This window comes from Streptococcus sp. IsoGale022, from assembly GCF_031142805.1.
Taxonomy (GTDB): domain Bacteria; phylum Bacillota; class Bacilli; order Lactobacillales; family Streptococcaceae; genus Streptococcus; species Streptococcus sanguinis_A.
In genome coordinates, this window is sequence record NZ_JAKZJI010000001.1 from 115,343 (window position 1) to 230,685 (window position 115,343).

93 protein-coding genes, 3 pseudogenes and 2 other annotated features (2 of these 98 running past the window's edge) are annotated in these 115,343 nt (G+C 42.9%); of the genes and pseudogenes, 10 read left to right on the top strand and 86 right to left on the bottom strand.

Annotated features, from left to right (window positions below):
- The 42 genes and pseudogenes from RG608_RS00535 to RG608_RS00735 form a co-directional block, all read right to left on the bottom strand.
- On the bottom strand, positions 1–430 hold the 5' portion of the coding sequence (locus tag RG608_RS00535; protein ID WP_374989830.1) for an HNH/ENDO VII family nuclease. It extends 146 nt beyond the left edge of the window; only the first 430 of its 576 coding nucleotides appear in the window; its start codon is at positions 428–430; its stop codon lies beyond the left edge, outside the window.
- Positions 427–3,816, bottom strand: a complete 3,390-nt coding sequence (locus tag RG608_RS00540) for an ATP-binding protein (protein WP_268686675.1) — start codon at positions 3,814–3,816, stop codon at positions 427–429. Before RG608_RS00540 ends, RG608_RS00535 begins: the two co-directional genes overlap by 4 nt.
- 26 nt (positions 3,817–3,842) lie before the next feature.
- Positions 3,843–6,317, bottom strand: coding sequence for a dynamin family protein (locus tag RG608_RS00545; RefSeq protein WP_308946392.1), 2,475 nt, complete (start codon positions 6,315–6,317; stop codon positions 3,843–3,845).
- A 140-nt stretch (positions 6,318–6,457) separates the two neighbouring features.
- Complete coding sequence (gene rplL / locus RG608_RS00550) at positions 6,458–6,826, bottom strand: 50S ribosomal protein L7/L12 (RefSeq protein WP_002895571.1); 369 nt, start codon at positions 6,824–6,826, stop codon at positions 6,458–6,460.
- Positions 6,827–6,899: 73 nt separating this feature from the next.
- Complete coding sequence (gene rplJ, locus RG608_RS00555; protein ID WP_268686673.1) at positions 6,900–7,400, bottom strand: 50S ribosomal protein L10; 501 nt, start codon at positions 7,398–7,400, stop codon at positions 6,900–6,902.
- 37 nt (positions 7,401–7,437) lie between these two features.
- Positions 7,438–7,573: a sequence feature (ribosomal protein L10 leader region), on the bottom strand.
- A gap of 110 nt (positions 7,574–7,683) precedes the next feature.
- A complete protein-coding gene (locus tag RG608_RS00560; protein WP_268686672.1) occupies positions 7,684–8,307 on the bottom strand; it encodes a hypothetical protein in 624 nt (207 codons plus the stop codon).
- Positions 8,308–8,412: 105 nt separating this feature from the next.
- Positions 8,413–8,754 carry a hypothetical protein gene (locus RG608_RS00565; protein WP_308946460.1) on the bottom strand — a complete coding sequence of 114 codons (342 nt, stop codon included), beginning with the start codon at positions 8,752–8,754 and terminating at the stop codon, positions 8,413–8,415.
- A 238-nt stretch (positions 8,755–8,992) separates the two neighbouring features.
- Positions 8,993–9,790, bottom strand: coding sequence for a formate/nitrite transporter family protein (locus RG608_RS00570; RefSeq protein WP_308946395.1), 798 nt, complete (start codon positions 9,788–9,790; stop codon positions 8,993–8,995).
- A 113-nt stretch (positions 9,791–9,903) separates the two neighbouring features.
- Positions 9,904–10,851 carry a homocysteine S-methyltransferase gene (gene mmuM / locus RG608_RS00575; protein WP_268686670.1) on the bottom strand — a complete coding sequence of 316 codons (948 nt, stop codon included), beginning with the start codon at positions 10,849–10,851 and terminating at the stop codon, positions 9,904–9,906.
- A 9-nt stretch (positions 10,852–10,860) separates the two neighbouring features.
- Positions 10,861–12,267 (bottom strand): amino acid permease, encoded by a 1,407-nt coding sequence (locus RG608_RS00580; protein ID WP_308946396.1) that lies wholly within the window; start codon positions 12,265–12,267, stop codon positions 10,861–10,863.
- 138 nt (positions 12,268–12,405) lie between these two features.
- Positions 12,406–13,104, bottom strand: a complete 699-nt coding sequence (locus tag RG608_RS00585; RefSeq protein ID WP_268686668.1) for a glucosaminidase domain-containing protein — start codon at positions 13,102–13,104, stop codon at positions 12,406–12,408.
- A 147-nt stretch (positions 13,105–13,251) separates the two neighbouring features.
- Entirely contained in the window at positions 13,252–13,839 is a 588-nt protein-coding gene (gene yihA / locus RG608_RS00590) for a ribosome biogenesis GTP-binding protein YihA/YsxC (protein WP_002915299.1), read from the bottom strand.
- 10 nt (positions 13,840–13,849) lie between these two features.
- The gene (clpX, locus tag RG608_RS00595) at positions 13,850–15,079 is read right to left on the bottom strand and encodes an ATP-dependent Clp protease ATP-binding subunit ClpX (RefSeq protein ID WP_268686667.1); all 1,230 of its coding nucleotides are present in this window, start codon (positions 15,077–15,079) and stop codon (positions 13,850–13,852) included.
- Between the two features lie 224 nt (positions 15,080–15,303).
- The gene (locus RG608_RS00600; protein ID WP_268686666.1) at positions 15,304–15,816 is read right to left on the bottom strand and encodes a dihydrofolate reductase; all 513 of its coding nucleotides are present in this window, start codon (positions 15,814–15,816) and stop codon (positions 15,304–15,306) included.
- A gap of 124 nt (positions 15,817–15,940) precedes the next feature.
- On the bottom strand, positions 15,941–16,780 hold the full coding sequence (locus tag RG608_RS00605; RefSeq protein ID WP_268686665.1) for a thymidylate synthase: 840 nt from the start codon (positions 16,778–16,780) through the stop codon (positions 15,941–15,943).
- Positions 16,781–16,884: 104 nt separating this feature from the next.
- Positions 16,885–17,844 (bottom strand): ROK family glucokinase, encoded by a 960-nt coding sequence (locus RG608_RS00610; RefSeq protein WP_268686664.1) that lies wholly within the window; start codon positions 17,842–17,844, stop codon positions 16,885–16,887.
- A gap of 112 nt (positions 17,845–17,956) precedes the next feature.
- Positions 17,957–18,367, bottom strand: coding sequence for a GNAT family N-acetyltransferase (locus tag RG608_RS00615; RefSeq protein ID WP_268686663.1), 411 nt, complete (start codon positions 18,365–18,367; stop codon positions 17,957–17,959).
- A gap of 40 nt (positions 18,368–18,407) precedes the next feature.
- Entirely contained in the window at positions 18,408–20,276 is a 1,869-nt protein-coding gene (locus RG608_RS00620; RefSeq protein ID WP_308946399.1) for an ABC-F family ATP-binding cassette domain-containing protein, read from the bottom strand.
- The gene (locus tag RG608_RS00625; RefSeq protein ID WP_268686661.1) at positions 20,273–21,472 is read right to left on the bottom strand and encodes a CCA tRNA nucleotidyltransferase; all 1,200 of its coding nucleotides are present in this window, start codon (positions 21,470–21,472) and stop codon (positions 20,273–20,275) included. Before RG608_RS00625 ends, RG608_RS00620 begins: the two co-directional genes overlap by 4 nt.
- Positions 21,469–22,236, bottom strand: a complete 768-nt coding sequence (dapB, locus tag RG608_RS00630) for a 4-hydroxy-tetrahydrodipicolinate reductase (RefSeq protein ID WP_268686660.1) — start codon at positions 22,234–22,236, stop codon at positions 21,469–21,471. Before dapB ends, RG608_RS00625 begins: the two co-directional genes overlap by 4 nt.
- Positions 22,237–22,276: 40 nt before the next feature.
- Positions 22,277–23,125, bottom strand: a complete 849-nt coding sequence (locus RG608_RS00635) for a DegV family protein (RefSeq protein WP_308946400.1) — start codon at positions 23,123–23,125, stop codon at positions 22,277–22,279.
- Between the two features lie 2 nt (positions 23,126–23,127).
- Positions 23,128–23,502: a DUF1149 family protein gene (locus RG608_RS00640; protein WP_002915309.1), complete on the bottom strand. Its 375-nt coding sequence runs from the start codon at positions 23,500–23,502 to the stop codon at positions 23,128–23,130.
- A gap of 128 nt (positions 23,503–23,630) precedes the next feature.
- A complete protein-coding gene (locus tag RG608_RS00645) occupies positions 23,631–25,592 on the bottom strand; it encodes a fructose-specific PTS transporter subunit EIIC (protein ID WP_308946402.1) in 1,962 nt (653 codons plus the stop codon).
- A complete protein-coding gene (gene pfkB, locus RG608_RS00650) occupies positions 25,589–26,500 on the bottom strand; it encodes a 1-phosphofructokinase (RefSeq protein WP_308946404.1) in 912 nt (303 codons plus the stop codon). Before pfkB ends, RG608_RS00645 begins: the two co-directional genes overlap by 4 nt.
- The gene (locus RG608_RS00655) at positions 26,497–27,240 is read right to left on the bottom strand and encodes a DeoR/GlpR family DNA-binding transcription regulator (protein WP_308946405.1); all 744 of its coding nucleotides are present in this window, start codon (positions 27,238–27,240) and stop codon (positions 26,497–26,499) included. Before RG608_RS00655 ends, pfkB begins: the two co-directional genes overlap by 4 nt.
- A gap of 169 nt (positions 27,241–27,409) precedes the next feature.
- A complete protein-coding gene (locus RG608_RS00660) occupies positions 27,410–28,393 on the bottom strand; it encodes a CPBP family intramembrane glutamic endopeptidase (protein WP_268686655.1) in 984 nt (327 codons plus the stop codon).
- A gap of 13 nt (positions 28,394–28,406) precedes the next feature.
- Positions 28,407–29,036 carry a TIGR01906 family membrane protein gene (locus tag RG608_RS00665; protein WP_268686654.1) on the bottom strand — a complete coding sequence of 210 codons (630 nt, stop codon included), beginning with the start codon at positions 29,034–29,036 and terminating at the stop codon, positions 28,407–28,409.
- The gene (locus RG608_RS00670; protein WP_143877615.1) at positions 29,029–29,799 is read right to left on the bottom strand and encodes a TIGR01457 family HAD-type hydrolase; all 771 of its coding nucleotides are present in this window, start codon (positions 29,797–29,799) and stop codon (positions 29,029–29,031) included. Before RG608_RS00670 ends, RG608_RS00665 begins: the two co-directional genes overlap by 8 nt.
- A gap of 2 nt (positions 29,800–29,801) precedes the next feature.
- The gene (locus RG608_RS00675; protein WP_268686653.1) at positions 29,802–30,551 is read right to left on the bottom strand and encodes an acyl-[acyl-carrier-protein] thioesterase; all 750 of its coding nucleotides are present in this window, start codon (positions 30,549–30,551) and stop codon (positions 29,802–29,804) included.
- A gap of 3 nt (positions 30,552–30,554) precedes the next feature.
- Positions 30,555–31,685 (bottom strand): radical SAM family heme chaperone HemW, encoded by a 1,131-nt coding sequence (gene hemW / locus RG608_RS00680; protein WP_268686652.1) that lies wholly within the window; start codon positions 31,683–31,685, stop codon positions 30,555–30,557.
- Between the two features lie 117 nt (positions 31,686–31,802).
- Positions 31,803–32,765, bottom strand: coding sequence for a phosphotransferase (locus tag RG608_RS00685; RefSeq protein WP_268686651.1), 963 nt, complete (start codon positions 32,763–32,765; stop codon positions 31,803–31,805).
- Between the two features lie 65 nt (positions 32,766–32,830).
- The gene (gene proC, locus RG608_RS00690; protein ID WP_268686650.1) at positions 32,831–33,631 is read right to left on the bottom strand and encodes a pyrroline-5-carboxylate reductase; all 801 of its coding nucleotides are present in this window, start codon (positions 33,629–33,631) and stop codon (positions 32,831–32,833) included.
- A gap of 2 nt (positions 33,632–33,633) precedes the next feature.
- On the bottom strand, positions 33,634–34,896 hold the full coding sequence (locus RG608_RS00695) for a glutamate-5-semialdehyde dehydrogenase (RefSeq protein WP_268686649.1): 1,263 nt from the start codon (positions 34,894–34,896) through the stop codon (positions 33,634–33,636).
- A gap of 21 nt (positions 34,897–34,917) precedes the next feature.
- The gene (gene proB / locus RG608_RS00700) at positions 34,918–36,027 is read right to left on the bottom strand and encodes a glutamate 5-kinase (protein WP_268686648.1); all 1,110 of its coding nucleotides are present in this window, start codon (positions 36,025–36,027) and stop codon (positions 34,918–34,920) included.
- Positions 36,028–36,221: 194 nt separating this feature from the next.
- Positions 36,222–36,439, bottom strand: a pseudogene (locus tag RG608_RS00705) (transposase).
- Positions 36,413–36,496: pseudogene (locus tag RG608_RS11620) on the bottom strand (IS200/IS605 family transposase); the annotation flags it as partial. The pseudogenes RG608_RS11620 and RG608_RS00705, both read right to left, overlap by 27 nt.
- Positions 36,497–36,707: 211 nt before the next feature.
- Positions 36,708–37,604, bottom strand: a complete 897-nt coding sequence (locus tag RG608_RS00710; protein ID WP_308946408.1) for an RluA family pseudouridine synthase — start codon at positions 37,602–37,604, stop codon at positions 36,708–36,710.
- Complete coding sequence (lspA, locus tag RG608_RS00715) at positions 37,588–38,055, bottom strand: signal peptidase II (protein ID WP_308946409.1); 468 nt, start codon at positions 38,053–38,055, stop codon at positions 37,588–37,590. Before lspA ends, RG608_RS00710 begins: the two co-directional genes overlap by 17 nt.
- Positions 38,056–38,058: 3 nt before the next feature.
- Complete coding sequence (locus tag RG608_RS00720; protein ID WP_032906521.1) at positions 38,059–38,961, bottom strand: LysR family transcriptional regulator; 903 nt, start codon at positions 38,959–38,961, stop codon at positions 38,059–38,061.
- A 119-nt stretch (positions 38,962–39,080) separates the two neighbouring features.
- A complete protein-coding gene (locus tag RG608_RS00725) occupies positions 39,081–39,938 on the bottom strand; it encodes a GNAT family N-acetyltransferase (protein ID WP_002930305.1) in 858 nt (285 codons plus the stop codon).
- A gap of 112 nt (positions 39,939–40,050) precedes the next feature.
- Entirely contained in the window at positions 40,051–42,012 is a 1,962-nt protein-coding gene (locus tag RG608_RS00730; protein ID WP_002930304.1) for a peptide ABC transporter substrate-binding protein, read from the bottom strand.
- Positions 42,013–42,303: 291 nt separating this feature from the next.
- Positions 42,304–45,096, bottom strand: coding sequence for a glycoside hydrolase family 3 N-terminal domain-containing protein (locus RG608_RS00735; protein WP_308946410.1), 2,793 nt, complete (start codon positions 45,094–45,096; stop codon positions 42,304–42,306).
- A 236-nt stretch (positions 45,097–45,332) separates the two neighbouring features.
- On the opposite strand from RG608_RS00735, the gene RG608_RS00740 reads away from it, so the two are divergent.
- Entirely contained in the window at positions 45,333–46,073 is a 741-nt protein-coding gene (locus tag RG608_RS00740) for a hypothetical protein (protein WP_308946411.1), read from the top strand.
- Positions 46,074–46,170: 97 nt separating this feature from the next.
- Here RG608_RS00740 and RG608_RS00745 read toward each other — a convergent pair whose 3' ends face one another.
- The 9 genes from RG608_RS00745 to RG608_RS00785 all read right to left on the bottom strand — a co-directional run bounded on the left by RG608_RS00745 (position 46,171) and on the right by RG608_RS00785 (position 54,880).
- Positions 46,171–47,523 carry a vWA domain-containing protein gene (locus tag RG608_RS00745; protein WP_308946412.1) on the bottom strand — a complete coding sequence of 451 codons (1,353 nt, stop codon included), beginning with the start codon at positions 47,521–47,523 and terminating at the stop codon, positions 46,171–46,173.
- Between the two features lie 250 nt (positions 47,524–47,773).
- Positions 47,774–48,067: a 50S ribosomal protein L27 gene (rpmA, locus tag RG608_RS00750; RefSeq protein ID WP_002895619.1), complete on the bottom strand. Its 294-nt coding sequence runs from the start codon at positions 48,065–48,067 to the stop codon at positions 47,774–47,776.
- A gap of 17 nt (positions 48,068–48,084) precedes the next feature.
- Complete coding sequence (locus RG608_RS00755; RefSeq protein ID WP_308946413.1) at positions 48,085–48,429, bottom strand: ribosomal-processing cysteine protease Prp; 345 nt, start codon at positions 48,427–48,429, stop codon at positions 48,085–48,087.
- A 15-nt stretch (positions 48,430–48,444) separates the two neighbouring features.
- The gene (rplU, locus tag RG608_RS00760) at positions 48,445–48,759 is read right to left on the bottom strand and encodes a 50S ribosomal protein L21 (protein WP_002904398.1); all 315 of its coding nucleotides are present in this window, start codon (positions 48,757–48,759) and stop codon (positions 48,445–48,447) included.
- 34 nt (positions 48,760–48,793) lie between these two features.
- Positions 48,794–48,881, bottom strand: a sequence feature (ribosomal protein L21 leader region).
- Positions 48,882–49,015: 134 nt separating this feature from the next.
- Positions 49,016–50,230 (bottom strand): tRNA uracil 4-sulfurtransferase ThiI, encoded by a 1,215-nt coding sequence (gene thiI / locus RG608_RS00765; protein WP_308946414.1) that lies wholly within the window; start codon positions 50,228–50,230, stop codon positions 49,016–49,018.
- Between the two features lie 3 nt (positions 50,231–50,233).
- Entirely contained in the window at positions 50,234–51,376 is a 1,143-nt protein-coding gene (locus tag RG608_RS00770; RefSeq protein WP_308946415.1) for a cysteine desulfurase family protein, read from the bottom strand.
- A gap of 98 nt (positions 51,377–51,474) precedes the next feature.
- The gene (locus RG608_RS00775; protein WP_308946416.1) at positions 51,475–53,385 is read right to left on the bottom strand and encodes a fructose-1,6-bisphosphatase; all 1,911 of its coding nucleotides are present in this window, start codon (positions 53,383–53,385) and stop codon (positions 51,475–51,477) included.
- Positions 53,386–53,426: 41 nt separating this feature from the next.
- Positions 53,427–54,245, bottom strand: a complete 819-nt coding sequence (locus RG608_RS00780) for a pyruvate, water dikinase regulatory protein (protein ID WP_308946417.1) — start codon at positions 54,243–54,245, stop codon at positions 53,427–53,429.
- Between the two features lie 5 nt (positions 54,246–54,250).
- Positions 54,251–54,880, bottom strand: a complete 630-nt coding sequence (locus RG608_RS00785) for a CBS domain-containing protein (RefSeq protein ID WP_002906671.1) — start codon at positions 54,878–54,880, stop codon at positions 54,251–54,253.
- Between the two features lie 245 nt (positions 54,881–55,125).
- Here RG608_RS00785 and ppdK point away from each other — a divergent pair, with 245 nt between their 5' ends.
- Entirely contained in the window at positions 55,126–57,747 is a 2,622-nt protein-coding gene (gene ppdK, locus RG608_RS00790) for a pyruvate, phosphate dikinase (protein WP_308946418.1), read from the top strand.
- A gap of 184 nt (positions 57,748–57,931) precedes the next feature.
- On the top strand, positions 57,932–58,348 hold the full coding sequence (locus tag RG608_RS00795; RefSeq protein WP_268686635.1) for a DUF6556 family protein: 417 nt from the start codon (positions 57,932–57,934) through the stop codon (positions 58,346–58,348).
- 71 nt (positions 58,349–58,419) lie between these two features.
- Here RG608_RS00795 and RG608_RS00800 read toward each other — a convergent pair whose 3' ends face one another.
- The 7 genes from RG608_RS00800 to RG608_RS00830 all read right to left on the bottom strand — a co-directional run bounded on the left by RG608_RS00800 (position 58,420) and on the right by RG608_RS00830 (position 65,779).
- The gene (locus RG608_RS00800) at positions 58,420–59,490 is read right to left on the bottom strand and encodes an ABC transporter substrate-binding protein (RefSeq protein WP_002909866.1); all 1,071 of its coding nucleotides are present in this window, start codon (positions 59,488–59,490) and stop codon (positions 58,420–58,422) included.
- Complete coding sequence (locus RG608_RS00805; protein WP_308946419.1) at positions 59,487–60,260, bottom strand: ABC transporter permease; 774 nt, start codon at positions 60,258–60,260, stop codon at positions 59,487–59,489. The genes RG608_RS00800 and RG608_RS00805 overlap by 4 nt, the downstream gene beginning before the upstream one ends.
- Positions 60,257–61,063, bottom strand: coding sequence for an ABC transporter permease (locus RG608_RS00810; RefSeq protein WP_223320329.1), 807 nt, complete (start codon positions 61,061–61,063; stop codon positions 60,257–60,259). Before RG608_RS00810 ends, RG608_RS00805 begins: the two co-directional genes overlap by 4 nt.
- Positions 61,044–62,201: an ABC transporter ATP-binding protein gene (locus RG608_RS00815; protein WP_002904388.1), complete on the bottom strand. Its 1,158-nt coding sequence runs from the start codon at positions 62,199–62,201 to the stop codon at positions 61,044–61,046. Before RG608_RS00815 ends, RG608_RS00810 begins: the two co-directional genes overlap by 20 nt.
- Positions 62,202–62,381: 180 nt before the next feature.
- Entirely contained in the window at positions 62,382–63,287 is a 906-nt protein-coding gene (murB, locus tag RG608_RS00820; protein WP_308946420.1) for a UDP-N-acetylmuramate dehydrogenase, read from the bottom strand.
- Between the two features lie 337 nt (positions 63,288–63,624).
- The gene (thrB, locus tag RG608_RS00825) at positions 63,625–64,491 is read right to left on the bottom strand and encodes a homoserine kinase (RefSeq protein WP_268686633.1); all 867 of its coding nucleotides are present in this window, start codon (positions 64,489–64,491) and stop codon (positions 63,625–63,627) included.
- Position 64,492: 1 nt separating this feature from the next.
- On the bottom strand, positions 64,493–65,779 hold the full coding sequence (locus tag RG608_RS00830; protein ID WP_268686632.1) for a homoserine dehydrogenase: 1,287 nt from the start codon (positions 65,777–65,779) through the stop codon (positions 64,493–64,495).
- Positions 65,780–65,918: 139 nt separating this feature from the next.
- Between RG608_RS00830 and RG608_RS00835 the strand changes: the two genes are divergently transcribed.
- Complete coding sequence (locus tag RG608_RS00835) at positions 65,919–66,884, top strand: polysaccharide deacetylase family protein (RefSeq protein ID WP_268686631.1); 966 nt, start codon at positions 65,919–65,921, stop codon at positions 66,882–66,884.
- Positions 66,885–66,988: 104 nt separating this feature from the next.
- Here RG608_RS00835 and RG608_RS00840 read toward each other — a convergent pair whose 3' ends face one another.
- The 8 genes from RG608_RS00840 to RG608_RS00875 form a co-directional block, all read right to left on the bottom strand.
- Entirely contained in the window at positions 66,989–67,945 is a 957-nt protein-coding gene (locus RG608_RS00840; RefSeq protein WP_125383179.1) for an ABC transporter permease, read from the bottom strand.
- A 1-nt stretch (position 67,946) separates the two neighbouring features.
- Positions 67,947–69,041: an ABC transporter permease gene (locus RG608_RS00845; protein ID WP_002915355.1), complete on the bottom strand. Its 1,095-nt coding sequence runs from the start codon at positions 69,039–69,041 to the stop codon at positions 67,947–67,949.
- Positions 69,034–70,569 (bottom strand): ABC transporter ATP-binding protein, encoded by a 1,536-nt coding sequence (locus RG608_RS00850; protein ID WP_268686630.1) that lies wholly within the window; start codon positions 70,567–70,569, stop codon positions 69,034–69,036. The genes RG608_RS00845 and RG608_RS00850 overlap by 8 nt, the downstream gene beginning before the upstream one ends.
- A gap of 139 nt (positions 70,570–70,708) precedes the next feature.
- A complete protein-coding gene (locus tag RG608_RS00855) occupies positions 70,709–71,764 on the bottom strand; it encodes a BMP family protein (protein WP_268686629.1) in 1,056 nt (351 codons plus the stop codon).
- Positions 71,765–71,835: 71 nt separating this feature from the next.
- Positions 71,836–72,225 (bottom strand): cytidine deaminase, encoded by a 390-nt coding sequence (locus RG608_RS00860; protein ID WP_268686628.1) that lies wholly within the window; start codon positions 72,223–72,225, stop codon positions 71,836–71,838.
- Positions 72,212–72,874, bottom strand: coding sequence for a deoxyribose-phosphate aldolase (deoC, locus tag RG608_RS00865; protein WP_002897691.1), 663 nt, complete (start codon positions 72,872–72,874; stop codon positions 72,212–72,214). The genes RG608_RS00860 and deoC overlap by 14 nt, the downstream gene beginning before the upstream one ends.
- Before the next feature lie 17 nt (positions 72,875–72,891).
- Positions 72,892–74,169 (bottom strand): pyrimidine-nucleoside phosphorylase, encoded by a 1,278-nt coding sequence (locus RG608_RS00870; protein WP_268686627.1) that lies wholly within the window; start codon positions 74,167–74,169, stop codon positions 72,892–72,894.
- A gap of 1 nt (position 74,170) precedes the next feature.
- Complete coding sequence (locus RG608_RS00875; protein WP_308946421.1) at positions 74,171–74,758, bottom strand: class I SAM-dependent methyltransferase; 588 nt, start codon at positions 74,756–74,758, stop codon at positions 74,171–74,173.
- 94 nt (positions 74,759–74,852) lie between these two features.
- Here RG608_RS00875 and coaA point away from each other — a divergent pair, with 94 nt between their 5' ends.
- The 3 genes from coaA to RG608_RS00890 all read left to right on the top strand — a co-directional run bounded on the left by coaA (position 74,853) and on the right by RG608_RS00890 (position 76,659).
- The gene (gene coaA / locus RG608_RS00880) at positions 74,853–75,773 is read left to right on the top strand and encodes a type I pantothenate kinase (protein ID WP_268686625.1); all 921 of its coding nucleotides are present in this window, start codon (positions 74,853–74,855) and stop codon (positions 75,771–75,773) included.
- Between the two features lie 70 nt (positions 75,774–75,843).
- Complete coding sequence (gene rpsT, locus RG608_RS00885) at positions 75,844–76,080, top strand: 30S ribosomal protein S20 (RefSeq protein WP_002895661.1); 237 nt, start codon at positions 75,844–75,846, stop codon at positions 76,078–76,080.
- 57 nt (positions 76,081–76,137) lie between these two features.
- Positions 76,138–76,659, top strand: a complete 522-nt coding sequence (locus RG608_RS00890; RefSeq protein WP_268686624.1) for a DNA topology modulation protein — start codon at positions 76,138–76,140, stop codon at positions 76,657–76,659.
- A 14-nt stretch (positions 76,660–76,673) separates the two neighbouring features.
- Here RG608_RS00890 and RG608_RS00895 read toward each other — a convergent pair whose 3' ends face one another.
- Entirely contained in the window at positions 76,674–77,255 is a 582-nt protein-coding gene (locus RG608_RS00895) for a TetR/AcrR family transcriptional regulator (RefSeq protein WP_308946422.1), read from the bottom strand.
- A 134-nt stretch (positions 77,256–77,389) separates the two neighbouring features.
- On the opposite strand from RG608_RS00895, the gene RG608_RS00900 reads away from it, so the two are divergent.
- Both RG608_RS00900 and RG608_RS00905 read left to right on the top strand, forming a co-directional pair.
- Positions 77,390–78,232: a DegV family protein gene (locus RG608_RS00900; protein ID WP_308946423.1), complete on the top strand. Its 843-nt coding sequence runs from the start codon at positions 77,390–77,392 to the stop codon at positions 78,230–78,232.
- Between the two features lie 103 nt (positions 78,233–78,335).
- Entirely contained in the window at positions 78,336–79,109 is a 774-nt protein-coding gene (locus RG608_RS00905) for an XRE family transcriptional regulator (RefSeq protein WP_049539772.1), read from the top strand.
- A gap of 82 nt (positions 79,110–79,191) precedes the next feature.
- Here the strand turns inward: RG608_RS00905 and RG608_RS00910 are convergent.
- The 3 genes and pseudogenes from RG608_RS00910 to RG608_RS00920 all read right to left on the bottom strand — a co-directional run bounded on the left by RG608_RS00910 (position 79,192) and on the right by RG608_RS00920 (position 84,668).
- Positions 79,192–80,830: pseudogene (locus tag RG608_RS00910) on the bottom strand (hypothetical protein).
- Entirely contained in the window at positions 80,820–81,563 is a 744-nt protein-coding gene (locus RG608_RS00915; protein WP_002895673.1) for an ABC transporter ATP-binding protein, read from the bottom strand. The pseudogene RG608_RS00910 and the gene RG608_RS00915 overlap by 11 nt, the downstream one beginning before the upstream one ends.
- A gap of 153 nt (positions 81,564–81,716) precedes the next feature.
- Positions 81,717–84,668 carry a CocE/NonD family hydrolase gene (locus RG608_RS00920; RefSeq protein ID WP_308946425.1) on the bottom strand — a complete coding sequence of 984 codons (2,952 nt, stop codon included), beginning with the start codon at positions 84,666–84,668 and terminating at the stop codon, positions 81,717–81,719.
- Between the two features lie 180 nt (positions 84,669–84,848).
- Between RG608_RS00920 and RG608_RS00925 the strand changes: the two genes are divergently transcribed.
- On the top strand, positions 84,849–86,318 hold the full coding sequence (locus RG608_RS00925) for an alpha-amylase (protein WP_268686619.1): 1,470 nt from the start codon (positions 84,849–84,851) through the stop codon (positions 86,316–86,318).
- 159 nt (positions 86,319–86,477) lie between these two features.
- On the opposite strand, the gene RG608_RS00930 is transcribed toward RG608_RS00925, so the two are convergent.
- From RG608_RS00930 to RG608_RS01005, 16 genes are all read right to left on the bottom strand, one after another.
- Positions 86,478–87,515, bottom strand: a complete 1,038-nt coding sequence (locus RG608_RS00930; RefSeq protein WP_268686618.1) for a M42 family metallopeptidase — start codon at positions 87,513–87,515, stop codon at positions 86,478–86,480.
- A gap of 210 nt (positions 87,516–87,725) precedes the next feature.
- The gene (locus RG608_RS00935; RefSeq protein ID WP_268686617.1) at positions 87,726–90,143 is read right to left on the bottom strand and encodes an SHIRT domain-containing protein; all 2,418 of its coding nucleotides are present in this window, start codon (positions 90,141–90,143) and stop codon (positions 87,726–87,728) included.
- 387 nt (positions 90,144–90,530) lie between these two features.
- Positions 90,531–98,813: a ZmpA/ZmpB/ZmpC family metallo-endopeptidase gene (locus tag RG608_RS00940; protein ID WP_308946426.1), complete on the bottom strand. Its 8,283-nt coding sequence runs from the start codon at positions 98,811–98,813 to the stop codon at positions 90,531–90,533.
- 206 nt (positions 98,814–99,019) lie between these two features.
- Positions 99,020–100,087 (bottom strand): hypothetical protein, encoded by a 1,068-nt coding sequence (locus RG608_RS00945; RefSeq protein WP_308946427.1) that lies wholly within the window; start codon positions 100,085–100,087, stop codon positions 99,020–99,022.
- Positions 100,074–102,557, bottom strand: coding sequence for a phosphoenolpyruvate synthase (locus RG608_RS00950; RefSeq protein ID WP_308946428.1), 2,484 nt, complete (start codon positions 102,555–102,557; stop codon positions 100,074–100,076). Before RG608_RS00950 ends, RG608_RS00945 begins: the two co-directional genes overlap by 14 nt.
- Positions 102,557–103,456: a UbiA family prenyltransferase gene (locus tag RG608_RS00955; protein WP_002930243.1), complete on the bottom strand. Its 900-nt coding sequence runs from the start codon at positions 103,454–103,456 to the stop codon at positions 102,557–102,559. The genes RG608_RS00950 and RG608_RS00955 overlap by 1 nt, the downstream gene beginning before the upstream one ends.
- Complete coding sequence (locus RG608_RS00960) at positions 103,441–104,313, bottom strand: phosphatidylserine decarboxylase (protein ID WP_268686613.1); 873 nt, start codon at positions 104,311–104,313, stop codon at positions 103,441–103,443. Before RG608_RS00960 ends, RG608_RS00955 begins: the two co-directional genes overlap by 16 nt.
- On the bottom strand, positions 104,306–104,938 hold the full coding sequence (locus tag RG608_RS00965) for a phosphatidylcholine/phosphatidylserine synthase (RefSeq protein ID WP_268686612.1): 633 nt from the start codon (positions 104,936–104,938) through the stop codon (positions 104,306–104,308). Before RG608_RS00965 ends, RG608_RS00960 begins: the two co-directional genes overlap by 8 nt.
- On the bottom strand, positions 104,925–107,420 hold the full coding sequence (locus RG608_RS00970) for a PEP/pyruvate-binding domain-containing protein (protein ID WP_308946429.1): 2,496 nt from the start codon (positions 107,418–107,420) through the stop codon (positions 104,925–104,927). Before RG608_RS00970 ends, RG608_RS00965 begins: the two co-directional genes overlap by 14 nt.
- A gap of 14 nt (positions 107,421–107,434) precedes the next feature.
- Entirely contained in the window at positions 107,435–108,025 is a 591-nt protein-coding gene (locus RG608_RS00975; protein ID WP_268686610.1) for a CDP-archaeol synthase, read from the bottom strand.
- 349 nt (positions 108,026–108,374) lie between these two features.
- On the bottom strand, positions 108,375–109,376 hold the full coding sequence (galE, locus tag RG608_RS00980) for a UDP-glucose 4-epimerase GalE (RefSeq protein WP_268686609.1): 1,002 nt from the start codon (positions 109,374–109,376) through the stop codon (positions 108,375–108,377).
- A gap of 45 nt (positions 109,377–109,421) precedes the next feature.
- Complete coding sequence (galT, locus tag RG608_RS00985) at positions 109,422–110,903, bottom strand: UDP-glucose--hexose-1-phosphate uridylyltransferase (RefSeq protein ID WP_268686608.1); 1,482 nt, start codon at positions 110,901–110,903, stop codon at positions 109,422–109,424.
- 219 nt (positions 110,904–111,122) lie between these two features.
- Positions 111,123–112,301, bottom strand: a complete 1,179-nt coding sequence (locus tag RG608_RS00990; RefSeq protein ID WP_268686607.1) for a galactokinase — start codon at positions 112,299–112,301, stop codon at positions 111,123–111,125.
- Between the two features lie 176 nt (positions 112,302–112,477).
- Entirely contained in the window at positions 112,478–113,614 is a 1,137-nt protein-coding gene (locus tag RG608_RS00995; RefSeq protein ID WP_002904355.1) for an ABC transporter ATP-binding protein, read from the bottom strand.
- A gap of 21 nt (positions 113,615–113,635) precedes the next feature.
- Complete coding sequence (gene gtfA / locus RG608_RS01000) at positions 113,636–115,081, bottom strand: sucrose phosphorylase (RefSeq protein WP_268686606.1); 1,446 nt, start codon at positions 115,079–115,081, stop codon at positions 113,636–113,638.
- Between the two features lie 176 nt (positions 115,082–115,257).
- Positions 115,258–115,343, bottom strand: the final stretch of a protein-coding gene (locus RG608_RS01005; RefSeq protein WP_268686605.1) for a carbohydrate ABC transporter permease. It continues 748 nt past the right edge of the window; the window shows 86 of its 834 coding nt (coding positions 749–834); the start codon falls outside the window, past its right edge; the stop codon is at positions 115,258–115,260.

Consider the following 115,343-nt stretch of genomic DNA (forward strand, 5'->3'; position numbering starts at 1 on the left):
AATCTTGTTTCTGTCCTATGTGATGAAGCTCAACTGGCTTACCATTCATTAGTGGAGCTTTTCCTTCAAGCATACGCTCTTTATTAGTTTTTCCGAATTCATCCTTTATCTTATAGTCAATATCAGTCCTTTGAAAACAGGCTCGGCCATTTACATCTTTTTCGATTACATTTAATCCTTTATAAACAGCCGCCTCTTCTTTCCAGCGGATATTATCAACAATGCCCACTGACCACCTTGTCTCAGTTTTTAGCTCTTGCTTATCGTGCTGGTTAAGCGGAGTTTTTTCGTGAAGAGCTGACTCTTCACCTTTTAATTCAGATTCCCTACTTACTTCCAACCTTTGATTAGGATTAAAAGAAGAGGGCTCATTTTCTATTTTCGTCATACTCTCTTTTAAACCAGATTGATTCATTTTTTCGATACTCACAATAAACCTCCCTTTTGTTTCCACTCTTCTAAACTAGCATTATTATTTAGCTCATGAACATATAGCTGTGTCAAAATTGCTTGAATAATATTTAATCGCTCTTGCTGAGTAATTGGTCCATCTACCAGCCTATTAAACTCATTAACGACTTCATAGGTAATAGTTCTTTTATCCTTACACTTTTGATTTACTTCTCGCGCCTTTTCTAAAAGACTCGGATAAAACTCCGAAATAATTGGAGCAACCTGAAGCATCTTCACCTCGTAAATCTGCTCATCAAGATACCCTAAAATTTTATGAATAGATTTACCACTGATAGGAGCTCCAAACAAATCATCTCTTAGTTTTTCAATATCTATATTCTCTATCTTTTCATTTCCAGTCAAAAATTTACTGATTTTCAAATAAACATCTGAATAAGATTTTGATTCATTCAGTGACTCTTTACTATATTGATAACTTTCGAGATTACTATCATATTTCTCAACCTTGCACAAGACCGGCTGAATCCATTCATTTTGATAAACAGCTGCAACACCTTTTGGTAATTTCGCTAATTCCAAAATTTGGTCATCATTTAGATTTGCAGATCTACCAACCAGCTCTCGGTCAGAGAAATCAGGAAGACGCATTATAATTTTAGTATTGGTATTACGAATAACAGATAAATCTAGAAGTCCTGGTGCTTGATCAGCTATAATAAACCCTTCTCCATAAGTACGCATTTCTGCAATAGCATTAGCGAGCATTTCAACACTTTTTCCAAGAAGATTGCTTGATTCTGAAGACTGTTCAGTTGAAGTTCTTTTCAATAGATTATGAGCTTCTTCCAAGACTGTAAGGTGACGAAGCGAAGAATTCATCTCTTCTTGAGACATTCTATATTCTTGCAGTTTCAAGACTAATATTCCCATTATTAAGGATTTGGTCTCACTAGATCCAACCCGACTTAAATCTATAATCACATTTGAATCAAATAATTGCTGTTCAGATAGTTCATCTTGAGAAAAAATGATTCCATTTATACCATTTGTTAAAGATTCAATTCTAGTCAATAAAGATCCTTTATAAGCGCCTTTATTCTCGCTATCATACTCACTAGAGTCAATAATTTCTTTTATATTTTCAGCAACGTCTCCAAATGTTGGATAAATTGTACCATAAGAATTTCTTGATTGAATCAAGTCCCATCCACAATCTATATACGACTTTTCAACTGCTTTTTTTAAGACCGCTGGCATAGCAGCATACATAGGCCAACATACATTGAAAATTTCAATTAAACGATCCAGATGTTCTAAAATATGAATTTCCTTAGAAAAACTAAAAGGATTCAATCTGAGCAAAGGAGTTAATTTCGGATTCGTGCCATATACTGCTACATCCTTTTCCTGGCCAAAGACATGTTTATACTCCCCTTTTGCAGGCTCTACAACAAGAAACTTGACATTATTTTCCCTTGCTTCGCTTAAAAGCTGGTAAATAGTATTACTCTTACCAGATCCTGTGCTTCCTGTTATAAAAGAATGGGACGTTAAAGAATTCAAAGATAAATCTACTGAAACTCTTTCCTCGCGGTTCATATGAAAAATATTCCCTAAACGGATTTTTTGTTCCGTTTCATCATTTAAATCATAAGAAACGATATTTCGACCAAATTCAGTGCATTCTATAATTGGTAGGCCTGGTATAGATTTTTGAGGAAAATTCAAAGAATAAGCTAACTCCTGACCAGACAAAGGAACTGTAGGAGTAACCAAAGATGGATAGACATAATAAGTTGAGTCATTTTCTAAAATATTAGGATTCAATGCAAATATTGGATGTCGCAAATCCCTCAAATAGTGGACAATTTCTTGAGTATCGCCGCTGCTATCTCCCATATCACCACGCCACAGATTAACGGATGATTTACTCATGTATGATTCTTCCCCCTGAGTTAGAGCTAGGTAAGTATGAGCGACATTATTTGCTATATTCTGGTCTTCGCTAAGTACATAAGCAGCAAACTCCCACATACCCAGAGCAGTTCCTTTTTCAAATCGCTTCATCTGATTATCCAAAACCGATAATGCATGATGAATATTATGGTTCATAAAGAACTGATTAATTCCTTCATTCTTACCAACCGTAGCTGTTACATTTGAGGCACGGGCAAAATTTGCTCCGATGTTGGAACCGAAATTCACAGCTCGAGAAACTCCCGCCGTCTTTCCCAAAGTTTTGGAGATAGCTCTACCAGCAGTTTTAGTAACAGCTTTTCCGACTGTCTTAGCAACATTTTTTCCTACAGTATCAGAAACAGAGGCCCCTCTGTTCCAAGAATGACTGTATTCAGCGTGTCCGATAAAACTTACTCCTCCACCAGCAGTATCCGATGAACCTTTGTTGCTACCACTAGTATGACTGCTATTAGTGCCATCAGTCTGACCACTTGAATCTGTCGTTGAATCTCCGCTAGACTGAGTAGTTCCAGAAGACTGATTGACAGCTTGATTTTGACCATGCTGGATACCCGCACTGGCACCAACATTAACTCCGAAAGTCGCCATGGAAGTTGTTGCATCAGATTCAGTGAAAGTGTAGCTAGTCTGCCATTTCTCGAAAGGAGCTAAAGCAGAATATAACTCAGAAAGCCTCAGCTTGCGATTTTCTACATCCTGAATCGGACTCGCCAAAAGAATCAAGGTATAGTCTTGACTAGGTCCCTCAGGAATGATGCCATCAATCAATTTTTCAATTGTTTGGCTAATAAACTTTTCAGATTTAGCTGCTGGAAGATTAGATACTGTAGCTACCGAATATGATTTTTGATTATTCAGGCAAGGTATGCGTCCACGACCAATCTCTTCTTTGACTGTTGAACCAGGGAAATTTCCTTTTATAGCTTCTAGAAGTCGCTTTTTATAATTCTCAACATTGACATTATCATTGGCATTCTCAGTGTTAATTACTGCTAGATAGACTTTCGTATCATTCTCTGTACGATGAAAGACTAGAGCAATATTGCAGCGTTCATTAGAAAGTACCTCATAGACATTTACTAATTTTTCCAGACTATTTTCCCGCTTATCTGTAACCCATTTCGTTATATTAAGATAACGGATATTATATGCTGGATTGAAATCTTCGTTATATTCAGCAGAATTTTCCAAAGGAACGTACAGCTCTTTTATCTGTTCTAAATAGGAGTTAAACACCTCAACGCCACATGACGCCAATAGCCTGTTGGTCAATTCCTCATCAGTTACGTCCGGTCGATCTGCAAGGTATTTTTCCTTTTGCTCTTCAACAGCTTTCAACTGTTCTGGACTCAAGGCAGATAGCTTTGCCAGTTTGTCCGCAGCTTTTGCTCCAGCCTTATTAATTAAATTTTTGATCCCCATAACCTTCCCTCAAAATACATCTCCACTTATTTCCAAGATATCATTCGCTTGATTTCATTTACATAAGTTTTAATCTGCTTTTGCTGTTCTTCAAGACTGTAAATTTCTTTAATAATCTTTTGAATTTTCTGGTCTAATCCCTTCAATTCTGGACTAAATTCAATAATATTACTTTTGATAAGAATTCCCAAATCCTGCATCCAATTGTTAAATTTACGTTCGTGTTCTGAGCAAATACTCTCACTGAATTCAGTAAATTTAGCTTTGAATTCTTTATTATAAGTATTAGTCAGACCTGAAATATTAATCTTATTTGATTTTAGTCGATAGTCACCAATTCTAAAAATATAACTTAATTCATCTCTATTAAATTTCCCTAAATCAAACTGATTAAAATCAATTTCTTCGTAAGAAATAATAATTTCTGAAATCGATTTTCTTTTCTCTGGCTGTAGATCCAAATCACCTGAAATGACTTTCTCTAACTCTTTTCGAACATCAGCTGTAGCATTTAGCCAAAACTCTTTTGAAAATTGGTTGAAATGCTCCTTTGCGGTAACCAAATTTTCACTGAACTGTTGCTTAATAACATTAAGCACTTCTGTTGAAGCTTGTTCTTCAAGCTTTCTTCGTCTATCATCACTTAGCTTATAATTATTAAATGAATCTTCTATATGCCCTTTAAATTTTGAAATGACATCTAATCCTGAACGAGTATCATCAACAATTACTTCAGGATACTCAAGAGCTAAATGTTCATGGAAATCCTTATACAAAGACTCCGACTCCGCTCTTTCCTTTTTTAAATTCTGGGTCAAACTTTGTAAATAACTCAGCATTTCCTCAGGGTATCGGCTAGTATAGTCTTCCCTTTCCTGAGATATACTTTTATCAATTGTTTCAAGAATTTCAGATTTTTGAGAATCAAGTTTATTCTGTAATTCTAGCTTACGACCATTCAGTTCTTTACTTTTCTCTTCGATTTCTCTATCCGTAATACCAATCAGTTGGTTCAAAGTATCCATGGCTTGTTGACACTTGTCGTAGTGAGAATATTTATTCACAAAATTCTTAATTGTATCTTCAATGGTTAATAAACCACTATTAGCATAGATAATGTTAGAACTAGATTCTGCAGTCTTAATCATTGAAGGAATCATCTGTCTAGGAAGGAGATTAAAATCAAACAACCTCTTATAATAATCGTTTTCTGGATCTGAATACTTAGCTTTGTAGGTATCGAATAATTCCGAGTAGAATTCTCCCTTGAGTTTGCCATCTAACTTGGACCCTAAACCGAGTATTGACGATACATAAAATATTCCCTGAGCATATAACTCACGAGGGATCGATTGATTCATAATCTTTTGTTTAAAAGATTCTTTTTTAAACCTTCTCAAACTAATATCTGCAGTTTCAGCCTTATTCACGACTATCATTGTAAAACGGCTGTCTAGTCCTGCAACTTTTTTTAGCTTATCTTTTAAATTATCATTATCTGTACTGTCCATTGAACTGCTATCTGTCACAAAAATTGGAAGACCATTAGACATCCCTTTCATAGCCTTGTCCAGAACATCCGAATGTTGGAGATTAGTAGAAGAATTTGAACCTGGAGTATCAAAAATAGCAATTTTATAATTTATATCATCTAGAGCACTTCTGCTAAAAGGAATCTCAATTTCAATTAAATCACCTAATTCAGAATCAGAAACATCATTTAATTCTTCCAAAACAAAACGTACTTTTTCAATAATTGAAGTTGGTTTCTCTTCATCCAAAACCTCATTAATTGAAGCTAATAATTCTTTTCCATCTTCTAGGCCATGCACAACTAGTTCATTATCTCGAAATAAGATTCTAGCTTCTTTTTCTTTAAAAGAAATTCGAATACTTGCTCTATCCTTATAAGGAGTAGAAGATAATTTGTAGACTTTCGCCGTAACAGGTGTTTCTGCACTAGGTAGTAGTTCGCAACCAATCAATGAATTAATAAATGTTGATTTACCGGCACTATAAGTTCCTAAAACACAAATTGGTACAATATCATTAGAAGCATCTGAAAACTTCTTTAATTGTTGCTGTATCTCACCACTCTCATCCTCAATGTTTTTTGTTATTAAAGGATCTAATTTTTGAAAAATCCGATTTATTTCAGGCAAAACATCTCTAGCATTTTCTAGATAATTTTCTGATTTTTCGAGTTGAATATTCTCAAACTTAATATCCGTAACCAAACGTTCTAGTTCTTGATACTCATCATCACTACCTGAAAAACAGATAGACAATACATCATCGGGATTAGAGTATTCAGTAATTATTTGATTTATAATCTCATAAACTTTAAAAGGAAAAAATCCAATTTGATACTCACTACTAATCAGTTTGCTATTAGAATTACTATCCTCGTCAATAGATGTCCATGAATTCAGCTGATTATTCCAACGCTCAAATAAAACCCTTTTTTCATAAGGATTGCTGATGATTTTTATCTTATTCATAATATCTCCTAAATCGCAATAATCTGTCTAAATTATATCATACAATCCTATTTTTTGTTAGCGTTTTAACATAAAAATGATTTTTGGATACAAAAAACCAAGTCTTTCGACTTGGTTGATTTCTATGATTGGAAACTCTATTATTTAAGAGTAACAGAAGCACCAGCTTCTTCCAATTTAGCTTTAAGTTCTTCAGCTTCTGCTGCAGCAACGCCTTCTTTGATAACGTTTGGTGCACCATCAACAAGTTCTTTAGCTTCTTTAAGGCCAAGACCAGTGATTTCACGTACAACTTTGATAACGCCGACTTTCTTGTCACCAGCTGCAGTCAATTCAACGTCAAATGAATCTTTAGCAGCGGCAGCTTCACCAGCACCAGCAGCAGCTACAGCTACAGGAGCAGCTGCAGTTACACCAAATTCTTCTTCGATAGCTTTTACAAGGTCGTTCAATTCAAGGATTGAAGCTTCTTTAATTTCAGCAATAATGTTTTCAATGTTCAATGCCATTGTTATTTCCTCCAAATAATTTTTAAATTTATAATATTTTTTTCGTAGCTAGGCTACGCTGCGTAGCTTAAGATTAAGCTGCGTCTTCTTTGTTGTCTGCAACTGCTTTGACAGCAAGTGCAACGTTGCGAACTGGCGCTTGAAGTACAGAAAGGAGCATAGAAAGAAGTCCTTCGCGGTTTGGAAGAGTTGCAAGTGCAAGAATCTCTTCTTTTGATGCGACAACGCCTTCAATTGCACCACCCTTGATTTCAAGTGCATCAGCGTTCTTAGCAAAGTCGTTCAAGATTTTCGCTGGAGCAACAACATCTTCGTTAGAAAATGCTACTGCAGATGGTCCAACAAAAACAGATGCCAAGTCTTCAAGTCCAGCTTTTTCAGCTGCACGACGCAAGATTGAGTTTTTGATAACTTTGTACTCAACTTCGCTTCCACGAAGCTCACGACGAAGAACGGTATCTTGCTCAACAGTCAAACCACGAGCGTCGACAACGACGATAGATGCAGCAGCTTTCATTTTCTCAGCAACTGCGTCAACCAGTTCCGCTTTTTTAGCAATAATAGCTTCACTCATTTAGTGTTTCACCTCCGTAATTATTTTGCTTGGGGAATTTTCCAAAAGAAAAACGCGCCCAAACCTAGACACGAAAGTACAATACGCTTCTTTTTACATGATACGTTTTGTCCTCGGTAGGATCTTTATGAGTCTAGCTCCCCTACTGTCTTAGGCAGTTTTTTCAAACCATTGATAATTATAGCAAAAGAAAAAAAAGATTGCAAGTCTTTTAAGCAATCTTTTTGAATTTAATATTACTATCCCGCAAATCTCTTACTTGACTAATATCTACTTCTTTCCCTTAGTCGAAAGTTTCGAGTTCAATATAATCAAAGTTCTCTCTTAAATAATCAAATAAGGCGTCTTTATGAGCATTCTGATTCATTCCAACAAAACTTCGAAACTCATTTGTACGGAGTTCAGATTCACTGCCATCAAGATACCATGCAGAAAAATGAACTCGTCTCACCTTACGATGACCTCTAAAACGATGCATCTTCATAAATGCATCTATCTTAGAACATTCTGGTAGGTAGGCAATATCAAATGTCCTGTAACAAATGAGATGATCGGCATAGACCAAAACTTGCAAATCTTCGTCAAGGTAATCCGCATCATTAAGATTTTGCCAGTCCTTCTCAAGCTCAGGGTAGCAATCTCTCAATTCCTGAATATTACTGTTTAACAAAAGATTATTTTTTATCATTCTATAGATAGACTCGACTAAACTCATATTGATCCAAATAAAGAAAAGAATCGACATAAAATTTTCACGAATCATATCTAGCCAAAATGATAATCCTACTTTTAATGTATGATAAATAAAACTACACGAATATAAACCAAAGAAGATAGCACTTATTACTGGACCAATCATCAACAAAATTCTAGCTCTAAGCGGCGAAAACTTAAATCTTTTTCCCACTTCCCTCATTTCCTCTTAAACTCAATTCTTTATCTCCTTTTATATCGCATTTCCCTTTTGTGTATTTAACTTTGTTTATCATAGAAAAAACTCATTTCAGTCATTTTATGACATATTTGGAAAAGTCTTCTTCAGCAGATTTCTGCTTTCTTCATCGACAGGCAGCCAGCCATCTTTGAAAATACGATCTTTTATCCAAAAACGATTATAGAAAAAAGTCCAAAAGAAATTAAAGGCTGTTCCAGTTGGCTTTAACAAATCTTCTGGAATGAAAAGCACAGCAATAACAAGCAAAGCGCAGAAAGAACCTAAAATAATACCAAAGTATTTCCAGTCCTTTCGAAAAAGCGGGACAAAAAAACTAAATAGTAACGTTGTAATAGAGTAGGATGGTGACAAGGTTTTAACTTTGCTCCCATCTGGTGACTGAATAGTGATCTTATTCATAACATCTCCTTTTGATTGCATAATATACCAAATTAATTTAACAAACTTCGATAATTCTGTCAACTTTTTTGCTTAGATATTAAAGATTGATAGCCAATAAAAATTAAAGAAGAGACTAGAAAGTTAGTCAAAGATCGTACTAGAGAACTGAAAGGTATTGACATCTTTGTTTGAATTAGACTTTAGAAAAGTGAAATCCAAATATTTTTTCAAAAAAATACAGCCCTAAGGCTGCATTTTAATCTACGTAATTTTCTTCCTTTTTATTAAACCAAGCGTATGGCAAACCTATGAGTAGGCCACCACCGATGAGGTTACCGATAAAGGTTACGCCCCAGTGGCGTAGGATATTTCCAATACCAAAATTTTGCACTTCCGCTGCTGCTGAGCTGAATTTCACGATAGCAAAGGAAACAAAGTTAGCAGCCAAGTGTTCGTTAGTCAAGAATACAAACATATAAATAGCTGATATAACTAAGAAGAGCTTAGCTGTACTATCCTTGACCAAGACGAAGGAAAGAATAGCAATATTAACAAAGATATTGGCTAACACTCCCTCGAGCAGAATCAGCTCATTAGATCGAGCAAGCTTCATCTGCACAACACCAGAAATGAAACTATCTTTGCTAAGCCCTGCATAAGCAGCCGAGTTAGCAAAGAGCCAGCCGGCAATCAAAGCGCCAATCAGATTGAAAAAGGTACAATAAAGCAAAATCATCAAGGCTTTTTTCCAGTCAATCTTCTTCAAAAAGGTACCAGCAGTCAGAAACATCATGTTGGAAGTCACCAACTCTGCATTTAGAAAGACAATGTAAGCCAATCCCCAAGCAAAGATGAAAGGAAAGAGAAAACGCCCAGTTCCTGGAACGATCTTATTCGTCAAATCAGCCGCAATAGCTCCAGCACCAGTACTAAAGGTCAGGAAAGCTCCAGCAAAGATGGAACGAACAGCGTACTTGGCCTTGCTTGTATCAAACAAAGCTTCTTTCTTGCGGCAAGCTGCTTCAATTTTAGGGATAAATGTCGATTCAGGCATAAAAATTTCTCCTATTAATTTAAACTATGTATAGTATATCACAAAGTTCTTTCTTTTGATAGCGTTTTCGAGAACCTTTTTAAATTTTCTAAAAGAGGTTTGAAAATCTATTTTCAAACCTTAAATCCTTTTGCTAACTGATAAATATCTTCTGGCCGTGTTCGACAGCAACCGCCAAAAAGCCGCACTCCTTGATTTTGCCAAAGTTTACTATTTTCCAGCAAGCTCCGCTCCTGCTCTGGATTGTCATGCCAAGTCCTGGTCAAGCCATTATAAGTTTCGCCAGAGTTTGGATAGGTCAGAAAAGGTTTGTTGCACACTTGTCCAAGCCCATCTAATAAAGGAGTAATTAAATGTGGAGCTGTACAGTTAAAACCAACTGCTAAGACTTGTGGACTTTCTTGAGCCAAGTTTCCTAATTCCTCAATCTTAGTACCATCTGATATAGCATTCTCCGACTGGGCGACAAAGGACAAATAAGCCTCAGCCTGCGGAAATTCCTCAGCTAAAAGTCGGAGGATTGCTGCCGCTTCTGCTCCATTTGGAATGGTTTCAATAGCCAATAAATCACAGCCCGCTTCTAACAAAGCTTGAATACGCGGACGGTGAAACTCTTGGAATTCCTCTTCGCTCAGCTGGTAGTCCCCCGTATACTCCGAACCATCAGCTAAATAGGCAGCATAAGGCCCTACCGAGCCTGCAACTAGAGGATAGGATCGCTGCTTTTGCTCTTCTGGAGATAATGCTTGCCAGACATTTTGGATTGCCTTTTGTGCTAAGAAGACTGTCTCTTTCAAAAGATCATAAGCCTTTTCAGGAGTTAGTCCTGCCTCTATAAATGCTGGAATGCTGGCCTGATAACTGGACGTAGTGATGATGTCACTGCCAGCTCTCACATAGCTTTCATGCACATCTTGAATAATCTGAGGCTGGTCTAATAGGTATTGAGCGGACCAAAGCTTACCAGATACATCATAACCCAGACTTTCCAACTCTGTACCTAAGGCTCCATCTAAAATAATAATTTCTTGGTTTTCAAGTAAATCTTTAAATTTTCCCATGAAATACTCCTAAAAACTACGATGACGAAGGTAATAATACAAATAGCAAAGACCAACAAAAGGTAGACCAAAATAAAGTCCTGCTCTTTGCGACTTATCCCAAGCAATCCCGACGACAGATAGAACCAAAAGAACTATCGTAATGTAAGGCAAGAAAGGACTGAAGGGAGTTTTGAAAGCTAGTTCCTCTTCATTATGTTCTTTCAGCCATTCTTTGCGAAAATGAATTTGAGCAATGGGAATAGACAACCAAACAACTACCACCGCAAAACCGGCAATCGAAACCAAAGCTAGGAAAACTGTGTCTGCCGCATAAAAACTTGCAAAAAGTGATAACGCAGCCCCTAACATAGATAATAAGAGAGCTCTCATTGGTACACCATGTCGATTAATTTTTACAACCTTTCGGCTGATCATTCCTTCATTTGCCAAAGACCATAGCATACGACTAGAAGCATATAGCCCAGAATTTCCCGCTGACAAAATAGCTGTCAAGATAACAAAATTCATGATATCCGCTGCATAAGGTAAACCAATCTTATCAAAAACAGTTACGAAAGGAGCCTGTGTCACTCCTGCTTCCTTGACTGGTAACAAAGCAGCTAGAACAATGATTGTCAAAACAAAGAAAATTACTAAACGACCAATCGTTGTTTTAATAGCTTTAGGCACAGCTTCTGTCGGATTATCCGTTTTTCCTGCAGCAATACCAATGAGTTCTGTACCTGAAAAGGCGTAGTTTACTGCCAGCATAATAGACAAAAGAGCTGTCCAGCTTTTAGGAAGAGCTCCGTGAGCTGTCAAGTTACTGAAGAAAGGCGCGTTTTGATGGTGACTCATAGGAATCAGACCAAATATCGCACCAATTCCCAAGATAATAAAAACAATAATCGTGATGACCTTGATGCTTGAAAAGTAGAATTCTGCTTCTGCAAACAATCTAACACTAAGAGCGTTCATCCCAAAAATTATAGCTGCAAAAAAAGCCGCAAAAAACCAAGCTGGAACACTAGGAAACCATCGTTGCATCAGCATACCTGCACCCAAGAACTCTGTTCCTAAAGCCACCGTCCAACAAAGCCAATAGAGCCAAGCAACCGCAAAACCTGTGCCCGGACTGATAAACTTTGTGGCATAAGTGTGGAAGGAACCGGTCACTGGCATGGCAACAGCAAGCTCTCCTAAAGAGAGCATAACCAGATAAACCACCACTGCTCCAACTAGATAAGACAAGATGGCCCCCAAAGGTCCTGCCTGAGCAATCGTATAACCAGAACTGAGAAAAAGACCTGTCCCAATAACACCGCCAAGCGACAGCATAAAGAGATGCCTGCTCGTCATTTTACGCTGAAATTCACCTTCATTCTCAAAGTTGTGGTTTTGAGAATGTTCATGTTTTGAATCTTTTTTAGCCATAATACTTCCTTTATTTTTTTACTATTTATCTATTGTATCATAAAGGAAAGTAAGGAATCATATATATTTTTTATTTGGGTCATAAAGAAAACCTATATATACCAAAAAAAGAGGTCTCCCTCTTTTTTGTTGTCTACATTAAAATCTATTCGCCCAAGCGGTATCGACATCCAAGATATCTTGAGTAGTGTATTGCTGACGATAAGGATTGTAAACGATATAGCCAGCACCAGACTCATAGAGTGGTGAATCAAAGCGAGTCAAATCGTATTTTTCAATAATATAATTCAATTTAGCATTATAGCTGGTATCCGTCGCATAGACACCAGTCAGGGCAGCTGTTGCATCCTGATAGGTTGGCGCATTACTCTTCCATGCACCTGCAAAATGCCCCTGTTTGAGAACTGTAACATAGTCTTGCAGAGACTCTACATAGCTAGGATATGAACGGAAACTGTCGTTGATAGTATAAGCATTTCCCTCTCCATCATCTTCCCAAGTCTCCATATTAGCAGACTGACCATCATAGTGACCTTTGATACCGAAAAGGTTATAATGAGGTTCACCAGACAGACCAGACTGCCCTGAGCCACTTTCTAAAATAGCCTGTGCAATCATAACAGAAGCATAAAGATCATTATCCTGTCCCAACTGACGAGCTGGCTCACCGATTTGTGAGATGAAATAGTCTGTTTGATTCATAGGCTGCTGGTCGCTATTATTGGCACTAGCAGGATTAATATGCTTGGCCAAGACAAAACCAACAGCAATCGTTGTTGTTATGATGAATAAAGCTGAAAGGATTCTCTTACCTTTTTTTGAAATTCTCTTTTTCACAGCACTTCTCCTGAATAAGATGTTAATAATACCATTGTAACATACTAAAGATTAAAAAAACACTATTGATAATTTACAAGTATATGACATTTTTCGTTTTATTTCAAAAAATCCAACTCGAAAACGAGTTGGATTTAATTCGTATTATTAAATTTTTGACAAAATCGCGTCCCAAGCAGCATCTAAGCCATCCTTGGTGACTGAGGAAAAAAGAATGAAATCATCATTTTTGTCAAAGTCCAGCTTTTTCTTAATAGCTGACTCGTGCTTATTCCATTTTCCGCGAGGGATTTTATCAGCTTTGGTCGCTACTAGAATGACTGGAATGTCATAATATTTCAGAAATTCATACATTTGCACATCATCTGCACTAGGATCATGCCGAAGATCAACAAGGCTGACAACCGCTCTGAGATTTTCACGACTGGTCAGATACTCCTCAATCATCCGGCCCCATTTTTCACGCTCTTTTTTGGAAACACGGGCATAGCCATAACCTGGCACATCTACAAAACGCAGCTTGTCATCAATGTTGAAAAAGTTTAGCAGCTGAGTTTTTCCAGGTTTTCCTGAAGTTCGCGCTAAATTTTTGCGATTGAGAAGTGTATTGATGAAACTGGACTTTCCGACGTTTGATCGGCCAGCTAAGGCAATCTCTGGAATATCATCTTGAGGGTAGTGCGATTTATTGGCCGCACTCAGCAAAATCTCAGCATTGTGTGTATTGATTTCCATAAGCACCTCGTTAGGCAGTTTCTAGAATAGGCTTATCTGTTCCATCTACTGCTTCTTTGGTAATGCGGACAAGTTTGACATTTTCCTGACTTGGAACTTCAAACATGACATCCATCATAGTTTCTTCGATGATTGATCGAAGTCCGCGTGCACCTGTTTTACGTTCAATTGCTTTATTAGCAATCTCCTGCAGAGCATCTTCGTCAAATTCAAGCTTAACGTCATCATAAGATAGCAGTGCCTGATACTGCTTAATAAGGGCGTTTCTAGGCTCTTTCAAAATCCGAACCAAATCATCAACTGTCAGTTGCTCCAGAGCAGCAAAAACAGGCAAACGGCCAATTAACTCAGGAATAATTCCAAATTTTTGAACATCTTCTGAGATAATTTCCTGCATATAGGACCCATCTTCGTCAATTGCTCGGTTATTCTGACCGAAACCAATGATTTTCTCACCCAAGCGCTGTTTTACAATTTCTTCAATACCATCAAAAGCACCGCCAACAATGAAGAGAATATTCTTGGTATCAACCTGAATCATTTCCTGCTGCGGATGCTTGCGTCCACCTTGCGGCGGCACACTAGCTACTGTTCCTTCGATAATCTTCAGCAGAGCTTGTTGAACTCCTTCACCCGAAACATCACGGGTGATAGAGACGTTCTCACCTTTCTTAGCAATCTTGTCGATCTCATCGACATAGATAATACCACGTTCTGCACGTTCAATATTAAAGTCAGCTGTCTGCAAAAGTTTGAGGAGGATATTTTCCACATCTTCACCGACATAACCAGCTTCAGTCAGAGCAGTTGCGTCCGCAATTGCGAAAGGCACATTGAGACTGCGAGCTAAAGTCTGCGCCAGGAAGGTCTTACCTGACCCGGTCGGGCCAATCATCAAAATATTTGACTTTTGCAGTTCCACATCTTCTTCTTCACGGCTGTCGTGGTAGTTAATACGCTTGTAGTGATTATAGACCGCTACTGCTAAGGCACGCTTAGCTCGGTCTTGCCCGATGACATAGTGGTTCAAGATATTAAGCAGTTCTTGAGGTTTTGGCACCTCGGACAGATCCGCCAGCACTTCCTCAGCTAGTTCTTCACGGATGATTTCCTGCGCCAGCTCCACACATTCATTACAGATAAAGGCATTGTTACCAGCGATAATCTTCTGCACCTCATCTTGGTTCTTCCCACAGAAAGAACAAAAAACCATCATATCATCATTACGACTTGTAGGCATTGTTTACTCCAATTCTAAAATTCTAAATCTATTTATTTTCTTTCGTACATGTTAAAAAAGTGTCATATAAAAAGCATGAATGGAATTTACCAAGTTTGTAAAAGCATTCAGCAAAAATAAAGCCGTCAGTCCAAACCGCTTTTTCCGAAAGGTTTGAACGGCACAAATAAGACAAATGACACATAAAAAGGCCGTAAAAAAACCAAAAATACTACGTTCCATTCTTACGAGTCCTTCCTTTGGTATCTTTTTATAGTGAAATCATAAGGATTCTTTTCATCTTTGGCATGAAATTCACTGCTAACTTCCTGATAAGGAGCCCAGTCAAATGTCTCAGGGAAATAGGTATCTCCTTCCAACTTAGCAGCAATCTGAGTCTGAATCAATTCTTCCAAATATGGCTCAAAAGCCCTGATAATCTGCGCTCCGCCGATAATATACAAGTTTCTATCCTGCTTGTGGTACCAATCCAAGACATCTTCCACATTGCTGAACAGCAAGACATTCTCATTGTCAACTTGATAGTTCTTGTCCCTGCTCAAAATCAGACTGATTCGATTTGGCAAAACGCGGCGCTGCAGACCATCAAAGGTCACTCGGCCCATCAAAATAGCATGCCCAGTAGTTGTAGCCTTAAAATGCTGCAATTCTGCTGGTAGATGCCAAGGCATGACCTTGTCTTTTCCAATCAGACCATCCTCTGCCTGAGCCCAAATGGCAATAATCTTCTTTGTCATCCTTTTATCCTTTGTATTAGTAACTCTATTCTATCAAATTTGCTGTAAAAAGGCATGTTTAAAGTATGATTCAAGCAGAACTTTTGCTGAGGTTGGCAGTTCTCGCATACACTTATTAAAATCGTTAAATGGCCAAATCGAACTTCAGCTGAGGTTTAACGGGATTATAGTCTAATAACTCAAAATCTTCTGCTTTGATATCGAAGAAATTAGTCCCATCTGGCACATTTAAAACGAGTCGAGGTTGACAGTCGCTAGGTTCCCGACGCAATAGCTCCTCCGCCTGCTCGAACTGATTGTCATAGATGTGTAAGTTATTGATAAAGTAAAAGAACTTGCCGACCTTCCAGCCGAAATGCTTGGCAATCATCATCTGCAGAGCCACATATTGCATAGCATTGATGTGGTGAGCAACTAACATATCATTTGAGCGCTGAGTAAGAGTCGCATCCAGATAAATGTCTCCATCTACACGCCGAACGTCAAACATGGTTTGAAAAGCGCATGGAAGCAAGCCGTCACTCTCTTCAAAAGCTTCATAATCCCAGAGAGAGATGATATTACGACGATTCCAAGGATTGGTTTCCAGCTGTTGGAGAATTTTATTGATAATATCGTGCTTCTTGACAACAGCTCCGTAGCGCTGCCCGATAGTACCCGTATCGCCAACTTCCCAGTCATTCCAATAGTGAACATTATACTTGTCGTTGAGTAATTCCAGGCTATTGGACTGGTCTTGATAGATCCAAAGAACTTCCTTGATGGCAGACTTGATGGCAATAGGGCGCAGAGTCGTGATTGGGAACTCGCCCTTGCTCAAATCATATTCCGCAAAAGAACCAGTGATATATTTAGAGTTAGCTACATTTCCATCCTTGTAGCGCGGACGAGCATTTTCAGAAAAAACACCCTGCTCCATAATTTTTTTAATATTCTCTTTGAAAATCGCATCTGCTAGCGTCATGATTTCTCCTTCGTTCAGTGAGCTTTTTCTAGTATAGCAAATTTTCCATAAAAATTCTCCTACAGACCTTTCTGCAGGAGAACAAATGAAGCAAACTTGTTGAATTATTGTAAAACCAATGAAGCTGCCCCGATAACACCGGCATCATTTCCAAGAGTAGCCAAGGCCAACTTAGTTGAGGTACGAACCTGCGGGAAGCTATTCTCTTCATAAACCTTGCGCACGCCATCCAGCAGGAAATCACCTGCAGCCGACACACCACCACCGATAACAATTGTAGATGGATTGAGGATAGAGCCGATATTGGCACAGGCAATTCCTAAATAACGAGCAAAATTGCGATAGACAATCAGAGCCAGCTCATCGCCTTCTTTCGCCAAGTCAAAGACGATCTTCGCATTGACATCCTCACCATTGTCAATCAGTTTTTTCAACTCGGCATCACCAGCATATTCATCAGCATAGCGGCGAGTCAGATTGACAATACCAGTCGCAGATGCCACAGTCTCTAGGCAGCCCTTCTTGCCACAAGTACATTGAATCGGCTGATCAAAGTCAACAGTGATATGGCCCAACTCTCCTGCTGCTCCAGCAAGTCCGTGCAAGAGCTTGCCTTCTGCAACAATTCCTCCGCCAACACCTGTTCCTAGTGTCATGAATACTACATCAGGCTGGTTTTCTCCAGCTCCCATCCAGCGTTCACCCAAAGCAGCAACGTTAGCATCGTTGTCAATATAGAAAGGAATCCGAGTCGCTTTTTCAATCTTATCCTTGACCGGCTGCAGCGTCTTCCAATTGAGATTGTAAGCACCGATAACAGTCCCTTTCTCACGGTCAACTACTCCTGGCGAGCCCATACCAATCCCGATAAAATCCTCTGCTGAAAGCTGAAGCAAGTCCAAACGATGCAGGATTGACTCAATCATATCATCTACGATGTGGCTTCCTTCGTCCAAAATATTGGTTTTAATGGACCATTTTTCCTGAATTTCGCCCTCTGAAGTCAAAATAGCAAACTTAATAGATGTTCCACCAAGGTCAATTCCGATTATTTTTTTCGACATGATGTTCTCCTCTGTGTTTTATTTATCATCATTATATCAGATTTTTTCAGTAAGGAAAAGGTTTGCATAAAGAAAAGTAAAAATCAAATCCATCTTTATTCCCAAAGTAAACTCACAACTCTTTTGTATAATAATATCTTTCACCAGTATAAGGATAGTCTTTCAGCGCAAACACTTCTGTATAGCCGTGCTTTTTATAAAAATCTGGGGCTTGGAACTGATACGTATCTACAAATGAATATTTGCATTCCCTTTCTCTGGCTTCCTGTTCAGCCCTGCACATTATTTCTGAGCCTATGCCTTGCCCTCGTAATTTCTCGCTCACATACAAATACTCAATCTCCAGCCAATTACCAAAAGTTTCGGCCACCATACCAGCCAGCAGATTTCCTTGTTCATCTTCTACATAGATGTTAAGAGGTTCGCTTTTGGATGGTTCTCTCTTAGATTGATTGTAGGATCTGATTAAATTTCCCAGTTCCTGTGTTTTCTTTGAGTCAGTATTTTCCAATCTTAGTTTCATAGATGCCTCCGTTTAGATTTCTGCCTAAACACTACTTCCTTCATCCGTCTAACCCACTCAGGTATTCATAGCTCTCGTATTTTTCAAGCAATTTTTCGTTCTGCTCATCCAGTTCTTGCTGGAGTTGAGAAAGGCGAGTAAAGTCAGAGCCATTCTCCTGCATGGCCGCTTCAATCTCAGAAATCCGCTCCTCCAGCGCCTCGATATCAGCCTCAATAGACTCCCACTCCTGCTTTTCAAAGTAGGTCATGTGCTTTTTCTCCTCACGCACTTTGGTCGATTTTTCCTTTTCAGTCTTTTGGGAAATAGCAGAGCTTTCTGCCAAAAAGGCTTTTTCGTCTAAGTAATCCGTGTAATTGCCGAAAAATTCTCTAATACTTCCATCCTCAAAAGCCAAAATTTTGCTGGCTACCTTGTCTAGAAAATAGCGATCGTGGCTGACTGTAATAACTGGCCCGGAAAAGCCTTGCAGAAAGTTTTCTAACACCGTCAGAGTTGCAATATCCAAATCATTAGTTGGCTCGTCTAGAAGCAAGACATTGGGCTTTTCCAAGAGAAGCTTAAGTAGATAAAGGCGCTTTTTCTCTCCGCCGGAAAGCTTTTCGATTAAAGTTCCATGAGTAGAGCGAGGAAATAGAAATTGCTCCAAGAGTTCTGCAATAGAAGTCGTTCTACTGCCTATCTTGGCTTCCTCAGCCACTTCTTGCAGGTAATTAATGACTCGCTTAGACTCATCCAAACCCTCAATCTGCTGAGAGAAATAGGCTACACGAACTGTCTCTCCGATAATGAGCTGACCAGCCTGAGGCTGAAGTTTTCCAGCAATCAGATTGAGCAAGGTTGACTTGCCGACGCCGTTATCTCCGACGATCCCAATGCGGTCCTTGTTCTGGATCAAAAGACTGAACTGAGAGAGAATAGGCTTCTGATCATAAGCAAAGTCCACATTTTGAAACTCGATGACTTTCTTACCGATACGACTAGTTTCAAAGTTCATTTCCAGATTACTGTCAGTTGTATGACCGTCCAAATCGTTCTTGAGGTCATGGAAACGATTGATCCGAGCCTGTTGCTTGGTTGCCCGAGCCTGAGGCTGCCGCTGCATCCAAGAAAGTTCCTGCTTGTATAATTGCTGCTTTTTGTGAAGCAAGGCCGCATCCCGCTCATCCTGCTCTGCCTTGAGACGGACATAGTCTTGATAATTTCCCTGGTATTCAATCAAGCGACCGCCATCCAATTCAAAAATCCGTGTCGAAATATTATCTAAGAAATAGCGGTCGTGGGTGATGAAAAGCACGGTCTTCTTGGAATTTTTCAAGAAATGCGTCAGCCATTCGATGGTATCAATATCTAGGTGGTTGGTCGGCTCATCCAGTAAGAGCAAATCGGCATCGCCTAAGAGAACCTGGGCCAGCTGAACCCGGCGACGAAGGCCTCCTGATAGCTGACCAACCTTAAGTGACAGATTTGTCAGACCAAGCTTGGACAGGACCGTCTTGACCTGACTTTCGATTTCCCAAGCATGGAGCGAGTCCATCTCAGCCATAACTGCTTCTAGTCTAGACTGCTGACTTTCATCATAAGCCGTCAGGAGCAGCTCATACTCTCGAATCAATTGCATTTCCCGTAAATGACTGGACAAAACAGTGTCAAGCACCGTCTGCTCCTCATCAAAATCAGGCTCCTGAGTCAGATAAGCAATCTTATAGCCTGTCTTAGCAGAAAAAGGGCTGACATCTCCGTCAAAGCCCGACTTGCCCGACAAGACATCCAGCAACGTTGTCTTTCCAGTTCCATTGACACCAATCAGACCAATCCGATCTAGGTCATGAATGATAAAGGAAATATCCCGAAAAACAGTCTTATCTCCTACTGATTTGGTTAGCTTGTCAACAATAAAATCGCTCATTTCTTCTCCTCGATATAAGCATAAATGGGCTCTAGTTCATTAGGTAAGTGGCCATCTACAATAGCGTATTCTAACTCTTTCAAAATTTGGCCGAGTTTTGGTCCCGGCTTAAAACCAAACTCGCGCATCAGCATGCCGCCATTGACCACCATTTCCTGCTTACTATGAATAGTCAGACTGGCATCAAGATTCTGAATCGCAGAGAAGTCCACTGCCAAACCTTGCGCCTGCCGTAGTTCTTCTGCTTGTAGCAATAAGTCAATATCATAATCATAGCAGTCCCGCTTGGTCAAGTCTCGTTCTGAACGAATAGCCGCAATCTCAACCAAATCTTCTACTTTCTTGGCAAATTCACGAGACGTCTTCCAGTCTTTTAGAATGCCTTTAACATCTTGCACATCCAAGGCTAGCAAAAGGGCTGCCCAAGCCTGCTCGGACGCTGAAAATCGAAAATCTGAAGCCAAGTCAAAGAGCCTTTCTAACTTAGCTCTGCTTCCCTTCAAATCTGGCAAAAATTCTATAGCACCACTTGTCAAGAGTGCTTCTAAACCCTTGCGCCAAAACGGGGCCAGCAAGAGCTTGTCGAATTCGATAAAAATTCGTTCAACCGAAATCTTTTCAAGTAAAGGAGCACAATCCTTCATAGCCACAAAAGTATCTTGCTCTAGGTCAAAATCCAAGGCAGCTTGAAAACGAAAGCCCCGCATGATGCGTAGAGCATCTTCATTAAAACGCTCAGCAGCCGTCCCAACTGCCCGCAAAATCTGATTTTCCAAGTCATTCAAGCCTTGGAAAAGATCGATGACTTGGCCGTTTTCATCCAAAGCTAGAGCATTGATGGTGAAATCGCGTCGCTTGAGGTCTTCCTCCAAAGAACGCACAAAAGAAACCTTACTAGGCCTGCGGTAGTCCACATAGACATCCTCGGTCCGGAAAGTCGTCACTTCGTATTCGCGGTTATTTTCCAAGACCAAGACGGTTCCATGCTCAATCCCCACATCAACTGTACGATCAAAGATACGCTTGATTTCCTCAGGATAGCTGGAGCTAGCGATATCCACATCGTGAATAGGTCGCTTCAAAAGGGCATCACGAACGGAGCCCCCAACAAAATAAGCTTCAAAGCCAGCCGTTTTTATCTTCTCTAATACTGGCAAAGCCTCCTGAAATTCAGAAGGCAGAGTTTCTAATCTCATAGTAAATGTTCCAATCCATAGACTAATTCTGAGCGTTTGACAACTTCTTTAATGGCAAGATTAACACCTGTCATAAATGAAGTACGGTCATAGGAATCATGCCGCAGGGTTAATCCCTCTCCCTGGCTGCCAAAGATTACTTCCTGATGGGCAACCAGACCAGGCAAGCGAACTGAATGGATACGCATGCCATCGAAATCAGCTCCACGAGCGCCAGCTATAGACTCTTCCTCATCAGCAGCTCCCTGCTGCTTGCTCGGTCTGACTTGGCTGATGAGCTCGGCTGTCTTGATAGCCGTCCCGCTCGGTGCATCCTTTTTCTGGTCATGATGCAGTTCGATAATTTCTACATTCGGGAAATACTTGGCTGCCTGAGCCGCAAACTGCATCAGTAAAACAGCTCCCAAGGCAAAATTCGGCGCAATCAATCCGCCGAGTTTCTTTTCCCTAGACAGCGTGATTAACTCTTCCAACTGCTCTGGAGTAAATCCTGTCGTTCCGACCACTGGGCAAAATCCCTGCTCCAGAGCAAAACGAGTATTGTCATAAGCTACTTTTGGGGTTGTAAAATCAACCCAGACATGGGCTTCCAGCCCAGCCAATTCTTCCTTGGCATCGAAGACAGGAACACCAGCCACTTCTTTTTCATCCGTAAAAGGATCTAGCAGTCCAACTAATTCTAGTTGAGGATCTTCTGTTACCATTTTATAGGCTGCTTGGCCCATTTTCCCTTTAAAACCAGCAATAATAACTTTGATACTCATGTTTTCCTCCTTACAGAGACAAGCTCAGTCTTTCAAGCAATCAGATTACGGGAATATATCCCAGTGCAACGCTGCCCTCACCCAAGTGCGTCCCGATAACACTACCAAAGGTTGCAATAGGGACTTCGTCAGCAATACCGCTGTCTAGCAGATTTTGCTGAAGCTCAGCTGCTTTTTCTGGCGCATTGCCATGGATAACCATAACTTGATAAGCACCGCCCGCTGTTCTTTCTTGGACAAGTTCCAGCATACGCTTGGTTGCCTTCTTCTCCGTCCGAATCTTTTCAAAAACCTCTATCACACCATGATCGTTAAAATACAGAATAGGCTTGATACTGAGCAGATTTCCCAGAATAGCTGCACCGTTAGACAGGCGTCCTCCTTTGACCAAGTGGTTCAAGTCGTCCACCATGATAAAAGCGCTGGTGCCATCGATTTGCTTCTGGACATTAGCTAAAATTGTTTCAAACTCCAGGCCTTGCGCTGCCCATTCTAGAGCAGATTGGACCATGATACCGAGCGGTGCACTGGTAATCTTAGAATCCGGAAAGGCGATTTTCAAACCATGAAATTCATCTTTCAGATACTGAATATTTTGATAAAAACCAGAAATACCGCTAGATAGAAAGGGCCCCAGAACATGGGTATAGTCTTTGCCATCTAGAATGGTGAGAATCTCTTCTAACTCAGCAATACTAGGCTGACTGGTCTTGGGCAATTCATCTGACTGAGCCATTTTTTCATAAAATTCACTGGCTGTTAAGTTTCTGCCTTCGACATAAGTCTCACCAGCAATCACAACCGGAATATCCAAGACGAAAAGATTTTCATTCTCCAGCAGGGAAGCCGGCAGATAGGCCGATGAATCTGTGATAACCGCTAACTTCATAATTAAAACTCCAAATTAATGCCTGGCAAATCCAGAGCAATTTCTGTCACTTCATAAGTCAAGCGGTTGAGCATGGTTAAGCAAGGCCGAGCCAGCTCTTCTACTTCATCGTGGTCAAATTCACTCGGTTCTTCAATAAGGCGACCGTGAATGTGGTTGGCTTGCGAAATAGTTCCGCTGATAACAAAATTCTCAAAAACAATCATAAAGGTCAAAATCACAATCAATGAAGTTGTGTGGGCTTCGACATCTCTTTTGACTAATTGGAAATTCACATCAACCTTGGTTTCAGGTGTTCCATTTTCTTTTTCCCATTCAAAATTTCGGGCATCAAAATGGTACTGACTAACAAATTCTTTTTCGCGCTGTATATTCATTTTTATTCTCCTAAAAATATGCGATAGGCCCATTATACCATATATCGAGCGAAGTTTCCATGCTAAAATTTGCAGGCTGGAAAACACAAAAAAGAATCTCACTAACAAAAGCGAGATTCTTTTAAATATTATTTTTCAAGTGGTTTGCGCAGGTAACCAAAAATAACACCGCTGACTACCGCACCAATCAATACATATACCAAGTAAAGGATTGGATTATTTGTCAAACCAATAACGAAGATTCCTCCGTGAGGAGCCATGAGCTTGATACCAGAAAGGCCTACAAGAGCACCTGTTAGAGCTGAACCTACGATAAAGCTTGGAATAGCACGGGCTGGGTCAGCAGCTCCAAACGGGATAGCTCCTTCTGTGATGAAAGACAGACCCATGACTATGTTTGTTAAACCTGAATCGCGTTCTTCTTCAGTGAATTTATGTTTGAACAAAAGAGTTGCAATAAATACTGCCAAAGGCGGAACCATACCCGCTGCCATAACTGCAGCCATGACTGGAGAACCACCAGTTGAAACAGTGCTTGCCAGTGTACTAGTACCGAATACGTAAGCAGCCTTATTGACCGGTCCACCCATATCAACAGCCATCATACCGCCGACCAAGAGACCAAGAAGGACAGCAGAACTTCCACTCAGACTAGCCAAGAAATCGTTAAGGGCTGTATTGATTGCTGACATTGGAATATTGACCGCCAACATCACAAATCCAGTCACAAGAACGCCCAGAAGAGGCAAGAGCAAGATTGAACGGATACCTTCAAGTGAGCGAGGCAGACCTGCAAGAAGTTTGCGAAGAACCAGGATAACACCACCAGCTAAGAATCCTCCTACCAAAGCACCAAGGAAACCAGATGATACACCAACTAATTCAAGAGTCTTCTGACCGCCTTCAGCATAGGCGACACCACCAAATGATGCACCGCTGCTCGCAATTGCACCAGCTACGAAACCAGAAACCAGACCAGGCTTTTCAGCGATTGAGTAAGCGATATAACCAGCTAATACCGGCAACATAAAACCAAAGGCCGCTGCACCAATTGCTTTAAACTGCGCTGCAATCTCATGATAACTTCCCAGATTAGAAAGCTGATCTTTTGGTACACCTAAGATCTGATCCAGCAAGAATGCAATGGCAATCATAATACCACCACCAATAACGAATGGCAACATTTGGGAAACACCACTCATCAAGTGCTTGTAGAAAGCGCCGCCCAGACTAAGTTTCTCATTGCTAGACTCGGCAGCACCACCGCCGTTAGCAGCCTTGTAAATCTCAGCATTTCCTGAAAGAGCCAGATTAATCAGTTCTTCCGTCTTACGAATACCGTCTGCAACTGGACGATTAATTAACGGCTTGCCATCAAAGCGGTTCATCTCTACTGCCTTATCTGCAGCAATGATAACAGCCTTGGCATTTTTGATATCTTCTGCTGTTAGCTTGTTTCCAACACCGCTGGCACCATTGGTTTCAACCTTGATGCCGACACCCATTTCAGCTGCAACCTTTTGTAAGGCCTCTTGAGCCATGTAGGTATGTGCAATTCCTGTCGTACAAGCTGTTACAGCCACTAAGAAGTCTCCCCCCTCATTGGAAGGTTCAACGACAGCAGGTTCTTCTGCTTTTTCCGAAGCATGGTCAAAGAGCTCAATCACCTGATCAGGCGAAGTCACTTGGCGCAATTTATCCGCAAAACCATCTTTCATCAGGTATTGGGACAATTCAGCCAAGGCAGCCAAGTGAGTATCGTTAGCACCTTCTGGAACTGCAATCATGAAGAAAAGATCAGTTGGTTGGCCATCCAAACTTTCATAATCTACGCCTTTATTTGACTTGGCAAAAAGGACAGTCGCTTCTTTCACTGCAGTATTTTTGCTGTGAGGCATAGCAATCCCGTCACCCAAGCCTGTAGAAGTCAAGGCTTCACGAGCCAAAATCCCTTCTTTGAAAGTCTCGAAGTCTGTTACATAGCCACGATCCACTAGGCTCTGAATCATTTCTTCGATAACAGCTTTTTTCTCTGTTGCCTGCAAGTCCAGCAACATCACGTCTTTTCTTAGTAAGTCTTGAATTTTCATATTTTTTCTACCTCTACTTTTTCATAGATTTCTTTTATGTACTCAGCTGTTGCCAAATCATCTGAAAAGGTGGTTGCCGTTCCGCAGGCCACTCCCCATTTGAAGGCTTGAATAACATCACCAGAGCGGACGAACTCTCCGGTAAATCCAGCCACCATAGAGTCGCCAGCACCAACAGAATTTTTCACGTTGCCCTTGATAGGTTTAGCGAAGTAGGCACCATCTCTAGTTACCAGCAAGGCACCATCGCCAGCCATGGAAATAATCACATGTTGGGCACCTTTGTCTAAGATTTGACGGGCATGACTCTCAATCTGATCCAAGCTTTCGAGCTTGACTCCGAAAATATCACCTAGCTCGTGATTGTTAGGTTTGACCAAGAGCGGCTCAAACTCTAAAGAATCCAGCAGCGTCTGACCTTCAAAGTCGCAGACGACTTGTGCTCCCGTCTTTCTAGTTAAGCCAATCAGCTCCTTGTAGACAACATTTCCTAGATTTTTAGGACTGCTGCCTGCGAAGACTACTGTATCTTCCGATGTCAGAGAAGAAAGATACTTCTCAAGTTCTTCTAGTTTCTGACTGGAAATTTCTGGACCAGGTCCGTTAATTTCTGTCTCAGCATCCGCTTTAATCTTGACATTGATACGAGTATCCTGCTCAACTTCTACAAAATGGCTGCAAGTTCCTTCTTCTTCAAGAGTATCTGTGATGAACTTGCCAGTAAAACCACCTATAAAGCCAGTCGCTGTATTCTCAATACCTAGACGTTTGAGAACTCGGCTAACATTGATTCCCTTCCCGCCAGCGAATTTGTCGTCACTGTCCATCCGATTGACGCTTCCTATAAGGACCTTGTCCAGACGGACAATATAGTCGATGGAAGGGTTTAGTGTGACAGTATAAATCATACTTCAATCACCTCCGTTTTTTCTTTCATCACTTGAATCACTTCTGATTCCGTTTGATTAGTAATAATGCTTGCTTTGGCAAGAGGAGCGACCTTTACAAAGGATGTCTGTCCTAGTTTAGAAAAATCAGCCAAGACATAAGTCTTCTTAGCGTTCTCCAAAATCGCTCTTTTAACAGCTCCTTCCTCCATATCTGGAGTGGTAAAGAAGCCATCATCAATGCCATTCATTCCAATAAAGGCCTTATCGAAATTCAACTGACCGATTTGATTTAGGGCAACACCGCCAATGCTAGCATCCGTTGAGCGTTTGACCTTTCCACCGATAATGACCGTCGGGATATTGCGCTCTACCAATTTGGTCGCATGGTGAATGGAGTTGGTGACAACTGTCACTCTAGGATCATGCAGCTCATTAACTAAAAGCTCATTGGTTGTCCCCGCATCAATAAAAATCACATCATGTTCTTGAATCAAGCTTGCTGCCATCTTGGCAATAGCTGTCTTTTCTTGAATGCTTTTGATAGATTTTTCCTGATTACTCTCCTCTTCCTGTAGAAAATGAAGGCTCTCGGCTCCACCATGAACTCGTCGCAGTTTATGCTCGCTCTCCAGTTCATCCAAATCTCTTCTGATAGTTGATTCTGAAGTGTTTAAAGCATGTACTAGATAGTCTAAAGAGACAAATTTTTCTCTTATGACTGTCTCTAGAATAACTTGCTTTCTTTCAGACTTCAGCATAAAGCACCTCCTTTGGAATCGTTTACGATTATTATTATACCTCTTTAATTTTCAATGTCAAGCATTTTCTTCCAAAAACTTTCAAATTCTATCTTTTTACCGAACAAAAAAAGAGCCGGACTATATCCAACCCTTTCATATCGTTGTATAGCTTCCAAATAAAAGGCAATTAGCTATTATTGATCAAGGATACAATATAGGCTGCCATAACAGGCAGAAAGGTTCCAAGAAAAGTAAACACAACCAAAACCCAGAACCAAACGGATCTGAATGCTTGTCGGTAGGTCCCTGGACGGGAACGATTGGCGTCAATGTAAGCCTTAAATTTCGGCCATTTCAAGATTAAGAGCAAAAGAAATACTGTGCTGCCAGCAATTAATAGGCCGTAAAAAAAGATGTTAACAATAGGCTCCGGAGCTTTTTTTGAAAGAAAAGCTATACCTTCTGCTATGACAAAGTTATTGAGAGCATGAAAAATGATAGACCAGATAATCGAATACTCAAAAGCGATATAGCCAAAACCTAAACCAATCAAACTAGCAAAATAAAACTGATAAAGATTTTCGTGAAAAAGGCCAAACAAAATCGCAGTCAAAAGAATGGCAAAAACCTTTCCATGCTTCTCTAACGCTCTCAATCCAGCACCTCTGAAAATAATTTCCTCCGTAACTGGAGCCATCAAGGATGAATAAATCAGCATGGTCAGTGTTTCAGAACCGCCGCCTCCTGATTCCATACTAGAAAGATCTAGATTGAAGAGTTGCATGATAGCCTGCATGAGCTGATTGACAACAGCTGTAAACATTTGGGCGAATAATAGGAAGCAAATCATGTAAAAGAAAACTTTAGGAGTCATCTTCCGCTCCTTGCGACGAAGGTCATATTTGAAGAGCTGCTTTCCTCGAGACACCGTGAAAGTAAGAACACCAAGACAGGAAGCTATAATATAGGCTCCACCGTCCTTTTCCATGAATTTGGTGACTATGTCTTGCGTTTTTTGAATATCCATACCTTGCCCTGGTAAGACGATAAAAAAAGCTGCTAACACGTAAAAGAAAACAGCAGCAACCATGACCCATAAATAAGTAAAGCAAGTCGCTGAAAATCGTCCTAGATCTTTTTTAGGATTTAAAGGTTCGGGTATATAATACATAAAATCTCCTATGTTAAGTTTGCTCTTTACTCTTTCTGCTCAAAAAATACAAGGTCAAAAAGATTCCCTCATAAAGCAAAGCAAAAAGAATAAAGGCGTGCATGAAAAATTCTTCTGGCAGAATCCAAATGACTGGATCCTTGGCTGGGTCAAACATCCAGGTATTGTCTCCTGCAAAGAGAACTTGATGAAAGAGTGTAAAAAAACTGTTAAAGCCAATCAGAACGGCTAGTCCAGCTAGAACAAGCGGCAATACACTGATCACCAGAAAAGCCCGTCTGTAGAGACCTAAAAATCCCTTTTTAACCACTTTTTTGATAAAGAAAATCAAAGCCGGCAGAGTAACTAGAAAAGTAGCTTGCGCCAAGTGAAAAAGATACTTGACCGCCTGAAAATGATGCAGCCCAGCTGCTGACGAACGAAAATCTGGCATCGCCAGTTTCTGACTAAAAGGATTGGTCAGGTAATTCATCAAAATATTAAAATTATACTGAATGGTCTCTGCTTTCAAATACACCTTATCCGGCAAGTTGAAATAAGAAATCTCCACCGGGTATAAAAGCCAAGCCAGATAAATGATCAGCAGAATAGCTACTGCCAGCAAGCACAAGACGCTTGCTGAAAATCTCAATTTATCACGCATCGAAGTCCCACTCCGCTAGACTGGACAAGACATGCGTCGGTTGGATAGGCAGATTAGGCACCTCTTCTGGCAGGGTAAAGCCTGTCGTAACCAAGAGCGTCGGAATGCCGTTATCGATTCCCGCTCGAATATCTGTCAGATAGTTATCACCCACCATGACCACTTCTTCACGCGCCAGTCCTAGATGCTCTATGGCTTTTTCCATTATGATGGCATTTGGCTTGCCGATAAAGGTGGGCTCAACCCGAGTGGCTGCTTCCAAGAGGGCGTTGATAGCACCCGCTCCCGGCTGCAGACCTCGTTCTGTCGGAATATTGAGATCAGGATTGGTCCCGATAAAGTGAGCACCTTTTTGAATGGCCAGAGTCGCTATTGTCAGCTTCTCATAGTCCACTTCCCAGTCCAGACCCACTACCACATAGTCAGGATTTTCTGTATCCTCTATATATCCAGCTTCTTCAATGGCATGTTTAAGTCCGACATCACCGATGACATAGACTTTCTTGCCCAGATTTTTCTCCTGCATATAGTCAATGGTAGCTAAAGTAGCTGTGTAAATAGTCTCAAGTGGCGTCTCAATATTGAAATTTTCAGCCAGCATGGTCTGCACTGCTTCTGGCGTGCGAGTAGTATTATTGGTCACGAAAAGATAGGGAATCTTGCGCTTCTGCAACTCATGCACAAAAGCTTCACCAGCCGGAATCCGACTCTTGCCCTTATAAATCGTCCCGTCTAAATCAATCAAATATCCTTTATAAGTCATTTCTACTCTTCCTCATTCTCATGTTTAAACTCTTGCCAGGTCACCAAAGCCTGGGCATTGACTTCGCCGTCACTGGAAATCTGGTGATTGCTCTGCAGACCTTCTAGGTCGTAGCTAGAAGCAATCATGCCGCCCGGTCGAACTTCCTTGACATACTTAAGATGGACTTTCTTGGGAATGTGCTGGGTGAGGAAATCTGCTCCCATAACCTCAAAAATCCAGTCCAGATACTTGCTATTATTGACATGGCCGTTCATATCCAAGTCGTAAAAGCGTACATGGTAGTCCTTGCTGACAGGATTTTCCAAGTCTGGATACTTAGGACCGCGCAGTAATTTCTTGGAAAAGTCAGACTGGTATGGCGCTACAATCTCTGGATCAACGGCACGAACCTTGCGGCTATCCCGGTCCATGAGAACAAAGGTCGCCATCATCTTGATAATGGCCTCACCCGCCTCATCAAAAATCGTGAAGCGACGGTAGCAAAAGAGCCGATTGTAGGTCAAAGCTTCTGTTTCAATGGTAATTTCCTCTGCAAATCGTGGCAGACGTGTCACATCAATATCATAGTCCGTGATAATCCAGACTAGATTATACTGCTCCAGCATATCCTTGTCACTGACGCCAAGCTCAATCGACTGCATCCCTGATACCTGCAAGGATAGCAGGATGACATCCGGCAATTTGATATGGCCATTCATATCTGCCATATCAAAAGGAATTTTCATTTTCATTTGATAAGTTAAGCCCATGATTTACTCCAATATAAATTTCTCAGCAACCGTATCGCCCAAAAAGAGGCCTTGCTTGGTCATGCGCACGATATCTCTGTCTGGCACTAGCAAGCCCTGCTCAGTCAGTTCAGCCACGGCAGCTCCGTACTGATCTTCAAAGGAAAGACCGAATTTTTCCTCAAAACGTTTTTTAGACACGCCTGATTTCTTGCGCAATCCTAGAAACATTTCTTCTTCCATCTTTTCTTTCAGCGTCAGCATTTCTTCCTGCACTCGGGCATTGCCCGCTTCCACCGCCTGCAGATAATGACGAATCGGTCCGTGGTTTTTATAGCGAACACCATCAACATAGCCAGACGCTCCCGCTCCAATACCATAATATTCCGCATTGTCCCAGTACATGAGATTGTGGCGGCTCTCAAAGCCTGGCTTGGAAAAGTTTGAAATCTCATAATGCTCGAAGCCGGCCTTTCCCAGCTCAGCTATAATGTAGTCAAACATCTCCGCTTCCAAATCTTCCTTGGGCAGAGGCAACTTCCCTCGCCGCATCCGATTCATGAAGACCGTATGATTCTCCAAAATCAAGCTGTACAAACTCATGTGGGGAATATCCAGGGCAATGGCCTTGGCCACATTGGTTTTCACATCTTCCATGGTCTGCTTGGGCAGGGCATAAATCAGGTCAATCGAGATGTTGTCAAAACCCGCTTTTTTGAGATTGGCAATATTCTCATAAATATCCTTTTCCAAGTGACTGCGGCCAATTTGCTTAAGCATGCGGTCATTGAAAGTCTGTACACCCAGCGAAACCCGATTGACAGGCGAGTCTTTGAGTACAGCAATCTTCTCCTGATCCAAATCCCCAGGATTGGCTTCAATAGTCAACTCTTCTAGATAAGATAAATCTAACTTGTCCGTCAGTTTTTCCAGCAAAAAGGCTAATTGAGGCGCAGATAGAGCCGTCGGAGTCCCTCCACCGATATAGAGGGTACGGAGCTTTTTGATATCGTACGAATGATACTCCTCAATCAAATGCTCCAGATAAGAATCTACCGGCTGGTTTTTTATAAAAACCTTGGAGAAATCGCAGTAATAACAAATCTGAGTACAAAAAGGAATGTGCACATAAGCAGAAGTCGGTTTGGTTTGCATAGTAAGATTATAACATAAATCACAAAGACAAGCGGGAGAAATGTTGAATTAATACGGTTAAAATCATAATCGCTAAATCCTCTATCTCCCTCTTTAAATACTTTCAATAAGGAAGTATTATTCAGTAATTTTCGATATGAGAAAATCAATCATCGCTTCTTCTTTGTTGAATTTTTCTTTTTGATACTTGATTAAGCCTACTTCTTTTAGATTTTCATTCAGATAATACAAATGAATATCTAAAAAACGCTGTAAGGCATAACGAAAACAAACAGTTTTATCGATTGGTCTGGAATAATATTTTAAAAAATGATCTAGCATTTCTTCATATTTTGACCTTTCAACTTTCTGCAGGATTCCCCAAAACAAGGTTCCAATATCCTCTTCTGGTAATGAATATCTGCAATCTCCAAAATCCAACATGGCTACTTCCTTTTCGCAAAGCAGCAAATTTTCATCATGTAAGTCGTTATGAATAAAAACATTCCCTTTCTCAGACTTCATTGACTTCAAAGTTTTTGTGTTCTCTTGAAATATTTTCCATAATGCCTGATAGCCTGGAATGATTCTTTCAAGTTTAGGATTGTAAGAAAAAGTTCTAAAATGTAAAGAAGAAATCAAGTCGTCATAAAAGGGGACTCTTTCAAATGTCGTTAAATATCTATGAGAAAAATCATGTATATTCGCTAATTTTCGAGCAAGTTCAGACAGATTAGAGGAAGAGAAAGTTATTCGGTCACCTCTTAAATAAGGGTATTTCAGAAAAAAGAGACTGCCATCCTTCACATCCAGCCGATGAATGAACTTCCCATCTGGAAAAGACAGATACCGAAGCAGATTTAAGTTGTTCTCGTATAAAGTATTGACAAAATACACTTCTCTTTCTAGATACGGAAAGGCTTGCGAAAAAATTGGCGAACTTTCGGCTAAATAAAGCACACGAACCACCAACTGGCCATCAATCAAATAATTTAGATTTTCACTACCTTTTGAGAGTTGAGAAATCTGACAATCATGACCGTACCATTTATGAAGATTATTCAAGATAAAATTTTCATCTGCAAATTGTTGAAAGAACATAATTCCCCCTCTGATTTGACTACCAACCTATACAAAATCTACCAGCTTAAAACTGGTAGATTTCTTTATTTCCCCAACTCCTGCGTCCTCTTGTAGGCAGCTTGAACGGCATCCATGACTGTTCCTCGAAAGGCATTTTCTTCCAGACTGGCCACCCCAGCAATGGTCGAACCAGCCGGACTGCAGACCTGGTCTTTGAGTTGAGCAGGATGTTGCCCACTGACCTGACTTAGCTTAGCAGCTCCTAAAAGTGTCTGATTGGCCAGCTGCAGGGATATATCGCGACTGAGTCCTGCTCGGACACCAGCGTCCGCTAAGGCCTCTATAAAGAGATAGACGAAAGCTGGTCCACAGCCAGCAAGAGCTGTCGCCGCATCCAGCTGCTTTTCCTCTAGTTTGACCAAAAGACCAGCCGAAGACAGAAGTTCCCGCAACAAATCTTCATCCGTTGGGTTTGCCTGCTGGGATAAGGCATAGGTAATAACGCCCTCACCTACGGCTACTGGAGTATTAGGCATCATCCGAATCCAACGATGGTGGCTAGATGTCAATTTTTCTAATAGCTCCAAGGTCAGACCAGCAGCCATTGAAACCAGCAAAAGAGACTCTCGTTTTTCTAGAACTTCCTGATATTCAGTCAGCAAGTCAGCAAATTGAGCTGGTTTGATTCCCAGAAAAATCACTTCTGCCTGAGCAAAAACTTCTTTATTACTGACCGGCTGCCCACCAAGTTCTTCAGCAATCTTTTCAGCCTTGTCACGACTGCGATTAGCCAGGAGTAATTTGCTTCTAAATCTTTCATCTTGGGCAACTAGACGAGCGAGACTGCCGCCCATATTTCCCAGACCGATAAATCCAATTTTCATCATTATTTCCTCACTTGACCAGTCCCTTGGATGACGTACTTATAGCTGGTCAGCTCTTTCAGCCCCATAGGACCTCTGGCATGCAGTTTTTGAGTAGAAATCCCCATTTCGCAGCCAAGGCCAAATTGACCGCCATCTGTAAAGCGGGTTGAAGCATTAACATAAACTGCTGCGCTATCCACCTGCTCTGTGAAGTAAGCTGCCGCTGCATCGTTCTCCGTCACAATGGCGTCCGAGTGATGAGTGCTGTGAGCTTCAATATGATCCACCGCTTCTTCCAGCGAGGAAACCAGCTTGACCGCTAAGATATAGTCCAAAAATTCGGTATCAAAATCTTCTGGTTTAGCTTGCGAGCCTGATATATACTGAGCTGCTTTCTCATCCAAACGTAGTTCAACAGGGTTGTCTTGCGCTTTCTCACGATCTGTCACCAAAATCTTTTGTAAACGTGGTAAAAATGCAGCTGCAATCTCTTCGTGAACCAGTAATACTTCCATGGCATTGCAGACAGAGGGGCGACTGGTCTTGGCATTCTCAATAATGGCCAAAGCCTTGTCTTGATTAGCATCCTTATCTACATAGACATGGACGATTCCAGTACCCGTCTCAATAACCGGCACAGTCGCATTCTCTACGACCGCCTGAATCAGTCCCGCGCCACCACGAGGAATTAGCAAATCCAGATATCCCTTGGCCTTCATCATAGCCTGGGCGGAAGCCCGACTGGTATCAGAAACCAACTGGATACAATCCGGCGAAATCTCCGTCTGAGCCAAGCCGTTTTTCAGAGCTGTGACAATAGCTAGCGCAGTCTGATAGGCATCCTTGCCACTTCTGAGAACGACTGCGCTGCCACTCTTTAGGGCCAGAGCCGCAGCGTCAGAGGTGACATTAGGCCGACTTTCGTAGATAATACCAATTACGCCCATAGCCACCCGCTGTTTACTGATGACAAGGCCGTTCTCAAGCTCGGCCCTTTCTAAGACTTGCCCTACAGGATCCTCTAAGTCAATCAGCTGACGAATACCCTCTGCCATGGCAGCAATTCGCTCCTCATCCAGATAGAGGCGATCCAGCATCACATCTGAAATCTTACCTTTAGCTGCGGTCATATCCAATTCATTGGCCGCTAAAATATCAGCACGAGAAAGCCAGAGCTGCTTTGCCATTTCTTCCAAAGCATGGTTTTTCTCAGCCGTTGTGGCCGTATTGATCGTCTTCTTGACTTTCTGAACCTTTTCAAAAATCGCTTGTGTTGAGGTCATCGCTTCTCCTTTCCTCGTCTTCTAAAATTCTGCAAATAAATCATTTAACTCCGGTGTCAGAGAAATCCAGTCATCTCGATGAATGACAATACCTTTAGGTTTATTAGACTTGAGCATATCTTTAAGAGCAGACTTACCAAAACGCACACGCCCTTTACCAAGAATAGCTCCGCTGCCTTCTTCATAAACGGTCACCGTATCCTGATAGGCAAAGTTCCCCGATACAGATACAAGACCGGATACCAACAAACTTTTTCCATTATTTCTGAGAGCGTCGGCTGCTCCTTGGTCTACATAGATTTCCCCTTGACTTTTAGCATAGAAAGCCAGCCATTGCTTCTGCGTTTTTAGACCTTTTTCTTGGGCCAAAAAGAGACTGCCATCCTTGCTTTCCTCCGCAGCTTCCAGCAGAGCATCCGTCTTGAGTGAGGAGCAGATATAGACCGGAACACCAGACATGGTCGCAAGCGTTGCAGCTTTGATCTTTGTCAGCATGCCGCCAGTTCCGTTGCTCGTTCCTGCACCGCCTGCCATATCAATCAACTCAGAAGAAATCTTCTCAATCTTTTCAAGACGCTGGGCATCTGGATTGGTAGAGGGATTAGCTGTGTACAGTCCGTCTACATCTGTCAGAAGCACCAAGAGGTCCGCCTGAACCATGGCTGCTACTTGAGCACTCAGTGTATCATTATCCCCGACCTTGAGCTCCTCAATGGCCACCGAGTCATTTTCATTGATGATAGGAATAGCGCCGCGATTCAACAAGACAGATATGGCCTGATGGGCATTCTTGTACCGACGCTTATCTGCAAAATCATCCTGGGTCAAAAGAATCTGAGCAGAAATGATTTGCTTCAAAAGAAGATTGGTTGTATATTCCTCCAAAAGCAAACCCTGTCCAACAGCAGCTGATGCCTGTTTATCCGCCACCTTGGTTGGACGCTTTTTAAAGCCCAGAGAAGAAAAACCTGCGGCAATAGCTCCTGATGAGACCAAGATTAACTCATGTCCCGCCTCATGCAAGAGAGCCAACTGCCGAGTAATTTCCTTTACCTTGGCGCGTGACAGACTGCCATCTGCGTTGGTTAATGACGAAGTCCCCACCTTAAATACGATTCGCTTTGCTTTCATTTCCTTTTCCTTCACTGCTAGATTGTCTTATTATACCACGATTTACAGAAAAATCATAACCACCCGTCTAACGGGTGGTTTGTCCCCGGGCTATAAGCCCACATCACCAGCCAGCGCCTAAAGACGCTGGCTTTCACTTTGTTCAAGCCTCATTGCTCTTGACTCGTCACAATCCTCTCAAAGAGGTGTTTGCATTACTTACCACTATCCCTAAAGGGATCCTCATATTCTTTTACACTCAATTTATCCAACGCTATATCATGCTTTTCCTGCTCTTGGATATATTTCTTAATGGTGGCTTCATTAAGGCCTACTGTACTCACGTAATAACCTTCCGACCAAAAATGTCGGTTCCCAAACTGTTTCGGTATTGATTATAGATAACTTTTCGTCCATACTTAGGTGTAAACACAATGTGATATTTACACATCCACTTTGTGTGTGATAAACTATGTGCCTTTTGCGCCATATTTTTCTCCTTTCGCTTCACAATTAGCTTGAACACCTTTATTGTATCGCGTTGGGAGTTTTTTGGTATAACCTTCGATGCGCACCCGCATAGCGGGTGGTTTATTTGTCTCGCACCTAGCGGAGCGAGACAGACTGAAAGTCAATAATAAAAACGACCGCGATTGAAGCGGTCAGAGGAAAATTTGTATTTTAATAATGAATGAACCTGACTATTCTTGTCGCAGCTTTTCCAAAGTTTCTTGGAAAATAGCTGGCACTTCAGCTGTAAATTCCAGCACTTCACCAGTTCGAGGATGGGTAAAGCCCAAAGTTCGCGCGTGCAGAAATTGGCCATGTCCTTTTAAGGTCTTACGCGGTCCATAGACCTCATCACCAGCTACAGGATGTCCGATGTAGGCCATATGAACTCGGATCTGATGAGTCCGTCCCGTTTCCAGTTGAAGCTCAACCAGAGTATAGTCACCAAAGCGCTCCAAGACTTGAAAACGTGTCAGAGCAGGTTTGCCTTTGGCCGTTACCGCCTGCTTCTTGCGATCTTTTTCACTACGGCCAATCGGTGCTTCAATCACTCCACGGTCATTAGGCAGATTTCCATGAACAATAGCCCAATACTTGCGTAGGGATTTCTTATCCTTGAGCTCATCAGCCAGAGCCACATGGGCTTGGTCATTTTTGGCAATCATGAGAAGCCCTGAAGTGTCCTTATCAATCCGATGGACAATCCCCGGCCGGAGAACTCCATTGATGCCAGACAGGTCTTTGATGTGGTACATAAGGGCATTGACCAGTGTACCACTGGTATGGCCTGCAGAAGGATGGACGACCATTCCCTGAGGTTTATTGACGACTGCTACGTCCTCATCTTGATAGACGATTTCTAGCGGAATATCCTCTGCCGCATATTCGACGACTTCTGGTTCAGGCAGATCATAGGAAATAACATCGCCTTCTTTGACAGCGTATTTGGCTTTTTTGGCTTGTCCGTTGACCAAAATCTGGCCGTCCTTAATCTGCTCATGAGCCAAGCTCCTTGACAGGTCTGTCAGCTCAGCAACCGCCTTGTCCAATCGCTGACCAGCTACCGAAGCCTCAATTCTTACTTCCATCTTTTTCTTCCTTCAAAATCATCAGTAGTAAAATAGCTACACCAAAGGTCAGATACATATCCGCCACATTGAAAATAGCAAAATTGATAAAATCTAACTGAAACATGTCCACGACAAAACCTTGGCGAATCCGGTCAATGAAGTTCCCCAAACCACCAGCAATCACCAAGGTCAGCCCAGCCAACATCCACTTTGAGGCATGGAGATGCTTGATGAGGTAGTAAACAGCTCCGCCAATGACCAAAAATGTCACCAAAGTAAAGAGCCATTGCTGGTTTTCCAGCATGGAGAAGGCTGCGCCGGTATTCTGAAGATAGGTCAGACTCACCAGATGCGGAATGAAACTCTTGACCTGCCCCAGCTTAAAACCGCCGACAATATATAACTTGACCAGTTGGTCCACAGCAATAAGAACCAAGACTGCAAAAGGAATAATAATTTTTCTTTTCATACTTTATTTTTTCTGCGCAAAATACTCTTTCATAACTGATACGAAGTCTTCTCCGACCTGAGTCAACTCCACATCTTCACGCTTGACATAGACCATGTGGTTGTCCAAGTTGTCACGAAGCTTGATGACAGTAATACCATTTACACTATTGCTGTCCAAAAAGCCAGATCCAGTTGCATAAGCATCGGTTCGCTCCAAAATCCCATTCAAAGTCGCACGGTCTGTCACATTAAACATCTGGGAGCTGGCACTGGTATCAACAAAGTTCTCTGAATAATAGAGATACTCGTCCTTTTCCTGGGTGAAGCGAACAGTCGGCAAAGCCGCCAAATCTTCCATGACTAGCTCATTTTTTTGAGTCAGAGGATGATCTTCCCGCAGGTAAATGTGAGTCTGAAAAGGAATTAGCTCCACTACTTCCAAGCCTAGCTTTTCCACCCGCTGCATAATGCCTTTGGTATTCTGATTATTGAGGTAGATAATGCCAATTTCACTGTGGCCTTGCGCGACTTCGTCTAGGATCTGCACAGTTGTTGACTCAAAAATTCGGAAGTTCTTATACTCAGGATAGGTCTGAGAAAATTGTGTAATCAAAGGCGGTAGAAAGTCATAGTGCTGACTGGCAATTGAGAACTCATCCCGCTCCTCCTCAGGATTGGCATATTGATTTTGAAAAACATCAAAACCCTTGACCAAGTCTTGAGCTTTTTCATAAAATTCCATTCCTCGGCGAGTCAGAAAAGTACCACTGCTGGTCCGACGAAAAATCTTGAAACCTAGCTCTTTTTCCAGATCACGGACAGATATAGACAGACTAGGCTGGCTGACATACATTTTTTCCGCTGCTTCTCGAAAGGTCCCACTATTAGCAATGGCGACCACATAACGCAATTGTTGAATATTCATAACATTTTCCTTCTTTACATATCGTCTCATTATACCATAAACCAAGGCAGAACAAAAGAAACCAGCTGTAAGAAGCCAGTCTCTCCTTTTAAGTTAATGAGTATTCTGAGAAAAATTTGCTATTTTTCTTTTAGATAAACAACCTCTGTCATCTCTTTGAAGCCTAGCTTTTTATAGAGTTTCAAAGCTCGGGCATTCTGCTTTTCTACGACAATCTGAAACTCCTGTCCATTGAGCTTATTCAAATCCTGCATACTTGCAAGCAAGAGATAGCTTCCTAGCCCCTGCCCTTGAAAATCTTGATCAACCGCTAATCCAAAGAAATAATTGGTTCCAAAATCCGTATCAACTGATATAGAAGCTACAACTCTACCATCTTTCTTCAAGATATAGAGCAAGCTGGATGCGCTGCTGACGGCTTCTCTGGCATATTTCAAGGAAACATCAAGCGGTGTCTCAAAGACTTGGGACTGAAAAGCAGCAATTTCCTCTGCCAAGTCCAAACTTCCTTGCAAGACTTCTATCCCTTCTCTCTTTTCCAGAGGAAAAGTTTGAGCAGACTGTGCCAGCCAGATTTCTGATTCATCCTCTTGGTAATCAAATCTCCGAACAAAATCAGGATGATTATTCAAAAAGGCCTGCTCTGCTACATACTCAATCTCGGTCAAATCATACTTATCAGCTACTTTGGAAAAAGCAGCCAGAAGCTGACAAGCCACACCTTGACGCCGATACGATGGCAGAACATAGAGAGACACCTCAGCTTGGTCAGGTTCATCCGCGTAGACTGATAAAAAGCCGATGGTTCGGCCATCCATCTCAGCCAAGAAGAAGGCTGGCATTTCAGGATCTGCATTATAATTATTATCCAGATAGGGCAGTCGATAGCCTCCGTCTGCCTTATTACACTCTTGAACTAATTCAAACAATACCTGCTTTTCTTTCTCAGGCAATGCACTATAAATACTTACTTTCATCACTTTCACTTCCTTCCAGTATTTCTTTCTATTTTACTACAAAAACCTTAGTCAAGCCATTCAAAAAGGGACTGGAAAAATCCAGCCCCAATGTCGCTAAGTTAATCATTTTTTATTTTTCAACGTGGTCAGCAAGTTCTTCCTGGGCTTTTTTATTTGCCGCAGTAGCTTCTTCTTTCCATTTTTTCTTAGCCGCTTCGTATTCTTTGGTCGTTACAACATCCTTCTGAAGCTGAGTCAGCTTGAAGTTGTAGCCTGAACCTTTGACACCAACTGGTGAGTAGGCTTTTGTAAATGGCACTGATTTAGTAACAGACGGTGTTGCTCCTTGTGAAACAGTCGGAATAATCAAGCCGCTATCTAGCAACCAAGCTTCCGCTTCTGCATACTTTTCGTAACGCAACTGCACATCGTTGGTTTCAGCATTAGCTTCTTCCAGCATCTTGGTATAAGTATCCAAGCCTAGCTCTTTAATCTTATCATTGTCTTGACCTGGTTCAAATCCAAAGTTTTGCAAGCTTCCGCCATTCTTGATATTGAGAGTATCAAGGTAGGTAGATGGGTCTTGATAGTCACCAGTCCAGCCACCAGTAGACATATCATAGTCTTTCTGAGCAGCAGAGTTAGCAAAATAAGTGATATTATTAAGATCGTCTGTGCTCATCTTTTGCAGGTCAATGACGACATTTTCCGCTCCAAGAGCTGATTCGATAGACTGTTTGGTTGAGCTAGCCCATTGAACGCCAATCGTGCTAGACTGATCAACTGGCATATCTAAGTGAATTGGGAATTCAACTCCCTTAGCCTGCAAGGCTTGCTTCGCTTCTGCAAATTTCGCCTTAGCCTTTTCAGGATTGTAGTAAGGATCTTGAGCGTCAGAGAGGTCAATTCCTTGCCATTGGTTGCCATAGTTGACTAATTTTTCTCCAACAACAGTTCCAAAATCCTTGTCGCCAATTTGGACAAAGCTAGGTGGTACCAATGTATTTCTCAAGACCTTAGTCGCTCCGTCTTCACCATTTCCTTGCGCACCATAAGATGTACGGTCAAAGGCAAAATTGATAGCCTGACGGAAGTCCTTGTTCATGATTGCTTCGTTAGTAGCAGATTTTTGAGCATCTGTTGTTTTAGAAGTATGATTGTAAGACTGACGGTTGTAGTTGAAATTATAGTAATAAGAAGTAGAATCCTGCGGGCTATATACAATATTGTCCGCATATTTCTTCTTGACTGAAGCAAAGCCTGAGCTATTCGGATAGAGACGAGCTGTGCTGTAAACGCCATCGCTGAAGTTACGAATCAGCGCTTCCTGATCATTTCCATCATAGTAGGTCAGTTTGATGCTATCCAGAGTGACATTGTCTTTGTCGTAGTAGTTTTGGTTCTTGACAAATTCCATCACAGACTTGGAAGTCAGAGACTTGAGCAAGTAAGGACCATTATAGAGGATGCTAGATGGCTTGACAGAGCCAAAATTGCTTCCTTCTGCTTTCAGAAACTCTTCATTGACTGGGAAGAGAATTGTGCTGGTTGTTTTAGAGTTCCAGTAAGGCTCAGGGCGGGTCAGAGTATATTGCAATGTATGGTCGTCAATAGCCTTGACACCAACATTGTCAAAATTCTTATCTTCACCCTTGATATAAGCATCCAGGCCCTTCACAGAGTCCTGAACGAGATAAATAGCTTCAGAATTTTCATCTGCTGCATACTTCAAGCCAGTCACAAAGTCCTGAGCTTTTACTTCTGCATATTCTTCACCATCGGATGTGTACCATTTAGCATCATCACGCAGCTTATAAGTATAGGTCAGACCGTCCTTAGAAACTGTCCATGACTTCGCGATAGAGGGAACCAGATTCCCGTACTTGTCATTTTCAAAAAGTCCATCAACCAGGTTGGAAATGACATCACCTGTCGTTGCACGGTTTGTAGCAAGATAGTTCAAGCTGTCAGGGTCTGAACTATAAACGTAAGTATAATTATTTGTGCTAGATGAAGACTGGCTACAAGCCGTTAGCAATAGCCCGGCACTCAGTGCGACTCCAGTCGCAATCAACCACTTTGATGCTTTCATGGATAGAACCTCCTTTGATGTTACATTTTATAACATGAACTATTATACCAAAAAGCGTATAAAAAGTAAATAGTAAACCGATGACAGATGAGTAAAATATTCAAGCCCGTGTGTTTTTAGGAAATACACAAAGCTTTCTGTTACCGCATTCCTGCAAATTTCCAAGCAAAAAAAGAAGAATCCGCTTTTACCGCAAACTTGCTTTGGATTCTTCCTTTTTGTTATTTTATCAAGAATAAGTAAAACTGTGAGCTCTTCAACACTGCTCGCTCGTTCTTTTATTGCTTATAGTCAGCGAGAGGACAAGTCATACAGATAGACAGCCCCAAACAAGAACAAGGCACCCAGCAAGACTAAGAACAAACTGCTGCTGTCTCCTGTTTTTGGAAGCTGATTAAACTGTGCAGCCTGCTGACTTAGCTGCCGACGAGAACTTACAGGTTCAACAGAACGCAAACTCAACTGAGAAGGAGTTTGTTGGTCTGGAATCGTGTTCTGCCCAGCTGCAGCAATCTGAACAAGCTCCTTGTAATAACCTTCTCCCATGCTGAATTCTCTGTCTTGACTGTCAATCAAGGTCAAGGAAAGCACTGGACTGAACTGACCCTCTCCTAATCCTTTCAAGCTGATCTCAACTGGATTGGTATCATTGGCTTTTTTAGAAATCAAAACAGTGTCACCAGAGATGGTATAGCCTGAACTTGGCAGAATGCTGAAGTGCTGAGTATCCATCTTAAGGGCAAGACGGTAGTCATTTTTTTCTAAACCGTTTAGTCCACCTAGGGTAACGGTAGCCGTAAAAGGCTGATCTAGCTGAGCAGATGCAGGGATATTCACCTTTATATCCTTAACTGGATCGGTATAAAAGAGACCATGCCCTATAGGATAGGCCACCTCTGTCTCTGACATGATACCGTCCTTGATGAGCGGCACATTTACCGGTAACTTCCCAACATGATTTTGACCATTGAAAATGACTTCCACACCAGCTGGGATATTAGGGCCGAAGGCATTGTCAGGCTTCAGAGACTCAGTCGGATCCATGCCCTTGTTTCCATAAACTGCTACAATAGCCTTGGCATTAGGGTAATTCGCTACATCATAAGGTTTAGAAATGCTCATTATAGCTGCTTGTTTTCCAGTTGCATTTGCATAGTCCACGACTTCTGTCGGAACTCTTGTCAGCCAAAAATCGCTGGCTAGTTGAGATTGACGTCCAATTTCAGAAATCAAGACTAGGTGAGTTGCTTGGTCAATCTTCCCTTTCAAATCTTCTAACTTGGTTGTTTTGTTGTAGTTTAGCGCTTCGTATGTGACACCTGCTGGAATCACTCCGTCCGCTATCAGACGCTTGACACCCAGCTCTAGTCCAGGCACTTCATCGTCATAAGCCGCTAGCATCAAAATTCTGTCGCCAGATTTGACCTTAAAGGGCAGAACAGTATCATCGTTTTTAACTACGGTCACTGCACTAGCAGCGATTTTTCGTTCAGTATCTCTGTTAAACTCTGAGCCAACAGTTGCTTCAGCCTTAGCTTGGGTACGTTCAGATGGGTCAAAGTCTAAAATACCTCTTTTTTCTTTTAGATTCAAGATGCGAGTCACTGACTCATCCAATCTGCTGACTGGAATATCGCCTCTCCGAACTGCCTGTTCAATATCGTTGATAATCTTATCGATTTTAGCTAAATCACTCTTGCTACGTAAGACGGTTGGCATCAGCACCACATCTACACCTGATTTGATAGCCATGATAGCCGCTTCAGATTCTCCGAAGTTTTTGGCAATTGCATCCATGCCCATAGCATCAGATACTACTACACCCTTGTAGCCAAATTTCTTGCGAACAATGCCAGTAATAATGTCATCAGACAAGGTGGCAGGGATATAGATGGTTTCCCCAGTTTGCTTAGATATAACCGTGTCTTTTTCAATCTGAGGATATTGGATATGGGCAGTCATCAGCATATCAGCGTTTTTGTCAATGGCAGCCTTGAAAGGAAGCAACTCCAGCGCTTCTAGCTCCGCATAGGACTTATCTACCAGAGGCAGACCAGTGTGAGAATCTACCGCCGTATCACCATGCCCAGGGAAATGCTTAGCCGCTACTGCGACATTATATTTCTGAATCCCCTCCATCATAGCCGTTCCCAAACGGGCAACCACCTTAGGGTCAGAAGAGAAGGAACGCAAACCAATAACGGGATTCTGCGGATTGTTATTTGTATCAAAAACAGGAGCAAAGTTTACATTCAAACCTAGAGCCGATAGCTCTCGTCCGATGATTTGACCTGCTTGATTGGCTAATTCTGGATCACGCGTCGCACCAACTGCCATGTTGCCAGGAAGAGCAGTCCCGCTGCCCAAACGATAGACGATACCACCTTCTTGGTCAATCGCGAGCAAAAGCGGCAACTTGCCATTATTAGCTTGGTTACTGATAGCTGCTTGCTGCAGAGCCTGCGTCAAGGCTAAGGTTTGAGCAGTTCCTTTCACATTCTCAGCAAAAAGAATAACTCCGCCAAAGTCGTATTTATCAACCGCTTCTGCAACCTCTTTATTCAGCTCCGTCATATCAGACTGAGAGGCCTGGCCCTCTTGCTGCCATTTTCTGAAATCTGGCATCAGCATCTGGGTAATCTTCTGACGAAGCGTCATATCCGCCACAAGCTGCTGGACTCTCTTAGAAGCCAGCGGCGCATCAGTCTCAGCCTGACCTTGATCTTGATTGGCAGTAGAGGAAACTTCTGCAGACTGGGCGGTCGTTGGTTTGGCAGAATCTTCTACTAAATTACCAGTATTGGCTTCTTGGGTTGAAGCAGCCGTTTCAGTACCTGCAACTGCCGAAGTATCAGAGACCGTCAGAGCTTTTGCAGCAATCTGACTATCCTGACTTGGTGTGCCCCTAGCCCCTACACCACTATCAGAAGAGTCCGTTACAACTGCTGCACTTGCTTGTTCAGACTGGTTAGCAGATTCTGGCGGCTGATTAACCGAATCTGCTTTTATGGCTCCCAATGGCCAAAAAACTAGTAATGATAAGGCAAGCGCCAATAGCAATTTATACCTTTTCATCATAGGCATTCTCCTTTCATCCCTATAATAATAGCATAAAAAACGATGTTTGTAAACGTTTACATATTATCTAATGATTGTTTGTTTTTATCACCAATTAGTAATATAATCTCTATAAAAATGAAATAATATTACAATATTATAGAAATGTTACAGAGGTATAATTTTATAGAAATAACATAACCTAACTGTTAAAAATGAGATTCTTTAATCTTATAGTAACAGTTGCATAGAAAGGATTTGCTATGAGACAAGAAAAGAACACCAAAGCAATGTTCAACCGCCGCTATTGGCTGGGCCTCTCTCTCGCTTCTGCTGCGACTTTAGCCGCTGCTTTGATTTCCACTGGAACAGTTCGAGCGGAGAACAAGTCAATCCCTGACTGGGTTTCTAGACGTGAAGTTGGTATTTACGATCCTAGTGTACCAGATATTGAGGACGACCCTACTATCTTTGATGATCCAGGACCTATCAAGGTTCCGGAAGCTCCTAAGCGTGACCTTCCTAGCTCTATTGATGAAGAAACTGGTGAAAGGATTAGAAATAGAATCGTTCTTTACAAGGGTAAATACTATGCACTTGATCCTAATAGATCTATATACGAAGTTCGGGATGATCCAGGAGAACAAATTCCGACGAATCTAAAAAACTCTTTCTATACTAGCCCAACAGGTAAGGTCTATTATTTTGACGAAAAAGGACGAAGGGTCATCAATCTTTACAGTGTTGACGGCAAGCAATACTTCTTTGATTCTTACGGAGAAATGGTTAAAAACAGATTTGTTAGTTACTCTGAATACACTTATTACTTTGGAGAAGATGGAACACCTTATAAAAACGGACTTTATAAGATCGGCAAGTACTATTATTACTTTGGTGAGTATGGCAATCTTTATAGGGAAAGCATTGTCAACTACAACGGAAAGACCTATTATGCAAATTGGTATGGCGTTGTTAATATAAAAGATGAAGAAGTTACACCATAACGAAAAATACCAGAAATGAGGACGTATGTCTTCGTTTCTGGTATTTATTTTATTCAAAATCACTCAAATAGAAAATTCATTTTTTATAAGCAGATGGTTATTGTTCTTTTGATTTTCTTACACTAATACCTAGTCCCAATCCAGCCAGAAGCAAACCAAGCCCCACAACACTATAGACTGCCTTTTCGCTACTTCCTGTTTTAGGAAGAGACTGTTCTGATTTAGCCAAAAGTGTTGGTGCCTGAACATGGTAGACGGTAGATGTAGGCATTGTAGTACGACGCTCAAGATAGAATTGATAACTATCTTTTATGATCTTATAGTAACGAGCTTCATTAACACTTTCAACAATCCATGAAGTGGTTCCCTTTGTCAGAGCATCAGCCAAGTTATTTTCGATATCAAGCACTCTGCCTTCTGTTGCAAAATTTTTGTAAATTCCCTCAATCGCTTTTACCGTCGCTACAGTTCTTTCTATACCAGCAGCTTTTAGAGCCGCAAGTGTATCAGCAACTGTTGGAATTGAAGGATCTTCTTTCATTTCAGCATCTGTCAATAAAACGACGAATTTCTTATTTTTAGATGACTTAGACCAATCATAGGTCGAAATAATCTGGTTCAGGGCAGGAGTTGGTGTTTCCGGAGTATCTCCTCCACTCGCTATACGAATCGCAGCCAATGCCTTTTCGAGCTCAGCCGGATCAGTTGTAAAATAAGATGAACCAAACCATGTTAGAACCGTATCTTCATCTTTGCTGCCAGAATTACGGCCGTAGACTTCATCGCTAAATGTTGCCAGACCAAAACGTGCTGTAATACCCTCTTTAGTAATATTTCGTACAAATTCATTAATATTTGCACGAACAATATCAATTGTGCTGCCCATGGATCCTGAACGGTCGACAACAAAGACAATATCAGCTGAACCTGCTTTTGTCACAGTTGGTGGCGTTGAGGTGTAGGTGATGGTTGTAGTCTTATCTACTCGCTCATACTGCGTATAGGGATTCCCATTTTCATCTGTGCCAGATAAAGTATTTTCAGTACGTCTAGTTATTGGCTCTGGCGCCTTATCAACCTTTGCCGGAGCCACTTCTGTCTTTGTAACATCAACGGTTGCCGTTTCTACACGGACTGTTTGATTGCCTTCTTGACTTTCTTTGACATCAACAGGCGATACATTTTTTGAGACATCGATCAAATCTCCTGGTTTCGCTGCAGATTCTTCAACAACAGGTTTTGTCGTATCAGCAGCAATTTCAGCACCAGCAGCTTCAATCGGAGAGCTTACTGCTTCAGTTTTTGCTATACTGCTTGAAGGTGGTGTGCCAACCTGGTCTGAAAAAACATGCGAAGCTTGTGAAAAGGCAAATAGAAGAGTTGCTGATGCTAATCCAACTTTCAATTTGTACAATGAAAAGCCTGGAAGTTTAAATGATTCTTTTTCCATAATTTCTCCTTATCTTTTTAGATTTAGAAACATGATTGCATCTATTTTATATAGAATAACATAAAAAAATAGGAACTGCAAGCGATTTCAGATATTTATTAGTCTAAAAATTAAAATTTTAGAATATTATCAGAGTTTGTATGCTAAAATTGATGAGCATCATCATGAATTATTAAACAAATGCTTTATCGTGCCGTCTCTAATAAGAAATCCCCATGCTCGGATATTGAGCATGGGGATTTCTTATTAATTATTTAGCGATTGGGTAAACAGAAACTTGTTTCTTATCGCGTCCTTTGCGTTCAAAGCGTACTACGCCTTCAACCTTTGCAAACAAAGTATCGTCTCCACCGCGTCCAACGTTGACACCTGCATGAATGTGAGTGCCGCGTTGACGGTAAAGAATAGAACCACCAGTTACGGTTTGACCGTCAGCTGCTTTAGCTCCCAGACGTTTCGCTTGTGAATCACGTCCGTTAGATGTGGAACCTCCACCTTTTTTGTGGGCGAATAGTTGCAAGTTAGCAAGATTCATTTTTAACATAATGTTTTTCCTCCGTGTTAGTTTTCTGTGATAACTCTGGTTTGGACGAACTCAGATGAGTCCTCCGATAAGTTTGCCATTCCTAGGAAAAATGATTCAAAGAAAAGCTGAGTCATTTCTCTTTGGTGTGATGGTATATCCTGAGGAATTTCAACCTTCAGATAACCACCTTCTATTTCGTTTAATTCTAAGTTTGGTTCGTAGCCTGCGAATTTCTCAACTGAATTGACAAAATTAATGGCGAGCGTCGAAACGGACGCACATACGACATCAAAGCCGTATTCACCACTCGCGGCGTGACCTGTGATTTCTGCACACCTCAGTTCGCCATCTTCGGCTCTTTCAAAGACTGCTTGTATCATTTAATCTCCTTAAAATTAAGCGTTGATAGCGTTGATGACAACTTTTGTATATGGTTGACGATGACCTTGTTTACGATGGCTGCCTTTTTTAGGTTTGTACTTGTAAGTAACAACCTTCTTTTGCTTGCCTTGTTTTTCAACAGTTCCGACAACAGAAGCTCCAGCAACAAGCGGAGTTCCGACAACAGTGTTTTCACCACCAACAAGAACAACTTCGTCAAAAGTAACGTCTTGACCAGCTTCAGCGTTCAACTTTTCAACGTAGATTGCTTGACCAACTTCAACTTTAACTTGTTTTCCGCCAGTTTTAATGATTGCGTATGTGCTCATTATGCACCTCCTATGATTTTTTGGGGTTTCCCCGAATTTTGTGAAGACTCGCCTAGCATCGTGGGACGAACCGCTTCTATCTCACTGAGTGAGCAACGATGATCGTGCGGTTGCACAGGAATGTGCATAGTCAACTCTATAAGTATAGCACTTCTGCAGCTCTTTAGCAAGCTTTTTCATCACATGAAAACGGATTTTTATGGATTATCTTTAGATTTTATCTGCTGATGCACAAAGACTACTTCACACTTGCTATTTACAACAGCCCCTCAATCAGCTCGTCAACTTCATCAGTCTCTGCTTGTGGTGTAATTTCTGTAATCATGATGCCTGCAACGGCACGCTCTACCAAGCCTTCAACATCTAGGTAAGTTTCGTACTTCTCAGCATTCTTGATTTTCGGATTAGTTTTAGGTCGGTCTGGAGCAAAAATGGTACAGCAGTCTTCAAATGGTTGGATAGAGATTTGGAAAGTATCGATTTTTTCAGCAATGTCAATGATTTCCAGCTTGTCCATGGTCACGACAGGACGGATAACCGGTGTATTGGTTACAGCGTTGATAGCCTGCATACTCTCAATCGTTTGACTTGCCACCTGACCAAGACTTTCTCCGTTGATAATGACTTGAGCGCTCCGCTCCTCCCGAATCCGGTCTGTAATACGCATCATAAAGCGACGAGTCAGTGTCATGAGGTAGGCTTCTGGAGCCTTGGCCTTGATTTCCTCTTGAATCTCTGTAAAAGGCACTTCGATAAACTGGATGTTGCCGCCAAACTTGGTCAGTTTCCGTGTCAAATCCTGAGCTTTTTTCAAAGCACCTGGACTGGTGTAAGGCGGACTGGCAAAGTGAACCGCCTCAATATCCACACCGCGCTTAAGAGCCAGATAGCCCGCCACCGGTGAGTCAATCCCACCAGAAAGCATGAGCATACCTTTTCCTGAAGTGCCAACCGGCAGTCCTCCAGCACCACGAATCGTTTCATACGAGATATAGGCCGCTTCTTCACGAATTTCGACCCGCAGCTCAATATCTGGTGCTTTCATCTTGACCTGAACATTGGGAATAGCCTCAAAAACAGCATCACCAAGCGTCTGGTTAAGCTCGCGGCTATCCAATTCAAAGCTGTGGTCACTGCGCTTGCTGGAAATCTTAAAGGTCATGCCCTCTTGATAGACTTGCTTCATGATGGTTTGGACAGCTTCGATTAGGGCTGGTACAGATTTTTCGATTTTATAAGATGGCGAGAAATTCTGAATCCCGAAGATCTGCTTGAGTGACTCAGCGACTGGCTGATAGTCTGTACCGTGCAGATAAACATGGGTCCGGTCACGGTCAGCCTTGACATGGACCTGCGGATAGACTGACAAGACAGCCTGGATATTGCGTTTAAGTTTGTTGATAAAGCGCATGCGGTTCTTCCCTTTGGTTGAGAGCTCGCCGTAGCGCACCATAATTTCTGAATATTGCATTGTTTACCTTACTTTTCTGGTTTTTTCGTAAATAATTTTAAAAGTCGTCAAAAACTGCTCCATCTGGCTCATATCGTTGTCAAGATCCAAACCGATACGGACAGCAGTTTGAGCGAGAGACTTTTCGATACCCATAGCGATTAGGGTTCCTGCTGGCTTTCCAACCTTAGAAGAGCAAGCGCTGGTCGTCGAGATATAAATCTCGTAGTCTTCAAATGCATGAACGACGACTTCACCCCGCACTCCCTTGATACCAAAGGTTAGTATATGGGGTGCAAAATCCTCTATATCTGAGAAAATCATCACATCTGGATACTTCTGCAGCTCTTCAAAGAGAATTTGCTTCATCTGAGCCGTCCGCTGGGCAAATGCTTCTTGCTTTTCCATGGACAAACGTAGAGCCTTGGCTGTCGCTGCAATGCCAGCTAAATTTTCCGTTGTTGAGCGCTTGTCCGACTCCTGTCCTCCACCAGTCAAAAGCGGACTGATTTTCTTGCCAGACTTGATATAGACAAAGCCTACACCCCGCAGACCGTGAAATTTATGACTGGAAAATATCGCAAAATCCACGCGATCCGTCAGATAAGCAGCTGTTGGAATCTTCGTAACAGCCTGTACAGCGTCCACATGAAAGGAAATAGTCGGCTTGTCTGCTAGCAGTTCGGATATTTTCTGAATGGGCTGAATACTGCCGATTTCATTATTGACAGCCATGATGGAGATCAGAGTGGTGTCTGGTCGAATCAGCTCTGCTAGCTTATCTACATCAACAAAACCTGCCTTATCAACTGGGGCAAAATCCACTTCAAACCCTTGACTCTGCAGCCAGAGAGCTGATTCTTTAACCGCTGGATGCTCAATGTTGGATACGATGATGTGTTTGCCAAAAGGAACTTTTTCAAAAGCAACTCCCTTAAGTACCCAGTTGTCCCCTTCTGTCCCTCCAGACGTAAAAAAAATCTCTGACGAAGACTTGCCTAAAAGCTCTGCTATTTGCCGACGAGAAGCTTCTAAAAGACGGGTTGCCTGACTGCCTAAACTGTGCAGACTGGATGGATTTCCCCAGATTTTAGAAGCTACTTCTGTGTAAGCGGCCAAAGCCTCGGGATAAGGTTTGGTTGTCGCTGAATTATCTAAATAAATCATGTTCTTTCCTCTAAATTTCAATACTCCTATTGTAACACGAAAGAGAAACTGGAACAAGAAAGAAAAAGCCCTAAATTCTTAGAACTTAGGGCTAAACTTCAACGGTCATAAAACTCATGCAATAAGCCAAAGAGTTCCTGTTGTTGAGCGAACAAACTCTGACCAATGGTAGTAGATTTGATGAGGGTTCGTTCCTCTACATTTTCAATCACCTTTTTCAGGGAGGTTTGAGCAAAGGGCGATTCTACAACTTTTTGAGCGTTTTGGAAAGGCTGATGGGTCACCAGCTGGAAGCCATAGGAATTATTGAGCAGTGAATAGCCAGCCGTTCCAGTCTTCTTCTGATAGGCCTTGCAGAGGCCACCATCAATGACAAAGAGCAGACCTCCACCACGGATAGGCGACTCTCCCTTGCCCGTCTTAACCGGAGTATGACCGTTGACCATCCTAGACTCTTGAGAAAAGAGGCTAAATTCTTCCAAAATCAGCTGACAGACTTTCTCAGAATTACGATAAGAAAAATAAGAATTTTCCGCTTCCTTGTGGGTGTCCTTATCTTCAATGAAATAGCGCTCCAAGGTAGTCATCTTTTCTTTGCCAAACAAAGGAGACAGCTTACCTTTCCAGCAATACCAAATCAAGTCAGTCGACAAATCATCACCCACTTCCTTGTTCTTGGCCGACTGCCGAATATGATACTCAAAGAAATCCAGCAATTCCTTGCCTGCATAATGGGCTTGATTGAGAATGAAAGGCTGGAATTCTCCTGACGGCTCCAGAGGAATGCAGCCGTGAAAAAGCAAGTGATGGTTATAAATCTTATACATAGAGCCCTTGTTCATCAGAAGACTCATATGCTCAGCCATTTTAAGAGAACTTTGGAATGAGGCCAGCATACTGTCTACAGCTTGATTTTCTTCTGGTGTCAAAGCTGACGGATTTTCCGGATTGATAGTTTGGAAACAGGTGTTAACCAGAGGATGCTTGGTATCGTCAATCGTAACACTTTCTTCCCAATAATCAATCTTGTCCAGCATAACATGGTCCTGCATCTGGAATTCAGGCCGTCGTTTGATGAGTTGATTTTCCAGCTTGAACTGGATAATCGCCAAGGCTTGGTGAACCTTTTCCAGCTGCAGAATTTCCTCATCTGAAAACTCCTGCTCTCTGCCGCCTAGAATGGGTCTAAACTTAGGATTAGACTGGTAAGTCTTGTCCGCAAAAAGAGTCAAGGAACGCAGGTTTAAACCATAATCTTTCTCGATATCCCATAGATAGCCATAGCGAGCTGCAATGCGCAGCACATTGAGCAAGCAAGACTTGGAACCAAAAAAGGCTCCCATCCAGATAATGTCGTGATTACCCCACTGAATATCAAGCGAGTGAAAATGCTGCAGTTCATCCATGACCTGAGCACTGCCAGCTCCTCGGTCAAAAATATCTCCAACCACATGCAGATGGTCGATCAACAACTGCCGAATACTTCGGGACAAGCCTAGGATAAAAGGCACAGCTTCCCGCAATTCAATCACATAAGTCAGGATATTCTCAAAATAGGATTTTTTATCAGCTAGAGCCCTGTCACTATAGAGCAACTCCTCGATAATATAGGCATATTGTGGCGGCAAGGCCTTTCTGACCTTGGACCGACTGTATTTTGCACCTGCAAAAGCCAGTAAGTTCAAGAGCTGGGGAATGGTTTCCTGATACCAGTCTTGGCCTTTAGTTTCTTCCCCCAACACAAGCTCAGGATAGGAAACCAGCGCTGACAGCCGATCCTTATGAGATTCTGACAAGCTGTCCCCAAAACAGTCCTTGATCTTCTCATTGAGGATACCTGCACAGCTTCTCAAAATATAGTCAAAAGCAGCAAACTCCCCATGAATGTCACTGATATACAGCTCCGTCCCTTTAGGCAGGTTCAAAATTGCCTCTAGATTGGTCAGCTCTGTAATGACCTTCTGGCGACTGTCAAATTCTTTCAGTAAAATACGCTTATATTGATCCATCTTATGCCCTCACTCTATAACCGCTCTCTCAATCTTCTCTCTTATCTCAATTTCTTCAAATGATCTTCAATCAAGAAAGCTGTCTCCTCGATTGATTTATCCGTGATATTGATGACATGTGCCCTATACTTTTTAAAGACTTCTTTTGAGTAGTCTAGTTCTTCGTATATCTTTTCCAAATCTGTGTAGCTGGTCGACTGGGTCAATCCCAGAGAATTCAAGCGATTGCTGCGTATCTTAGACAGTTTTTCTGGCTCACATAAGAGGCCGATAATCCGCTCCGGATCAACCTTTTCCAAGACCTGAGGAAGAGGTACTTCTGGAATCAAAGGCAAGTTGGAAACCTTGTAGCCTTTATTAGCCAGATAAATACTGAGTGGCGTTTTGGATGTACGGGAGACGCCCAAGAGCACCAAGTCCGAATCTAAAAATACTTGTGGTGCCTTGCCATCGTCGTATTTGACCGCAAACTCAATAGCGGAGATTTTATTAAAATACTCAGTGTCCAGCCGGTGCAAGGTACCCGGCACTTCTATTGGACTGGTGCCTGTTTTTTCTCTGATAATCTCAAAAAATGGATGCATCAAATCCAGATAAGCAAGGCCATTGGCCTGACTGAACTCTCTAGCTACAGCTGCTAGCTTACCATCGACCAGAGTACTAATAACAAGGGCATCGTCCTTGATGGCATCACGCAGAATATCCAGCAATTCTTCTTCTTTGTTGATAAATGGGAAACGATAGCTGTTATTAAAAATAATATCTGGGTACTGGGCTGTCACTGCAGACAGCAACTTCTGCGAAGTCCCCCCCAAAGAATCTGAAATGCTGTAAACAATAATTTCTTTCTTCATGTTCATTCCTCTTATCTATTAACCTCAGCGCTTCTGGCCTCTTGAATAATGTAATCCAGCAGGGCTGACTTGGTCACAGTTCCTAAAATCTTACGCTCATTATTCTTATCCACTACCGGCAGCGAATCAATGGCAAAATCCTGCAAAACTGCTGCCGCTTCCAAAATGTTCATATCCTTGTAGCAAGTTTTAATATGGGGCATTCGGGTCATGCAGACCGCTACGGGAGTGCTGTCAATGTTAGTATTGAGCGAAGCCCGCAGCAAGTCCTTACGCGACAAAATCCCCAAGAGCAGCTTATGCTCATCAATGACATAGAGAACATCCGCATCATACATAAATAAGGTGATAATGGCATCTTGAATAAAAGAATCATGAGATACCAAAACAGGAGATGTCATAATTTCCGCCACTTCCTTTCGAAAGGTATCGAAAAAGAAAAGCGTCTCTAAATCTGAGCCCGAATATGTGTAACCAACTTTAGGCGTAGCCTTCAAAATCCCAACCAAGGTCAGAAAAGACAGGTCCGAGCGAAGGGTCGCCCGAGAAATATCTAGTAATTCAGAGATTTTCTCGCCGCTGAGTGGCTGGTGTTCTTTAACAATTTCTACAATTTTCTTTTGCCGTTCACTTAATTTCAAATAGGTCTGACTCCTTCGTTCTTTATAATAGATGATTAGCCTGATTTCGCTTAAAATTTAGAAATTATTGCTCATATTTCATTTTCAGACGTTTAAATAATCATCATTTTGTAACACATTATAACAAAAAAAGAAAAATTGTCAATAAAACAAGATGCTTTTTTCTGTTGACAAATATATGTGATGTATATTACAATGTATTTGTCCTACAATATGACACATATTTCATAATTTTGGAGGTAAATATGGCGAAATGGATTTACTCCTTCGAGGAAGGATGTGCAGATGACAAAGCTCTGCTTGGCGGAAAAGGAGCCAACCTAGCTGAAATGACTAATTTGGGACTGCCTGTCCCTCCAGGTTTTACTATTACTACAGAAAGCTGTATCGAATATTTAGAAAGTCCTTATTTCTTTGAATCTTCTTTAAAAGAAGATGTTTTGAAAGCGGTTACTGATTTAGAAGAGAAAACAGGTAAATATTTCAGCGGCAACGACTCAGCCTTGCTCTTAGTGTCTGTTCGGAGCGGAGCCAAGTTTTCCATGCCAGGCATGATGGACACTATTCTCAATCTAGGTCTAAACGATTTAAGAACCCAGACTCTGGCTGAGCAGACCAATGCTGACTTTGCCTACAACTGCTACCGCCGTCTGCTGCAAATGTTTGCTGATGTGGTTTATGGAATTTCCAAGGATGAGTTCGATGACCTCTTGGGCTATTTTGAAAGGAATGCTGGAAAACAGGCCAAGGATTTCACATTGGAAGAACATCAAGCGTTAATCGACCAGTACAAGCAGCTTTATCACGAGCATCATCAAACTTTCCCGCAAAGCTCTAAAGAACAGCTTTATGCTGCTATCAAGGCGGTCTTCAAGTCTTGGAATAATCCCCGAGCTAAGGTCTACCGCAACTTGAATGATATTCCTCATGACTTAGGAACTGCGGTAAATGTCCAAGCCATGGTCTTTGGCAATAGCGATCAAGCCAGTGGTACAGGAGTTGTCTTCACGAGAAACCCTGCCAGCGGTGAGCATCAGTTATTTGGCGAATTTTTGCTCAATGCACAAGGAGAGGATGTCGTAGCCGGTATTCGGACACCTGAGCCTATTGCGGCACTTGAGACAGCTCTCCCTCAGGCCTATGCAGCCTTCCAAGACTATGCTAAGATACTCGAAAACCACTATAAAGACATGCAAGATATAGAGTTTACTATTGAGAAAGGTAAACTCTATATTCTCCAAACTAGAAACGGTAAACGGACCGCCAAGGCATCTTTGAAAATCGCCTTGGATCTGGTAGACGAGGGCATTATCAGCAAAAAAGAAGCTCTCCAGCGCGTATCTCCTGCTACGATTAGCCAACTCATCCATCCTGTATTTGAAGAAAAAGCTCTGCAAGATGCTCCTTTCTTGGCTCAAGGACTGCCAGCCAGCCCTGGTGCTGCAACTGGCGAGATTGTATTTACAGCTGAGCGCGCCAAAGACTACCACTCCTTGGGCAAAAAGGTCATTTTAGTACGGCAGGAAACTTCACCTGAAGACATTGAAGGTATGGTCGTCAGCCAAGCCATCGTAACCAGTCAGGGCGGCATGACCTCTCACGCAGCTGTCGTAGCTCGGGGAATGGGAACCTGCTGTGTGGCTGGCTGCGGTGAGCTGACCATCAGCGAGGAAAGCAAGACCGTTTCCTGCGGAAATCTTGTCTTGACCGAAGGTGACGTCATTTCAGTTGATGGCAGCTCTGGGCGCATTTATAGCGGTGAGATTCCGACCGTCCTAGTCGAAAATGACCAAGAACTCCAACAACTGCTTTCATGGGCAGACGAAGTCGCACGGCTCAAAGTCCGTGCCAACGCAGAGACCGTTCAAGATCTAAAAACAGCTATTAAATTTGGGGCAAAGGGTATAGGTCTGGCTCGTACCGAACACATGTTCTTTGGCCAGGAGAGGATTCTGGAAATGCGGCGCCTGATTCTAGCCGACAACGAATTGGAAACCAGATCCGCCCTCAAAAAACTGCTGGAGTTCCAAGAAGAAGACTTCTATCAAATGTTCCAAGCAGTTCAGAACAAACCAATGATTATCCGTCTTTTGGATCCACCAATGCATGAATTTCTACCTAAAGATTCACAGGAAATCAAGGCTTTGGCTGACAAACTACACAAGTCACCAGAAAAGTTGACTCGCCGCATTGAACAATTGCAAGAAAGTAATCCTATGCTAGGTCACCGCGGCTGCCGTCTGGGGATTACGCAACCAGAGATTTACAAGATGCAGATCGAAGCCGTCTTCAAGAGTGCTATCAAGCTGAGTCAGGAAGGATTGACCGTCAAGCCAGAAATCATGATTCCGTTGATTGCAGACAAGGCCGAGCTGGACTCTGTCAAAGCCTTTCTTATCCAACATATCAACAAGCTCTTTAGGCATAAAGGTCAGGAGCCCTTCCCTTATGAAATTGGCACCATGATTGAACTTCCGCGTGCCTGTCTGGTTGCAGACCAGCTAGCTCAGGAAGCAGATTTCTTCAGCTTTGGTACTAACGACCTGACCCAGATGACCTATGGCTTCTCACGCGACGATATTGGAAAATTCATCGGCCATTATAAGGAGAAAGAAATCCTTCCTTTTGATCCTTTCCAAAGTGTTGACCAGGACGGCGTTGGTGAATTGATGCGGATAGCCATCAGCAAGGGCCGTCAAGTCGAGCCCGACCTTCCTATCGGCATCTGCGGTGAGGTCGGTGGCGATCCGGCTTCCATCCCCTTCTTCCAAGAAATTGGTGTCACCTACGTCTCCTGCTCTCCTTATCGGGTTCCAGCAGCAAGATTGGCTGTCGCTCAAGCGGCACTCCAAGATGAGAAGGCGTAATTATTTTGTTATTCTAGCTCAAGAAGCTGCTCAATCCAAATTTGGGCAGTTTCTTTTCTTAAAAGCAATCTTCTGTGTGCGTTTTCATAGATAAAAATTTGATTTTTTTAAGACATTTTCAGATAAAAAACGTATAATGAGAGATGAGAAATCATTGAAATTTTAAAAGGAGATTCTTGCAAGCATGGAAAACTATTCTCGCAGCAATAAAAATAAGACAAAATCATCTAAAAAACCTACTAAACAGCATATTAAAACTGGTCTTTCAGCCTTCCAAAAGACTATTGCAACGGTTGCCAGTATCTTGTCCATCATCATTGCCAGCATCACGATCATGAATCTGACCAGTCATAAGGATGAAAAATCAAAATCTGATACCAGCAGCTCTACTGCAACGACTACCATTATCAAGGAAATCGAAAAAGAAACAAGCAGTGCCGCTTCAACGGCTGCAACTGATACTGCTGCTTCCAGCAGCGATACGGCAGCGGTTGAGACTAGTGCATCCAGTTCTGCAGCAGATACAGCAGCAGGCGACACCACTGCCTCTAGCTCTGCGGCAGATACTGCAACCAATACTCAGACAGAAGCTGCCAACTAAGCAAGCAAAAAACGCCTAGCTCTAAGAGCCAGGCGTTTTTCTTGTATTCATCAAGCAACCTTGCTTGACTATCATTTCCGATACATCTTGACTTGAAGATAGAGGTCGTTATAGGTCCCCAGCCATTTAGGGCCCAACTGCTCATAAACTTCCAGATGTTTCATCGTTTCCTCAGTCGGATAAAAAGCCTCATCTTCCTGAATTTCCTTAGGCAACATGGCCTTGGCAGGAAGATTTGGTGTCGAATAGCCGACATAAAGAGCATTCTTATAAGCATTTTCCGGTCTCAGCATAAAGTTAATAAACTGATAGGCTGCTTTTTTATTTTTGACCGTTTTGGGGATGACAATATTGTCAAACCAAAGATTGCTGGCTTCTGTTGGCACGACATAGCGCAAGTCTTCATTGGCCTCCAGCATCTGCCGAGCCTCGCCAGAAAAGGTCACTCCGATAGCTGCATTGTTCTGAATCATATAACCTTTCATTTCATCAGCCACAATGGCCTTGATGTTTGGCGTCAGAGTGTAGAGCTTATCAACAGCCTCCTGCAGCTGATCTGCATCTTTGGAGTTGAGACTATGGCCATCCGAGTTCAGACCAAGTCCCATGACTTCGCGGGCTCCATCAATCATCATGATGGAGTTTTTGTATTCAGGACGCCAAAGATCATTCCAATGCTCAGGAGCTTTATCAACCATTTTTTCATTGTAGACAATGCCCAGCGTTCCCCAAAAATAAGGAATCGAATACTGATTTCCAGGATCGAAAGGCTGGTCTAAAAAGTCAGATCCGATATTTTCCAAACCTTTAATCTGGCTATGATCTAGCTTTTCCACCAAGCCTTCCTTCATCATCTTGGCAATCATATATTCACTGGGAATAGCAATGTCGTATGTTGTGCCGCCCTGCTTTACTTTCGTATACATGGCTTCATTGGAGTCAAATGTATCGTACTGGATTTGGACACCAGTTTCCTTAGTAAACTCAGTCAGCAGCTCAGGATCGATATAGTCACCCCAGTTATAAATGACCAGCTTATCGCTCTCCTTGCTCTGCGTCCGACTTTCAATCTGGTAACTAACACCCCACAAAACAAAGATAATCAGCAGAATTCCCGCTAAAAATGAATAGAGCTTTCTCATACGGTCTCCTCCTTCTCACGGGTGATAAAGTAATACCCAATTACCAAAGCAATACTGAAGAGAAAGACCAAGGCTGACAGGGCATTGATTTCCAGAGAAATTCCCTGACGAGCGCGGGAGTATATCTCAACAGACAGAGTAGAAAAGCCATTGCCAGTAACGAAGAAGGTCACAGCAAAATCATCTAGCGAGTAGGTAAAGGCCATGAAGTAGCCCGCGATGATGGCTGGAGTCAGACAAGGCAGCATGATTTCCTTCAGCATTTGCAATTGACTGGCGCCTAGGTCATAAGCAGCCTTAATCATATCATCATTCATTTCCTTCAGACGCGGAAGAATCATCAGCACCACAATCGGAATGGAAAAGGCCACATGGCTAGCCAGCACAGAAAGGAAGCCCAACTGGAATTTCGCTGTGGTAAAGAGAATCAGAAAACTTGCTCCAATCATGACATCCGGCGCCACCATGAGGATATTGTTGATAGACAGAAAGGCATCCTGATATTTCTTGCGGGCTTGATAGATATAGATGGCTCCAAAAGTTCCAATCAGCGTCGCAATCAACGAAGACAGGAAAGCCAGAAAGAAAGTCTGAACCAAAATCAGAATCAGCCGTGAATCCTCAAAGAGATTCTGAAAATGACTGAGACTGAAGCCTGTAAAGCGATTCATGTCTTCCCCAGCATTAAAGGCATAAGCAATCAGGTAAAAGATGGGGATGTAGAGCACCAAAAAGACAAAGGCCAAATAGAGATTTGCAATTTTTTTCATCGCCCTCTCCTTTCCTTGGTTGCCCACATGGTAAAGAGCATGGCAACAATCAGTACCACACCGATAGTAGAGCCCATGCCCCAGTTCTGAGTGGTCAGGAAGTGCTGCTCAATGGCTGTCCCCAGAGTAATTACCCGATTACCCCCGATTAAGCGTGTCAGCATGAAGAGACTGAGGCTAGGGATAAAGACTGACTGTACTCCGCTTCTGACACCATTCAATGACAAAGGGAAAATAACCCGACGGAAAGTCTCCCAGCGATTGGCTCCCAAGTCATAGCTGGCATTGATAAGATTAGGATCCAAATCATCCAGAACGTTGAAAATGGGCAGAATCATAAAAGGCAGCTCGATGTAGCTAGCTACAAAGATAAATGAAAAGTCCGTAAAGAGAATCTGCTGCGGTCCTACTCCGATAAAAGTCAGAAATTGATTGATTGAACCATTCTGACCAAAGATACCAATGAAAGCATAAGCTTTAAGCAGGAGGTTGATCCAGGTCGGCAGGACAATCAGCATCAGCCAGAGCTGCTTGTGCTTGAGCTGAGTCAAAAAGAATGCGGTCGGATAGGAAATCAGCAGGGTTACAACAGTAATAATTCCGGCATAAAGGACCGAGTTCAGACTCATCTTGAGATAGGTCCAGTTCTGCGATGTAAAGTAGGTCTGGTAATTTTCCAGCGTAAACTGCCCTTCAATGTTAAAGAAGGATTTCCAGATAATCATGACAACAGGTGCCAGTACAAAGAGGAAAATCCAGAGCAGGTAGGGCAAGAGAAAAAGATTAGAGGTTGTTTTCTTCATCGCGTTCCTCCTCAATAGCATTGATCAGACCCGCTTCCTGCTCTTCTACTTCTACATATTCTTCGATACGGGCATCGAATTCTTCTTCAGTTTCATTGAGACGCATGATATGGATATCTTCAGGCTCGAAATGCAGACCAATTTCTTCTCCGACAATGGCCTTGCGAGTTGAGTGAATCATCCATTCATTGCCCAGTTCATCATAAGCGATAATCTCATAGTGAACGCCGCGGAAAAGCTGGGTATCAACTTTAACCTGCAGCTTGCCTTCTTCTGGCAGAGTAATCCGCAAATCCTCCGGCCGAATCACCACCTCGACAGATTCATTTGGGCGCATCCCGCCATCCACTGCTTCAAAACGCTTGCCATTAAACTCAACCAGATAGTCTTCAATCATCTTTCCAGGCAGAATATTGGACTCGCCAATGAAGGTTGCGACAAAGTGGTTGATGGGCTCGTCATAAATATCAACAGGTGTTCCCGACTGAACAATCTCGCCATCATTCATAACGAAAATCCAGTCACTCATAGCCAGGGCTTCCTCTTGGTCGTGCGTGACAAAGACAAAGGTAATGCCCAGACGCTGCTGCAATTCCCGCAGCTCATATTGCATGTCCGTGCGCAGCTTCAAATCCAGAGCAGACAGCGGCTCATCCAGCAAAACAACCCGCGGCTGATTAATGATTGCCCGCGCGATGGCTACACGCTGGCGCTGACCGCCCGACAGTTTGCGAATAGAACGGCGCTCAAAACCTTCCAGCTGAACCATTTTCAGCACTTCTGCAACCCGCTCTTGAATTTCTTTTTTATCAACCTTGCGCAGACGCAGCGGGAAGGCAACATTTTCAAAAACATTCATATGCGGAAACAGTGCATAGGACTGAAAAACCGTATGGACGTCTCGTTTATTAGTGGGAATATCATTGATGCGGACGCCATCAAGAAAAATATCCCCGTCTGTCGCGTCCAAAAGACCGGCAATAATGTTCAGAATCGTTGATTTTCCAGAACCAGAAGACCCCAGCAAAGTATAGAACTTCCCTTCTTCCAGCTCGAAATTAATATCTTTCAGAACGACAGTATTATTATCTTCAAAAACTTTTGAAACGTTTTTAAACTCGATGATTGGTTTTTTCAATTGTCATAAATTCCTTCTTTCTCGTATTAACAGATTAAGGGTTCTGTCAGACCGCTGCTACCTCGTGAGGGCTGTAAAGGCCCTTTATAAATTCCGTGTCGATAGGCTTTCACCCCCTTACTAAGTTGCAGCTAGCTGCAGTTCCTTATCCAGCATACTTCTACTGGAAACCAATCTGTCCTACAGAGATTCACCAATGATGCGGACTTCGCGCTCCAGAGTAATACCTGAATTTTCCCGCACCCTTTCAATCACATGAGCAATAAGATTTTCATAATCTTGGGCCGTTCCTTTATCGACGTTAATCATAAAGCCGGCATGTTTCTCAGATACCTCTACACCGCCGATACGATGCCCCTTAAGGCCTGCTTCACTAATGAGCTGACCGGCAAAGTGACCCAAAGGACGCTTGAAAACAGATCCACAAGATGGGTATTCCAAAGGCTGCTTAAGCTCCCGCAGATGGGTTAAGCGCTCCATTTCCTGACGAATAGTTCTGTGAACACCAGGCGAAAGAGCAAACTTAGCAGAAATAACAATGTCTCCTGTTTCCTGAACTAGTGAGTGACGATAGCCAAACTTCATATCTCGAACGTCCAGCGTTTTGACTTGACCCTGAGGAGTCAGTACCTTGCAAGATACCAAGACATGAGCAATCTCTCCTCCATAAGCCCCAGCGTTCATAAAGACAGCTCCGCCAACGCTGCCAGGAATGCCACAGGCAAACTCAAAGCCAGTCAGACTATTCTGCAGGGCGATATGGGTTGTCTGAATCAGATTAGCTCCAGCTTCTGCCTCAATCATATAGCCATCTACCGTTACATTGTTGAGCTTGTCAAACATAATCACGAAACCGCAAATCCCGCCATCTCGCACAATGATATTACTGGCATTTCCCAGCACCATCCAAGGAATGTCTTCTTGATTGGCAAAATTGACAATGCGAGCCAGCTCATAACGATTGCGGGGGAAAACTAAGAAATCGGCTGCACCCCCGACCTTTGTGTAGGTGTATTGACTCAAAGGCTCATTGAAGCGAATGTCGATTCCCTCTAATTCAGATTTTAATTTCTCTAGTTTTTGCATGATTTTCTCTCTTTTATGTAAACAAAATACACTCTATTATATCAAAAATCTATGGCATTTACGATAGATTACAAAGAAAAAGCTGAGAAAGGTCAGCTTTTTAATGCTTATAATTGTCTAGTAGCAAAACGCTGTGTTTGGCTAGAAAGAGCATTCCTGATAGCTCCGAAAGATCCAGCTCCACTCGCCAAATCCTGTAATTCTAAATGATCCATAAAGTGAATTATCCTCCTTCAAGCTAGACCCATTATAGCACAGTTAGGTATAAAAAGATAGGGATATCAAATCCTTATCTTACGAAAAGAAAAAAGAGGCTCATAGAAAACCTCTCGATGATTTATTTTTCTACTCGGACACCCTCAGTATCCACCTGAAGTCGGAAGATTTGCCCTTTGAAATTCTGTTTTTGCAAAAGCTGGTAAATCTTCTCTGTCTTGTTCTTAGGTGATAAGACCATAACGGTCGGACCCGCTCCTGAGATATAGGTTGCATAAGATCCATTTTTTCTGGCTAAGAACTTAATATCTGAAAATTCCTTGATCAAAGGCTGACGGTATTTTTCGTGGAACAAATCAGACTCAATAGCCCGACCAGCGATTTTCATATCACCTTTTAAAAGAGCTGCAATCGCAACATTGGCAATGGAGCTGGCCGCAACAGCTTCCTTGTAAGAAAGCCGGTTTGGTAAGACTTGGCGGCTCTCGACTGTCCGAAGCTCATAGTCTGGGATATAGGCGATGAAGTCTGCGTCCGGAAAGTCCGCTACCACAGCAGACACCTGATTTCTAGATGAACTAGATACGACCAAATTACCATAAATCGCTGGCGCAACATTGTCAGGATGTCCTTCAATCTTGGTAGCGATTTTTAGCTTCTGATAATCTGACAAATTAAGGTGAGCCAGTTGGTTAGCCAATTCAATCCCAGCCACAATGACCGAGCTAGAAGACCCAAGTCCACGAGCCAATGGAATATCACTGGTCATTTTCAAACGGCGTGGCTGAATATCTGGAGCCAACTGCAGGGCAATCTTAACCAGTAAATTGCGTCGGTCCTTAGGAATTCTCGGATTGAGGTCATGCTCAATCACCCACTCCTGACTTTCTTCCAAGACTTCAATTTCCAGATATTTTGAGAGGGCTACCCCAACGGAGTCAAAGCCAGGACCGATATTGGCACTGGTCGCTGGTACAATAATTTTCATCTTAATCTCCTAATACTTTGAAGGTATTGAGCAAGTCAAACTCAGCAACTTCTTTGAGCTTAACAGTGACATTTTCCAGCTGTGTCTTGCTGACAGCATGGGTAATAATCACCACGCGAGCCTTCTCACCATCTGTACCTTCCTGCAGAATCTGCTTAAAGGAAATATCCTCAGCATTGAAAATCTCAGCCAAATGCAGAACTTGGCCTTTAGAATCAGGTGCCAAGATAGAGAAGTAATAGCTGCTCTTCACATCTTCTGGCTTAGCTAGCACAAGCTCACGGCTGAATTCATTAAAGGCCTTGCCAACTGTTCCTTCATTCAAACGGCGGCTGATACGGACAATGTCTGCCACAACACTAGTTGCGGTTGGTTTTTGACCTGCTCCTGGTCCGTAGTACATGGATTCTCCGATGCCGATGGATTCGACAAAGACGGCGTTCATTACCCCATTGACACTAGCAAGCGGATGCGCTTTTGGCAGAAAAGTTGGAGCTACTTCTGCTGCAATACCTGATGCTGTTTCTTCAATAGAACCAACCAGCTTGACTACATAGCCCAAATCTTGAGCAACAGCCACATCTTCTGGTGTGATATTTCGAATTCCCTGATGTCCCACATCTTCAAACTTAACATTCATACCAAAAGCGAACTGACTAAGAATGACCATCTTGTAAGCCGCATCAATGCCATCTACGTCATTGGTTGGGTCGCTTTCAGCAAAGCCAAGGCGTTGTGCTTCAGCAAGAGCATCTTCATAAGACCAACCCTCTTCCACCATCTTGGTCATCATAAAGTTAGAGGTTCCATTGACGACACCCAAGATACGGGTAATTTTGTCAGAAGCCAATGAATTAACCAAGGTACGGAGGATTGGAATTCCACCGGCAACAGCTGCTTCATAATAGAGAGCTACATTTTGCTTTTGAGCAATTTCCAGCAACTCTGCTCCGTGAACAGCCAGCAAGTCCTTATTGGCCGTTACCACATGTTTGCCAGCTTCAAGAGCACGAGTGATGAACGTTTTCGCTGGCTCAATCCGTCCCATCAATTCTACAACGATAGTAATCTCAGGATCCTTCAGAATTTCTTCAACATTTGTGACAAAGTTAAAGTTATTTCCAGCTGCTAAATGACGCTCTTTTTCAGCATCATCTTTTACCAAGACTTTAGCAACCTCTATCTCTGAATGAGCTGCTTGAACGATTTTTTCTCCGTTTTCTTTCAGTAAAAAAGGCACACCGCTTGCCACTGTTCCAAAACCAAGTAAAGCTATTTTAATAGACATGAAGCACTCCTTGAAAATTTCTTGTATAAAAAATATTATAACAAAATTATATAAAAATGCCTACAAAACTACTTCTTTATTTGTTATAATAGATGTAAATTTCCGCAAGGAATTGTAATTTTTTTAAAAAGGAGATATTATGACAGGAAAACACAGAGGAAATCGCATGCAGCAACGCAAAGCTAGAAAAAGAGCTATTTTGCTTTCTTTAACGAGTTTATTACTTTTTCTTGTCCTGATTGTAGGTGGCTTTTCTTTACTAGCCAAGCTGCAAAACTCGCACAATCAAAAAGAAGCTAATAATGTGTCAACGAACCAAGTCAATACTTCATCTAAAACTTCGTCAGCACCGACTCGGGAAAAAAAGACGACTTCGGATGACAGCAACAAAGACAAGGTAAAATGGGTCAAACAAGACCAACCAGTTCAAGTACCTATCTTGATGTATCATGCCATTCACGTCATGGATCCTTCAGAAGCAGCTAACGCCGGTTTGATTGTGGACCCAGCCACATTTGAAAGTCATCTGAAAGCCTTGAAAGACGCAGGCTACTATCCACTAACACCAGCAGAAGCATACAAGGTACTGACGGAGAATGTCTTGCCAGAAAATAAAAAAGTCGTCTGGCTGACCTTCGATGATAGTTTAAGGGATTTCTATACTAATGCCTTTCCACTTCTCCAGAAATATGACATGAAAGCAACTAATAATGTCATTACTGGATTTGTTCAAGCAGGTCGTGAAGATATGCTGACGCTAGATGAGATAAAGGAAATGAAGGACAAAGGCATGTCCTTTGAAGACCACACTGTCAACCATCCTGACCTCTCAGCAACTGCAGAAGACCAACAAAAAATTGAGTTAAAAGACTCCAAGTCTTACTTGGACAAAGAACTGTCTCAAACAACAACAACCGTTGCCTATCCATCTGGACGATACAGTGATGCAACCTTGCAGATTGCTGAAAGCCTTGGTTATAAAATGGGACTGACAACCAATAACGGACTAGCTTCCTTATCTAATGGCTTGCTCACACTTAACCGCGTACGAATTAACCCAACCACCACTGCAGAAGACCTGCTAAATGAAATTGCAACCAACTAATCTTAAAAAGCCCGCTTCACTTGAAGCAGGCTTTTTCTATTCCTATGATTATAACTTCTTTCAAACACCAAAAAACACCAGCTCCAAAGAACCGGTGTAAAGGTTTATTTAGACTTGATATAGTTGATACCATCCGCTTTCGGAGCAACAGCTTTACCAAAGAATGCCGCAAGGACTACAATCGTCAAGACGTATGGCGCAATCTGCAGATAAACCGTTGGAACGCTTGAAAGCAAAGGCAACTGGTTCCCGATAACCGCCAAACTTTGGGAAGCTCCAAAGAAGAGACTCGCCAACATGGCACCAATAGGACTCCATTTACCAAAAATCATAGCTGCCAAGGCGATAAATCCTGGACCTACGATAGTTGTCACAGCAAAGTTAACAGAGATAGACTGAGCATAAATAGCTCCTCCAATACCACCGAGCAGACCAGAGATCATGACACCGTAATAACGCATGAGGTAAACATTGATTCCCAAGGTATCTGCCGCCTGCGGATGCTCTCCGACTGAGCGAAGACGCAGTCCGAATTTGGTCTTAAACATGACAAACCAAGCAAGGAAAGAGAAAGCAATGGCAAGATAACCAACCAAGCTTGTATGTTTGAAGAAAATATCTCCCAAGACTGGAATATCAGACAGGACAGGGAAATTAAACTTGCCGAATGAACGCTGAATATTATCCGTTTGTCCCTTGTTATAAATAGCTTTAACAAGAAAAATTGCCAAGGCAGGAGCCAGCAAGTTCAGCACTGTACCACTCACAACGTGGTCCGCGCGGAAAGTAATAGTTGCTACAGCATGGATAAGAGAGAAGACAACTCCGACCAAACCAGCAGCAATCAAAGAAAGCCACGGAGTCGCACTACCAAAACTCTTCTCGAAAGTCAGGTTAAAGAGAACGCCTGTAAAAGCCCCCATAACCATGATTCCTTCCAAGCCGACATTAACCACACCAGCGTGTTCAGAGTAAGCCCCGCCAATACTTGTGAAAATCAAGGGAGCCGCATAAATCAGCATAGATGATACTAATAAACTTAATACCGTTACAATATTCATCCTAGTTTCCCTCCTTCACTTTTTTAGCTTCTTGGCGACGATTTTTAAGGAAATCAAAGATAGTCATACCTGTCATACGCTCAATCAGATAGTGGGCGCTGACAAAGAAGATAATAGAAGCTGTTACGATGTTTACAAGTTCTGTTGGAATCTGAGCTACGTTCATACCTGGAGCACCAACACTCAGAACCGCAAAGAGGAAGGCTGCAAAGAGGATTCCAATTGGAGAATTGGCTGCCAAAAGACTTACCGCCATACCATTGAAACCAACACTCAAGGAACTTCCTTGAACAAAGACATTCTGATAAGTTCCAAGTCCTTCTACTACTCCTCCAAGTCCTGCAAGAGCACCTGAAATAATCATAGATACGATAATAGTACGCTTAGATGACATCCCTGCATATTCAGATGCATTTGGATTAAGGCCTACAGCACGAATTTCAAAACCAAGCGTTGTTTTCTTAAGCAAATACCAAATAACCACTACTGCAATCAAGGCAAAGAAGATACCGATATTCATCCGAGAGTTAGACGTAAGACTTCTCAACCACTCTGTTTGATAAATCGCATTGGCACTAACACGCTTACTAGAGTCAACACTCTGCATCACAGATTCTGGGAAACTATGAATAAGAGCATTTCCAACAAAAAGAACAATATAGTTCATCATAATGGTTACGATAACTTCACTCGTTCCCAGATAAGCACGCAGAATCCCTGGAATAGCACCAACAATACCACCAGCCACTGCTGCAATGACTACAGTCGCCAATAACATCAGAGGACGAGGTAAATCAGGGAAGGAAAGTGCAAACCAACCAGCCAAAATCCAGCCAGCTAAGGCTTGACCAGGAAGCCCAACATTAAAGAATCCAGCACGACTGGCTACAGCAAAGCCTAAACCAATGAGAATCAGAGGTCCCATCGCGCGAGAAATCTCACCCAAACTTCTCAAAGAACCAAAAGCTGTTTTAAAGAGGGACTCATACCCCCAGATAGCATCATAACCAAAGATGGCCATTACAACCGCTCCCAATAAAATCCCTAGAAGAACTGAGATTAAAGGAACCGCAATCTGTTGTGTTTTTTTAGACATTTGAAGCTCCCTTCTGAATCTTACCACCAGCCATGAGAATACCAAGCTCTTGCTTATTAGTTTCCTCTGGAGTTACAATTCCCTGAATCTTACCATCGTGGATAACGGCGATTTTATCAGAAACATTGAGGATTTCGTCTAGCTCAAAGCTAACAACTAGGACAGCCTTGCCTTGAGTCCGTGCTTCAATCAAGCGTTTATGAATGTATTCAATCGCCCCCACATCAAGTCCGCGAGTTGGCTGACTGACAATCAGAAGGTCTGGATCGCGATCCATTTCCCGAGCAATGATAGCTTTCTGCTGGTTTCCTCCTGAAAGAGCTGAAGCAGGTACATATTCACTAGCCGCCCGAACATCAAATTCATCCATCAACTTGCGTGCGTAAGAATAAATGTTACCGTAATTCAGGATTCCATTTTTACTGAGCGGTTCTTTATAGTAAGTCTGTAGAGCAATATTTTCAGATATGGACATTGCTAGGACTAAACCATCACGGTGGCGGTCTTCAGGAACGTGGCTGACTTTCATTTCAGTTATCTGCCGCGGCTGTTTACCAATAATAGACTGGTTCTTAATTGTAATCTCACCAGAGCTAGCTTTTCTAAGACCTGTAATAGCCTGAATCAGCTCAGTCTGACCATTGCCGTCAATCCCAGCAATCCCGACAATCTCACCAGCTCGGACATCAAGAGAAAGTCCCTTAACAGCTGGAACACCACGGTTTTCTTCAACAACAAGATCTTTGATTGACAAGATAGTTTCTTGAGGATTAGCAGGCTCTTTCGCAGTCTTGAAAGAAACAGCCCGTCCCACCATCATTTCAGCCAGATCTTGGTTAGTTGCACCAGCGATTTCAACTGTTTCAATGGATTTTCCGCGACGAATAACCGTTACGCGGTCAGAAACTGCCCGAATCTCATCCAACTTGTGAGTGATAAGAATGATAGATTTTCCTTCTTTGACGAGATTCTTCATGATTTTCATCAATTCATCGATCTCAGCTGGCGTCAGAACGGCTGTCGGCTCGTCAAAGATGAGAATGTCCGCCCCACGATAAAGAGTTTTCAGAATCTCAACCCGCTGTTGGGCACCGACAGAGATATCTTCTACCTTAGCAGATGGATCAACTGCCAATCCGTATTTCTCAGAAAGTTCCTTAATTTCTTTAGTGGCACCTTTCAAGTCCAACACACCATTTTTTGTGATTTCACTTCCAAGGATGATATTTTCAGCAACAGTAAATGCTTCAACAAGCATAAAGTGCTGGTGCACCATCCCGATACCAAGTGAGGCCGCCTTTGATGGAGAGTCCAGTTTAACTGACTTTCCATTCACTACAATCTCACCGCTGGTCGGCTCAAGCAGGCCAGCCAGCATATTCATCAAGGTTGACTTGCCGGCACCATTTTCTCCCAAAAGAGCGTGAATTTCACCTTTTCTGAGTTCCAAATTGATTTTATCATTGGCCACAAATTCACCAAAAATCTTGGTAATTTCTCGCATTTCAATGACATTTTCATGTGTCATGGCTCTTTCCTTTCCAGAATTTCATTTTATTTCAATAAAATTTACTAGCACAGCCAGTGCTAATAAATTCTATTGACACAAAGGCGTCTCAATTTCAAAAAGAAGCGACCCTACACGGTCGGATCGCTCTTAAATTGTTTTATTTGTCAGGAACAGTGATGCTGCCGTCAAGGATTTTTGCTTTCGCTTCTTCAACGGCTTTTTTCGCATCTTCTGACAGGTTTGTAGTTGTCAAGTCAACTCCACCGTCTTTCAGACCGAAGGTTGTAGTTTTACCGCCTGGGAATTTACCTTTAGCAGTTTGGTTAGCAATGTCTTGGACAGTCTTACCAACTTGTTTCAAGCTTGATGCTAAAACAAAGTTAGACTCTTTACCATCCTTAGACTTGTATTTACCTTCTTCAGTTTGGTCACGGTCAACACCGAGTACCCAAACTTTTTCATCTTCATTTCTTGTTTCGTTGATTGACTTAGCTTCGTTAAATACTCCAGCACCAGTTCCACCAGCAACTTGGTAAACCACATCTGCACCTGCAGCATATTGAGCAGCAGCAATTGTTTTACCTTTAGCAGCATCACCGAATGAGCCAGCATAGTCTACTTGAATCTTGATAGACGGGTCAACTGATTTCACACCAGCTTCGAAGCCTTTTTCAAAACGAGTGATAACTGCGCCTTCTATACCACCTATGAAACCAACTTGTTTTGTCTTAGTAGTTTTTGCAGCAGCAACACCAGCAAGGTAAGCAGCTTCATTATCAGCAAAAATAGCTGAAGCAACGTTCTCTTTTCCTTTGATAACATCATCAACAATAACATAATTGATGTCTTTGTTATCTTGAGCAGCAGATTCAACCGCATCACGAAGAGCAAATCCGATACCATATACTAAATTATAACCATCCGTAGCAGCTTGGTTCAGGTTATTCGCATATTGAGACTCATCATTAGACTGGTAGTAAGTAAAGCCGTTATCTTTAGAAAGACCGTTTTCTTTACCCCAAGCTTGCAAACCTTCCCATGCAGACTGGTTAAATGACTTATCATCAACACCGCCAGTATCAGTTACGATAGCAGCCTTCAAATCAGTTTTCGCGTTTGAAGAATCTGAGCGAGAAGCACGGTTTCCACATGCAGCAAGTCCGAATGCTGCGACAGTTACTAGACCAAGACCTAGCCATTGTTTTTTGTTCATTTCTGAACCTCCTAATTAAGATGTGCAACACAGTTGCAAGTTTGAGTTTGGTCAGATGACCGATAACAGACTTATGTTAAATCTGTAAAAGAATATGGAAGTAATTCCTTGACCGTCATCACGACCGTCGATTTATCTTTAGCGACCAAGGTCACTTTTAAATCCTCAGCAAAAAATTCTGCCATTACTTGGCGGCAGGCACCACAGGGCGATATAGGTTTTTCCGTCTCACCATAGACAATCAGCTCCTCGAAGTCTAAAGCTCCTTCTGAAACCGCCTTAAATATAGCTGTCCGCTCTCCGCAGTTGGTCAGACCAAAACTGGCATTTTCAACATTAACGCCGGTAAATACCCGTCCGTCTTTAGCGACTAAAACCGATCCGATAGGGAAATGAGAATAGGGAACATAAGCATTTTTGCTTGCTTGGACAGCCAAGTCAATCAACTCAGTAGTCGCCACTAGCTTCTTCTCCCTTCATAATCGCCACACCAGCTGAAGTTCCGATACGAGTCGCACCTGCTTCAATAAAGGCCAGCGCATCTTCATAAGAACGAGCACCGCCAGAAGCCTTGACCCCCATGTCAGGACCAACTGTTTTTCTCATAAGGGCAACATCTTCGACTGTCGCACCGCCAGTTGAAAACCCTGTAGAGGTCTTAACAAAATCAGCTCCAGCTTTCTGAGCTAATTGGCAGGCCTTAACCTTCTCCTCATCTGTCAGCAGGCAAGTTTCCAGAATTACCTTGACCAAGGTACCGTTAGCAGCTTCTACAACCGCACGGATGTCTCGCTCTACCAAATCATAATCTTTAGATTTCAGAGCACCGACATTGATGACCATATCCACTTCGCCAGCACCCTTTTGGATTGCGTCCTTCGTTTCAAAAGCTTTCACATCGGAAGTGTTGGCTCCTAAAGGAAAACCAATTGGCACACAAACCTTGACATCTGAGCCTTTTAGCTGCTCCGCAGCAAACTCTATCCAGGTTGGATTGACACAGATACTGGCAAAATCATAAACTTTTGCTTCTTCAATTAACTTCAGAATCTGCTCTTCTGACGCTTCTGGTTTTAAAAGCGTATGGTCTATATATTTGTTTAATTTCATGTTGGTTTCTCCTAGAATTAAGCAATAACCTCGATAATCTCGCTTACTGCAACGCTTTCATCACCTATTTTAACATTTTTTTGAAATTCTGTAACTAGTTCTTGAGAAATTTTTTCATTTGAATAAATTTTTGCGAAAACTTCTCCAATTTCGACCTTGTCTCCGACTTTCTTTCCGAAAACAATTCCTGTTTCATAATCTAAGTCGTCAGATTTAACTGCCCGTCCTGCTCCAAGTCTCATGGCAAAGAGGCCGAATTCCATAGCAGGCAGTTCAGTGATATAACCTGCCTGTTCTGCTTTCACATCTACAATATGAGCTGCACTTGATGGACGATAGAGATCTTCCAAGTCACCACCTTGAGCTACGACCATAGCTTCAAATTTCTTCAAAGCAGCACCGTTGGTCAGCTGTTCTCTCACTTCTTCCACCGTTTTCTCAACATCTGCAAGTCCGAGCATAATTTGCGCCAACTCACAAATGAAAGTTGTGATGTCTTCACGACCCCTGCCCTGCAAGATATCCAAGGCTTCCAAGATTTCAAGACGATTGCCAATGCTGGTTCCCAAAGGCTGACTCATATCTGTCAAAACTGCGACTGTTTTTCTGCCGACAGCCTTGCCCAAATCTACCATAGTACGTGCTAGTACACGAGCGTCATCAATATTTTTCATAAAGGCGCCTTCACCGACCGTTACATCCAGAAGGATGCTATCAGCACCAGCAGCAATTTTCTTACTCATAACAGAGCTAGCTATCAGCGGAATCGTATCAACAGTTGCTGTTACATCTCGCAAGGCATAGAGCAACTTATCCGCTAGCACCAACTGATCAGACTGACCGATAACGGACAAGCCGATTTCCTGCACCTGCTTGATAAAGTCTTCCTGACTGCGCTCTACCTGAAATCCTTTAATGGATTCCAATTTATCAATGGTTCCACCAGTATGACCCAGACCGCGGCCGCTCATTTTAGCAACAGGCACACCAAAGCTAGCCACCACAGGAACCAAGACCAGAGTTACCTTATCACCAACACCGCCAGTAGAATGTTTATCTACTTTTATTCCCGAGATTTCTGACAAGTCAAACTGTTCACCGGTTCCAACCATTGTCATGGTTAAATCCGAAATTTCCCGAGTCGTCATGCCTTTAAAATAGACAGCCATCGCAAAGGCTGCCATCTGATAGTCTGGCACAGTCCCGTCCACATACCCCTCAATCAGCCACTGGATTTCCTGACTGGTCAGCTCAAGACCATCTCTTTTCTTTTGAATAATATCTACAGCACGCATCCTATTTTTCGCTCCTTAAGATATAGTAGCCTTTGTCCTTCTTAACAATCTCACAATTACCGAAGATAGCTTCCATCTTCGACTTGGCACTGGGCGCTCCTTGCTTCTTCTGAATCACAAGAGTCAAATCACCGCCTTCTGTCAAATGCTCATAGCTTCCGCTGATGACTTCGTGCACGACTTGCTTACCAGCACGGATAGGCGGATTACTGATAACATGGTCAAAAAAGCCACTGACCTTTTCATAAACATTTGACTGGAAGATATGAGCAGATACCTGGTTTCTCTCAGCATTCTTCTGAGCCAATTCCAAGGCCCGCTGGTTGATATCTACCATGGTCGCAGCTACTCCGTACACTTTGGCTAAGGTCAAACCTAATGGTCCATAACCACAGCCAACATCCAGCACCCGTTCTCCAGCTTCAAAGTCCAAGACAGACAAAAGAACCCGACTGCCATAATCAATCATTTTTTTACTGAAAACACCAGCATCTGTCAAAAAAGTCAGCCGCTGTCCTAACAGTTCCACATTTAATTCATGAATATCATGTTTGGCATCAGGATTTTCTGCAAAATACATTTTAGTCATACAACCATTTTATCATAATTTTCCTAGAATTGTAAATCGTTTTCATTTCTCCAAAAAGTATGTTATACTAAAGTCCATCATACAGGAGTAACTTATGACTAACGAATTTCTTCACTTTGAAAAAATCAGCCGCCATACATGGCAAAACCTGCACCGCAAAACAACTCCGCCCCTGACTCAGGCTGAACTTAACTCTATCAAGAGTTTCAATGATAAGATTAGCCTGCAGGACGTTACGGACATTTATTTACCCTTGACTAACCTCATTCAGATTTATAAACGTTCTAAGGAAGACTTGGCTTTTTCCAAGGGGATTTTTCTACAAAAGGAAAGCCGAAAACAACCTTTTATTATCGGAGTTTCTGGCAGTGTGGCCGTTGGAAAGTCCACCACCAGCCGTTTGCTGCAGATTCTTCTTTCTCGGACTTTTTCAAATGCAACAGTCGAGCTAGTTACCACAGATGGTTTTTTATTTCCGAATAAAACCTTGGAAGATCATGGCATTTTAAACCGCAAGGGTTTCCCAGAAAGCTATAATATGGAGCTGCTTCTTTCCTTTCTGGACAGCATAAAAAACGGTCAGGATTTCCAAATTCCAGTCTACTCGCATGAAACTTATGATATCGTCCCTCAGAAAATGCAAGAGGTAAAGGCTGCTGACTTTGTTATTGTCGAAGGCATCAATGTTTTCCAGAACCCTCAGAACGAGCGCCTATATATGACAGATTTTTTTGACTTTTCTATCTATGTTGATGCTGAAGTCGAAAATATTGAAAATTGGTATCTAGATCGCTTTAAAAAAATGCTGACGCTGGCTGAAAACGACCCCAAAAACTACTATCACCGCTTCACCACTCAAGCAGAAGAGGAAGTGGTAGCTTTCGCCCATAATGTCTGGAAAAGCATTAACCTTGTCAACCTGCTAGACTACATTGAGCCAACCCGCAATCGGGCAGAAATTATCCTGCACAAAGCCGAAAATCATGAAATTGATGAAATTTACTTAAAAAAATAAAAAAGCTTGTCAAATCCTAACTTTTCATATATAATTAGATAGTTAGTATTTTCAATGGAGGTGAAACAACTTGGCAAACATTAAATCAGCTATCAAACGCGCTGAATTGAACGTGAAACATAACGAAAAAAACTCAGCTCAAAAGTCAGCTATGCGTACTGCAATCAAAGCATTTGAAGCAAACCCATCTGAAGAACTTTTCCGTGCTGCTAGCTCAGCTATCGATAAAGCAGAAACAAAAGGTTTGATCCACAAAAACAAAGCAAGCCGCGATAAAGCACGCCTTTCAGCTAAACTTGCTAAATAATGCATACAAAGGGAGCTCTCAGGAGCTTTTTTTGTTTCTCACACAAAGGAGATAGAGATGAAAATAGCAATTATCGGTTATTCCGGTTCTGGCAAATCCACTTTAGCAGCACAACTGTCCCACCACTACTCCATTCCCAAACTTCACATGGATAGATTGCAGTTCCAACCTGGCTGGAAGGATAGTGACCGTGATTGGATGAGTGAACAGATGGATAATTTTTTATCAAAAAATACCGACTGGGTCATTGATGGCAACTACTCTTGGTGTTTTTATGAACGGCGGATGGCAGAAGCCGATCAAATTATCTTTCTGAACTTCTCTCGCTGGAACTGCCTCTATCGAGCTTTCAAACGCTATCTAAAATACCGCAACCGGACCAGAGAAAGTATGGCTCCAGGCTGCCCCGAAAAGTTTGACTGGGAGTTTATCTGCTGGGTTCTTTGGAAAGGACGACGTCAGACCGCATTGGCAAGATATAAGAAAATCCGACAAACTTTTCCTCAGAAATTCTACGAATTAAGAAATCAAAAAGAACTAACCGACTTCTTACAGAACCTAAAAACAAGCGAGCCCTAATGACTCACTTGTTTTTATTTGATTTGCTTTTTCTGTGGGAAAAGAGGTAGGCCTAAAGAAGCTATTTTTTCAGCTGGAACCTTCATCCCGTCCTTAATCCACTTGGAAAGAACGGAAACCACTGCCGAACTCCAGAAGGAATTCGTGTAAGAGTTAGTCATTTTCTTAGCATTGCGATTACGATTACGCTTTTCCAAAAAATCGAATACGGCCTGAGTAAGCAGCTTTTCAAAATTATAGTCAATGGCTAGACTGATAACCCGAGCTTCTTTCTTGGCTTCTTTAAAAAGAAAAAGCCAGATCTGGTACATCTCAGTTTTAAAGTTAAACTCTTCCAATTTATCCGTAATACCTTGAACAGTGTTTTTAAAAATCTCTTCCAGAATCTGCTCTTTAGAGCTATAATTGCGGTAAAATGCCGCACGGGAAACCCCTGCCCGCTCAACCAGCTCTGAAATAGTAATTTTTTTGAGTTCTTTCTTCTCCAGCAGCTGCATGAGAGAAATTTCCAGAGACTCTCTCGTGATTTGATTGGATTCCTGATTGTATTTCTTTAAATTCGCGAGTGATTTTTCCGATATTTTCTTTTCCGACATAACAATTTCTTCCCTCTTGTATCAGCTGACAGTTTCCGCTTTTTAGTAAGCATTCTTCATGTTATAATTTTAAAAAAAGACAGGTTTTTTGTCAATTTTTTTATTGTACATACTTGACAAAAAAGGAGAAAAATATGACTTGGAAAATTATAGCTGACTCTGGCTGTGACTTTCGTGAAATGAAAAACTTGGCTAAAGACACCCAGTTTGAAAGTGTTCCCTTAACCATTCAAGTGGAAAATGAGATTTTTGTAGATGATAAGCAGCTTGATATTGACCTAATGATGGAGAAGATGTATGCTTCTTCTGCTGCTTCAAAGTCAGCCTGCCCTAGTCCAGATGACTATCTCAAAAGCTTTGAGGGAGCAGACAAGATTTTTGTTGTAACCATCACCGGCACTCTATCTGGTAGTAATAATAGTGCACAGGTTGCTAAGAAAATCTTTTTGGAAGAACATCCTGATGCCCAGATTCATGTCATTGATAGTCTTTCTGCTGGCGGAGAGGTGGACTTGCTTGTGACTAAACTCAATGAACTCATCCAGCAAGATCTCAGCTTTGATGAAGTTGTTGAAGTCATTAATCGCTATCATGAGAAAACAAAACTTCTCTTCGTTCTAGCAAAAGTAGATAACTTGGTCAAAAACGGCCGACTTAGCAAACTTCTGGGAACCGTTGTCGGCTTGCTCAATATCCGTATGGTCGGTGAAGCTAGCCAGACTGGCACGCTAGAGCTTCTGCAAAAGGCACGCGGCCCGAAAAAGGCTCTTGCTTCTGCAATCGAAGAGCTACTCAAAGCTGGTTACAAAGGTGGCCGACTCATCATCGCTCACCGCAATAACGAAAAATTCTGCCAGCAATTTAGTCAGCTGATACAAGAAAAGTATCCCCAAGCTCAAATCGAAACAATACCAACTTCAGGTCTCTGCAGCTTCTACGCTGAGGAAGGCGGAATCTTAATGGGCTACGAAATTTAATACAGTATCTAAAAAGTAAAGGATTAGGTCAATTATTTTAGCCTAATCCTTTACTTTTTCGATTTAATTCGCTATAATAAAACCAAGTAAAGGAGTTGATATTATGGCCAGAGGAAGAGGCGCCGCAAGCCCCCAAGATAAGGAAGCAAGTCTTCTCATTTCTAAAAAGCTCAAAGAACTTCTCAAGGAAACAGGTAAAAAACAAGTTGAGCTATCTCGTGAAACAGGCATTCCCGCTAGTACACTGACTGGCTATATCAAAGGGACATCTCTGCCTATCGCAGCCAATCTAGAAAAGATTGCAAGTTTTTTTGAGGTAGAGATTGAAGAAATCGATCCTCGTTACCGATTAATTGCAGACATCCCTCAACAATTTCCCGATTTAAATCGTATTTATCAACAACTTGACCAAAACAGACAGGAGCAAGGATTAAAGCTACTGGAAGCTAGCCTGACTGAGCAAGAAACACAAGCTAGCTTAAAGGACGACTACTTCCCCTACTTGGTCTATGAAAATTACTATCTCTCTCAGCATAAGCCTGAACAAGCTGATTTAGTCTGGCTGGACAGAGAAATTGACTACGATATTGCCCTTTGGGTACGAACTGACTCGTTAGAGCCCAAGTATCCAAGAGATTCCGTAGCGCTAATCAAGCAGACTCATTTCGAGCTTGCCGGCGCTATCTATGCTATCGACTATGACGGTCAAACCATTATAAAAAGAGTCTTCAACGATCCATCCGGTATTCGTCTAATTTCCCTTAATAAAAAATACAGTGATAAGTTTATCCCGCATGAGGAAGAGCCTAAACTAATCGGTCGAGTTATGGCGACTTTCATGCCACTGGATGTAGAAAAAATAAAGAAAAACAAATAACAGCTCTGCAAATGTACAGAGCTGTTATTTTGATGATTTTCAGTAAAAAAATCAGAAAGTCTTTCGACTTTCTGATGCTTGTTTAATAAAATACTGCTAATTCTTCATTCAGCTTCTTCATGTAGTGTTTGTGGACTATATAAGACAACACAGCTAAGCCTGCTAAAACTAGAGCGACTATCACATAAATTACCAGAGGCGCAAGAACATTGGATATAAAGAAGAGAAGAGTAATGACAATCAACATTCCTAAAATCAGAGCGATGGCTAAGAGAGTTTTCACCATATTATTATCTCGGCTCATCAATTCTGTGACATTGGACCAATTAGTCACAAGATGCTTGTAGTCTCGGTAGTAACCCCAAGAACTCCACATTAGGCTAATTAAGGCCCAAACAATCACCATGCCCAAGAAAGTCACTGGATGCATACCGGAAACAAGGCTAGTTATCAAAAGCAAGGTCAGAGGCAGGATAGACTGGACGGCAAAGAGCTGCCAAAACTTCAGATGAATATATTGCTTCAAATCAAAGGGGAGAACCTTGAGATAATCAAAATTTTCCCTTTCCAAAGAAATCCCAATAGCTGTAAGGTTGCTGCCGCCTGAGTTTAGTGTTGCAATCAAAACAGCCAGAGCCATCATTGGCAAGAGAAAGCGAGGTCCCAGATAAGGAGTTAAAGACAGGCCGCCTTGTATCATCCCCATTCCCATACTGAAAATGACAATGTAAGGGAGAAAGGCCGACATAAAGATGGCCTGCATAATGACAGAACCCTCGCTCAAGAGCCTGATATTGTAGCGCCAGACAAACTTTTTGAGATTTTTTGCTTCCGCAATATTGATGTCATGCACGCGCTCCCGCTTACCTACTGAAGAGCCAGTCATGAGAGCTGCCTCATAAAACTCTGGAATCACCTTGGTCTTTACGATGAAAAATAGAAGAGCCGCAACTGCCACCCATCCTAAAAATCCCAGCAAGGAAGCTGTATGAAAAGGATGAAGGATAAAATCATAAAAGGCTTTAAATGGCGGAAAGAAAGCTTTGACCTCTGTACGATTTATGACGCTTCTGCTGTTCATTTGATTAATCATAAAATAGAGGAAAAAGGAGCCCACGGAAACAAGAGCCAGAATGACATTGGACAAGATAGTCTTGTACTTTCTGAAAAAGGCTGTCTTGGTAATGAAATGCACAGCAATCAAAATCAGAAAGGTGATGACCGAACTTAAAATCAGAATAGCAAGCAGAGCCAAGGGCAGGGCCAAGAAAGGATTGCCACCTTGAAAAGCCAGAACCAAGAAATAACTGAACATAGGCAGAATGGCGATCAGCAAGGTCAGAATAACTGAAATGCTTTTGCCGACGATGATTTCTGCTTCGCTAAAAGCATAGGGACGATAAGACTGCAAGTCCTTGCTTTCATAAAAGACATTGTAAAAAACCAGAAAGCCCTGAGACATAGAAAAGAGAGCAAAAGCGGAAACCAAATTGGCAAAGAGCCCCGGATTGCCAACCAGTTGGTTCAGGGAGCCCATCAAGCCGAAAAGAAAGAGATAGACCAGTCCTAAAATCAGATACATGCGGATGGCCTTCAGCGATACATTGACCTTGCGCTCAGGATTCTTAGCTTGCATCTTGCGGTACTGTTGCAGCTGAGACGGCTGAATAGCATAGAGGATGTTGATATCAACGAGTTTTTTTTATAGCTTTAATGCGCATCAGGACTCACCTCTTCTCTGCGGCCTGCTAGACCAAGATAAATGGTTTCAAGAGACTGTTCTGGATGTTGGCCTTTTAGTTCTTCAATGGTTCCATAGAAAATCAATTTCCCTTTTTTGAGAATAGCCACCTTATCACAGAGCTGCTCTGCAACTTCCAAGACGTGGGTTGAAAAGAGAACTGTATTTCCTTTATCTGCATGCTGGCGCATCATCTGCTTGAGGTCAAAAGCTGCCTGCGGATCAAGACCAGTAAGCGGCTCATCCAGCACCCAAATATCCGGATCAGACAAAAGTGCCGCTATGACGAAGACTTTTTGCCTCATCCCATGAGAGAATGAATCAATAACCTCATAGCGATGAGAGCCAAAGTCGAAAAGATGGAGCAGATTTCCCAACCGCTCTTCGACTTCAGCATTTGTCATATCGTAAGAAGTCGCTACCAGTTCCCAGAACTCATTGGCAGTTAGGCGCAAAAATAAATCTGGTGAATCAGCTACATAGCCGATTTTTTTCTTGACTTCCAAGCGATTAGCTGATAATTCTTTCCCATCTACAAAAATCTGTCCACTACTAGGATTGATGACGCTGACCAAGGACTTAATGGTGGTAGATTTTCCCGCGCCATTGTGACCAATCAAACCGACGATTTCTCCGCTCTGCAAGGTTAGATTCAGCTGATTGAGAGCTACCGTTCCTTCATAAACTTTAGTGACATCTTTAAATTCAATCATAAGAGAGCTCCTTTACCGATTTCTATACAGATTAGTATACTCTTTTTGCGGCTTTTTGTCTCGTCTCTGCCTAACGACTGCTACAAGATAAAGCTAAAAGCAGCTGAACTTCATCTAACTATGAAATTCCAGCTGCTTTATTAAACAGAACGACTACGGTTGTTTGTATTTCTTTGCTAAACTAGATAAGCCTAGTGTGCTGACCAGCAGAGCCAGGCCAAGATGCAGGATTCCCTTATCTGAATTGCTTCCGGTTTTAGGTAAGGCAGCTGGAGCTTGCTGCTTGCTGATCTTCTGAACTTTTCCTACTGCCTGATCATAATGTTCTGCATAGTGAACCGCCAACTGAACTGACGGAACTTCTTTTCCTTCTTCGCTGTCAAAGATATACTCAGGAACTTCTAAAATTGCTGGTACAACTAATTTGGCACCAATAATCTCTGGTAGAGCTGCATAAGCTGTATCAAGAGCATTCGGTATATAGTTCGCCTTTTGCAAACGACTAGCTTCCAAAGTAGGTATTAGCGCACTGATGGAGTCCGTCTTGAAAGTTACTTCATATTGACGATCAATCGTGAGGTCGCTTGGGTCGTACGTGTTGAAAACAAGAGCCAGCTTATGACCTTTTTTCACCGTATAGAGATTAGGCTGCAAATAGACTGTATAGTCTTGGAATTGACCAATTTGAGGATCAATACTATTTTGCGAGCTAGACGGTGTATAGCCCGATTCTGGATTAGCCAGATTGACCCATCCTTTTGCAATGACTTTGTATTTGGTTTTGATAGTCGCAAAATTTTTGATATCCATATTGTTGAGATTGCTGCCCATCCAAAAGCCGTCTTTCTGACTTTCATCACTGGCTGCGCCGTTTCCAACCACATCAAACTCTTGGTCTGATACATCTACTAGGAGGGCATTGACCTGCAGATTACTGCCGCCCCACTTTGCCAGAGCTGCCTTGAAATGGACTGGGATATGTCCTTTAATGGTCATATCCTCTTTGACATCTGTCATAAAGGTCAAATTAACTTTAGAAGAAGCTTTGCTAACCGCTTCATCACGCTTGCTGGTATCAATTCCCGCTCCCGCGTAGTCACTGGAAATCGTTTCTTCTAAGCGCTTGGACTGAGCTGTCAGAATCAAGCGATTACTGCTTTTCCAATCATCATAACTGGTCCATTTATTTGGATCATAGTTATTTTGCGCTAAAACAGCTGGAAGTTTGCTGACATCATTTTCTACATCATAGAGGTAATGAGAGAACCAGGTATTGAGTAAGTCATAAAAATCTTGCTTGTTAGCTGTAATACCAAAGCCTCTAGATACGGCAGCTGGATTGATATGATTTCCTTGGTGAAGATAAAGTTTCACATCTTGACCGGCTTTTTTTAGCGCATCATACATGAGCTCAAAGTGTTTGGTTTTGACATTGTCATCATTCAAACCATGAACTAGCAGGGCACTGGTCTTTATCTTTTCTGGATGTAGCGTGTAATCCCGCTCCTGCCATACCGGACTATAGTTACGGCCGTGCGCATTCTGGTCCTTATTTAACTGATTAATGTAGTCAGCATACTTGTTACTAATAGCAGACCAGTCTTTTTGATCTAGCAACCGTGTAGCAACATAGAGCGACAGCCAAGATAAATCACTGTAGGGCGGATTGGTGTAAGCCGACCCTTGACTATTGAAATAATCATACCAGCTGGCAATTCCAGCTGCTGGAACAATGGTTTTCAAGCCTTCAACGCCAGTCGTTGCCACACCGAAAGTTGTCGTACCAGCCCAAGACAGACCAGTCATACCGACCTTGCCATTAGCCCAGTCGGCCTTGATTTCGATATTGTTAGTTCTGTCTGTGTAGGCCGTTCGTTTACCATTGACCCATTCGACAATATTTTTAAATGCTTCAATTTCTAAATCAGAGCCAGTTGTATTAAAACCTTCAGAACCTTTGGTTCCTAGACCAGCGCTAGAAACAAAGGCATAACCTCGGACGAGGAAATAATCATACCAGTTCAAGTTTTCATAGTCATAAATCCCCTCATATGGACTGTAGTAATACCAATCCGATGACATTGCTCTTTTTGCTGCATCAATACTGCTCATGCTAGAAACTGGCTGGCGCTGAGCTGGCTGATTGCGGAGGCTCTTCATGTCATAAGAACCGTTTGTCGGCAGATTGAGACTTTCCAGCGTCACATGGTCTTCGTCCAAGGTTCCAGCGACATAGGGACGAGCTTCCAAGATTGTCGCAGCCTTATAATCACCCTTAGCAGCTGCTTTAGGAAGCTGCACAATAGCCTTGACTAAATCAAGCTTACCGTCACCATCCGTATCGTAGTCAGTCTCTACATAGACTGGGAAACGAACAATCTCACTGCCTTCATAAGTATACTCCTCATATCTGTCTTCACCACTACTATATGGAAAAATTGGCTGTGAACGACCATTCAAAAAGAGGGGCTCTTTCTTTTCAGAGCGATAAGCATCATGCAGCCGCTTGGCAACTGAATACATAGATTGCAGATTAGCACCCTGGACACTGGCTGTCAAATCAGCCTCTTTTTCAATCATCCCTAAGCTCTTTGCTAGATTTGCTCTATCCTCGGCACTGCTGCCCAACTGATAATCACTGACTGCTGCCCACTTGAGCAATTCATCTACAGCCTCTTGCAGGGTTATTTCCTTATCTGTGAGGGAAGGATTTGAAAGACCGCCTGTATAGGCAGACAAATCTTGGCCTTTCACAGCAGTTGAGCCAGCGGAAGGTGCTGAGCTGACATCTTTAGCCAAGGCCAAAAGCGCCTTCTCATCTGACGGATCAAGGCTAGGGACTGCTTCCTCTGGAGCAAGTAGAGACTTTTCTTCCTTTTCAGGCAAGGAATTGTCAGGCTCTGTCTGACTTTGAGCAGCTAAAACCTCTGGCTTTTGGACTTGAGTGCCAGTTTCAGAAGCCTTTGCAACTGTTTCTGTCTTGAGATTATCCGTGCGCTCGCTACTAGCTTGAGTCGCCTCATCCGCCTGAACAGCTTGCGCCAATACCAAAGGTGCAAGTAACAAACTTGGTAAGAGTAATGTAACTAGTCTTTTCTTTCTCATAAAGACACCTTTCCTTAGATAAAATCTTTTATAATAAGCCCATTATACTATGTAAGCGCTTTTATTTCAATCTATTCTATCTTTTATCTATGAAAAACGTCAAAATATCTATAGAAGCAGAAAAACACAAACGATTGCGCCTTTCTGCTTCTTTTGGTACAATAAAGCCAATCAGTGAGAATGAAAAGGACAATTTATATGGAAAACCAAACCTTAATGCAGTATTTTGAATGGTATCTGCCAGATGACGGTCAGCATTGGAATCGCTTAGCGGAAGACGCACCTAACTTAGCAGCCAAAGGAGTTCGTAAGGTCTGGATGCCACCCGCTTTCAAGGGAACCAGCTCTAATGACGTCGGCTATGGCGTATATGACCTCTTTGATTTGGGAGAGTTCGACCAAAAAGGGACTGTACGCACCAAGTATGGATTGAAGGAAGAATACCTCCGAGCGATTGAGGCACTTGGGCAGAACGGCATCGAAGCTATGGCGGATGTTGTCCTCAATCACAAGGCCGCAGCTGACTACAAAGAGCGTTTTACCGTCGTTGAAGTTGATCCTAACGACCGCACAAAGGTCTTGTCAGAACCTTTCGAGATCAAAGGCTGGACTAAATTTGTCTTCCCAGGCCGCAAAAAAGCCTATAATGACTTTGAATGGCACTGGTACCACTTCACCGGCACTGACTATGATGCCAAAAACAACAAGTCAGGCATTTTTCTCATCCAAGGGGACAATAAAGGTTGGGCAGATGATGAGCTAGTAGACAATGAGAATGGTAACTACGACTATCTCATGTATGCGGATATTGATTTCAAGCACCCCGAAGTCATCCAGAATCTCTACGACTGGGCTCATTGGTTTATTGAAAGCACTGGTGTTCATGGCTTTCGCTTAGATGCTGTTAAGCACATTGATTCATTCTTTATGAAGAATTTCATCCGCGATATTACTGAAAAATACGGTGACGATTTCTATGTCTTTGGGGAATTTTGGAATAGTGACGAAACAGCCAATAACGATTATCTAGAAAATATTGACTACCGCTTTGACCTAGTCGATGTTAAACTTCATCATAATTTATTTGATGCCAGCAAATCTGGAGCAGACTATGACTTGCGCACTATTTTTGATCAGACACTTGCAAAAAATCATCCTGAATCGGCTGTAACCTTTGTGGACAACCACGATACTCAGAGAGGTCAGGCTCTGGAATCTACTGTCGAAGAATGGTTCAAACCAGCTGCCTATGCTCTCATACTTCTAAGAGAAGCTGGATTGCCCTGCGTCTTTTATGGAGACTACTATGGCATTAGCGGAGAATTTGCCCAAGAGAGCTTTCAAGAGCTACTGGATAAACTCCTAGACATCCGTCTCAATCTAGCCTATGGTGATCAGACCGACTACTTTGACGATGCCAACTGTATCGGCTGGACTCGCCAAGGTAAGGACGATGATGGTCAGCCAATCGCTGTCCTTATCAGTAATGACCAAGCAACAAGCAAATCTATGTTTGTCGGTCCAGAATGGGCTAGCAGAGAATTCAGCGATTATCTGGGCAACAGCTCTCAAATCGTAACAATTGACGACCAAGGCTGGGGAGAATTTCCTGTGGAGGAAAAATCAGTCAGTGTCTGGAGTGTTAGGTAATCAATTTACTTACATATAGCAAACTAAAAACCGATTCGTAGTTCACTGCGAATCGGTTTTTAAGTTTCTAGCCTTTGAGATAGTTGAGGAAGAGGTCTTGTTTTCTATAGAACTGATGTTACTTAGAAATCCCCGCCAATAAGATAGAATGAAGTTCACTCACTCCACCAATCCACTTCTTATATAAGCATCCACCATACGCTCTGTCGCTACAACCGAATCGATATGGGTACGCTCATAAGAGTGGCTGGATTCGATGCCGGCACCTAACAGGGCATGCTTGACTTCTGCTCCTGCACTCATGGCAGCAGAGGCGTCTGACCCGTAGAATGGATAGATGTCCAGTTTGTAAGGAATGTCCTGATCCTTAGCTAACTTAACCAAATGCTGCCGGAAGCCATAGTGATAAGGTCCTGAAGCATCCTTGACACAGATAGAAACCGTGTATTCATCCGTCTGCTGGTCGTCACCCATAGCGCCCATATCAACCGCTAAGTACTCTACCGCTTGCGCCGGCAGACTGGAATTAGCTCCATGACCAACCTCTTCAAAGACACTGAAAGCAAAATGAGTCGTCACCGGCAGCTGAACCTTTTCCTCTTTGTATACACGCAAAAGATTGAGCAAAATAGCTGCGCTGACCTTGTCATCCAGAAAGCGAGACTTGATAAAGCCTGACTCTGTAACAGTGGTACGCGGATCAAAGGAAATAAAATCCCCTACTTCGATTCCTAAATCCCGCGTTTCTTTCTCACTCGTCACCTTTTCATCCAAACGGACTTCCATATTGTCCTGAGTACGCTCAACCGTTCCAGCATCTTTATAGACATGGCAGGAAGTCTGATGAACTAAGATAGTCCCATTGACGGTCTTGCCACTGCTGGCCACATGGACTAGACAGTTTTCTCCTTCAATCATATTCCAAGGGAAACCGCCAATCCGATCCAGTTTAAGTCGACCATCAGACTTAATCGCACGGACAATAGCACCAAGAGTATCCACATGGGCAGTCACTACCCGATGCTGGGTATCATTTTCGCCCTTAACTACAACATGAACACCGCCTTTATTGGTCCGAACAGGCTCATAGCCCAATCCTTCCAGCGTGTGTACCAAATAGTCTGCCACCTCAGCCGTAAAGCCTGTTGGGGAAGGGATAGCCGTTAATTCTTGTAAATATTGAACAGTTTGATTCATGAATGACTCCTCATCGTTTTTCTTTATTATAGCACAAAGAAAGCCTGAGCAAATAGATTTTCAGCAGGCTTTTAATGATTTTGAGAAATTTTGAAACCTCTACTTCTATTATTTCATTTCCATTCTTCCTCATAGAAAAGCTAAAATCATCTAGGTACAAAGACGAGAAAAAATCATCTCAGCTAGCTGAGATGATTCGTTTGGCTAATATTAATTAGCTTTTTTGAAACGATAGACAAGAGCTGATAAAAGAATCAGAGCAAATCCTGCTGCTATCGCAAAGATAGATGTTTCGCTGCCAGTTTTCGGCAAAACTTTTTTGCCAGTTGCTGATCCAGTAACATCTTTTCCATCTTTATCTGTCGAATTACCTGGGGTTCCATTTTTCGACCCGTCTGGTTTATCACCAGATGATGATGGTGGTGTCGAACCTGAAGAAGGTGGCGGTGTACCTGGTCCTTGTGGACGTCTAGCTTCAAATGTCCATGTGCCTGTAAATTTGACATCTGCGCCTGCAATAGTTTTACTATCTGCGTCATATTTGAGGAATTTCCAAGTACCATCACTTGCTTCAACAGTTTTCTTAACTGGCTGAACCGCTTGAACGGCAGCACCGTCTGCATATTCAGTGGCATCATTTGGTAACAATGCTGTGACTTCTTCTGGCAAGCTACGATTCGGATCTGCGCTTACAAATTCATAAGTCGCCTTATATTTCGGTGCTGGAGTGAAATTCCATTTACCAGTAAATTTAAGGTCCTTATCCGCAACAGTCTGGCTATTCGTTTCCGCATAGCCTTCGAAAGTCCATGTGCCTTCAGTAACTGTAACACTTGTTCTAGCAGGTTGCTTAGCGTCTACATTAATACCACTAGTGTAGCGATTAGCATCTGCTGGAAGCAAATCAGTTACTTCTTTTGGCAGATTTGGATAGGCTGCATTGCTGCTGAGAAACTCATAGCTAACACCATAGTCTTTATAAGTGTTTGTGAATACTGGATTATTACCTTCGACGGTAGCTTCCAACTTGCCCTTGCTTGCAGTCACTGTGACAGTCACTGTATGCTCTGCGCTATCGTAAGTCACTCCAGCTTCATTTCCAGCTACTTCCGTCAGCTTGTAAGTATAAGTGCCTTCTTTATCATAGTTGATTTCAGGAAACTTGATATTACCATTGGCATCATTTGTTGCTTGAAGTTCCACGTTATTTCCGCCAACCTCAGTCAGTTTGAAAGTATACTTTCCAGCTTCAAGTGCTTTACCATCCAGAACTTTCTTAGCGGTAATCGCTGCAGTTGCTGGCTCTAACTTGTAGGTATTGGTGAAAGCCTCACGGTCATAATTAACCGCTGCTGTCTTAACGCCGTTGTTGTCTGTTACAGTAACAGTAACATTGATGTCTGAATTGGCATCGTTTGTCACACCTGGCAGATTGCTTGCTCGTTCACGAATGACATAGTTAAAGGTTCCCTCTTTTTTGAAACGAAGTTTCTTAAAGGTTACGGCACCAGCTTTATTGGTTACCGTTTGAACAACTTTATCGTTGTCATCCTTATTGATCAAATCAAAAGTAAATTCACCATCCTCCAAATTGCGGCCAGTCAATTCCTTTTTGACTTTGAAGATAACTTCATCCGAACGAGTACCTTCCCCGACACCATCAAGAGTTGTCAAAGGTGCAAATGGACGTGCTAACAAATCAGGCATCTTTTGCCCATTAGACGTAACGGTTACATCGTTAAAGGCTTTTTTGGTTACCTTATCTACTGGCTCAGTCAAACGAGTCCGGTAAATAACATAAATCCCTCTTCCATTCAATTCCCCAGCATTAACTGTGAAATGATTGGAGTCTGTGACTGTCACAATCTGGCTCGAATTAAATGATTGACGTGTGCCAGAAGCACCTTCCCACTCAGTAAAGTAGTAACCTTTAATCCCTGTCTCTTCATCCAGTTCTTGATCTTCTGGAATAGCGTCCTCAATGACAACTTGACCAAGATTTTGGACATCGCGATTGACACGAATACGCCAGTTGACGTAGTTTGGATCCTTAGAATCCTGAACACCCCACTTGGAATAACCCTGAGGCTCCTCATCAACCTTGATACGCTTCAGCTTGTAAGTCCTAGCACCCGGAAAGTTAACTTCTTGTTCTTGGTCATAAGGCATATTATCAGCCCAAACCACTGTGAAAGAAGATTGAATACGCTTGGTATCTGACATTTTCGCAAAATACTCAGCATTTGTGACAGTAATGGTTGCTGTATTGGTAACAGGATCTGTCACTAACTTGGCAACAACAGTGCCATCCGGTGCGCTTATGTTTTCCTCCAAAGTTCGCTCAATTTTGAACTGTGATGGAACTCGATAAACCATGGTATCACCATTATTTAATACTTTGCTATCTGCAAATGTATAGGTCGGAGCAATGTAAAATTTACCTTCACCGTAGCCTGTATCCTTTAAAGGATTAGTATTAATAGTGACGTTTGTAGTTAGTTGATAGTCGCCATCACCTAACTCTGCAGCAGAAACCCTAGGACTTGAGCTTAACAAGGGAATAAAGGTTGATACCAAAAGCAGCAAAGTCATCAGAGCATGAGACACTTTATGATAAGTTTGTTTCACCTTGAATGCGGTCCTCCTTCTTTTTAAATTTTATTTTTGACAAATGCTGGCAGGCACACCATCACCTGTCTACCCCCTCATTTTCAGTCGATTCTAAATCAAGATTTATTACCAAACTAAAAATGAATGTGTTTGTATATGATAAGCGAATATGACATATACATATCAATTATAACATAAAATATTATAATTGACTCTTTGTGAACTACTTTTTTTAGTGGCAATTATCTGCTTTTTGTCTACTTTCATTACAAAAAAGTTACAAATTGTTTTTTTATCTAACTCGGATGGATTATTATTGTTTTATTAGAAATAAATAGCAGAAAAAATACCTAGACTTTTTACAGTCTAGGCATTTTTAAATATATACGGAAAACAACTTATTGCTTACTTATTAAAGATTGACTTTCTGAAGTCATCTGTCTCACGAAGATAAGCATTGTAAATCTTCTTCTTGAGCAGGTTGACCCAGCTGGCATCGACACGGCTTGTAGCATTGGCAATGTTGCTCACATCCTCTGCTACTGCTGCGTCCATCAGCCTTTGCATATCTGCATAAGAGCGAATGGTTACTTTCTTAGTACTGCTTGGATTTCTGAGTTCGTACTCAATGGTGATTGGTTTGAGCTTGGTCAGCTGATCAATCCGCTCCTTATACATCGCCTTCTTGAAGGCTACCCAAGAGTCATATTCACCTTTGAATACATTTTCCAAGACTTTCTGGTCAGTCACGAGACCAACATCTCTTCCGGACCATCCGTCCCACGTTTTCTTGCCTTCATCAAAGGCTTCCTGAGAGTACTTACCAGAAACATAAGGAATAAATCCTTCATGGTAGCCTTTGGCTGCCAGCAACTCATAGGCTGTGCGGCGGAACATAACGTCGCCCGGAGCTCCATTTGGATTGCTCAAGGCTGAGTAGATTGGTGAGAAGAGACTGAGACTGAGATAGCCATTTCGTGCATATCTACCACTATCCTTGTTCTCCCGACGAGTGATAACATCATTTTCAATCAAAGAGTCAAAGGTCTTCAGCTGCTTGATTTCTTCAGCAGTGAAGGTTCGTGTCTGGTTTCCAGCGTGGGTTTCCTTACCATACTTATCAGTAACGTAGTAATTCTCCATCTTCCTGAACCACTGAAGTTTCGCATCATCACTCTGCTTCAGCATAGAAGTACCTTCTAGGTAATCCAGCGTGTAGATCATGTCAAACATACCATGGACATAGTGTTGCAGATCTTCTGCATTTTGAACGCGTTCTTTGAAGTTATATGTGTGTAGACGCGTCTTAGAATCCTTGTCGACCTTGAAGAGGGTATTGAGCGTAATGGTTGCCTCATCCGCACTTGGAGTGGACTGCAGGAGTCCGCGAGCATAGAGCTCAGCTCCCAGACCTTCACGGCGGCTATTGCCCTCAAAGTAGATGCCTCCGTCAGAATTATGGGTCATCTCATGCGTGTAGACTGAGTTACCATAGTCTTCTAACAATTTAGCTGCATCAAAGTGGGTTACGCTTCCCGTAGCATAGGCATTGTAGCCCTTGCTTGGATACCACTTGCCAGCTGGTCCAAAGAACTCCTGCATAGCCAGTGATTTCTTGTCATTAGCTGGAGCCCAATATCTTTGACCTGTCTTGTCAACCAATGAGAATCCATCGTAAACCAGAACAGAACGGAAGAGCTTGTCCTTGCTTTCATCGCTTAGAATCTTATACCAGAAGTCATAATGATCGCGCTGGTACTCAGCTGTTTTTCTCACTCGGTCTTCGACATATTCCGCTAGCTCGGCATCTGTTCGCACTCTGCCATTGGCATCAAGGCGATAACGGTCATAAGTCCCCATGGAGATGGTGGACATATTGGAGATAGCATAGACACCCTTCTCAGTCATGGTCAAGAGTGGCAGGAGCATGCCCTTGTGTTCCCAATTATCAGCAGTAATCTTGTCGTAAACGCCGACAGAGTACTTGCTCTTGTCCTCAGCTGCATCCTGAAGCTGTCTCGCTTCTGCTATATCCGACTTAGCCTCAACGATGTAGGCTTTTGTATTGGTCTTGAGCCATTCATTATTGCTCTTGCCCGGCAGGAAGAGCTGACGATAGCCTTCCAGGTAGTTAAAGATCCCTCGCTTACCAGTCGCCTCAGAGAGCGATGTATCATAAGCCATATAGTTGTTCTTTGCTTTAAGATTGTTCATGCCTGACTTACCAAGTGAAATAATGGTATCTAAGGTTGAAGCATTATGATTTCCAAAGAAGTCAAATTTATAGGCCGACAAATCCTTGACATTGATATTGTCATAGTTGATATTATACCAACGGTTGAGATAGGTTAGACCAAGTAAGAAGGCTTCTTTATTGTCTTTAATTTGCTGAGTTATATAGTCTGCTACAACATTACCTTCCGTATTGATAGACTTGTCCATAGCCAGTACCTTGCGCAGCTCTTCTGACAGCTTGGTCTTGACTTGGTCAAAGGCAGTATCCAGATAGAGATCATCCAGAGAAGTGTCAGCATTCACGCCTAAAACAGTCCGCATAGCTGGCGAATCAAGGGTAACCTTGTTCAATTCCGGCAGCACTTGATTGAGAACTCTGCTATAGTCTGATAGGAAGGCTTCTGGTGTATAAAGGAGGTCTAAGCCATTTACAGTATATTCTGCAATTGCCTTATATTTGAAATCTCCCTTATAGGTCAGATTCAGGTATTCAACTGTATTATCCTCGAAGTGCAGCATCAAGCGATTAATCGCTGTCTTGTTGCTATTGATATCAGTGATAATCTGGTTGCCCTTCATTGGAACAACATCCAGCAAGTACTCCTTATTGAGCTTGTGATTATCTGGAAGTTTATTTCCATAGGCAATGATGGTCTCCTTATTATAGAATGGAAGGAGTTTTTCCATGTTAGCATAAGCTATTAGACGGTCTTCTCGAGCATTCTTTTCCTGAGCATAGTTGACAGAATAAAGGTTGAGATTCGTGTCTTCTAGCGTTGTCGTAATATCTAAGCTAGCTAGCTTCTCTTCTGCCTCGTTCAGAGTCAGTGTTGATGTGACAAACTTGTCATTTTCCAGTGTTGTATTTCCTTCAACGGCATAAGCTTCTGTGATACGGTTATTCTCATATCCCTGATCGCCAGAAATACTGTAAACATTTGTACCGCTGACATTGCTGATGACATTATCAATCAAGCCATTGAAGTAATTGGAACCAACCACACCACCAATCTGACCATTCTTAGTAGAGTTTTGAATCTTTCCAGTTACATAAGAACGGCTGATGCGGGCATTGTTTTCTAAACGGCCAACCAGGCCGCCGAAGCGTTGGTTATTCGCTCTAGCGCCTGCTAGAATGGTCACATCTGCCCTGCTTTGGCTAATCAAGGAGTTTCCTCCCTTAAGATTGGCAACCAAACCACCAACATTGTATTCTTTGCCCTGTTTATCATTTGACACGATAGTTCCAGTAAAGGAGCTATTGGTAATTTGGGTATTGTTAGCAATAACGACTAAACCTGCTACCTGTGAAGCATTTTCTTTTACTTCTACTCTACCTTGAACGGAAACGTCTGTGATTCGAGCCCCTTCTGCATTACGAGCCAAAGCCGCTGAGTCATAGGTGCCTACAATATTAACCTCTTTCAGGTCCAGATTGGAAATAGAGGAACCACTCTTGAGGTTTTCAAATAAAGGTTTGGCTAGATTATAAATTGCGTACTGCTTGCCATTATGACTACCAGTCAGACTGCCTGTGAAGTTCCCTTTGAGGTAGACATAGTCCGCAGGTGCCAGACTGACCTCGCTAGCATCCAAATCAGCTCCCAGAACATAGTTGCCAGCCATATTTTGCTTCATCGCGTCTATCAAGCCAGCAAAGCTGGTGTAGAGATTTTGCTGACTAGAAACAACTGCCTTACTGATATAGAAGTCATAGCCAGACTTATAGCCTGTCTCACCTTCTTGAACCAGCTCAGGTAGAGAGACCGTTACCTTGTAGACAGCTCTGCCATCTTTCTGGCTTTCTGCAATGCTGTGAACCGGCAGGAGCATTTCTTTAGATTCACTTGATTTGACTTTGACAAAGTAGGTAGACAAATCCGTAGGCATAGAGCTCATGGACACGACGCGCTTAAACTGGTCGTTTTCTTTTCTGTAAAACTCAACCAAATCAATATCTCGAAAGGCAATCTTCTTGTATTCCAATTCAAAATTGCGGCTGTCGGTTTCAAGGTCTGTGAAGCTGCCATTATCCAGTTCATAAGTCAGCTTGGTTTTCAGGGTATATCCTGTGTAGTAGTCTAAGTCGCCAATCTTCAGACTTCCTGCGAAATTGGTAATCGGAAGAGTGCGGACAAGCTGATCTCCCTGATACAATTCTGCAGTCGCTGAACGGAAGGACTGAGTTTGGTCTTGAAGTCTGTATTGAACCGTAACCGACTTATCATCAGGATTTTCTGTCAGACTTAGAATGGAAACTGACGGCTTGACTTTAGGCACTCCATTTAGAGCTTCTTTGGCTGCTGTCAGGCTAGCAAAAGCTTGATTGACCTGCACTTGTGTAGCAGTTTGATTGTTCAGAACTCCTTCTGCCTTGACCAGTTCGTCCCTATAAGCTGTCTGCTTATCTGAATCTGCATTCTTATATTTTGGAGTCGCTTTGATAGTTTGATTTAAATCGTACTCGTTTTGAAGAGCAGTTTTGACAACCTCAAGTCCGCTTAACTGTGCCTTGGCTTGATTGATTCGTTCCACCAGTTGGTTAACTTCTGCTTGGCTAGCATGTGATTGGCTCAGAATCGCTTGACCTGCTGTCAAAGCAGTATCATAGCTAGATTGTTGACTCTGACTATCGTTGAAATAACGTGCCTGAGCTTTAATCTGTTCTGCTTCCGCCAACAGATTATGAAGTGGAATTAAATCGAACTCTTCTAAGGCTGCTGCTTTCGGCGCATCGTTTGGAACCAGATGTGGCTTAGCTGTTCCGACTTTGATAACTTGCGTTACTGGAGCTAGAGTTTCCTCGTTGGACAGCTCTTGGCGGTCAACTTCTTGGCCGTTGGAGCTATAGACACGGGTCTTGATTGTCCGTTCACCTTGGACACCTGGGGTTGCAATTTGACGGGCATTACGAACCAATTCGTCCGTTTCTTCTTCATGAGTTGAGAAGTTGATTTTCTCAACACGCGTTTCATCTGTATAAGTCAACGGGTACTCTGGCAAGGCGTCTGCTTTTGGTGCTTCATTCGGTACCATATTTGGCTTAGCTGTACCAACTTTAACAATTTGTGTTACTGGAGCTAATGTTTCCTCGTTGGATATCTCTTGGCGGTCAACTTCTTGACCGTTGGAACTGTAGACACGAGTCTTGATAGTACGCTCGCCTTGCACACCTGGAGTCGCAATTCGACGGGCATCACGAACAAGTTCATCTGTATATTGCTCTTCGATGTTAAAAGCTATTTTCTCAACACGCGTTTCATCTATATAAGTCAGTGGATACTCTGGCAAAGCTGCTTCTTTCGGTGCATCATTCGGTACCATAGTTGGCTTAGCCGTACCAACTTTGACAACTTGAGTAACAGGTGCTAGAGTTTCCTCGTTGGACAATTCTTGGCGATCGATTTCTTGACCATTAGAGCTGTAAACGCGAGTCTTAATGGTACGCTCGCCTTGAACACCTGGAGTCGCAATTTGACGGGCATCACGAACCAATTCGTCCGTTTCTTCTTCGCGAATGGTGAAGTTGATTTTTTCAACTCTAGTTTCGTCGGTGTATGTCAGCGGATATTCTGGAAGAACTTCTGCTTTCGGTGCATCGTTCGGTACCATACTTGGCTTAGCTGTACCGACTTTGACAACTTGCGTTACTGGAGCCAGTGTTTCCTCATTCGATAACTCCTGACGGTCAACTTCTTGACCGTCAGAACTGTAGACACGAGTCTTGATAGTTCGCTCACCCTCAACACCTGGGGTAGCGATTTGACGGGCGTCCTGAGGCAATTCATCGGTGTATTGTTCCTCGATGTTAAAGGCAATTTTCTCAACACGCGTTTCGTCTGTATAGGTCAGTGGATACTCTGGCAAAGCCTCTGCTTTTGGTGCATCATTCGGTACCATATTTGGCTTGGCCGTACCAACTTTAACAATTTGTGTTACTGGAGTCAGTGTTTCCTCATTGGAAAGCTCTTGTCGGTCAACTTCTTGGCCGTTGGAACTGTAAACACGGGTCTTGATTGTTCGCTCACCTTGCACACCTGGAGTGGCAATTTGACGGGCGTCCTGAGGCAATTCATCGGTGTATTGTTCCTCGATGTTAAAGGCAATTTTCTCAACACGCGTTTCATCTGTATAAGTCAGTGGATACTCTGGCAAGGCGTCTGCTTTTGGTGCATCATTCGGCACCATATTTGGCTTAGCTGTTCCGACTTTGACAACTTGCGTTACTGGAGCTAGAGTTTCCTCGTTGGACAGCTCTTGGCGGTCAACTTCTTGGCCGTTGGAACTGTAGATGCGAGTCTTGATTGTTCGCTCGCCTTGCACACCTGGAGTCGCGATTTGACGGGCGTCCTGAGGCAATTCATCGGTGTATTGTTCCTCGATGTTGAAGGCAATTTTCTCAACACGCGTTTCATCCGAGTAAGTAAGCGGATATTCTGGAAGAACTTCTGATTTCGGCGCATCGTTTGGAACCATGGTTGGCTTAGCAGTACCAACCTTAACAATTTGTGTTACTGGAGCTAAAGTTTCTTCATTAGACAGCTCTTGGCGGTCGATCTCCTGACCATTGGAACTGTAGATACGGGTTTTAATCGTACGCTCACCCTCAACACCTGGAGTTGCAATTTGACGAGTACCTTGGACTAGCTCGTCTGTCTCTTCTTCACGAATAGTATAGTTGATTTTCTCTACGCGGGTTTCATCTGTATAAATCAGTGGATACTCTTGAAGGGCATCTGCTTTTGGCGCATCAGCTGGAATCAGACTTGACTTACTTGTTCCGACCTTAATAATCTGAGTGACTGCTGCAAGAATTTCTTCATCCGATAAAACTTGGCGGTCAACCTCTTGGCCATTCGAGGTATAGATACGAGTGGTAATCGCTCGCTCACCCTGTACACCTGGTGTGACAACTTGGCGACTGCCTTCTGGAATCTCATCAGTATACTGTTCTTCGACGGAAAAATCGATCTTTTCTCTTCTTGTTTCATCCATCGCAGTCAGCTCTAATTCTGGGACTTCTTGCACGGGTGCGTCATCTGGTGCGGTACCATAAGTTGTTAGCTCAGGCACTTCTTGAACCGGTGCAGTATCGGGCGTTGTGCCATAAGTAGTTAACTCCGAAGCTTCTTGTACTGGCGCTGTATCGGGTACAGTGCCATACGTTGTTAGTTCTGGAGCTTCTTGTACTGGAGCCGTGTCTGGTACAGTGCCATAAGTCGTTAGCTCAGGTACTTCTTGGACTGGCGCAGTATCGGGCGTTGTGCCATAGGTCGTCAATTCGGGAACTTCATTTACGGGTGCGGTATCTAGTGACGTACCATAAGTCGTCAATTCTGGGACTTTATGCACTGGCGCTTCTTTTGGTACAGATTTTACTGCAGCAGTTCCAACCAATACAATTTCCGAAACTGGCTCTGCAGTTACCTGGTCTGAAATCACTTCGCTTTTTACAATTTCTTTACCTGCAATATAATTGCGAGTGATAACTGTACGAGTCCCTGCAACTCCGGCACGAATAACCTGAGATTGCCCCTCTGCTAGCTCATTTGAATATTGGTACTCTGTTTGATAAGGCAGCACTTGAGTTTGGCTGCTTTCTTGGCTCTTGAACTCCAGCTCTGGTACTTCAGTGACTGGAGAAAGCCGAGCAAATTCACGCTCTTTGGCAGCAATAATCTCTTTTTCTTGCTCTGTCAGTTTCTCTGTTTCAGTAGATACAGGCTTGTTGGCAGTACCCGGATTCCCAGAAAGACTAGCAGATTTGCCCGCTTGTTGATCGACTTCAACAGCTGACAAGTCCTTTTGTGCCGTAGGAAGCTGATGACTTCCTGCTGCGTTCTCCTTGCCCTGTTCACCGCTTTTCAGATAGCCAACATACTCAAAACCAGCAATCTCTAAAGGCTCAGGCAGCTTATCTCCCACTGTCAAATTCAGCCTTTGATTGTAAGCGGCTAATTCAATATTGGTCACTGCAAATACAGAAGGAGCTAGGAGAATAGAGCCTAGACCTGTCACCAGCAAAATAGAAGACAGGTACCTTTTGCCATTTCTACCTCGAGCAATTACTAAGACTGCTAAAGTCAGCCCAGCAGCTGCAAAAGTTGCTTCCCACAGACTTGAGTAGCCCGTCTTTGGCAAACTTTTTGCCAAAAGCCCCTGGGTCTTTGGACGGTAAACCAGGTAATAAGCATCAGAGTTTTCTTCCACAAACTTTGGAAGCTCCTTAACAACAGCATTCTTCTCAGCTTCAGTCAGTTCAGACTCTACTACGTAGTGATACTGGACTGGAACGGTTTTGCCTGCTGAGACTTCTGCAGCCTCAACCGTGCTTATATTTCCCCCTATGGCGGTACTCAAAAAGAAGCTTCCGATAGTGGCAGAAACCAGTCCTACTGATAACTTTCTAAAAGAATAGCGCTGGAGCGTATCACCAGTGATTCTTTTTTCCATAATAATTCCCTTTTCTCCATATAATAATCTCTTAAAATTTTACAGAATTTCCTACAAAAATTCAATGCTTTTGCTTAAAAATATATCTTTGAAGGCTGAAATCATCAAGTTTTTGAACAGCCTGGAAATAGTGTTCATTTTTACCTGAAAAATAAAAAACAAATCTTCAGTCAGAAAATCTGTTTTTTTAAATGTGATTTATTTTGTTACAAATCCAACTCAAAGAGACCATACTCATGCTTGTCTCCTTGCAGTTCTGCCGCATAGTGGCGCGTGACTGTTTTTTGATGAATCAAGGCTCCAATAGCTGAGGCTTGACGCTTTTGCGTTTCTTTAAAAATCGGATAAGCCAAGGCAGAGCCCAATCCCAAGAATTCCTCATCTACTCCCAGATACATAATCATATAGCGTTTGGCAAAGCGCTTGGTCCAAAAAAGCTTGGCCAGGTTGAGAGGAGTCAGTTTTTGATAAACCAGAGAGCCGTAGTCCGGCATGGCAATCAGAAAACCAGCTAGCTTGCCCTCCATATAGGCCAGCTTAACCATGGAAAAATCAAGAATATACTGGTATTTTTGAAAAATCTGACTGAACTGCTGACTGGAAATAGACCGATAAATTGGGAAATCTTGATAAAGCCGATTGAGGAGTTCGAAAACCTGCAGCGAAACTTGATCCCACTCCTTTTTCTTTGGAGAGCAAATAGTGAATCCCGCTTCTTCAAAAGACTCAAATCGATGAGCTAGCTTGTCATGATGAGTTTGATTGCTTACCTTGGGATAAAAATTGGACAGATAGCGCTCCTTGAGCTCAAAACCAGAAGCCTGCCATAGCTCAGGATAATAGTCTAGATTATGAGGTTCTCCAGTAAAAGGGAGCTCCTCTGTTCCAGTCAGCTGCATTCGATAACCCAGCCAAAAACTTGCCTGTACGGGACCGATTAACTTAATCGCTCCGAGACTGCGAGCAAAACCTGCTAAATGCTCAATAAAAGCAGATGCAATTTGCTGGTCATTGATTGACTCAAAAAATCCCAAGTAAGCAGCCTCATCGTTTGGATAGAAGGTCAGGAGGCCTCGAATGCAGGGCTGACTGTTCATATAGCCAACAAAGGCATAGGTATCTAAGTCAGAACTCAGCGGGTGACTGCCCTCAATCAAAGCCAGTTCTTCCTCTTCCGACTGCATGAGGTGGTCTGGCTGGTAAATCTGCTTGGGCAGGGCTAGAAAATCATCCAGCTCTGCAGTATTGGGTTTGACTGGTTTAATTTCCAGCATGGTCTTCCTCCTTGATCAGTCGAATCTTGCCAGTCAGGCCATCCATCTCAATCCAGTCACCATTTTGCAGCTGGCTGCAGGCACCTCTGACATTGACAATAGAAGGAATGCCTAACTCGCGGGAAATAATGGCCGTGTGCGAGAGCAAAGACCCCTGCTCGGCAATGACACCCTTGGCTTGGGTCAGAAGATAGACCCAGCCTGGATCGGTCATCTTAGTCACGATAATTCGGTCCTGAGCAGACTCAATTTCCTGCACATCTTCTACTACCAGAACCTGAGCCTTGACGCAGCCAGGCGAGCAGCCAATCCCTTGTAAAGCTTGATTACCCGTATTGTGACTGCTGGTGTGGTTTTGCGGTTTCAGGTATTTCTCAAAGACCTGTCCTGCAAAAACATAGCGACTAAAGGTTGGTAGTTCCTTATCCGCCTCCAACTTCTCCCGACGCTCGGCTATCAAGCCACTGATATCTCTGGGCTTTCTGGTCAACTCAAACAACTCTTCCTTTGTCAGGTAAAAAACATCGTCAGGCGTAGCCAGCAGCCCTTGCTCGGCTAATTGCTGACCAAGCGTTCGGAAAATCTGCCGCATCATGCCGTAGATCCGTGTACGGTTTAAGCGGGAGCTTTCCCGATATTTAACACCAGTCATAGCTCGCTTGCGAAGAAAATTCGCCCACCAGCCTGATTTTTGCACCTCTTCTTCAAGTTTCTGAGGTGCCAACTTCTTCTCATCTTGCTGGCACATTTGCAGTAAGAGCTTGAGCAGACGCTCTGGATGCGTTCGGAAGGTGGGAGTTTCTAACTTCAATTCTTCCGGAGCCCGATCACCAAATTCATGGATAAAATGAACTATTTCTTGAACCAAAGGATGCTGGCGGCTTAGAAAGACTGCTGGACTTTCACTTGCCATGGCCTGTCTAATCGCTGCATTTTCTTCTGCTTTCAGCTGAGCTGTTAAAGCCTGCAGCGCCAAGGCTGGTCGCATACTTTCAATCTGCTCAATCCCTGCAATCTCAGCCTGAACAGCCCCGCCGCGACGCGACTTCTTCAGGAGTCCAGTATAGACAAAAGCATAGAGGTCATTAACCAGCGTAATGTCCCAGTGAGCCAGAATATCCTCTTTCAGCTTGCTGACCAAGGCAATCAAGGTCTCCGCATCTGCGTCGGGAGAAAAGCTCGTTTCGTATTCGCGCTGAATCTGGGCAAACTGCTCTTCCAATTGCCGCATTTGCTTGGGTGTTGTCCAAAACTCTCTGATGATACGGAGCATGATTTGCAGACGTTTGAAAGCAGACAGGTGCACCGGCATCTGAGGCACTTCTGTCTCTCTCACTCCCAGCATATCCTGCCAGATTGGAATGATTTTCTTTGAAAAAGGCAGAAGCTGCAGCAGCTGATACCAGCTCTGAATTTGGTAATAGACTCGGCTATTGACCGGCTGCAGCATATTTTGAAAGGTGGCTTCATAGGCAGCCAACTCAGGGGCATCCTTGCCAACCAAGCGCTGGGCCAGACTGCGGAAAATGCTGGCATAAGCCTCCTGGATAAAGCTAATAGTCAGAGGACTGGAAACGCCCGGATAGCTCTCGACAATGTTGCTGTTATCCAAAATAATCCGCTGTCCCTCTGGCAAGGTGGTAATAGGTCGAGCCTGCAAGAGATAGAGCTGGCCATTTGCGAAGGTGAACTCCATATCCATATAAGGTCCGAAAAGCTGACTTACCTGACCAGCCAAGGCCTGTAGCTCCTCGAGTTGTTCCTGTGATACGTCTGGTGAGTCCTCCATCTGCTCTGTATAAAAGAGCTGATCCTTGGGATGAAGCGTCACCATTGTTGTAGGAATCTTATCCTCGACAACCTTATTGCCCAAGCCCCGACCGATGACAATAATGTGCTCGTTCAGAATGCCCTTGGGATTAGCTGTGAAGTAAATCCCAGACAAGTCTCCCTCCTGCATGACCTGCACAAGGCAAATCATCTGCGCCTGCTCCAAGGATAGTCCCTGCTCAAATAGATAACTAAGAGACGACTCCTGATAAAGAGAGAGCAAGGTCGCTTGGATAGCTTCTTTAAGCCCTTCTGGACTGACATTAAGCTGGCTATCAAACTGACCGGCAAAGGATGAGGCCTTCCCATCCTCAATGGTAGCAGATGAGCGGACTGCAAAGCGACAGTCTTTCTGAGAAAACTCCTGCTGAATCCAGTTTTCTGCCGCTATCAAATCTTCTTGACTAAACTGCTCTCTGGCCCAGTCCTGCAGCTGCTGACTTAACTGGGACAAGTCCAACTCCCCAGACCGATAGGATGCTTCCATCCGCTCCAAGTCAGCAGAACTGGCAGATTTTTGAAAAAAGTCAAAAGCAAACACTGCAAAGTCAGGAATCGGCAATCCAGCAGCCTGCATTTTCAGCAAATGATAGGCCTTGCCTCCGACCTGATCAAGCCCTGTCTGCTTGATCCTTTTCATCAAAGTACCCCCATCAAGAGATAAACAGCAACGGACAGAACCATGGTCGTCTCCGTGATATAAGTATAACGCTCCACCCGCTCCCGGATATTAAAGCGAGTCGGATCCTTGATAAACTGCTCAAACTGGACGGTCATCCAGATGACATTCAGCACCAAGACTACCACTCCGACATGGGAAATATTCCAGAGGAGGACAAAATTGGTCAAGATATCCAGCAGAGTCACCACCTCGATAAAGCGAGTGGCTTTTTTGTAGCCAAACAGCATAGAATAAGTCACATACTCGGTCTCGTCTTTTGGCGCCCGAATCTTGCGGCAGACTTCCCAGATCAGACTTGGGAAATACATGGTAAAGGCCAGCAAGACGGTCGGAAGGGACAAGAGAGGCAGATTGTACTTGTAGCAGACGAAAGAGATGGTATAGAGATTCAAAATCATCATGACCGGATTATGGGTTACTAGAGCCAGTGGCAGAGAATTTTGAATCTTGTCACGCTTGAAGAACCAAAAGGACATAAGAGTTCCGTAAATATAGAGAAAGAGGAACCAGCCGATATTGTTCATAAAGAGGATGTTGAGAAGCACAGACACAGCTACGATAAAGCTGAGGGCAATAGCCAAGTCCTTCTTTTTCACCCGGCCAGATGGCAGAGCCCGATGAGGAAAGAGCCGTCTGTCGGTCTCATAGTCCTTGAAATCATCTGCAATCCGCAGAATCATCAGAAAGACGAAAATGGTAAAGATCCCAATCAACTCCTGATGGTCAAAGTGAAAGGTGGTCACTCCGTCATTGAGCAAGAGGACAAAGTAAATCTCAAAAAACATGATGGCAGCCACAAAAAAGCGCGGCAGCAAAGGAAACATTTCCTTATAATAAACAGCTAATCGTTTAAACATAGCTTTTCTCCAATCTTTTCACCCATTTGAATCTGGGTTTCTATTCCGAGGTCTGAGTAAGTCAGGATATCCTGATCCAAGCGAATGGTGTCTGTCGGATAGAGGACAAGAATGGTTGAGCCGCCCAGACCAAAGCAGCCCTTCTCCTGTCCCCTAACCAAATAGTCCTGACTGTGATTATATATTCTACCGACCAAGAGCGCCCCTACTTCCATCTGCAGGACAGGTCCTAGGTCGGTATCTAAAAGACAGTATTCTCTTTTATTTTCCTTGTAAATCAAGCGCCGCTTTTGGGCTACCTGTCTGACCGTATGCAGGCGTCCCTTGATTTTTCGTCTTTGGGTAATTTTGCCGGATTCAGCTGCCAGATAGCGGTGCAGGTCTTCCACTCCCAGTCGATAAACCAGCGCTGTTCCGCCACTAAACAGCTGAGCCAACTCTTCATCCAGCAGTAAGTCAGCTAGCCTGTATGTCTGCTCCTTAATTGTCAGCCGTAAGTCCTGACTGATGGTAAAAGCCTCCAGCTTGGCATCCGCCACAGCCAGTACTTGACTATCAGGACAGACCGGACGCAAATCAGGGTTGATTTTTCGCTGGAAAAAAGCCGCGAAGCTAGAATAGGGGACATCTTCATAGTCGGCCAGATTCAGCAGATAATTTTCCACAAAAGCTGCTATTTTCTTGCGAGAAAAAGGAGTGTAGTCTTTCAAAGTCAGAAGATAAGACAGGCTAGGTCGGGTCAAGATAGGGAGCAGGAAGCGCCCCCAAGCAGTTCCATAAAGCTTATCTAGCAGACCCGCCTTGTATTCGATTGGTTCCAGTACTTGACCAGTCCTTCTCTGATAGACCCTAACCATGCGGAATAACCCCCAGACCAATCAGACTTGCAACAGCTAGAATCGCAAAGACCAGATAGGCCAGCTTATTCGGCTTGGGAATACGGCAGTTATAGACAAATAGGAAGGTCAGCAAAAGAGACAAAACCAGCCACACCCAAGCAAAGAAACCAGGCGCCAGCCATTGACAGACCAGATAGGTCAGAGGGAAAAAGAGGGCGCTGTAAGTCACGGGCAAGCCAATAAAATAAGAGCCAGATCCTTCATCATGCTTGGCCAAGCGATTAAAATGAGCCAGGCGCGTAACCGCAGCTAAGACATAGAGGACAGCCAAGACGATATTGGCCACTCCCAAGGGCAGCTGAGTCATGAGGAGCACAGCCGGAAGAGCCGCAAAGCTAATCATGTCGCAGAGCGAGTCAATCTCAATGCCGAAACGCTTCTGACTTTCAGTCCGCTTCATCCGTCGCGCCACCACACCATCAAAAAGGTCACAGATACCGCTAACGATAAAGGCCATCATAGCTAGCCGCAGCTGGGACTGAATGATGGCATAGACTGCCAACAGTGCAAAAGCAGCGCCCATATAAGTCAAGATAACAGATTTGTCGTATTCACCGATAAACAAAGGTTCATTCTTCTTCATGAATTCTTATTTCTCCTCTTCTTCCATCTAAAGTTACCAGCATGCCAGTTTCTAGCAGCTGAGTTGCATTCTTGGCGCAGACTAGAGCTGGAATTCCGCATTCCCGAGCGACAATGGAGGCATGGCAGAGAACTCCACCGTACTCTGTCACAAGTCCACCCAGAATACCGAAAACATAACTCCAACCCGTATCTGTATAGCGAGTGACAAGGATTTCTCCCGGTTCAATTGTCTCAATATCAGCCAAATCCAAGAGAACTCGAACCCGACCGGTTACCTGACCGCTGCTGGCTGGCATTCCCGTCAGCAGAGCCTGACTCTCATGGGCTACCTCTTCCAATTTCATCTCTTTGTCGGTCAAATCTCCCGCTGGCTCAAAATTCCGATAGGCCTTGCAATAATGCTGATTATCTGCTGCTTCTTCTTGAAGCTGGTCGGCAGTCTTTTGCCCTTCCATAAAGGAAGTCAGGCTTTCTTTCTTAATGTAAAAAACATCTTGTTCATTTTTCAGAAAGTCTCGCTTTTCATAAGCTCGACCGAGTTTGAGGCTAATCTGACGAATGAGGTGGTAATAGCGCGTGGAAATATCCTTGAACTCCTCCCGCCACCAGAGCAAGTTCCGCAAGTCTTCGCTGATTTTTTCTATCTTTTTCTGCTTGGCTCGAGATAGATGAGTCAAATTCAGCTCAGACTCTGAGACAGGACTGAGCGAAGCTCTAGCTGCTTGGTAATACGCTGAATCAGCAATCAACTGCTGGACCGCTGTCATAACTTGATGAGAATCTTCTTCATAACTAGCTACTCGCAAGTCCAGCTCCCGTGCCGAGTGATAGCCAAAATCCTTTTGGAAATCCTGAATCTTGATGAAATCTGCTCGCTCAGGATATTGTGCAGCCAGTTTCTGCAATTCTTCCACCGATAGCTTCAACCAATCGTCTGTCAGTTTCTCGTCTGCCAAAACAAGATCCGCAACTTCCAGCATCCTAGCCAAAGGCTTGGTATGCGAAACATTTCCCAACTTAGCAATCAGTTGGAAAAATTCATCAACCGTCAGCCATTTGAGCAGACTGGTCTTTTTCATAGACAGCTGGACCGTATTGATGTAGGCCTGCCAGAAATAAGTTCCCTCACTGTCTAAATAAGCCTGATTTAGCACTAACTGCCAAAGACTCTCGACTTGTTGCAGCGGGCTTTGGTCGTCTAGTTTTCGTATTTCTTGATGAAGGCGGGTAAATTGCTGGCGCAGCTCTTGCAGCTTCTCTGGCGCCTGCTGCAGAAAAGTCTTAGTTACTTTTTGCGTTTTTAACGCTACCCGCAGGAAATTCAAGAGCAAGACTGGACTTAATTTGCTGGTAAAACCTTGACCTCGGTAGTCTTTGTTGACTCCCAGCTCATCATCAAAGTCTCGCTCAATATAACCCGGAATCTGCTCCATACCTTGCTTGACCACGCCTAAGTTCCAGAAAGGTCGGGCATAATGCAGGCGCATCAGTGGCGGCATCACACCATCTGGCTCTAGGCCAATTGCCAGCAAAAAGCTAGAAAGAGCCTCTTGCCAAGAATGGCGGTAAAGGCTCCACATCAGGTTGGGACAGGGCTGAGCCGCCACGCCTCCATCCCGAAAATTAGCCGTCGTCCAGCGGCCACTGTCGATTTTAGTTGATACTGTCGTGATGGGCCGAGCCTGCAGCAGATAGACTTGCTCTTGGACAGCGCACCACTCAATATCCATCGGCCGACCAAAATACGCCACAATCTGCAAAACTTGCTCGTGCAGGTTCTGCAAGACTGCTAGAGGCATTTCAACTTTTTCAAACTGGCTCCAGTCCGGCTTGTACCAAGAAAGAGTCAGCTGCTTAGGATTGACTTGACCGCTAACCAAGCTCTCAGCCGATCCTTTTACATACTCCAACAGAATGGTCTGGTCCTGATTAGTCGCTACGTCTAGGGAAAAGCAGACACCGCTTAAGTCAGGCTCTATCTGCTCCTGAATCAGCACGGCCATGGCAAAATCCTGCTCAGCCAGACCCTGACGATGCCAATAAGCTAGCGCCTCTGGGTTGAAAAGAGAAAGCAGACAAGAACGAATGCCCTGCTCAATTTCTGACAGTGTCCGGCAGTTGCCAATCGAGTCATATTGACCGGCAAATGACATGGCCTGTCCATCTTCTAATAGGGCACTGCTGCGAACGATATAAACTTGATTTTTCTGACAAAAAGCTGCTAACTCCTGTAGCCAAGCTGAATCCAAGGGATATTGCAGCAAACACTCCGCAATTTCCTCCTTGCCCAAATGAATTAACTCTTTAAGTCCCTCTTTTGAGTATTCTGGCAGAGCTCCTCTTAGCCAGGCCATTACTTGGTCCGCCGGCAAAATCAGAGCCTTAGGAACCGAAAGCCCCAACTGACAGAGACTGATTAACTGATTGATTTTACCGCCATAGACGGCCGAAGGCTCTTTTTCCAGCCATAGTTCTTTCATCAAAAACTCCCATCTCACATACGATTTTTTCTAAGTTTAGCCCAGTAGAGCAGACGATTGACTCCTAGATGCGTGACTGCCCCTAGGATTAGAATGCCCAGCATCTGCTGCCAGGACAGAGGGATATAGAAAAGCAAGAAAATGATACAGCCAATCAAGGAATCAATCTGGTCAATCCAGATAAAGGTCCATTTCCAGCCGTTCTCTGCTGTCTTGCCCTCTCTGATTTCCAAACGACGCTTGATGAAGCTATTGGGCAGCTCAAACAAAACATAGGCCAGCCCCAAAAGAGCTCCAAGCACCAGATTAAACAGCAAGGTATTTTCGTAGAAGGCATAGACCAAGTGCAGCTTCTCTAGGGTGGGAATACCCTTTAAGAGCAATCCCCAGAGGATCTGCGCCAAAGCTCCCCAGACAATCATGCCTAGAAAACCTTTCCAGGTCTTGTTAGCCCCAAACAGCCTCTTCCCATCCTTTAAAATCAACCCACCATCCATTGGTCGATAAGCCGCCTCTAGCAATGAAGACTTGCAAAAGATCATATTCAGAACTCCAGCCAGAATGACCGGCATCAGGGTGATATATAAGGCAAGAATCGAACGCATACTTATTTCCTATTCTTTTTATGAAAATCAGTTTGAAAAGATTAAGAGACTTCTCAAACTTTTATGACTTCATTATATCATAAGTCACTAAAGCCCTTACACAACAAACTGTCAACATCTGTCTCATCTGATAGTGGTGCAAAAAAATCACTATTTTACATTATTATTTCTTTTTGTATCTGTAACTACCTTATTTATCAAGACATACTAAGAGTTAGTAGCAACTAAACAAGATTATAGATAATATGTCAATCAATCTTCCTTTTATTATAAAATGCTTTTAAAAATTTGTAAAGAAGGGTTTTATAATTCAAAGTAAAAAACCAGCTTTTCTAGCTGGTTTGTCAGTTTATCCTCTATCATCATAGCCATTTGGATGACTTGAATGCCATTTCCAAGCGGTTTCGATAATGGTTTCGATATTGTCAAATTTCGGCTGCCAGCCCAGAACTTTTCTGGCTTTCTCAGAGGAAGCAATCAGCGTATCCGGATCCCCTGGGCGCCGCTCTGCTATTTCCAAAGGAATAGGATGGCCGGTCACCTTTCGTGCTGCTTCTACAATCTGCAGGTTGGAAAAACCAGTCGAAGAGCCAAGGTTAAAGGCATCTGAAGGATGGCCGGTACGCAGGTGCTCAACAGCCAAAATATGGGCGTCAGCCAAGTCGAAAGGATGGACATAATCGCGTACATTGGTCCCATCCGGAGTATTGTAATCGTCACCAAAGACGGCAATCTTCTCACGTTTGCCCTGAGCCACTTGCAACACAATGGGCAGCAGATGAGTCTCTGGTCCGTGATCCTCGCCGATTGAGCCGTCAGGTTTGGCACCGGCCACATTGAAATAACGCAGGGCTACAAACTTGATGCCATAGGCCTGGTCTGCCCAGCGCATAATGGTCTCCATCATGAGTTTGCTCTCACCATAAGGATTGATAGGCTTTTGAGGAGTCGTTTCCAGAATCGGAACTTCCTCAGGAATGCCATAAGTCGCCGCTGTTGAAGAAAAGACAATATTTTTAACGTCGCATTCCTGCATGACCTCCAAGAGAGAAACCATGCCAGCTGTGTTATTGTCAAAATACTTCAGCGGATCCACCATAGACTCTGCCACCAGTGAAAAAGCAGCAAAGTGAATGACTGCATCGATAGATGGATGTTTGGCAAAGACATCACGCATAAAGTCCTTATCCGCCAAATCCCCCTCATAAAAGACTGCTTTCGGATGGACGGCTGCCCGATGACCGGTCACCAAATTATCAACGACGACTACCTCTTCCTTGCCTGCCGCTACCAGACGGTCTACCACGTGCGAGCCGATATAGCCAGCTCCACCTAATACTAAAATTGCCATAAAACTTCCTTTCCCTGTTACGCTAGATTCATTATAACACATTTCCTAGGGCTGGATGCCAACGGATTGGACGAAGCGCATGAAAGCCTCCTGACCCTCCTCCGTTCGCTTGTAAACTCCCGCATCTTCCAGTACTCGGCTGAAAATTTGTCCAACCGAGGCCTGAACTACTCCTTCCACTGTCTCAGCGGTAACATCTGGATTCTGGTCTTTGAGTTGATTGGCCCACTCCTGATGATAGGCCGCAACCTGACAGTCTTCTCCCAGCAAGAAAAGTTCCACCTGCTTGAGTTCTTCCTTGAGCCGAGGCGGCAGAATAGCCAGTCCCATAACCTCAATCAGACCGATATTTTCTTTCTTAATATGCTGCACATCCTTATGAGGGTGATAAATGCCGTCTGGATGTTCTGGGGAAGTTTGATTGTCCCGCAAGACCAAGTCTAGCTCAAAACATCCATCTTTTCTGCGCGCAATCGGTGTGATAGTATGGTGAGGCTCACCCTCAGACTCTGCCAAGACCTGCACACTCGGGTCAGAATAAGTCCGCCAAGCTTGCAAGATCTTGTCAGCCAACTCAATCAACTGTTCCTTCTTCTCAGACCTTAGACGAATAACGGACATAGGCCACTTGACAATGCCTGCCTCCACCTCTTCAAAGCCGCTAAAGGTAAAGCTGCAATCCAGCTCTGCTATTTCCATAGGGAAGGTGTGACGTCCTCCCTGATAGTGGTCGTGGGTCAGGATAGAGCCACCGACAATCGGCAGATCGGCGTTGGAGCCTGCAAAATAGCCTGGAAAGGTCTCAACGATGTCCAGCAAGCGCTCAAAGGTCAGCCGGCTGATAGCCATGGGAAGATGCTGGCTGTGTAGAAAGATGCAATGCTCATTAAAGTAGGCATAGGGCGAATACTGGAAGCCCCATTCCTGTCCAGCCAAGTCAAATCGGACAATCCGATGGTTGGCGCGGGCTGGGTGGTCCAAGCGACCTTGGTAACCTTCATTTTCCATGCAAAGCTGGCAGGCCGGATAATGGCTGTTCTTAGCCTTTTTAGCTGCCGCAATTTCCTTGGGATCCTTCTCTGGCTTAGACAGATTGATGGTGATTTCCAAATCACCATATTCAGTTGGCGCTTTGAAAGCAATATTTTTAGAAATGGCCTTGACTTTGATGTAGTCATTTTTTTGGCTAAGCTGGTAAAAATCAGCCACAGCTTGCTGGGGACTTGAGGTATAAGTCGTCCAGAAGTCCCGATTGAGCTGGCTAGGAGCTGGTGTAATCAAGTCCATGAGCTCAGCTCCCAGTATATCCTGCTCAGCCAGAGTATCACCAATCTTCCCATTCTTCACAGCTACGGCTACCAAGTTATCCTTAAGGTCAATTAGCTGCTCAGCTTCTGTTTCCTGCTCTGCCACTGCCTCTCCGACTAAAGCCATGACACGATTGCTCAGATAGATGGTGTCCATTTCCTCAAAAGTGCTATTGTCAATCACTGCTGATACAAAAGCGTTCAGTAACTTCTTGGACATAGATCTTCCTTTCTTTTGCTAGTAAAGAGAGTGGGACAGAAATCGGTAATTCGTTAGAATTCGATTTCGTCGTCCCACCTCCGCACAGTTGATTAGGGCTGTAAAAGCTGATGAAATCAGCGTAATAGAGCCCTCTCAACCACTGCGTCTTGCTCGACAATCCAAAGACAATTGATAGGCTAGGACTTTTGTCCCAGACCCAAGTTCCTTTTCAGTGATTTAGTCCAGCACTCTGCTTCCACCAGCTACTTCTGCAATGTAAAAGCTAGGGGCATAACCGACGACTTCTTGATACTTGTGGCCGACATTTTCTTTGAAAGTGTCCACCGCATCCTTAGCAACTAAAGCAATGGCGCAGCCACCGAAGCCCGCTCCGGTCATACGAGCCCCCAGAACACCTTCTTGCTCCCGGGCTGTGTGAACCAAGGTGTCCAGCTCTAGACCAGTCACTTCATAGTCATGCTCCAATGAAACATGGGACGCATTCATGAGACGGCCAAACTTGTCAAGATCGCCTGCCTGCAAAGCTGCCCGTGCTTGCAAAGTACGTTGATTTTCTAAAACAGCATGGCGAGCTCGTTTGAGACAATTTTCGTCCTCAATCAGATAGCTATACTCGTCAAAGGACCACTCGTCCAACTCGCCCAAGGTTGCGATAGACAGCTTGCGGTTCAGTTCTTCAACAGCTTTTTCGCACTCAGCACGGCGTTCATTGTACTTAGAGTCCGCCAACTCACGTCGCTTATTGGTATTCATAATCACTACGACATTGTCCTTGAGATCAAGCGGTACCAAATCATATTCGAGTGTATTGGTATCAAGATAAATAGCCCGTTGGTCAGCACCCATTCCGATAGCGAACTGATCCATAATACCAGAATTAACCCCGATAAATTCATTCTCAGTTAATTTACCGATTTTCACTAGGTCCAAACGTTCCAAGTTCAAATCAAAAAGTTTCTCAGCAATGACACCCATCAAAAGCTCTATAGATGCAGAAGAAGACAAGCCCGATCCGTTGGGAATATTTCCATAAACATAGACATCCATGCCTCGGTTAATCTTATGACCTGCCTCCTGCAGAAAATACAAAACTCCTTTTGGATAGTTGGTCCAGTTATGCTCAGGCTCAAAGTGCAGGTTTTCCAGCGGCACTTCAATAATCCCTTTTTCTTCAAAATTCCCTGAGAAGAATCGCAAAAGCTGATCGTCCCGCTTGCGAGCCGCTCCGTATGTTCCTAGGGAAATTGCTGCAGGAAAGACATGGCCGCCATTGTAGTCGGTATGCTCACCAATCAGATTGATCCGACCAGGTGAAAAGAAAGTGTGATCCGCTTCTACTCCAAAAACTTTGGCAAAATCTGCGCGGACTTGCTCCGCTGAAATTAGATTTGACATAAGCTAAACTCCTTTAAAATGAATGATCGATATTGTAATCGTTTTCTTATCTTTATTATAACTATTTTCGAGTAAAATTTCAATAAATTTAGTAAAATTTTACTAATTTTATAGATAGATTTTTTGTAAAAATCCAAACAGTAATCTGTCTGGATTATTTTATAAGGAGCAATAGATTAGAAAATATTGTCTTCCGTCTCAGCATCAAAGTAATGCGCCTTGTTTAGGTCGAAGCCAAGTTTAATACTGCTTCCCGTATTCATATGATCACGTGCATCAACTTTGGCAACAAACTCACTGCCACCAACCGCACAGTAGAGGTGAGACTCCGCTCCAAGCAACTCAGAAACAGAAATCTTCGCAGTTAGAACCGACTCAGGGAAGGTTTCCAGAAAGGCTGGTTCCATGTTGATATCTTCAGGACGAATACCAAAAATCAACTTATTGCCTTCATAGCCCTTCTCCCGCAACCCCTTAAGATTGCCCTCTGGGACTTGGAGACTGAAGTCTCTGTTTGGTCCAACAAGACGACCATCTTCCAGTGTCACTTCAAAGAAGTTCATAGCTGGGCTGCCAATGAAGCCAGCAACAAACTTATTTGCCGGATGTTTATAGACTTCCTGAGGCGTACCAATCTGCTCCACTCGTCCAATCGTTCCAGTTCCAGCAGGATTCTTGGTCGCTGACATGATAACGATACGATCCGCCAAGGTCATAGCTTCAGTCTGGTCGTGGGTAACATAAATAGTTGTTGCCCCGATACGGCGGTGAATTTTAGCAATCTCTGCCCGCATAGAAACACGCAGCTTAGCATCCAAGTTAGACAGAGGCTCATCCATAAGGAAAACCTTTGCATCCCGAACGATTGCGCGTCCCATAGCTACCCGCTGACGCTGACCACCAGACAAATCAGCTGGCTTGCGCTGCAAGAATTCCTTCAAGCCTAGGATTTCTGCTGCTTCGTTGACCCGTTTGTCAATATCTTCCTTGCTGTACTTGCGCAACTTGAGACCAAAGGCCATGTTATCGTAGACAGTCATGTGTGGATAAAGGGCATAGTTCTGGAAGACCATAGCGATATCACGGTCTTTTGGCGCCACATCATTGACCACTGTACCGTCAATAGAGGCAGTTCCTTCTGTGATATCCTCAAGACCCGCAATCATACGCAGCGTAGTTGATTTCCCGCAACCAGACGGACCAACAAAGACGATAAATTCTTTGTCCTTGATATCTAGATTGAAGTCTTCCACTGAATAGTGATCGCTGTTGGGATATTTTTTATAGATGTTTTTCAGATTTAATTCTACCATTCTTCTTCTCTTTTCTTATCTCTATTCAAAAGTGATAGCTTGGCCATTTTCACTAGCGCTATATGTCAATTCTTTGAGGTTAATAACTACTTGAGCAGTGACTGATTTATCTGCATTGCTACGGACAATCCGGAGGCTATTTTCATCCAATAGATTCACTTCAATAGTGCCATCTAGGTCAAAGGCAGCAGACTGGTTGCGGTAACTGAAAAGCTTGAGCAAGGCTTGCACAACTGGACGCTTGACTTCTTCAGCAATCTCCTCATTACTGTAATAATGACGGTTGATATTGCGGCCTTCCTTAGTGTTTTCTAGCAGTTCAAGGTCATTTTTCCCAGCTAAGAAACCAACATAATAGACCTGTGGAATCCCTGGAGCAAAAGCCTGAATCAGACGGCTAATGAAGTACTTCTTGTCGTCATCTCCCAAAGCTGAGTAGTAAGTCGAGTTAATCTGGTAAATGTCCAGATTATTGTACTCAGCTGAGGAATACTTACGCTTGACATTGGCCCCGACCTTATATAGTTCATTGGTTGCAAAGTCAATTTCTTCATCAGTCAGAATATCCTTAACATCAACAACCCCAATACCATCGTGAGTATCCAGTGTTGTGAATTGCTTCATAGGACTCATTTCAAGCCACTTGACTAGACGCTCTGCTTTACCACTGTATAGAGAATAAAGAGTTACCATCGGCAGCGCAAAATCATAGACAAAGTAGCCATGCTCTGCAATCTTGAACTGGATAGAATAATGCTCATGAATTTCTGGTAAAATATCCGTCCCAAACTCATCCGCTTGCTGCTGGACTTTTTCTAAGAGATCCCAGATTTCTGGCTCAACAAAGAAATCATTGGTATCTAACTTTTTGACTGCATAGGCAAATGCATCTAAACGAATCAGATCACAGCCATGCTCTGACAGTTGACGCAATGTTTTCTTGATGAAATCATTAGTTACCTGACTGCGAACATCTAGATCAATCTGCTCTTCACCAAAGGTGTTCCACAGATACTCAGTGCTTCCATCTGCAAAGACGATTTCCTGCTTAGGTGCCCGATCCTTACGCTTATAAATCAAATCAACATCAGCTTGCGTCGGACGATTTTCTGGCCAAAACTTATCCCAGCTGAGAAAGAGGTCACGATACTCACTCTGATCCTTCTTTTCCTGAAAATCCTTATAATACTTGGACTGGCGTGAGATGTGGTTGATCATAAAGTCAAACATGAGATAATATTTCTCGCCCAGCTTTTCTACATCCTCCCAGTCACCAAAGGCTGAATCAACCTCTTCATAGTCTACTGGGGCGAATCCCCGGTCACCAGTTGATGGGAAGAAAGGAAGCAAATGCACTCCTCCAACCGCATCGCCAAAATGCTTTTCTAAATTGTCATATAAATCTTTTAAATTCTCCCCCAGGCTGTCTGAGTAAGTAATCAGCATGGTCTTATTTTGAATAGCCATAGTCTTCTCCTCTAAAATCTTGTCTTATATACTCTTTCCCGTGCGCTGAATGGAAAACGCCCTAAGCTCTGTGCGAAAAAGATGAATCTTCCAAGAAGCTGAAGCTTCATTTTCAGATTCCCTATTTTTCCACAGCCGTTACTAATTCAGTAGTTTACGGACTTTGTATCTTGAGCTTACTTCACTGCCCCATTGCTCATTCCAGCAATAATATTGCGCTGGAAGATGAGATAAACGATAGTAATGGTGATAATCCCAACAA

Excerpts from the sequence above, each read along its gene's own strand:
- RG608_RS00540 (WP_268686675.1), bottom strand. The coding sequence starts at position 3,816 with ATGGGGATCAAAAATTTAATTAATAAGGCTGGAGCAAAAGCTGCGGAC.
- gtfA (WP_268686606.1), bottom strand. The coding sequence starts at position 115,081 with ATGGCTATTCAAAATAAGACCATGCTGATTACTTACTCAGACAGCCTG.
- RG608_RS00665 (WP_268686654.1), bottom strand. The coding sequence starts at position 29,036 with ATGCGTGATAAATTGAGATTTTCAGCAAGCGTCTTGTGCTTGCTGGCA.
- RG608_RS00685 (WP_268686651.1), bottom strand. The coding sequence starts at position 32,765 with ATGTTCTTTCAACAATTTGCAGATGAAAATTTTATCTTGAATAATCTT.
- RG608_RS00915 (WP_002895673.1), bottom strand. The coding sequence starts at position 81,563 with ATGATTGAATTTAAAGATGTCACTAAAGTTTATGAAGGAACGGTAGCT.
- mmuM (WP_268686670.1), bottom strand. The coding sequence starts at position 10,851 with ATGGGAAAATTTAAAGATTTACTTGAAAACCAAGAAATTATTATTTTA.
- RG608_RS00925 (WP_268686619.1), top strand. The coding sequence starts at position 84,849 with ATGAAAAGGACAATTTATATGGAAAACCAAACCTTAATGCAGTATTTT.
- RG608_RS00710 (WP_308946408.1), bottom strand. The coding sequence starts at position 37,604 with ATGGAAGTAAGAATTGAGGCTTCGGTAGCTGGTCAGCGATTGGACAAG.
- rplU (WP_002904398.1), bottom strand. The coding sequence starts at position 48,759 with ATGAGCACATACGCAATCATTAAAACTGGCGGAAAACAAGTTAAAGTT.
- lspA (WP_308946409.1), bottom strand. The coding sequence starts at position 38,055 with ATGAAAAGAAAAATTATTATTCCTTTTGCAGTCTTGGTTCTTATTGCT.
- galT (WP_268686608.1), bottom strand. The coding sequence starts at position 110,903 with ATGTCCAAGAAGTTACTGAACGCTTTTGTATCAGCAGTGATTGACAAT.
- RG608_RS00845 (WP_002915355.1), bottom strand. The coding sequence starts at position 69,041 with ATGTCTAAAAAAACACAACAGATTGCGGTTCCTTTAATCTCAGTTCTT.
- RG608_RS00945 (WP_308946427.1), bottom strand. The coding sequence starts at position 100,087 with ATGCTGGAAATTAAACCAGTCAAACCCAATACTGCAGAGCTGGATGAT.
- RG608_RS00640 (WP_002915309.1), bottom strand. The coding sequence starts at position 23,502 with ATGAATATACAGCGCGAAAAAGAATTTGTTAGTCAGTACCATTTTGAT.
- RG608_RS00740 (WP_308946411.1), top strand. The coding sequence starts at position 45,333 with ATGAGACAAGAAAAGAACACCAAAGCAATGTTCAACCGCCGCTATTGG.
- clpX (WP_268686667.1), bottom strand. The coding sequence starts at position 15,079 with ATGCCTACAAGTCGTAATGATGATATGATGGTTTTTTGTTCTTTCTGT.
- RG608_RS00745 (WP_308946412.1), bottom strand. The coding sequence starts at position 47,523 with ATGGAAAAAGAATCATTTAAACTTCCAGGCTTTTCATTGTACAAATTG.
- RG608_RS00970 (WP_308946429.1), bottom strand. The coding sequence starts at position 107,420 with ATGAAAGAACTATGGCTGGAAAAAGAGCCTTCGGCCGTCTATGGCGGT.
- RG608_RS00900 (WP_308946423.1), top strand. The coding sequence starts at position 77,390 with ATGACTTGGAAAATTATAGCTGACTCTGGCTGTGACTTTCGTGAAATG.
- hemW (WP_268686652.1), bottom strand. The coding sequence starts at position 31,685 with ATGCAAACCAAACCGACTTCTGCTTATGTGCACATTCCTTTTTGTACT.
- RG608_RS00840 (WP_125383179.1), bottom strand. The coding sequence starts at position 67,945 with ATGAATATTGTAACGGTATTAAGTTTATTAGTATCATCTATGCTGATT.
- coaA (WP_268686625.1), top strand. The coding sequence starts at position 74,853 with ATGACTAACGAATTTCTTCACTTTGAAAAAATCAGCCGCCATACATGG.
- RG608_RS00990 (WP_268686607.1), bottom strand. The coding sequence starts at position 112,301 with ATGTCAAATCTAATTTCAGCGGAGCAAGTCCGCGCAGATTTTGCCAAA.
- thiI (WP_308946414.1), bottom strand. The coding sequence starts at position 50,230 with ATGCAATATTCAGAAATTATGGTGCGCTACGGCGAGCTCTCAACCAAA.
- RG608_RS00720 (WP_032906521.1), bottom strand. The coding sequence starts at position 38,961 with ATGAATATTCAACAATTGCGTTATGTGGTCGCCATTGCTAATAGTGGG.
- RG608_RS00610 (WP_268686664.1), bottom strand. The coding sequence starts at position 17,844 with ATGTCGAAAAAAATAATCGGAATTGACCTTGGTGGAACATCTATTAAG.
- rpmA (WP_002895619.1), bottom strand. The coding sequence starts at position 48,067 with ATGTTAAAAATGAATCTTGCTAACTTGCAACTATTCGCCCACAAAAAA.
- RG608_RS00890 (WP_268686624.1), top strand. The coding sequence starts at position 76,138 with ATGAAAATAGCAATTATCGGTTATTCCGGTTCTGGCAAATCCACTTTA.
- RG608_RS00735 (WP_308946410.1), bottom strand. The coding sequence starts at position 45,096 with ATGCCTATGATGAAAAGGTATAAATTGCTATTGGCGCTTGCCTTATCA.
- RG608_RS00670 (WP_143877615.1), bottom strand. The coding sequence starts at position 29,799 with ATGACTTATAAAGGATATTTGATTGATTTAGACGGGACGATTTATAAG.
- RG608_RS00645 (WP_308946402.1), bottom strand. The coding sequence starts at position 25,592 with ATGAAAATTCAAGACTTACTAAGAAAAGACGTGATGTTGCTGGACTTG.
- RG608_RS00835 (WP_268686631.1), top strand. The coding sequence starts at position 65,919 with ATGACAGGAAAACACAGAGGAAATCGCATGCAGCAACGCAAAGCTAGA.
- thrB (WP_268686633.1), bottom strand. The coding sequence starts at position 64,491 with ATGAAAATTATTGTACCAGCGACCAGTGCCAATATCGGTCCTGGCTTT.
- RG608_RS00780 (WP_308946417.1), bottom strand. The coding sequence starts at position 54,245 with ATGAACATGAAGAAAGAAATTATTGTTTACAGCATTTCAGATTCTTTG.
- RG608_RS00975 (WP_268686610.1), bottom strand. The coding sequence starts at position 108,025 with ATGCGTTCGATTCTTGCCTTATATATCACCCTGATGCCGGTCATTCTG.
- RG608_RS00850 (WP_268686630.1), bottom strand. The coding sequence starts at position 70,569 with ATGACACATGAAAATGTCATTGAAATGCGAGAAATTACCAAGATTTTT.
- deoC (WP_002897691.1), bottom strand. The coding sequence starts at position 72,874 with ATGAAATTAAACAAATATATAGACCATACGCTTTTAAAACCAGAAGCG.
- RG608_RS00600 (WP_268686666.1), bottom strand. The coding sequence starts at position 15,816 with ATGACAAAGAAGATTATTGCCATTTGGGCTCAGGCAGAGGATGGTCTG.
- RG608_RS00995 (WP_002904355.1), bottom strand. The coding sequence starts at position 113,614 with ATGGTAGAATTAAATCTGAAAAACATCTATAAAAAATATCCCAACAGC.
- RG608_RS00955 (WP_002930243.1), bottom strand. The coding sequence starts at position 103,456 with ATGTTTAAACGATTAGCTGTTTATTATAAGGAAATGTTTCCTTTGCTG.
- RG608_RS00730 (WP_002930304.1), bottom strand. The coding sequence starts at position 42,012 with ATGAAAGCATCAAAGTGGTTGATTGCGACTGGAGTCGCACTGAGTGCC.
- galE (WP_268686609.1), bottom strand. The coding sequence starts at position 109,376 with ATGGCAATTTTAGTATTAGGTGGAGCTGGCTATATCGGCTCGCACGTG.
- RG608_RS00625 (WP_268686661.1), bottom strand. The coding sequence starts at position 21,472 with ATGAGATTAGAAACTCTGCCTTCTGAATTTCAGGAGGCTTTGCCAGTA.
- RG608_RS00810 (WP_223320329.1), bottom strand. The coding sequence starts at position 61,063 with ATGAAGAAAACAACCTCTAATCTTTTTCTCTTGCCCTACCTGCTCTGG.
- RG608_RS00800 (WP_002909866.1), bottom strand. The coding sequence starts at position 59,490 with ATGAGAAAGCTCTATTCATTTTTAGCGGGAATTCTGCTGATTATCTTT.
- rplL (WP_002895571.1), bottom strand. The coding sequence starts at position 6,826 with ATGGCATTGAACATTGAAAACATTATTGCTGAAATTAAAGAAGCTTCA.
- RG608_RS00830 (WP_268686632.1), bottom strand. The coding sequence starts at position 65,779 with ATGTCTATTAAAATAGCTTTACTTGGTTTTGGAACAGTGGCAAGCGGT.
- proB (WP_268686648.1), bottom strand. The coding sequence starts at position 36,027 with ATGAAAGCAAAGCGAATCGTATTTAAGGTGGGGACTTCGTCATTAACC.
- RG608_RS00895 (WP_308946422.1), bottom strand. The coding sequence starts at position 77,255 with ATGTCGGAAAAGAAAATATCGGAAAAATCACTCGCGAATTTAAAGAAA.
- RG608_RS00580 (WP_308946396.1), bottom strand. The coding sequence starts at position 12,267 with ATGGCTAAAAAAGATTCAAAACATGAACATTCTCAAAACCACAACTTT.
- RG608_RS00770 (WP_308946415.1), bottom strand. The coding sequence starts at position 51,376 with ATGATTTATTTAGATAATTCAGCGACAACCAAACCTTATCCCGAGGCT.
- RG608_RS00960 (WP_268686613.1), bottom strand. The coding sequence starts at position 104,313 with ATGGTTAGGGTCTATCAGAGAAGGACTGGTCAAGTACTGGAACCAATC.
- RG608_RS00950 (WP_308946428.1), bottom strand. The coding sequence starts at position 102,557 with ATGAAAAGGATCAAGCAGACAGGGCTTGATCAGGTCGGAGGCAAGGCC.
- rplJ (WP_268686673.1), bottom strand. The coding sequence starts at position 7,400 with ATGAGTGAAGCTATTATTGCTAAAAAAGCGGAACTGGTTGACGCAGTT.
- RG608_RS00615 (WP_268686663.1), bottom strand. The coding sequence starts at position 18,367 with ATGAAACTAAGATTGGAAAATACTGACTCAAAGAAAACACAGGAACTG.
- RG608_RS00965 (WP_268686612.1), bottom strand. The coding sequence starts at position 104,938 with ATGAAGAAGAATGAACCTTTGTTTATCGGTGAATACGACAAATCTGTT.
- RG608_RS00620 (WP_308946399.1), bottom strand. The coding sequence starts at position 20,276 with ATGAGCGATTTTATTGTTGACAAGCTAACCAAATCAGTAGGAGATAAG.
- yihA (WP_002915299.1), bottom strand. The coding sequence starts at position 13,839 with ATGGAAATCAATACACACAATGCTGAGATTTTGCTGAGTGCGGCCAAT.
- RG608_RS00870 (WP_268686627.1), bottom strand. The coding sequence starts at position 74,169 with ATGCGTGCTGTAGATATTATTCAAAAGAAAAGAGATGGTCTTGAGCTG.
- RG608_RS00755 (WP_308946413.1), bottom strand. The coding sequence starts at position 48,429 with ATGATACAAGCAGTCTTTGAAAGAGCCGAAGATGGCGAACTGAGGTGT.
- RG608_RS00605 (WP_268686665.1), bottom strand. The coding sequence starts at position 16,780 with ATGACGCTAGCAGATGCGATTTTCAAAGAGAATATTAAAAAAATTATG.
- RG608_RS00660 (WP_268686655.1), bottom strand. The coding sequence starts at position 28,393 with ATGTATTATATACCCGAACCTTTAAATCCTAAAAAAGATCTAGGACGA.
- RG608_RS00675 (WP_268686653.1), bottom strand. The coding sequence starts at position 30,551 with ATGGGCTTAACTTATCAAATGAAAATGAAAATTCCTTTTGATATGGCA.
- RG608_RS00795 (WP_268686635.1), top strand. The coding sequence starts at position 57,932 with ATGGAAAACTATTCTCGCAGCAATAAAAATAAGACAAAATCATCTAAA.
- ppdK (WP_308946418.1), top strand. The coding sequence starts at position 55,126 with ATGGCGAAATGGATTTACTCCTTCGAGGAAGGATGTGCAGATGACAAA.
- RG608_RS00855 (WP_268686629.1), bottom strand. The coding sequence starts at position 71,764 with ATGAACAAAAAACAATGGCTAGGTCTTGGTCTAGTAACTGTCGCAGCA.
- pfkB (WP_308946404.1), bottom strand. The coding sequence starts at position 26,500 with ATGATTTATACTGTCACACTAAACCCTTCCATCGACTATATTGTCCGT.
- RG608_RS00805 (WP_308946419.1), bottom strand. The coding sequence starts at position 60,260 with ATGAAAAAAATTGCAAATCTCTATTTGGCCTTTGTCTTTTTGGTGCTC.
- RG608_RS00565 (WP_308946460.1), bottom strand. The coding sequence starts at position 8,754 with ATGAATAAGATCACTATTCAGTCACCAGATGGGAGCAAAGTTAAAACC.
- RG608_RS00725 (WP_002930305.1), bottom strand. The coding sequence starts at position 39,938 with ATGAAAGTAAGTATTTATAGTGCATTGCCTGAGAAAGAAAAGCAGGTA.
- RG608_RS00905 (WP_049539772.1), top strand. The coding sequence starts at position 78,336 with ATGGCCAGAGGAAGAGGCGCCGCAAGCCCCCAAGATAAGGAAGCAAGT.
- RG608_RS00775 (WP_308946416.1), bottom strand. The coding sequence starts at position 53,385 with ATGGATCAATATAAGCGTATTTTACTGAAAGAATTTGACAGTCGCCAG.
- dapB (WP_268686660.1), bottom strand. The coding sequence starts at position 22,236 with ATGAGTATCAAAGTTATTATTGCTGGTTTTAAAGGGAAAATGGGCCAA.
- RG608_RS00875 (WP_308946421.1), bottom strand. The coding sequence starts at position 74,758 with ATGACTAAAATGTATTTTGCAGAAAATCCTGATGCCAAACATGATATT.
- RG608_RS00655 (WP_308946405.1), bottom strand. The coding sequence starts at position 27,240 with ATGCTGAAGTCTGAAAGAAAGCAAGTTATTCTAGAGACAGTCATAAGA.
- proC (WP_268686650.1), bottom strand. The coding sequence starts at position 33,631 with ATGAAAATTGGATTTATCGGTCTGGGAAATATGGGCGGCAGTCTCGCT.
- murB (WP_308946420.1), bottom strand. The coding sequence starts at position 63,287 with ATGCAAAAACTAGAGAAATTAAAATCTGAATTAGAGGGAATCGACATT.
- RG608_RS00920 (WP_308946425.1), bottom strand. The coding sequence starts at position 84,668 with ATGAGAAAGAAAAGACTAGTTACATTACTCTTACCAAGTTTGTTACTT.
- RG608_RS00940 (WP_308946426.1), bottom strand. The coding sequence starts at position 98,813 with ATGGAAAAAAGAATCACTGGTGATACGCTCCAGCGCTATTCTTTTAGA.
- RG608_RS00545 (WP_308946392.1), bottom strand. The coding sequence starts at position 6,317 with ATGAATAAGATAAAAATCATCAGCAATCCTTATGAAAAAAGGGTTTTA.
- RG608_RS00635 (WP_308946400.1), bottom strand. The coding sequence starts at position 23,125 with ATGAAGTTAGCGGTTATCACAGATTCATCGGCCTATCTGCCGGCTTCC.
- RG608_RS00695 (WP_268686649.1), bottom strand. The coding sequence starts at position 34,896 with ATGACCTCAACACAAGCGATTTTTGAAAAGGTTCAGAAAGTCAAGAAG.
- RG608_RS00570 (WP_308946395.1), bottom strand. The coding sequence starts at position 9,790 with ATGCCTGAATCGACATTTATCCCTAAAATTGAAGCAGCTTGCCGCAAG.
- RG608_RS00930 (WP_268686618.1), bottom strand. The coding sequence starts at position 87,515 with ATGAATCAAACTGTTCAATATTTACAAGAATTAACGGCTATCCCTTCC.